Annotated in this window: 107 protein-coding genes (1 of these 107 running past the window's edge); 56 read left to right on the top strand and 51 right to left on the bottom strand. The window is 40.9% G+C overall.

Going from position 1 to position 115,343, the window contains the following annotated elements:
• Nucleotides 1–124 precede the first annotated feature (124 nt).
• Complete coding sequence (locus V7K53_RS01995; protein ID WP_335196140.1) at nucleotides 125–1,003, bottom strand: M48 family metallopeptidase; 879 nt, start codon at nucleotides 1,001–1,003, stop codon at nucleotides 125–127.
• 234 nt (nucleotides 1,004–1,237) lie between these two features.
• On the opposite strand from V7K53_RS01995, the gene V7K53_RS02000 reads away from it, so the two are divergent.
• Nucleotides 1,238–1,732 (top strand): hypothetical protein, encoded by a 495-nt coding sequence (locus tag V7K53_RS02000; protein ID WP_335195999.1) that lies wholly within the window; start codon nucleotides 1,238–1,240, stop codon nucleotides 1,730–1,732.
• 140 nt (nucleotides 1,733–1,872) lie between these two features.
• Entirely contained in the window at nucleotides 1,873–3,093 is a 1,221-nt protein-coding gene (locus tag V7K53_RS02005) for an acetate kinase (protein ID WP_335196000.1), read from the top strand.
• A gap of 112 nt (nucleotides 3,094–3,205) precedes the next feature.
• Here the strand turns inward: V7K53_RS02005 and V7K53_RS02010 are convergent, their stop codons facing one another.
• From V7K53_RS02010 to V7K53_RS02020, 3 genes are all read right to left on the bottom strand, one after another.
• Nucleotides 3,206–4,153 (bottom strand): hypothetical protein, encoded by a 948-nt coding sequence (locus V7K53_RS02010; protein ID WP_335196001.1) that lies wholly within the window; start codon nucleotides 4,151–4,153, stop codon nucleotides 3,206–3,208.
• Nucleotides 4,150–4,980, bottom strand: coding sequence for a hypothetical protein (locus tag V7K53_RS02015; RefSeq protein ID WP_335196002.1), 831 nt, complete (start codon nucleotides 4,978–4,980; stop codon nucleotides 4,150–4,152). The genes V7K53_RS02010 and V7K53_RS02015 overlap by 4 nt, the downstream gene beginning before the upstream one ends.
• Before the next feature lie 103 nt (nucleotides 4,981–5,083).
• Nucleotides 5,084–5,593: a hypothetical protein gene (locus tag V7K53_RS02020; RefSeq protein WP_335196003.1), complete on the bottom strand. Its 510-nt coding sequence runs from the start codon at nucleotides 5,591–5,593 to the stop codon at nucleotides 5,084–5,086.
• Between the two features lie 512 nt (nucleotides 5,594–6,105).
• Between V7K53_RS02020 and V7K53_RS02025 the strand changes: the two genes are divergently transcribed.
• The 4 genes from V7K53_RS02025 to ftsH3 all read left to right on the top strand — a co-directional run bounded on the left by V7K53_RS02025 (nucleotide 6,106) and on the right by ftsH3 (nucleotide 10,158).
• Complete coding sequence (locus V7K53_RS02025) at nucleotides 6,106–6,891, top strand: hypothetical protein (RefSeq protein ID WP_335196004.1); 786 nt, start codon at nucleotides 6,106–6,108, stop codon at nucleotides 6,889–6,891.
• Nucleotides 6,892–6,971: 80 nt separating this feature from the next.
• Complete coding sequence (locus V7K53_RS02030) at nucleotides 6,972–7,391, top strand: GNAT family N-acetyltransferase (protein WP_335196005.1); 420 nt, start codon at nucleotides 6,972–6,974, stop codon at nucleotides 7,389–7,391.
• A 17-nt stretch (nucleotides 7,392–7,408) separates the two neighbouring features.
• Nucleotides 7,409–8,203 carry an aminotransferase class IV gene (locus V7K53_RS02035; protein WP_335196006.1) on the top strand — a complete coding sequence of 265 codons (795 nt, stop codon included), beginning with the start codon at nucleotides 7,409–7,411 and terminating at the stop codon, nucleotides 8,201–8,203.
• A 113-nt stretch (nucleotides 8,204–8,316) separates the two neighbouring features.
• The gene (gene ftsH3 / locus V7K53_RS02040) at nucleotides 8,317–10,158 is read left to right on the top strand and encodes an ATP-dependent zinc metalloprotease FtsH3 (protein ID WP_335196007.1); all 1,842 of its coding nucleotides are present in this window, start codon (nucleotides 8,317–8,319) and stop codon (nucleotides 10,156–10,158) included.
• A 525-nt stretch (nucleotides 10,159–10,683) separates the two neighbouring features.
• Here the strand turns inward: ftsH3 and V7K53_RS02045 are convergent.
• Together V7K53_RS02045 and V7K53_RS02050 are read right to left on the bottom strand one after the other, a co-directional pair.
• A complete protein-coding gene (locus V7K53_RS02045) occupies nucleotides 10,684–10,902 on the bottom strand; it encodes a hypothetical protein (protein WP_099099105.1) in 219 nt (72 codons plus the stop codon).
• A 453-nt stretch (nucleotides 10,903–11,355) separates the two neighbouring features.
• On the bottom strand, nucleotides 11,356–12,132 hold the full coding sequence (locus tag V7K53_RS02050) for an ABC transporter permease (protein WP_335196008.1): 777 nt from the start codon (nucleotides 12,130–12,132) through the stop codon (nucleotides 11,356–11,358).
• 327 nt (nucleotides 12,133–12,459) lie between these two features.
• Here V7K53_RS02050 and V7K53_RS02055 point away from each other — a divergent pair, with 327 nt between their 5' ends.
• Complete coding sequence (locus tag V7K53_RS02055) at nucleotides 12,460–13,608, top strand: DegT/DnrJ/EryC1/StrS family aminotransferase (RefSeq protein ID WP_335186193.1); 1,149 nt, start codon at nucleotides 12,460–12,462, stop codon at nucleotides 13,606–13,608.
• 93 nt (nucleotides 13,609–13,701) lie between these two features.
• Here V7K53_RS02055 and V7K53_RS02060 read toward each other — a convergent pair whose 3' ends face one another.
• From V7K53_RS02060 to V7K53_RS02070, 3 genes are read right to left on the bottom strand one after another with little or no spacing between them, the layout of a single operon-like run.
• A complete protein-coding gene (locus V7K53_RS02060) occupies nucleotides 13,702–14,445 on the bottom strand; it encodes a DUF561 domain-containing protein (protein ID WP_335196009.1) in 744 nt (247 codons plus the stop codon).
• Nucleotides 14,442–14,621 carry a hypothetical protein gene (locus V7K53_RS02065; RefSeq protein ID WP_335196010.1) on the bottom strand — a complete coding sequence of 60 codons (180 nt, stop codon included), beginning with the start codon at nucleotides 14,619–14,621 and terminating at the stop codon, nucleotides 14,442–14,444. Before V7K53_RS02065 ends, V7K53_RS02060 begins: the two co-directional genes overlap by 4 nt.
• 33 nt (nucleotides 14,622–14,654) lie before the next feature.
• Nucleotides 14,655–15,197 carry a Uma2 family endonuclease gene (locus V7K53_RS02070; RefSeq protein WP_335196011.1) on the bottom strand — a complete coding sequence of 181 codons (543 nt, stop codon included), beginning with the start codon at nucleotides 15,195–15,197 and terminating at the stop codon, nucleotides 14,655–14,657.
• 32 nt (nucleotides 15,198–15,229) lie between these two features.
• Here V7K53_RS02070 and V7K53_RS02075 point away from each other — a divergent pair, with 32 nt between their 5' ends.
• Nucleotides 15,230–15,850 (top strand): GAF domain-containing protein, encoded by a 621-nt coding sequence (locus tag V7K53_RS02075; RefSeq protein WP_335196012.1) that lies wholly within the window; start codon nucleotides 15,230–15,232, stop codon nucleotides 15,848–15,850.
• A 25-nt stretch (nucleotides 15,851–15,875) separates the two neighbouring features.
• Here V7K53_RS02075 and V7K53_RS02080 read toward each other — a convergent pair whose 3' ends face one another.
• On the bottom strand, nucleotides 15,876–18,233 hold the full coding sequence (locus V7K53_RS02080) for a tetratricopeptide repeat protein (protein WP_335196013.1): 2,358 nt from the start codon (nucleotides 18,231–18,233) through the stop codon (nucleotides 15,876–15,878).
• 372 nt (nucleotides 18,234–18,605) lie between these two features.
• Between V7K53_RS02080 and V7K53_RS02085 the strand changes: the two genes are divergently transcribed.
• Nucleotides 18,606–18,878 carry a hypothetical protein gene (locus V7K53_RS02085; RefSeq protein ID WP_335196014.1) on the top strand — a complete coding sequence of 91 codons (273 nt, stop codon included), beginning with the start codon at nucleotides 18,606–18,608 and terminating at the stop codon, nucleotides 18,876–18,878.
• Nucleotides 18,879–18,981: 103 nt separating this feature from the next.
• Nucleotides 18,982–19,209, top strand: a complete 228-nt coding sequence (locus V7K53_RS02090) for a hypothetical protein (RefSeq protein WP_335196015.1) — start codon at nucleotides 18,982–18,984, stop codon at nucleotides 19,207–19,209.
• An 83-nt stretch (nucleotides 19,210–19,292) separates the two neighbouring features.
• Here V7K53_RS02090 and V7K53_RS02095 read toward each other — a convergent pair whose 3' ends face one another.
• Nucleotides 19,293–20,228, bottom strand: a complete 936-nt coding sequence (locus V7K53_RS02095; RefSeq protein WP_335196016.1) for a putative 2-dehydropantoate 2-reductase — start codon at nucleotides 20,226–20,228, stop codon at nucleotides 19,293–19,295.
• Between the two features lie 169 nt (nucleotides 20,229–20,397).
• On the opposite strand from V7K53_RS02095, the gene V7K53_RS02100 reads away from it, so the two are divergent.
• On the top strand, nucleotides 20,398–20,799 hold the full coding sequence (locus tag V7K53_RS02100) for a fasciclin domain-containing protein (protein ID WP_335196017.1): 402 nt from the start codon (nucleotides 20,398–20,400) through the stop codon (nucleotides 20,797–20,799).
• A 201-nt stretch (nucleotides 20,800–21,000) separates the two neighbouring features.
• On the top strand, nucleotides 21,001–21,330 hold the full coding sequence (locus V7K53_RS02105; RefSeq protein WP_292746362.1) for a hypothetical protein: 330 nt from the start codon (nucleotides 21,001–21,003) through the stop codon (nucleotides 21,328–21,330).
• 3 nt (nucleotides 21,331–21,333) lie between these two features.
• On the opposite strand, the gene V7K53_RS02110 is transcribed toward V7K53_RS02105, so the two are convergent.
• The 7 genes from V7K53_RS02110 to V7K53_RS02140 all read right to left on the bottom strand — a co-directional run bounded on the left by V7K53_RS02110 (nucleotide 21,334) and on the right by V7K53_RS02140 (nucleotide 28,464).
• Nucleotides 21,334–21,888: a GNAT family N-acetyltransferase gene (locus V7K53_RS02110; RefSeq protein WP_335196018.1), complete on the bottom strand. Its 555-nt coding sequence runs from the start codon at nucleotides 21,886–21,888 to the stop codon at nucleotides 21,334–21,336.
• Nucleotides 21,885–23,240, bottom strand: coding sequence for a UDP-N-acetylmuramoyl-tripeptide--D-alanyl-D-alanine ligase (locus V7K53_RS02115; RefSeq protein ID WP_335196019.1), 1,356 nt, complete (start codon nucleotides 23,238–23,240; stop codon nucleotides 21,885–21,887). Before V7K53_RS02115 ends, V7K53_RS02110 begins: the two co-directional genes overlap by 4 nt.
• 147 nt (nucleotides 23,241–23,387) lie before the next feature.
• Nucleotides 23,388–23,834, bottom strand: a complete 447-nt coding sequence (locus tag V7K53_RS02120) for a tellurite resistance TerB family protein (protein ID WP_335196020.1) — start codon at nucleotides 23,832–23,834, stop codon at nucleotides 23,388–23,390.
• A gap of 177 nt (nucleotides 23,835–24,011) precedes the next feature.
• A complete protein-coding gene (locus V7K53_RS02125; RefSeq protein WP_190240853.1) occupies nucleotides 24,012–24,149 on the bottom strand; it encodes a hypothetical protein in 138 nt (45 codons plus the stop codon).
• A 309-nt stretch (nucleotides 24,150–24,458) separates the two neighbouring features.
• Nucleotides 24,459–24,698 (bottom strand): ATP-binding protein, encoded by a 240-nt coding sequence (locus tag V7K53_RS02130; RefSeq protein ID WP_335196021.1) that lies wholly within the window; start codon nucleotides 24,696–24,698, stop codon nucleotides 24,459–24,461.
• A gap of 135 nt (nucleotides 24,699–24,833) precedes the next feature.
• Nucleotides 24,834–25,754, bottom strand: coding sequence for a histone deacetylase family protein (locus V7K53_RS02135; RefSeq protein WP_335196022.1), 921 nt, complete (start codon nucleotides 25,752–25,754; stop codon nucleotides 24,834–24,836).
• 73 nt (nucleotides 25,755–25,827) lie between these two features.
• Entirely contained in the window at nucleotides 25,828–28,464 is a 2,637-nt protein-coding gene (locus tag V7K53_RS02140; protein ID WP_335196023.1) for an EAL domain-containing protein, read from the bottom strand.
• 866 nt (nucleotides 28,465–29,330) lie between these two features.
• On the opposite strand from V7K53_RS02140, the gene V7K53_RS02145 reads away from it, so the two are divergent.
• Together V7K53_RS02145 and V7K53_RS02150 are read left to right on the top strand one after the other, a co-directional pair.
• Complete coding sequence (locus tag V7K53_RS02145; protein ID WP_335196024.1) at nucleotides 29,331–30,686, top strand: GTP-binding protein; 1,356 nt, start codon at nucleotides 29,331–29,333, stop codon at nucleotides 30,684–30,686.
• Nucleotides 30,687–31,018: 332 nt separating this feature from the next.
• Nucleotides 31,019–31,276, top strand: a complete 258-nt coding sequence (locus V7K53_RS02150; RefSeq protein WP_335196025.1) for a Calvin cycle protein CP12 — start codon at nucleotides 31,019–31,021, stop codon at nucleotides 31,274–31,276.
• Here the strand turns inward: V7K53_RS02150 and V7K53_RS02155 are convergent.
• Nucleotides 31,273–32,091: a TlyA family RNA methyltransferase gene (locus V7K53_RS02155; RefSeq protein WP_335196026.1), complete on the bottom strand. Its 819-nt coding sequence runs from the start codon at nucleotides 32,089–32,091 to the stop codon at nucleotides 31,273–31,275. The genes V7K53_RS02150 and V7K53_RS02155 overlap by 4 nt on opposite strands.
• Complete coding sequence (locus tag V7K53_RS02160; protein ID WP_335196027.1) at nucleotides 32,092–32,526, bottom strand: DUF29 family protein; 435 nt, start codon at nucleotides 32,524–32,526, stop codon at nucleotides 32,092–32,094. It abuts the gene before it with no gap.
• A gap of 205 nt (nucleotides 32,527–32,731) precedes the next feature.
• On the opposite strand from V7K53_RS02160, the gene V7K53_RS02165 reads away from it, so the two are divergent.
• Together V7K53_RS02165 and V7K53_RS02170 are read left to right on the top strand one after the other, a co-directional pair.
• A complete protein-coding gene (locus V7K53_RS02165) occupies nucleotides 32,732–33,007 on the top strand; it encodes a hypothetical protein (RefSeq protein ID WP_335196028.1) in 276 nt (91 codons plus the stop codon).
• The gene (locus V7K53_RS02170) at nucleotides 33,004–33,372 is read left to right on the top strand and encodes a clan AA aspartic protease (RefSeq protein WP_335196029.1); all 369 of its coding nucleotides are present in this window, start codon (nucleotides 33,004–33,006) and stop codon (nucleotides 33,370–33,372) included. Before V7K53_RS02165 ends, V7K53_RS02170 begins: the two co-directional genes overlap by 4 nt.
• 273 nt (nucleotides 33,373–33,645) lie before the next feature.
• On the opposite strand, the gene apcB is transcribed toward V7K53_RS02170, so the two are convergent.
• Nucleotides 33,646–34,155, bottom strand: a complete 510-nt coding sequence (gene apcB / locus V7K53_RS02175; protein WP_322659524.1) for an allophycocyanin subunit beta — start codon at nucleotides 34,153–34,155, stop codon at nucleotides 33,646–33,648.
• Nucleotides 34,156–34,512: 357 nt separating this feature from the next.
• Here apcB and glnA point away from each other — a divergent pair, with 357 nt between their 5' ends.
• Nucleotides 34,513–35,937: a type I glutamate--ammonia ligase gene (gene glnA / locus V7K53_RS02180; RefSeq protein ID WP_335196030.1), complete on the top strand. Its 1,425-nt coding sequence runs from the start codon at nucleotides 34,513–34,515 to the stop codon at nucleotides 35,935–35,937.
• Between the two features lie 124 nt (nucleotides 35,938–36,061).
• On the opposite strand, the gene V7K53_RS02185 is transcribed toward glnA, so the two are convergent.
• A complete protein-coding gene (locus V7K53_RS02185) occupies nucleotides 36,062–36,262 on the bottom strand; it encodes a hypothetical protein (protein ID WP_012411649.1) in 201 nt (66 codons plus the stop codon).
• 404 nt (nucleotides 36,263–36,666) lie between these two features.
• Between V7K53_RS02185 and V7K53_RS02190 the strand changes: the two genes are divergently transcribed.
• Nucleotides 36,667–37,566 (top strand): ferritin-like domain-containing protein, encoded by a 900-nt coding sequence (locus V7K53_RS02190; protein WP_335196031.1) that lies wholly within the window; start codon nucleotides 36,667–36,669, stop codon nucleotides 37,564–37,566.
• Nucleotides 37,567–38,428: 862 nt separating this feature from the next.
• Here the strand turns inward: V7K53_RS02190 and patX are convergent.
• Together patX and V7K53_RS02200 are read right to left on the bottom strand one after the other, a co-directional pair.
• The gene (gene patX / locus V7K53_RS02195; protein WP_292733527.1) at nucleotides 38,429–38,656 is read right to left on the bottom strand and encodes a heterocyst-inhibiting protein PatX; all 228 of its coding nucleotides are present in this window, start codon (nucleotides 38,654–38,656) and stop codon (nucleotides 38,429–38,431) included.
• Nucleotides 38,657–38,763: 107 nt separating this feature from the next.
• Nucleotides 38,764–40,557 carry an FAD-dependent oxidoreductase gene (locus tag V7K53_RS02200; RefSeq protein ID WP_335196032.1) on the bottom strand — a complete coding sequence of 598 codons (1,794 nt, stop codon included), beginning with the start codon at nucleotides 40,555–40,557 and terminating at the stop codon, nucleotides 38,764–38,766.
• 471 nt (nucleotides 40,558–41,028) lie between these two features.
• Here V7K53_RS02200 and V7K53_RS02205 point away from each other — a divergent pair, with 471 nt between their 5' ends.
• From V7K53_RS02205 to V7K53_RS02215, 3 genes are all read left to right on the top strand, one after another.
• On the top strand, nucleotides 41,029–44,265 hold the full coding sequence (locus V7K53_RS02205) for an efflux RND transporter permease subunit (protein ID WP_335196033.1): 3,237 nt from the start codon (nucleotides 41,029–41,031) through the stop codon (nucleotides 44,263–44,265).
• A 93-nt stretch (nucleotides 44,266–44,358) separates the two neighbouring features.
• Nucleotides 44,359–45,792, top strand: coding sequence for an efflux RND transporter periplasmic adaptor subunit (locus V7K53_RS02210; protein ID WP_335196034.1), 1,434 nt, complete (start codon nucleotides 44,359–44,361; stop codon nucleotides 45,790–45,792).
• Nucleotides 45,793–45,953: 161 nt separating this feature from the next.
• Nucleotides 45,954–47,000, top strand: a complete 1,047-nt coding sequence (locus tag V7K53_RS02215) for a zinc-dependent dehydrogenase (RefSeq protein WP_335196141.1) — start codon at nucleotides 45,954–45,956, stop codon at nucleotides 46,998–47,000.
• Between the two features lie 41 nt (nucleotides 47,001–47,041).
• Here the strand turns inward: V7K53_RS02215 and V7K53_RS02220 are convergent, their stop codons facing one another.
• A complete protein-coding gene (locus V7K53_RS02220) occupies nucleotides 47,042–47,344 on the bottom strand; it encodes a hypothetical protein (RefSeq protein WP_335196035.1) in 303 nt (100 codons plus the stop codon).
• A gap of 36 nt (nucleotides 47,345–47,380) precedes the next feature.
• On the opposite strand from V7K53_RS02220, the gene V7K53_RS02225 reads away from it, so the two are divergent.
• The 3 genes from V7K53_RS02225 (at nucleotide 47,381) to V7K53_RS02235 (ending at nucleotide 51,954) form a co-directional block, all read left to right on the top strand.
• The gene (locus V7K53_RS02225) at nucleotides 47,381–48,640 is read left to right on the top strand and encodes an inorganic phosphate transporter (protein WP_335196036.1); all 1,260 of its coding nucleotides are present in this window, start codon (nucleotides 47,381–47,383) and stop codon (nucleotides 48,638–48,640) included.
• Between the two features lie 776 nt (nucleotides 48,641–49,416).
• Nucleotides 49,417–51,831 carry an EamA family transporter gene (locus tag V7K53_RS02230; RefSeq protein WP_335196037.1) on the top strand — a complete coding sequence of 805 codons (2,415 nt, stop codon included), beginning with the start codon at nucleotides 49,417–49,419 and terminating at the stop codon, nucleotides 51,829–51,831.
• Nucleotides 51,832–51,954 carry a hypothetical protein gene (locus V7K53_RS02235; protein WP_335196038.1) on the top strand — a complete coding sequence of 41 codons (123 nt, stop codon included), beginning with the start codon at nucleotides 51,832–51,834 and terminating at the stop codon, nucleotides 51,952–51,954.
• A 1,399-nt stretch (nucleotides 51,955–53,353) separates the two neighbouring features.
• On the opposite strand, the gene V7K53_RS02240 is transcribed toward V7K53_RS02235, so the two are convergent.
• Entirely contained in the window at nucleotides 53,354–53,572 is a 219-nt protein-coding gene (locus V7K53_RS02240; RefSeq protein WP_335196039.1) for a hypothetical protein, read from the bottom strand.
• Nucleotides 53,573–53,752: 180 nt separating this feature from the next.
• On the opposite strand from V7K53_RS02240, the gene hetR reads away from it, so the two are divergent.
• Nucleotides 53,753–54,652, top strand: a complete 900-nt coding sequence (gene hetR, locus V7K53_RS02245; RefSeq protein WP_094349731.1) for a heterocyst differentiation master regulator HetR — start codon at nucleotides 53,753–53,755, stop codon at nucleotides 54,650–54,652.
• Between the two features lie 599 nt (nucleotides 54,653–55,251).
• On the opposite strand, the gene V7K53_RS02250 is transcribed toward hetR, so the two are convergent.
• Nucleotides 55,252–55,905: a hypothetical protein gene (locus V7K53_RS02250; RefSeq protein WP_335196040.1), complete on the bottom strand. Its 654-nt coding sequence runs from the start codon at nucleotides 55,903–55,905 to the stop codon at nucleotides 55,252–55,254.
• 207 nt (nucleotides 55,906–56,112) lie between these two features.
• On the opposite strand from V7K53_RS02250, the gene V7K53_RS02255 reads away from it, so the two are divergent.
• Together V7K53_RS02255 and rpsD are read left to right on the top strand one after the other, a co-directional pair.
• Complete coding sequence (locus V7K53_RS02255; RefSeq protein WP_335196041.1) at nucleotides 56,113–56,247, top strand: hypothetical protein; 135 nt, start codon at nucleotides 56,113–56,115, stop codon at nucleotides 56,245–56,247.
• Between the two features lie 119 nt (nucleotides 56,248–56,366).
• Complete coding sequence (gene rpsD / locus V7K53_RS02260) at nucleotides 56,367–56,975, top strand: 30S ribosomal protein S4 (RefSeq protein WP_012408407.1); 609 nt, start codon at nucleotides 56,367–56,369, stop codon at nucleotides 56,973–56,975.
• A gap of 59 nt (nucleotides 56,976–57,034) precedes the next feature.
• On the opposite strand, the gene moaA is transcribed toward rpsD, so the two are convergent.
• Nucleotides 57,035–58,021, bottom strand: coding sequence for a GTP 3',8-cyclase MoaA (gene moaA / locus V7K53_RS02265; RefSeq protein ID WP_335196042.1), 987 nt, complete (start codon nucleotides 58,019–58,021; stop codon nucleotides 57,035–57,037).
• 162 nt (nucleotides 58,022–58,183) lie between these two features.
• On the opposite strand from moaA, the gene V7K53_RS02270 reads away from it, so the two are divergent.
• Nucleotides 58,184–59,215: a hypothetical protein gene (locus tag V7K53_RS02270; protein ID WP_335196043.1), complete on the top strand. Its 1,032-nt coding sequence runs from the start codon at nucleotides 58,184–58,186 to the stop codon at nucleotides 59,213–59,215.
• A 398-nt stretch (nucleotides 59,216–59,613) separates the two neighbouring features.
• Here V7K53_RS02270 and V7K53_RS02275 read toward each other — a convergent pair whose 3' ends face one another.
• The 3 genes from V7K53_RS02275 to V7K53_RS02285 all read right to left on the bottom strand — a co-directional run bounded on the left by V7K53_RS02275 (nucleotide 59,614) and on the right by V7K53_RS02285 (nucleotide 63,302).
• Complete coding sequence (locus tag V7K53_RS02275; protein WP_322709666.1) at nucleotides 59,614–59,844, bottom strand: hypothetical protein; 231 nt, start codon at nucleotides 59,842–59,844, stop codon at nucleotides 59,614–59,616.
• Nucleotides 59,845–60,352: 508 nt separating this feature from the next.
• On the bottom strand, nucleotides 60,353–62,752 hold the full coding sequence (locus V7K53_RS02280) for a two-partner secretion domain-containing protein (RefSeq protein WP_335196044.1): 2,400 nt from the start codon (nucleotides 62,750–62,752) through the stop codon (nucleotides 60,353–60,355).
• Nucleotides 62,753–62,966: 214 nt separating this feature from the next.
• Nucleotides 62,967–63,302, bottom strand: a complete 336-nt coding sequence (locus V7K53_RS02285; RefSeq protein ID WP_322702994.1) for a hypothetical protein — start codon at nucleotides 63,300–63,302, stop codon at nucleotides 62,967–62,969.
• Between the two features lie 442 nt (nucleotides 63,303–63,744).
• On the opposite strand from V7K53_RS02285, the gene V7K53_RS02290 reads away from it, so the two are divergent.
• A complete protein-coding gene (locus V7K53_RS02290; RefSeq protein WP_335196045.1) occupies nucleotides 63,745–63,897 on the top strand; it encodes a hypothetical protein in 153 nt (50 codons plus the stop codon).
• 81 nt (nucleotides 63,898–63,978) lie between these two features.
• On the opposite strand, the gene V7K53_RS02295 is transcribed toward V7K53_RS02290, so the two are convergent.
• The 5 genes from V7K53_RS02295 to V7K53_RS02315 form a co-directional block, all read right to left on the bottom strand.
• On the bottom strand, nucleotides 63,979–64,425 hold the full coding sequence (locus V7K53_RS02295; protein ID WP_322702992.1) for a hypothetical protein: 447 nt from the start codon (nucleotides 64,423–64,425) through the stop codon (nucleotides 63,979–63,981).
• 476 nt (nucleotides 64,426–64,901) lie between these two features.
• Entirely contained in the window at nucleotides 64,902–67,364 is a 2,463-nt protein-coding gene (locus V7K53_RS02300; RefSeq protein WP_335196046.1) for a two-partner secretion domain-containing protein, read from the bottom strand.
• A 169-nt stretch (nucleotides 67,365–67,533) separates the two neighbouring features.
• Complete coding sequence (locus V7K53_RS02305) at nucleotides 67,534–67,782, bottom strand: hypothetical protein (protein ID WP_334716502.1); 249 nt, start codon at nucleotides 67,780–67,782, stop codon at nucleotides 67,534–67,536.
• A gap of 414 nt (nucleotides 67,783–68,196) precedes the next feature.
• Nucleotides 68,197–68,523: a hypothetical protein gene (locus V7K53_RS02310; protein WP_335196047.1), complete on the bottom strand. Its 327-nt coding sequence runs from the start codon at nucleotides 68,521–68,523 to the stop codon at nucleotides 68,197–68,199.
• 204 nt (nucleotides 68,524–68,727) lie between these two features.
• Nucleotides 68,728–69,555 (bottom strand): carbohydrate ABC transporter permease, encoded by an 828-nt coding sequence (locus V7K53_RS02315; protein WP_335196048.1) that lies wholly within the window; start codon nucleotides 69,553–69,555, stop codon nucleotides 68,728–68,730.
• Nucleotides 69,556–69,738: 183 nt separating this feature from the next.
• Here V7K53_RS02315 and V7K53_RS02320 point away from each other — a divergent pair, with 183 nt between their 5' ends.
• The 5 genes from V7K53_RS02320 to folE all read left to right on the top strand — a co-directional run bounded on the left by V7K53_RS02320 (nucleotide 69,739) and on the right by folE (nucleotide 74,606).
• Nucleotides 69,739–70,437 carry an aldehyde oxygenase (deformylating) gene (locus V7K53_RS02320; protein WP_335196049.1) on the top strand — a complete coding sequence of 233 codons (699 nt, stop codon included), beginning with the start codon at nucleotides 69,739–69,741 and terminating at the stop codon, nucleotides 70,435–70,437.
• A gap of 162 nt (nucleotides 70,438–70,599) precedes the next feature.
• Nucleotides 70,600–71,619 carry a long-chain acyl-[acyl-carrier-protein] reductase gene (locus V7K53_RS02325; protein ID WP_335196050.1) on the top strand — a complete coding sequence of 340 codons (1,020 nt, stop codon included), beginning with the start codon at nucleotides 70,600–70,602 and terminating at the stop codon, nucleotides 71,617–71,619.
• Nucleotides 71,620–71,738: 119 nt separating this feature from the next.
• A complete protein-coding gene (locus tag V7K53_RS02330) occupies nucleotides 71,739–72,719 on the top strand; it encodes an acetyl-CoA carboxylase carboxyltransferase subunit alpha (protein ID WP_094349744.1) in 981 nt (326 codons plus the stop codon).
• Between the two features lie 355 nt (nucleotides 72,720–73,074).
• Complete coding sequence (locus V7K53_RS02335; RefSeq protein ID WP_335196051.1) at nucleotides 73,075–73,800, top strand: SDR family oxidoreductase; 726 nt, start codon at nucleotides 73,075–73,077, stop codon at nucleotides 73,798–73,800.
• 98 nt (nucleotides 73,801–73,898) lie between these two features.
• A complete protein-coding gene (gene folE, locus V7K53_RS02340) occupies nucleotides 73,899–74,606 on the top strand; it encodes a GTP cyclohydrolase I FolE (RefSeq protein ID WP_335196052.1) in 708 nt (235 codons plus the stop codon).
• 50 nt (nucleotides 74,607–74,656) lie between these two features.
• On the opposite strand, the gene V7K53_RS02345 is transcribed toward folE, so the two are convergent.
• On the bottom strand, nucleotides 74,657–75,301 hold the full coding sequence (locus tag V7K53_RS02345) for a phosphoribosylanthranilate isomerase (protein WP_335196053.1): 645 nt from the start codon (nucleotides 75,299–75,301) through the stop codon (nucleotides 74,657–74,659).
• A gap of 110 nt (nucleotides 75,302–75,411) precedes the next feature.
• Here V7K53_RS02345 and psaK point away from each other — a divergent pair, with 110 nt between their 5' ends.
• The 9 genes from psaK (at nucleotide 75,412) to V7K53_RS02390 (ending at nucleotide 86,371) form a co-directional block, all read left to right on the top strand.
• Nucleotides 75,412–75,666: a photosystem I reaction center subunit PsaK gene (gene psaK, locus V7K53_RS02350; protein WP_322693754.1), complete on the top strand. Its 255-nt coding sequence runs from the start codon at nucleotides 75,412–75,414 to the stop codon at nucleotides 75,664–75,666.
• A gap of 276 nt (nucleotides 75,667–75,942) precedes the next feature.
• Nucleotides 75,943–77,139, top strand: a complete 1,197-nt coding sequence (locus tag V7K53_RS02355) for a site-2 protease family protein (protein WP_335196054.1) — start codon at nucleotides 75,943–75,945, stop codon at nucleotides 77,137–77,139.
• Between the two features lie 280 nt (nucleotides 77,140–77,419).
• The gene (gene der / locus V7K53_RS02360) at nucleotides 77,420–78,790 is read left to right on the top strand and encodes a ribosome biogenesis GTPase Der (protein ID WP_335156039.1); all 1,371 of its coding nucleotides are present in this window, start codon (nucleotides 77,420–77,422) and stop codon (nucleotides 78,788–78,790) included.
• Nucleotides 78,791–78,976: 186 nt separating this feature from the next.
• A complete protein-coding gene (locus V7K53_RS02365; RefSeq protein WP_334872514.1) occupies nucleotides 78,977–79,894 on the top strand; it encodes an energy-coupling factor transporter transmembrane component T family protein in 918 nt (305 codons plus the stop codon).
• A gap of 825 nt (nucleotides 79,895–80,719) precedes the next feature.
• Entirely contained in the window at nucleotides 80,720–80,998 is a 279-nt protein-coding gene (gene pipX, locus V7K53_RS02370; protein WP_069068710.1) for a transcriptional coactivator PipX, read from the top strand.
• Nucleotides 80,995–81,663, top strand: coding sequence for a YggS family pyridoxal phosphate-dependent enzyme (locus tag V7K53_RS02375; RefSeq protein ID WP_335196055.1), 669 nt, complete (start codon nucleotides 80,995–80,997; stop codon nucleotides 81,661–81,663). The genes pipX and V7K53_RS02375 overlap by 4 nt, the downstream gene beginning before the upstream one ends.
• 367 nt (nucleotides 81,664–82,030) lie before the next feature.
• Nucleotides 82,031–82,636: a cell division protein SepF gene (locus V7K53_RS02380; RefSeq protein ID WP_335196056.1), complete on the top strand. Its 606-nt coding sequence runs from the start codon at nucleotides 82,031–82,033 to the stop codon at nucleotides 82,634–82,636.
• 106 nt (nucleotides 82,637–82,742) lie between these two features.
• Nucleotides 82,743–83,561 (top strand): pyrroline-5-carboxylate reductase, encoded by an 819-nt coding sequence (gene proC, locus V7K53_RS02385; protein ID WP_335196057.1) that lies wholly within the window; start codon nucleotides 82,743–82,745, stop codon nucleotides 83,559–83,561.
• Between the two features lie 134 nt (nucleotides 83,562–83,695).
• The gene (locus V7K53_RS02390; protein WP_335196058.1) at nucleotides 83,696–86,371 is read left to right on the top strand and encodes a DEAD/DEAH box helicase; all 2,676 of its coding nucleotides are present in this window, start codon (nucleotides 83,696–83,698) and stop codon (nucleotides 86,369–86,371) included.
• A gap of 238 nt (nucleotides 86,372–86,609) precedes the next feature.
• On the opposite strand, the gene V7K53_RS02395 is transcribed toward V7K53_RS02390, so the two are convergent.
• Nucleotides 86,610–86,990, bottom strand: coding sequence for a hypothetical protein (locus tag V7K53_RS02395; protein ID WP_335196059.1), 381 nt, complete (start codon nucleotides 86,988–86,990; stop codon nucleotides 86,610–86,612).
• 728 nt (nucleotides 86,991–87,718) lie between these two features.
• Between V7K53_RS02395 and V7K53_RS02400 the strand changes: the two genes are divergently transcribed.
• From V7K53_RS02400 to V7K53_RS02410, 3 genes are all read left to right on the top strand, one after another.
• Complete coding sequence (locus tag V7K53_RS02400; protein ID WP_335196060.1) at nucleotides 87,719–89,713, top strand: heavy metal translocating P-type ATPase; 1,995 nt, start codon at nucleotides 87,719–87,721, stop codon at nucleotides 89,711–89,713.
• A gap of 95 nt (nucleotides 89,714–89,808) precedes the next feature.
• A complete protein-coding gene (locus V7K53_RS02405; RefSeq protein WP_335196061.1) occupies nucleotides 89,809–90,486 on the top strand; it encodes a hypothetical protein in 678 nt (225 codons plus the stop codon).
• 45 nt (nucleotides 90,487–90,531) lie between these two features.
• Complete coding sequence (locus V7K53_RS02410) at nucleotides 90,532–91,131, top strand: SMI1/KNR4 family protein (RefSeq protein ID WP_335196062.1); 600 nt, start codon at nucleotides 90,532–90,534, stop codon at nucleotides 91,129–91,131.
• A gap of 110 nt (nucleotides 91,132–91,241) precedes the next feature.
• Here V7K53_RS02410 and V7K53_RS02415 read toward each other — a convergent pair whose 3' ends face one another.
• On the bottom strand, nucleotides 91,242–92,693 hold the full coding sequence (locus V7K53_RS02415; protein ID WP_335196063.1) for a HEAT repeat domain-containing protein: 1,452 nt from the start codon (nucleotides 92,691–92,693) through the stop codon (nucleotides 91,242–91,244).
• A gap of 65 nt (nucleotides 92,694–92,758) precedes the next feature.
• Here V7K53_RS02415 and V7K53_RS02420 point away from each other — a divergent pair, with 65 nt between their 5' ends.
• On the top strand, nucleotides 92,759–92,938 hold the full coding sequence (locus V7K53_RS02420) for a hypothetical protein (RefSeq protein WP_335196064.1): 180 nt from the start codon (nucleotides 92,759–92,761) through the stop codon (nucleotides 92,936–92,938).
• 450 nt (nucleotides 92,939–93,388) lie between these two features.
• On the opposite strand, the gene V7K53_RS02425 is transcribed toward V7K53_RS02420, so the two are convergent.
• Nucleotides 93,389–94,477 (bottom strand): aromatic ring-hydroxylating dioxygenase subunit alpha, encoded by a 1,089-nt coding sequence (locus V7K53_RS02425; RefSeq protein WP_335196065.1) that lies wholly within the window; start codon nucleotides 94,475–94,477, stop codon nucleotides 93,389–93,391.
• Nucleotides 94,478–94,821: 344 nt separating this feature from the next.
• On the opposite strand from V7K53_RS02425, the gene V7K53_RS02430 reads away from it, so the two are divergent.
• The gene (locus V7K53_RS02430) at nucleotides 94,822–95,247 is read left to right on the top strand and encodes a heavy metal-responsive transcriptional regulator (RefSeq protein ID WP_335196066.1); all 426 of its coding nucleotides are present in this window, start codon (nucleotides 94,822–94,824) and stop codon (nucleotides 95,245–95,247) included.
• Nucleotides 95,248–95,253: 6 nt separating this feature from the next.
• On the opposite strand, the gene V7K53_RS02435 is transcribed toward V7K53_RS02430, so the two are convergent.
• The 4 genes from V7K53_RS02435 to V7K53_RS02450 all read right to left on the bottom strand — a co-directional run bounded on the left by V7K53_RS02435 (nucleotide 95,254) and on the right by V7K53_RS02450 (nucleotide 100,243).
• Nucleotides 95,254–95,481, bottom strand: a complete 228-nt coding sequence (locus V7K53_RS02435) for a hypothetical protein (RefSeq protein WP_335196067.1) — start codon at nucleotides 95,479–95,481, stop codon at nucleotides 95,254–95,256.
• 19 nt (nucleotides 95,482–95,500) lie between these two features.
• The gene (locus V7K53_RS02440; protein WP_335196068.1) at nucleotides 95,501–97,840 is read right to left on the bottom strand and encodes a heavy metal translocating P-type ATPase; all 2,340 of its coding nucleotides are present in this window, start codon (nucleotides 97,838–97,840) and stop codon (nucleotides 95,501–95,503) included.
• Nucleotides 97,841–98,082: 242 nt separating this feature from the next.
• Nucleotides 98,083–98,277, bottom strand: coding sequence for a heavy-metal-associated domain-containing protein (locus tag V7K53_RS02445; RefSeq protein WP_335196069.1), 195 nt, complete (start codon nucleotides 98,275–98,277; stop codon nucleotides 98,083–98,085).
• A 649-nt stretch (nucleotides 98,278–98,926) separates the two neighbouring features.
• A complete protein-coding gene (locus V7K53_RS02450) occupies nucleotides 98,927–100,243 on the bottom strand; it encodes a hypothetical protein (protein WP_335196070.1) in 1,317 nt (438 codons plus the stop codon).
• 457 nt (nucleotides 100,244–100,700) lie between these two features.
• Here V7K53_RS02450 and V7K53_RS02455 point away from each other — a divergent pair, with 457 nt between their 5' ends.
• Both V7K53_RS02455 and V7K53_RS02460 read left to right on the top strand, forming a co-directional pair.
• Nucleotides 100,701–100,925: a hypothetical protein gene (locus V7K53_RS02455; protein ID WP_334842210.1), complete on the top strand. Its 225-nt coding sequence runs from the start codon at nucleotides 100,701–100,703 to the stop codon at nucleotides 100,923–100,925.
• Nucleotides 100,926–101,418: 493 nt separating this feature from the next.
• Nucleotides 101,419–101,649, top strand: coding sequence for a DUF1016 N-terminal domain-containing protein (locus V7K53_RS02460; protein WP_335196142.1), 231 nt, complete (start codon nucleotides 101,419–101,421; stop codon nucleotides 101,647–101,649).
• Nucleotides 101,650–101,762: 113 nt separating this feature from the next.
• On the opposite strand, the gene V7K53_RS02465 is transcribed toward V7K53_RS02460, so the two are convergent.
• Complete coding sequence (locus V7K53_RS02465; RefSeq protein ID WP_094349767.1) at nucleotides 101,763–102,095, bottom strand: hypothetical protein; 333 nt, start codon at nucleotides 102,093–102,095, stop codon at nucleotides 101,763–101,765.
• Between the two features lie 328 nt (nucleotides 102,096–102,423).
• On the opposite strand from V7K53_RS02465, the gene V7K53_RS02470 reads away from it, so the two are divergent.
• The 6 genes from V7K53_RS02470 to V7K53_RS02495 all read left to right on the top strand — a co-directional run bounded on the left by V7K53_RS02470 (nucleotide 102,424) and on the right by V7K53_RS02495 (nucleotide 109,624).
• Nucleotides 102,424–102,990: a Rieske 2Fe-2S domain-containing protein gene (locus V7K53_RS02470; RefSeq protein WP_335196071.1), complete on the top strand. Its 567-nt coding sequence runs from the start codon at nucleotides 102,424–102,426 to the stop codon at nucleotides 102,988–102,990.
• Nucleotides 102,991–103,133: 143 nt separating this feature from the next.
• Complete coding sequence (locus tag V7K53_RS02475) at nucleotides 103,134–103,919, top strand: HAD family hydrolase (RefSeq protein ID WP_335196072.1); 786 nt, start codon at nucleotides 103,134–103,136, stop codon at nucleotides 103,917–103,919.
• Nucleotides 103,920–104,091: 172 nt separating this feature from the next.
• A complete protein-coding gene (locus V7K53_RS02480) occupies nucleotides 104,092–105,270 on the top strand; it encodes a DNA double-strand break repair nuclease NurA (RefSeq protein ID WP_335196073.1) in 1,179 nt (392 codons plus the stop codon).
• A gap of 352 nt (nucleotides 105,271–105,622) precedes the next feature.
• Complete coding sequence (locus V7K53_RS02485; protein WP_335196074.1) at nucleotides 105,623–108,316, top strand: PAS domain S-box protein; 2,694 nt, start codon at nucleotides 105,623–105,625, stop codon at nucleotides 108,314–108,316.
• A 97-nt stretch (nucleotides 108,317–108,413) separates the two neighbouring features.
• Nucleotides 108,414–108,764, top strand: a complete 351-nt coding sequence (locus V7K53_RS02490; RefSeq protein ID WP_335196075.1) for a sensor histidine kinase — start codon at nucleotides 108,414–108,416, stop codon at nucleotides 108,762–108,764.
• Nucleotides 108,765–108,835: 71 nt separating this feature from the next.
• Complete coding sequence (locus V7K53_RS02495) at nucleotides 108,836–109,624, top strand: FHA domain-containing protein (RefSeq protein ID WP_335196076.1); 789 nt, start codon at nucleotides 108,836–108,838, stop codon at nucleotides 109,622–109,624.
• Here the strand turns inward: V7K53_RS02495 and V7K53_RS02500 are convergent, their stop codons facing one another.
• From V7K53_RS02500 to V7K53_RS02525, 6 genes are all read right to left on the bottom strand, one after another.
• Nucleotides 109,625–110,317: a zinc-dependent metalloprotease family protein gene (locus tag V7K53_RS02500; protein ID WP_335196077.1), complete on the bottom strand. Its 693-nt coding sequence runs from the start codon at nucleotides 110,315–110,317 to the stop codon at nucleotides 109,625–109,627.
• A gap of 6 nt (nucleotides 110,318–110,323) precedes the next feature.
• Nucleotides 110,324–111,721 (bottom strand): TerD family protein, encoded by a 1,398-nt coding sequence (locus V7K53_RS02505; RefSeq protein ID WP_335196078.1) that lies wholly within the window; start codon nucleotides 111,719–111,721, stop codon nucleotides 110,324–110,326.
• Between the two features lie 100 nt (nucleotides 111,722–111,821).
• Nucleotides 111,822–112,394 carry a TerD family protein gene (locus V7K53_RS02510; protein WP_335196079.1) on the bottom strand — a complete coding sequence of 191 codons (573 nt, stop codon included), beginning with the start codon at nucleotides 112,392–112,394 and terminating at the stop codon, nucleotides 111,822–111,824.
• 69 nt (nucleotides 112,395–112,463) lie between these two features.
• Entirely contained in the window at nucleotides 112,464–113,066 is a 603-nt protein-coding gene (locus V7K53_RS02515; protein WP_335196080.1) for a TerD family protein, read from the bottom strand.
• 160 nt (nucleotides 113,067–113,226) lie between these two features.
• On the bottom strand, nucleotides 113,227–113,802 hold the full coding sequence (locus V7K53_RS02520; protein WP_335196081.1) for a TerD family protein: 576 nt from the start codon (nucleotides 113,800–113,802) through the stop codon (nucleotides 113,227–113,229).
• Nucleotides 113,803–114,422: 620 nt separating this feature from the next.
• A protein-coding gene (locus tag V7K53_RS02525) for a DEAD/DEAH box helicase (protein ID WP_335196082.1) crosses the window boundary here: on the bottom strand, nucleotides 114,423–115,343 show its final stretch. Its footprint extends 1,254 nt past the window's final position; only the last 921 of its 2,175 coding nucleotides appear in the window; the start codon falls outside the window, past its right edge; it ends in the stop codon at nucleotides 114,423–114,425.

Here is a 115,343-nt window from a genome sequence, read left to right on the forward strand (position 1 = left end):
GTCTGTGAGGCTGCTAGAGTATGGCATTACTACTTTATACAACTTTTGCGCTCACTTTACTTCAACACAGTAAAAGATGTCAAATGGGTTCTATATAGCGAAAAAACAGTTGTAAATAGTAGCTCTACCAATTGCGCCATCCACCTTTGGGTGCAACTTCATTATTAGTAGACTTCAGTCCGTGACTGTGCAACAGAGTTTGATATTCGGTGCTGCTTGCCCAACGGTCAATTTCTCGCGCCCGCAGTACTGGCACTGGATGGGTTAATTGGGCTGTACGAGCAGCTTTGACCATTTCACCCAGTTCTGTCTTGCTAATATCATCGTAAGCGCGAGCTTGGGCAACAAAGGCATCGAGATTCAGTTGAGGCGCTAAGGTGGGAGAACCACCAGCCAACTTCATCAACACGGACATGACCACTTTCGGGTCTTGGGTTGCTAGTAATGCGGCGCGATCGCAGGTAAACTCAGCACAACGTACCCATTCCAAAAGTTGCGCCTGTATGGCTTGGGCAACTATAGTACCGACATTGGGCACAATTGCCGCAGCTAATATTAATAAATTTACAGGTGTCAAGTAAACGCTATGGTCACACTTGAGATGCCCCAACTCGTGGGCGATTACTGCCTGTATTTCCTCTGGTGTGAGAATATCAATCAGCGAAGTGTGTAGCACAACAAAAGGCTGCTTACCCCGCACAGCAAAAGTATAGGCGTTGGGAGCCGGATGTTGCCGGACGTACAACTGGGGAGGATCAATATCCAGGATTTTACAGGCATCTAACAACAGCTTGTATAAATCGGGTAGTTGCTTTTCACCCACCAGAATGCTAGAGGCAATATTTTCTACATAGAAAACCTGCTCTGCCATTGGCCCGAGCCAATTTCGCACCAACATATCTATGCCTGGTATCTGCTTGAGCGCTCTGGTAGCTTCCAGGTCTAATGGATGACGAAATGAGTCAGCTTTTAAACCAATCAGCGGGGTTTTGAAGAAGGACATAGTGCAACAAGCTATAAAAAACACAACTATGGAATCTGGCTGGATAGATAAACAGCCTCCCACAGTTAGTATAACGATTTCAGTTGGGGGTTTTCTTTCTTGCATACTCGTAACTTTCGGTATCACTGCTCATTTCACCCCTTTGCTGCATACGCCTACCGAGCAAACCCTGTGCTTTAGTGTTTGTTGCAGTTAATCTTGATTGGACACACTAATTCACGCTTGGAAAATTAAATGCGCTTTGGTTTTTTTACTTTATGTATTCTCGCACTAGCGACAACTTCTGGGCACGCTGCTCAGTCTCCCAAGATCCCAGCACTAGTGATGACCAGTCCGAATTCAGCTGAGGCCAACTACGAAGATAAATGCAGCAACGGCAGCAACCTTGACCAGTTTAATCGCGATAAGTTTCTTAAACTTATGCTTGCTGATAAAAAATCAAAGCTATTTCAACTGAAAGTAGCTCTCCTGAATGAAATTAAACAAAGTGGTGATGAGCCACGAGGCGAGGGTGTCCATATTGGTGAATGGAATCAAACCTTCCATGACCGAAGTGGTTGTGGCACAAACACTAACAGTTACTCAGCATTTGTTGTCACCGTGACTGGTGGAAATGCAAACCATACGGTCGTGAAATACCTGATAACAATTGATGACGACGATAACGCAGGCAAAAGAACCCTCAAGATCCGCGACATCCGCCCAATCAACCTACGAAATGATAACTGAGCAAACCACTTCTCCTTGTTTTGTTAATGCGTTCCCCTGCATTAAAAACGCTACGCTTTTACGCAAAACTGTACTAAGCATGAAGCTAGAATTAGTGGCACGATCAAAGGAAATCGTGTTTTTATGTTGTCGTTGTCACTATGAAAATATTGGTGCTAAATGCCGGATCGAGCAGCCAAAAGAGTTGCCTGTATGAAATTGCAGATGAAACTCTTCCCAGTCAAGCACCCCAACCTCTTTGGGAAGGGAAAATCAATTGGACTCAAGATCGGAGTGTGGCAGAAATTGAGGTGAAAACTGCTACGGGTGGAACGCTGCAAAAATCAATCTCTGGTGATTCTCCACAGGCGCACCTTACCTATATGCTCAATACACTTAGTCATGGTGCAACCAAAGTAATCGATCGCTTGTCAGAAATCGATGTGGTGGGGCATCGGATAGTACATGGTGGAGAAGATTATCGAGATAGCGTGGTAACTACCGAGGATGTCAAAAAGGCGATCGCAAATCTGTCTAACCTTGCTCCAGCACATAATCCAGTAGGTTTGGAAGGCATAGAAGCAATTGAACAAATCTTAGGAGATGTCACCCAAGTAGCAGCCTTTGATACCGGATTTCATAGTACTTTACCTGATGCAGCAGCAATCTATCCCGGCCCATATCAGTGGGTAGAGCAAGGTATTCGTCGCTACGGGTTTCATGGTATTAGTCACCAATACTGTTCTCAACGTGCTGTCCAAATTCTCGGTCGAGATGTCGCATCTGAGCGGTTAATTATCTGCCATTTGGGCAATGGTTGCTCTTTAGCGGCGATTAAAAACGGCCGCAGTATTGATACTACTATGGGATTCACGCCCCTAGACGGATTAATGATGGGTAGTCGTTCTGGTTCAGTCGATCCGGGGATTCTGATTTACCTGTTGCGGCACTGCAATTACTCTGTAGAAAAGTTGGATGAGTTATTAAATAAAGCTTCTGGGTTAAAGGGAATTTCGGGTGTATCTAGCGATATGCGTGAAGTGAGAGAAGCGATGTCTCAAGATAATTCCCGCGCTCAACTGGCATGGGATATCTACGTGCATCGCTTGCGTTCTGCGATCGGCGCAATGCTTACTAGTTTGGGCGGATTAGATGCTCTAGTATTCACAGCAGGTGTGGGCGAACACTCTCCACAAATTCGCCAAGCCGCCTGTGAAGCCTTGGGATTTATCGGACTGAAAATAGACCTTGAGAAAAATCAACAGCAGCCTGTGGATGAAGATATTGCTACACCCGATTCAGCAGTGCGGGTATTAGTTATTCATACTCAAGAAGATTGGGCGATCGCCGAGCAGTGTTGGCAGTTGCTAAAACACAATTAGAAAGTCTGATTTAATTTGGGTAACATTGTTTGAATACTTAAGCTAAACTAATCTTTTTCTGAAAATAGTCTTTCACTAAAAAACATTTTTTCCAATGCCTCATACCCGATTTTCAAGCTAATAACCAACGCATAAAGCCTTTCCCAATTTGCCCTACTATAAAACTAAAAAACCATTGTAATAATGGTCCAATTATTGACAATAATAGCAAAAATAATAAATCTGTGGGAGTAAAAATAAAAATACTAGAAGTGACACAAGTTAGTCCCCATGCAAGCCAATTTCGATATTGAGAACTAATATAAGTCCATCTTGGAAGCTGATTAACCAGCCAATAGCGAATAGTAGCAAATACAAAAGGTGTTATTAACCCAGCAAGTATTGATAATGAAAATGCTAAGTTTAATCTCCATACAAAAAAAGTAGCAGGGAATAACGAAGCTAGTTCCCAAGAGAATAAATTTAATTTAGTCCGAAGACAGCTTAGTATTTGTTCAATAAGCCAATAATGCAAATAAACAATATTTAAGCACTCAGGATTTTTGATAAAATCACTCTTGATTTTGTGAATTATGTCACCATAAAATAAAACATTACTTTGTAAAACAATATCTTGTTCTTTCCATAGATATAAATCTGATGTATCTTCTCTATAATAAGAATTAAAAGTAATTCCATACTGTAACGTTGACTTTTTTTGTAATGATTTACTCCAGAATAATTTGATAAAACTTACTATAAAAGTATTGTCAAATATTGGAAAGTTTTTTTTAGTAATTACTAATTTATTGTATGGCGTAGTGTTCTTATTAAAGCAAATCCGATCGCTAAAACAGTTGTAGTACCATATATAAGCTAGTAATTTTGGCGGAATGTATAAAGAGCAGCCTATTTCTCGCGCTTCCTCAATTTGTTTTAAAACGGTTTTATTTAGATAAAAAGTATACTGTCCTGACTCAACCTTAATTTGAAGCTCAATAGGAGTGCCTTGAGGTATTTGCACAAAGAAAGATAGTTGAACATCAGCTTCACGATCTGTATGTGTTTTATCAGCTTTCATTGTCGGGATAATTTTGCGATATTTTGTATAATACCAATCAGAAAATTTAGTGTTCCACGCCACTGTTTCTCTCCAGCAACTACCCCTTCATTATGTATTTTGAGGATTAAATCTCTATCCCCTTCAGGTAATTGAAATAGCTTTTTATGATAACGACTAATAATATCTCCATCTAACTGCATAACAGTTTGAGCATAAATAAGATCGATATCTACGCTGGTAATATTACCACTATTAAGTGCAGCTTTAAGCTCAGACATTTTCCGCAGTGTACGAATAAATTTGTCATTATTCAAAAGTTCTTCAATCTCTTTCCACCTGTGCTGCAAACTTTTTAGATTATTTTCTTCTCGATCTGCAACAGGAGTTGGAGCCGGTAATATTGGTTGAGCTAACTTTATGTATATCTCGTCGGTTGGAAGAATATTCGCTTTATGTTCCACCTGATATTTAAGACGCTCCTGATATTGGATTATTCTGGAGTCTGGCTCGCTAGTCTCATTACTTTGTTCAAGAAGAATGTAAAAATATTCTCTTTCAAGTTGTGAAAATAGACTTGTATAACGCTTACGCAGCTCTTGAGCTTGAGTTTTTTCTGGTTCTGGTAAATCGTCTGGATTTGGAATTCCTTTGACATCAAAGTAGTCTTTGTCATTTATTGAATAAATCTCTTCATACGCTTGCCAAGCATTAAACTTTGCGCCAGTAATTTGATCCACAACCATTGTATTGACTTCTAAAGCTGTAATATCATCAACTAACCCATGTACAGATGAGACTACTTTTTCTAGCAAATCTTTGGCTTGTTCTTGAATTTTATTAGGCATAGTCATAATTTCCTTGATTTCTCTAAAGCAAATTAACCTACAGGTTTGAAGAAGCTCATATCCTGTAGGTATTTTTGGGTTAATATCAATTAATAAATATTAACTATTGGGGACGGGATAGCGATTGTTGCGAAGTTTTACGAGATTTCATAATTTCTATAAAAAATCCATACAACTTCTGCAAACTTTCTATATTTTTTTGCATAATCTCCCGACTTTCTTTGATTTGAGTTAGATGAAATTCGCGAAGTTCTATATATGGCCCACTACCAATAAATTGACTACCAACTTCATTAGTTATATCACCATCAATTAGATTTATTATGGTGTGCATTCGATTACCTGTTTGAGCAATTTGCTGCCCTTGTGGTTGTTCTAACTGAGTAGATGAGTCTGGAACCCAAGTAGTAATTTCTAGCTCTACAACTTCCACTATTGCTGTTTGAATAGCATCAATAATCTCATCAATATTGAATCCTTCTCCCTGACTATTCAGCTTCTTAACTTTTCTTTTAAATTCACTACTTGGTTTGCTAAATTGACTATTGTTTTCCATGTTTTCGATGGCTTGACCATGAATGTTTGTGTTTTCGTTAAGAGTATTATTCACCATAAAATTTTATAGGTTACAGACAGATTTAAATATAAACCAAATTCAATTTTATGTTATGTCAAATTTTGGAAGGCTTTTACTACAAAAAAGTAACTAAAGTCAAAACAACTTAATATTTTAAGAAATTTTTACTAAAAAAAAGTTATGATTTCCAAGAGCCAAATTTATCTTAGAAAAAGAATAATACCATTTTAGATTTTTGAGGTACTGCATTCCAGTGAATCCAGCACTGTGATAGCTTTTTCCCCGTTGTCCTAAGTGGCGTGATTCTGAAAGAATTATTTAATTAGCTTTTGGGTGTTTCGTTCCAGTCGCTATAAATTAGACATTAATAAAAAATACTAAGTATGCTTTAGTATAACAAGTATAAACAAGCACTAAATAATTAAGTCGTTTATTAGAGTCAACTTTTTTATCTTACCTAGTAAAGCATAGACTCACAAATAGGGCTGACTTTTCTTATACCACTATGTATACAATGATATGACTATGCTAATAAAGCCAAGGAAAATATGTTGTTATCTCGTCAAGCTTTTGCTACACCTTTTGTAATTATTATGTGTATTTTAGGAGTTGGCTTGATTCAACTCCCCCAATTGCAAAAACTAATAAATAGAAAACAATCTACCTCTTTAGAAACTTTAAAAAAAGAACTAAAAGCTGAAAATATTCGTCTGAATTTTCTCGAAAAAACGCCTAGTTTTGGTTATGATAACTTTATTGCAGATTTAGTATATCTTAATTTTCTCCAATACTTTGGAGATGATGAAATTCGGGATAAAATAGGCTACAGTTTAAGTCCAGAATATTTTGAAGTTATTCTAGAACGCGATCCGCGATTTTTAGCAGCATATCGCAGTCTTTCGATCAGTACTTCATTATATGCTGGTATGCCAGAACGTGCGATCGCAATATCAGAGAAAGGCTTAAAATCACTATCTCCCTCAGTTCCCGAAAAGTCCTATTATATATGGCGTTTTAAGGGAGTTGATGAGTTATTATTTTTAGGCAACGCTCAAGCTGCCCAACAATCTTTTGCAATGGCGGCAAACTGGGCTAGTAAATTTTCAGATCCAGAGAGTCAGCTTATAGCTAATACTTCCCAAAGAACTGCGGAATTTCTGAGTCGAAATCCTAATAGTAAATATGCTCAAATTTCTACATGGTCAATGGTTTTAAATAATCATGCTGATGAGAGAACTCAGAAACGCGCAATTAGAGAAATCGAAGCTTTGGGAGGAAAAATAGTTACAACTACTGAAGGGACTAATAAAATTATATTTCCCCCTAAAGATTAAATTATTGCAAGTGTAATCGAGGATTATATTCACTCAATTAGTTTCAAGTTTCTCATACATGATTGAGTAAGGTAATACTGATGTCAATACAATTGGCAGAATCTGACTTTCAAATATTAGGGTGTTTTCCTGTTATTTCTCATTTGCGCCCGCACCTTGAGCAGGATAATTTTGTCGAACAAGTTCGATATCAAATGAAAGAAGGGTATCAACTTGCATTCTTGGAGGTAGAAAAGCAAGCTGTAGCAGTGGCTGGATTTCGTATTTCTAATTGTTTAGCATTGGGAAAGTTTTTATACATTGATGATTTAGTTGTTGATGAGTTAAAACGGTCACACAGCTATGGTCAACAATTATTTCAGTGGCTAATTGAATATGCCAGAAATCATGAGTGTAAGCACCTGAGTCTAGATTCTGGGGTTCAGCGATTTGCAGCTCACAGGTTTTATCTCATGCAGCGTATGAATATTACAAGTCATCACTTTTCAATGGAGTTGTAGCTACAAGCAATTTGGTTGTGACAAATAGTATTTTTTGGTATAACGGCAAATTAATTCACTCTCAAACCCTAGAATTAAACATTAACGATCCGGGTTTACTTTATGGGGCAACTGTTTTTACAACATTGCGGGTTTATGAGAATTCCCTAGACAGTAATTTAACTAATTGGCAAGCACACTGCGATCGCTTACTCTTCTCACTACAAACTTTTGGCTGGCAGCAACCCGATTGGAAGCGTCTGCGTCAAGGCGCTCAAATTCTTCTCCCACACTTCCCCGTTCTCAGAATTACCCTCTTTCCCGATGGACGAGAATGGATAACTGGTAGATTATTACCACAAAATTTGACAGAAAAACAAAAAATTGGTATTTCGTGTGCAGTTGCGAGTCCTGAATTTTCTCGCTCTCTCCCCTCTCATAAAACTGGAAACTATTTGAGTGCTTGGTTGGCAAAAACTAGCTCAGATGCTCAAGAAGCAATATTAGTCGATGCTCAGGGAAATTGGCTAGAAACCAGTACAGGCAATCTTTGGGGATGGTGCGATCGCAGTTGGTACACGCCACCAATAAAGGCCGGAATTTTACCGGGAATTGTGCGATCGCAACTAGTAAACTGGTTGCAAAACCACCAGCAGTCAGTGCGAGAAGAAACTTGGAGTGCCGAGTTAGTCCAGAGATTTGAAGCGATCGCCTACACTAATAGTATGGTAGAAATTATTCCCATTCATACAGTTCATCTGCCTTCAGGGTCGCTACAATGTAATCCCTACCATCAAAGTTTTCAGCTAATAAGGGAGCTTTTTTTAGCATGACAGCCACGCCAAATTTGTTATATCTTAAGATAAGTTAACATAATTCTTAATAATCACCTTTCCGAGCAGAGAAGCTAGGCGATTGCGCGAAAAATACCGGAGGATAGACCTTAGTGAATAAAAGATGGAGAAATGCAGGGCTGTACGCGCTGCTGTTTATTGTCGTAATTGCGCTGGGAACAGCATTTTTTGACAAACAACCCCAAAGCAGAGAGACATGGCGATACAGTCGCTTTATTCAAGAAGTTCAGCAAGGCAGAGTAGAAAAAGTCAGTTTGAGTGCAGACCGCTCCACAGCACTGGTTACACCCAAATATGACCCAGCTAAACGGGTTGTTACCTTAGTCAACGATCCAGACTTGATTAATACTCTGACTTCTAAAGGCGTTGATATTTCTGTTTTGCCCCAAACCGACGAAGGATTTTGGTTTAAGGCATTGAGCAGCTTATTTTTCCCTGTATTGCTTTTGGTTGGCTTATTCTTCTTACTACGTCGCGCTCAAAGTGGCCCAGGTAGCCAAGCGATGAACTTTGGCAAATCTAAAGCCAGAGTGCAAATGGAACCACAAACTCAGGTGACATTTGGCGATGTCGCTGGTATTGACCAAGCCAAGTTGGAATTAAACGAAGTCGTAGACTTTCTGAAAAACGCCGATCGCTTTACCGCTGTTGGTGCAAAAATTCCTAAAGGTGTGTTGTTAGTTGGGCCTCCTGGTACAGGTAAAACCCTCCTAGCTCGTGCTGTAGCTGGTGAAGCAGGTGTACCCTTCTTCTCAATCTCTGGTTCGGAATTTGTGGAAATGTTCGTCGGTGTGGGTGCATCCCGCGTCCGCGATTTGTTTGAACAAGCTAAAACCAATGCTCCTTGTATCGTCTTCATCGATGAAATTGACGCTGTAGGTCGTCAACGGGGTGCAGGTTTAGGTGGTGGTAACGATGAGCGGGAACAAACCCTCAACCAGTTGCTCACAGAAATGGATGGCTTTGAAGGCAACACTGGCATCATCATTATTGCTGCTACCAACCGTCCCGATGTCCTAGATGCAGCCTTGTTGCGTCCTGGTCGCTTTGACCGTCAAGTTGTGGTAGACCGTCCCGACTACGCCGGACGCAGCGAAATCCTCAAGGTACACGCCCGTGGTAAGACCTTGGCGAAAGATGTGGACTTGGATAAAATTGCCCGTCGTACCCCTGGATTTACTGGCGCAGATTTATCCAACCTGTTGAATGAAGCCGCAATTCTGGCAGCACGCCGGAATTTGACTGAAATTTCGATGGATGAAATCAACGACGCGATCGATCGCGTATTAGCTGGGCCAGAGAAGAAAGACCGAGTAATGAGCGAAAAGCGCAAAACCTTGGTTGCTTATCACGAAGCTGGTCACGCTTTAGTTGGTGCTTTAATGCCAGACTATGACCCAGTACAAAAGATTAGCATCATTCCTCGCGGTCGCGCAGGTGGTTTAACTTGGTTTACCCCCAGCGAAGATCGGATGGACACAGGTTTGTACAGCCGCGCTTATCTAGAAAATCAGATGGCCGTAGCTTTAGGTGGTCGGATTGCTGAAGAATTAATCTTTGGTGAAGAAGAAGTTACCACTGGTGCTTCTAATGACTTACAACAAGTAGCCCGTGTTGCGCGTCAGATGATTACCCGATTTGGGATGAGCGATCGCTTAGGCCCTGTTGCCCTTGGTCGTCAACAAGGTAACATGTTCCTGGGACGCGATATCATGTCAGAGCGTGATTTTTCTGAAGAAACCGCCGCCGCCATTGATGAAGAAGTCCGCAAACTTGTAGATGTAGCCTACACACGCGCTAAAGAAGTGTTGGTGCGTAACCGCCACATTCTAGATGAGATAGCGCAAATGCTGGTTGATAAAGAAACAGTAGATGCTGAAGAGTTGCAAGAAATTCTATCGAATAACGATGTGACAACCGCAGCGTTTGCCTAATTGAATCAGAAGTGATGAGTGAAAAACAATTTTTAGCTCGTAACTTTTGAAATTGGGGTAACTCTGGAAAATCCCAGAATTACCCCAATTTTTTTAATTTATTGGCAAAAGCCCGGCCATGAAGACCGGGCTTTTAATCCGTAATGGGGTTATATTCCCCGAAGGTTCGTTATAGAGTTTCAGTATAAATCGCTAATCTGATGATAAAGACTACCACGTGAGCATAATCAATTCCGGAAAATTAGAAAATTTTTTTTAGATACACCAAAATCAAATTACTAACGCCGACAGAACTTGCCCAAATTCTGACCCAGTGGTTGCGCGAACTTGGTATATATACTGATTCTCTCCCGTAAGAACTCGAAATCAGGGTAACTCGGAGATTTTACGAATTACCTTGATTGCGATCGCTGCAAAATAATTTATGCATTCTATCGCACACCCCTTATGGCATCAAATAGATAACTTTCTAAATCTCGATCGGAGTAACGTCAAGAGTGACTGGATACTAATCAGTTGATTAACTTACACTCTGGATGTCGGTTTCAAAAATAGCCACGCCACAAAGAATGTAGCTGCTGTGAATAGTTGCGTCAAATCCAAAGCAGATAGATAGCCATCTGCAAATGAAGCAATACTGCGATCGGTAATGCCAAATACCCAGGATGACAGCCCAAACAGCCAAATCCCATTCTTGAGATTTCCGACGAATTGCTTAGAGTCTGATGGTTTTTGGTCTTTCATAATCTTCTGTTCCGTTGGTGAACAATCTGGTGATTGATGCTCAATACCTGCCATTAGGAATTTTTTCGGATTCCTGACGTTGAATTTACATTTACTATCTATTAATAATATTAATAAATATTTCACCTACTTGACATCCCTACTCAAAGGTACATCTCATAATGATGACATTCCCCTTTTGGTTGTGTTACCTCCGATAGACGGCAATAGGTTGAGTTCTCAGCTTTACAGCGTCAGGTTTGAATACTCAAATCACATGATTCTTAAATAACCATATAAAGATTTATTTATGGTTTGTATAAAATACTCCATAGGATAGATGCGTTTCCAAAATATCTTTATACTTCAATGTGTAGAGACTTTGTAGGGTAGCACAGCTAGCTATGCGCCCCTACAAGGAAATGAAATACTTATTTTGGAGTAGATTAATCCCTTCACCCTAGTCAGTACTCTTCATCTCACCAACTGCGCGGCGGAATTAAAAAATTGACGACACAACCCCTTCGTAACTAAAACTGTTGTCAACAAGTTAGCAAAAGCAACCATAAACATAATCAAAATTTCGTAGGAGACAGCATCTAGAGGTTTGACACCAGCTAATAACTGTCCGGTGGTAATTCCTGGTATTGCGACCATACCTATGAGTATCATTTGATTGAGAGTAGGAATCAATCCGGCTTTGATGGCGTCTTTGCGATACTGGCTAACTGCTTGCTCTGGAGTTGCACCTAAGCTTAAATGGGTTTCTATTTCGAGATGGCTGGAATTAATGGTGCTGACAAGGCGATCGCCTGCGATCGCAGCTGCATTAGTAGCATTACCTAAGACTATCCCTGCTAGGGGAATTATATACTGTGGTTCGTACCATCTCTCTGGTTGAACGATCAATAAGTTGATGTAAAACACTGTCACGGCGGTACTAATTAAAATTGCACCCCACACCAAAGGCAACAGATGAGGAATTTTTTGGCTGATGCGATTTCGTGCGACAATCGCCGTAATTGTCAGCATTATTGCTAATAGCGCCAAAACTGCCCAAGCATTGTCTAAAGCCAAGATGAAATCTAAAATGTATCCCAATACAAGAAGTTGTAAGATGGTTCTCCCAGTAGCAAGGGCTAGGTTCAACTCTAATCCTAATTTTTCCCAGGCAGATAAACCAATGGCGATCGCCATCAATCCCACAGCTATAGCTAAATCCACGAAATCCAGCTTGATTAGATCCTGCATGGGTTCTCTATTTCCTAATGTTTTCTTCTCCAAGCAGTCTACACAAAAGGAACTTTGATCCGATGTGTTGGATCTTGGTTGATATATATCACTTTCATCAATTCAAAATTCCAAATGGTACGACCTTAACATGGCAAACACCTAGTATGCCTACTATCTGTAAATTAAATGTGCGGTGATTTGCCGCACCACAATTTAAGTAAAAACCCTAATAGATGCGTATCTTGGGCGATAGTCTTTTAGTAGCTCCTCTTTGATTAATAATTCAATCAGCAAAAATTGACTGTCGAAGTGCATCCTTTGTATCTCCCGATAAAATGAGAACTCATGATCCAAAGTGTAAATCCCATCCCTGTCTTTGATATCAAGCAGCAATACACCACCATCGAAGCAGAAGTAAGTGCAGCCGTCTTAGAGGTTTTAGCTTCTGGCCGCTATATTGGCGGCCCTTTAGTCGAAGGCTTTGAACAACAATTTGCCGCTTATAATACCGTTACTGAATGTGTGGCTTGTAATTCTGGTACTGATGCGCTCTACTTAGCGTTACGAGTTTTGGACATTGGTGCAGGCGATGAAGTGATTACAACGCCTTTTACCTTTATTGCGACATCTGAAGTAATTAGCGCCGTCGGTGCAAAGCCTGTTTTCGTTGATATTGACGCGACTACGTTTAATCTCGATGTAGAGCAAGTCGTAGCGGCGATTACACCCAGAACTAAAGCGATTATCCCGGTTCACCTCTTTGGACAACCCGTGGATATGACATCATTGATGGCGATCGCTCAGTCTCACAATTTGTCAATAATTGAAGATTGCGCTCAGTCTACAGGCGCGATTTGGGCGGGTGAAAAAGTCGGAAGTATTGGACATATTGGTTGCTTTAGTTTCTACCCTACCAAAAATCTTGGTGGTTGCGGCGATGGCGGAGCAATAACCACTAATGACCCTGCGATCGCTACTAAACTGCGAATATTAAGAGATCATGGTAGTAAAATTCGATATTTACACGAGGAAATCGGTGTAAATAGCCGCTTGGATGCTCTCCAAGCAGCCATTTTGCAGATTAAGCTACGTTATTTAGATATTTGGAACGATCGCCGCCGAGATATTGCCAACTATTACTATCAGTCCCTTAGTCAAGTTCCGGGGATTGTTCCGCCCCAAGAATTACCTGGGGGTATTGGGGTATGGAATCAATACACTATTCGCATATCCGGTGAAGGGCGCAATGGTTCTAGCGCCAAATACCGAGATTGGGTGCGTAGTCAATTGCAAGAACAGGGTGTGAGTTCAATGATTTACTACCCCCACCCTTTACATTTGCAGCCAGTTTATCAAAGTCTGGGCTATGAAATTGGGGACTTACCAATAGCAGAGCAAGCTTGCCATGAGGTTATATCCTTGCCTATGTTCCCAGAACTGACACAACAACAGCAAGATCAGGTGATTTATGCGTTGAAAGAAGTTATGAGTTAGGAATTAGAAGTTAGGAGTTAGAAGTTAAAAGTTTTGAATAAATAAGTTTCTTCAACTTATAACTCATCACTCATCACTCCTAACTCATCACTCTTAACTCATTACTACATTTGCAGTTGCTAAGGCTTCAACTAAACCACGCACAGCGGCAATCATTGCCACTTCGCTATTGAGTTGGTTGATGGCGGAACCAACACCAACACCAGCAGCACCAGCCGCGATCGCTAATGGTGCGGTAACGTTAGAAATGCCGGAAGCACACAATACTGGCACTGAAACTACACGGGAAATCTCAAAAGCTGCTGCCAAGGTGGGAGCAGCTTTTTCAATTAATCCTAAAGTTCCGGGGTGAACTGGGTTACTGCTAGTACCGCCTTCGGTTTGGATAATGTCCGCTCCAGCTTTCACTAGTTCTTCTGCTAGCTGTACCTGTCGATCTAGTTCCAGGATGTGGGGAACGGTGACAGATAGAGTAATTTCTGGAAGGAGAGCGCGGGTTTGCTTAGTCAGCGCTAGCACTTCTAGAGCTTCAAAACGGCGTCCTTGAGCATAGAAGGAATCGAAATTACCGATTTCAATTAAATCAGCACCAGCTGTGACAGCTTGCACAAATTTCTCTGGCTCTACTGCTGATACGCAAATAGGTAAATTTGTCAAACTTTTAGCTAGCTGGACTAAAGCTGGATCGGCAGCAATATCAACAAAAGTAGCACCACCTAATTCAGCAGCTTTGACTGTAGCAGCGACGCTAGCTGCATCGAAGTTATTCAAGCCGCTAATCACTTTGAGAACGCGGCGGTTAGTAAATGCACGTTGGAGTGTGGAATGCATCGTCATAGTTTGGCTTTTGCAGCTACGAAAATTAGGTATATTCTACCGTCCCTCAGTTGATCGGGGACTAAATCACTATGGTAGTTGCCAAATATTGATAATTTTTTGATAATTTTATCCTTACCACTAATCAAAGTTTTGCCATCTGCACTGAAAGCGATCGCATCAACTTCTGATTTCATCCATCTACGTCTGTAGGATCTTTTACCACTATCCTAGTCAAACTCTAGAGGCCACAAATCTGCAATTGGTACTTCCCATCCTGGGAGCAGTTCGGGAACTGTTAAAATATCGCCATCACGAAGTATTATTGCCTCTTGTCCAAAGTTGTAAACTTCAACAATCCGCTCATCTGGATTGAGCAAAATTCCTACCTTAGTTCCTAAACTCAGAAATTCTTGAATTTTGGCTCTCAGATCCTCTAAATTATCGCTAGGGGACTTCACCTCTACAGTCAAATCGGGAGCCAATTGAGCAAAAGATTTCGGACTACGACGCAAACGTTCGGCTAAAACAAATGAGGCATCTGGTGCGCGCAAATCGGAATTGGGCAACCTGAAACCGGCACTAGAAGCTGCTGTTCGTCCAAGTTTGCGCGGTCTAACCCAGTTACGTAACTGGGCTACCATTTCAGCTGCGACTTCATCTGATTCGTATCCTGATGGACTCATAACAATAATATTACCCTTGACTAGTTCCATACGAAAGTCAGGATGCTGTTGCTGCATTTGTTCCAAGTCTTCAAGTGTTAGGGACATAAAACCTCTAGTTACACGTCTCTATATTAATTATGGAGACAACAGACCTCTCTAGGTGCGATCGCCCCATAAATTCCCCTGATTTTTCACGGAATGTGAAAAGGGAAATTGGTTTTGCTAAATTAATTTTCCTAATTATTTTCCGCGTTTACGATCAAACTTTATTTCCTACGACTATGACTTCAGATACCAAACCCATTTTTGATACCCTGGCTGAAGAAGGGTCTGCTATCGACTGGAACCGACTGCTGATCGAAATCCTGAACGCTTTCGACTGCTCTACAGGTAGCATCCATACCTTAGACCTAGATCGAGACAGCCAGTTATTGCACGTAAAGGCTTACCAGGGCATTCCAGAATTGCTTTTGCCTAAAATAACGATAATTTCCATTGGTAAAGGAATGGCTGGTGTCGCCGCCGAACGCAAGCGACCCGTACAGATTTGCAACCTGCAAACCGACGAATCGGGGGTGGCTAGACCCTCAGCAAAAGAAACTAAGGTAGAAGGTTCCATCGCAGTGCCGCTGATGCTGAATGGCCAATTGCATGGTACTTTGGGCATTGCCAAGCCAATTCCTTACGAATTTACTGCCGAAGAGGAAGAGACATTGATGGAGATTGGAGAGGCCATTAGCCGGAAAATCGTCAGTTAAAATCAAATAGTATTGCTTGTATTGCTTATTTTTCAAAATACTCCATTGCTGTTTGTACTTTTTCAACTTGCCTGGGTGCTTGCATTTCGTTAAAAAGTGCGATCGCTTGGACAAAACTTTCCCTACTTTTAGCAATTTCACCCATTTTTTTATGAGTCAATGCCAACTGATAATAAGCCTCCGCTAAATCCGATTTTGCACCGATTTTATCAAGAATTTCTATTGCTTCTGAATGATGAAAAATTGCTCTAGTAAATTCTCCTTGTTCTCGAAAAAGTTCAGCTAGAGAACTTATAGCTTTAGCTTTGATTTGGGTAAAATTGTTTTCTTCAGCATGAAATATAGCTCGTTGGCACAACTCACAGGATTTTTTTAGATTACCTAAATTCTTATAAGTTAAGCAGAGACTTACTAAACTATGCCCGATTCCCCATAAAGTTACTCTAGTTGATGATGACATAGCCGAAAATGCTTGTTCAGCAAGATGAAAAGCATCTTCTTTACTACCAGAGGATGATTTTATCAAAGCCAAACAGCATTGAGAGTATGCCATGTAATCATCAAGATTGCTATTTTGTTCAGCAAGGCTACAAACAGCATTAAAACAATCTTCGGCAGCCTCTATTTCCCATAATTCCAGCTTGCAAAGTCCTGTATTGAACAAAATAGAGATTTTCGTTAGCTTTTCATCTAACTCTTCTAATATTTCGCCTGATTTCTCATAGCACTCTATAGCTTCTCGAACGCAACCGATAATTCGATATGTATAGCCAAGGATAATATAAAGTTTAATTAGTCTTTTTTGGCATTTTACATCATCTATTATCCTTTTAATTACAGAAAAATTTTTCTGGAGCAGCCCCAGTTGGTAAAAGCAAGAACCCAAAGGTAGTCCTGTACCCCACTTGTTACCTCTTCCTTGTAAAATTACATCACCGGCTTGCTCAAAATCACTAATTTCTACATAGTGATAGTAAGCTTCTAAAGCGGTCAAAGCATCTGTAATATTTTTAACTACTTCAACCTTTTGCGTCCAAAATTCTGCGGCTTTTCGGTTGACTAATTCCCATTCTTCACTGACTAACCTTAATCTACTAATCGCTTCGTCACGAATTACCGGGTGCAGCCAATATTGTCCTTTTTTTGCTTCTATTAGAGACAAATCTTGCAGAGCTTTAATTACACTTCTACGTTTTGGTTCTGGTACATCCCAAAGTAAACATAAAACTCCTTCAATAGGTACTGAAGTAATATCTTGATAACGATAGCATCCTAAGCGACACAAGAGGCGATAGGCTTCTAAGTCATTTTCTTGGAGACGGGTAAATTGACTAGCGACTAAATCTTTTAACTCTCTTTCTATTAATAAATATGTACAGTTTTCTTGCCAATAGGCGTGTATGTCACCAGAAAAATCTGTCAATATTGCTCCTCGGAGAATTTGCATGGCTTTGGCATTACCTCCATAAGCACTGCACATTTCACTGAGAATAGTAGAATCACAATTGATGTGGCGACGGCTAAAAAACTGTCGCCATGCTTCATTATCTAAACCTTCGAGTGGATAGAGATGAACCTCTACACTAGACTCTCGTAAACGCTCACGACTTGTTACTAAAGTAACTGTATGTACATCTATATCTGCTAATACTCTCAATAGCTCAACATAAGAGCGACGATCTTTTAGGAACTTGCCATTTTTATCGAGAGCAGTTTCTAGATTATCAATAAACACCCCAATTTTAGAAGTTTGCTCTCGCAGTTTGCGCCGTAGTCGTTCTAAGCTGATACCAAAGTCACATCCTGGTTCTTCGTTAAAGTATCGCCGTAGCCATTCCTCAACCACACTTTCCACTGGCGTGAGGTTTTGGATTTCTGTGGCCATCCACAGTTCCAGGACAAAATTAAACTTTTGAGTTTTAAAATATTTGCGTGCTAAGGTTGTTTTACCAACACCACCTTCACCCTGGATGAGGATAACTTTTGCTCCCCGACTAACGAGGGTGTGGAGTTCGGCTATTTGGCGATCGCGCCCTACAAAGTTAGAATCTAAATCTTGGGGTTTAGTGCCATTGCCCTCTAAATTGGGAATATGGCTGATTTTTAGCGATTGTTGAGTTGTTCTAAATCCCTGAACCACCCCTTGGAAGGTAGATTTGGAGACTTTCACTCCCAGCACTTTTGATAGTAAATGCCAAAGTTCTGCGCCAACTGATTTTAAATGCGCTTCTGTATAACGAAGGCTGTTGGCAATATCCTGGTAAGTCCGCCTTTCATCCTCCCACAAATGACGCAAGATAATCCTTTGAGTTTTATCTAAGTGTTCTCCCGTCTTGAGAAAAACCAAGTTATCTACAAACTCTAAGGCCTCTTCTACACCCATTTGCTAACTTGATGTATCATTTGTAATTTATTATAACGATATTTTTACTACTTCTTCCTACTCGGCATACTACAAAATACTTTTTCCTACTCGGTAGGGAATTTACTTTATCCGACTGCAAAGCGTTTGGGGTTGTCTTACTCTTGTAAGTAATACAGGCAAAGTTAAGTTAAGCGCCAATAATAAAAGGTGGTTGAGGAGAGATTTAGAGAGCGCTACTACTGCAAGCTTAGTAAATCACAGCTGTTACAGTGCCATATTAATTACTCATGAAAGTGGTGTCTACTAAACAGGCAGTGGGTATTAACTAACTAGATTCTGTAGAGCGTATTTACAACCAAGTATGTAAGTCTTTACTTTACAGGAGGTTCAATGATGTTAGACAAAAATTGTCATCATGATTGCAATCAAAATCAGTGCCCTTTTGCCCAAGATACGCGTAATCCCAATAGATATGTCTGCCTCAAATGTGGTGTTGAGCGAGAAATAAATAAGTATTCCTCTGGTTTCGGCTCCTTTTTGCTCCTGTTGTTGGGCTTGTTTATTTCATTGCAACTATTAGTTAATTATGAAAAGCAAAACAATCCACAAAAGCAGCAACAGTCTTTGAACAATTCAACTAACAAGGCAATTATCCAATCATAAAACTAATACTGTTGATTCCCCACAGCCGATTTTTTAAGGAGGAGTAGGGGAATCGAAAAGAATATTCATTGCTCAAAAATCAGCTACTTTCGTGACTAAAACTATGGACGCAAATCAGGATACGCTTTTATTTCGCTTTGCCTCGAAATCCTTAAAATATTTTTTGTTGGTGCTATTCGGCATTGCGATCGCTTATGTTTTATCAACTGGTTTGGGTATCTTACAAATCATACCCATACTGCTGTACCTTTTACAACAGTTTTTGCTTCCACTGGGAATTATCCTGTTGTGTTTAATGACAATAGCAGTCATTTTTGAATCCCTGCGTTAAAAATTGGGGGAGTCACAAGTTAGGAGTTAGGAGTTAGAAGTTAAAAATTGCCTCTCTTGTCTCCCTCATCTCCCTAATCTCCATCACTTTTCCCTGGCATCTAAAAACTTCAACTGGTGGTATAAACAGCTAATCTGCACTAAATCCACACCTACTGCTTGGGCTTTTCGTAATGGGTTGCCGAAAATTGCTTCTACCTCTAAGGGACGATGTTCGTCGTAGTCAATTTTCATGCTGGGGCGGTAAGGTGTCATTTTGACAGTGTAATCGAGCATTGTTTGAATGAAGCGATCGCTAATAATCCGCCCATAGCTTTTTGCCCCCGCCGCTACTTCATACATCAACTGTTCAACTAACTTGCGGGTGTACTCATAGGCCATTAATTCATCAGTTCTAGCGTTAAGAATCACAGAAAGTCCATTGTACGGGATATTCCACACCAACTTTTTCCAACGTGCTAGTAATAAATCTTCAGCTAATTCAATTGAGATACCAGCGCTTTCAAAGTCATCAGCAATTTGCTGCATCCTCTCAGTTATCCCACTAGGCTGATAGTTATGGGTATATTCACTGAAGTTAATTTGCCCATAGTCTAGATGGTGTATGTGCCCTGGCCCCACTTTGTTAGAACACAAAAAGCACAATCCACCGAGAACCGTTACATTACCAACAATTTCAGCAACTTCCTCTTCTACACCAAGTCCATTCTGTAATACCAACACCACCCCATTATCTTTAACTACAGGTGGCAACATCTTTGGTAGTAAATGGTTTTGCGTTGTCTTTAGTGCCACCACTACCACGTCGCATTGTGGCATCTTTTCTACGTCGTTGTAGGCGTGGACTTCAGGAAGGGTAAAGTCACCGTTTTTGGACTCTACCACTAAACCATATTTCTTTACCTGTTCGTAATCACTCTTGAGCAAAAAGTGGACATCCAACCCAGCTTTTTGCAGTCTGGCGCCATAGAATCCACCTAATGCTCCAGTTCCCAGAATGGCATACGTGCAATCGGACATTTCTTTATATAACGGAATTTTCCTAGAAATATCATAAGGCGATGTATGACGGGAGTACGCGTCTAGGTGTAGTTTATTCAACAACTGATTTTAAATTTATTTTGTTTAATAAAACTTAAAATAGGTTTATTATCCTTTAAAATCTTTTGCAGAGATTTAGGTAAGATATATGGCTAATATTGTTGAGATTGCAGTTACGTCTGAGTCGTTTAAAACACTGGTGGCGGCTGTACAAGCTGCTGGTTTAGTAGAAACATTAAAAAGTCCTGGGCCGTTCACTGTCTTTGCACCAAATGACGATGCTTTTGCCAAGTTACCAGCGGGAACTATCCAAACTCTGTTACAAAACATTCCCCAGCTAACGCGTATTTTAAAGTATCATGTCGTTCCAGGAAAGCTGCTACAGGCTGATTTAGCACAACTCGGTACGGTTAATTCTGTGGAAGGTTCACCCATTAAAATTCATTCTTCCGATGGTTTTGAAGTTAAAAATGCCACAGTCTTAGCAGCAGATATCGAAGCTGATAATGGTGTGGTACACGTTATCGATACGGTGATTTTACCAGGTTAATTCGGCTAGGGTGGGTATTTTCCACCCTACTTATCCAAAATCTTTATAATTAACTAACTATTGGTAGTATCAAAACGCAACTCAAAAGTTTAGTTTATGTTATGTTTGCAATGTGAGTACTCACTGTTATGTTAATGTAAGTTTCGTTGTTTTAAAATAAATTAAATTCTTAAAAAGCCAACATCTATCCCAACAAAATTAATGCTCGACTTTAACACCTTAGCTGAGTTCTCTCGTGGCAACTGCATAAGTATTTGTGCATTTCTCGTACCAGCGAACTTGCTTGTCACAATTTTAACGATGAGCCTGGTGGCGTTACGCCGCCCATCGCATCAAGTGTGGCAATCTGCTGGAATTGCCAGTTTTTTCGCTTCTGTAATGATACTGCATGTATATACTTGGTTCCAGATTGGCGTGGTAATGGCTCCTACTTATATCTTGCTGTGGCTAGCAATCACCTGTTTAGTGACTAATTTGGCAGCAATTCTTTTTCAAAGACGCTACAGTAACAGTCCTAGTCTTTCCAACTGAAGTCTATAGATGATATTTTAGACCTCTCCATTCATGCTCAAGGATGGCATATAGCCAAGAGTCTCGCCATTCTCCCTTAATGCAATGGTGTTCTCGCAAATACCCTTCCTGCTGCATTCCGATTTTTTGCATAACTCTTGCTGAGGTAATGTTTTCTGGGTGACAAGTGGCAAAGATGCGATGTAAGCCTAACTCCTGAAAACCAAAGGATACAAGTGCTTTTACAGCTTCAGTTGCATATCCTTGTCCCCAAAATTCCTTAGTAAAACAGTATCCAATAGAGCCTGTTTTGTTGTCAGCATCCTGAACAGATATGCGACAGATACCAATTAATTGCTTTTGGGGTTTCAAAGTCACCGCTAAGGCAAAATGCTGACGGGGTTCTTCGCCTTGCAATGAAATCTCTCTTTGCAAAAAGTTTTTGGTATCTTTTTCGCTATTCGGGCCAAAAGTCAAGTGACGCACAACTTCAGCATCAGCAGCGTATTGATGAACCCCTGGCCAATCTGATTCTACAAAGTCTCGTAGTACGAGACGTTGAGTTTCTAGTGGTATCATTTGGGAAATTCTGCACGTAATTGATTGACTACCCGATCTAGTCCCACAGAATGGGCAGCTTTGAACAATAAACGATCGCCTGCTTGCACAAATGTCTTCAACCTAGCCACCAACTCGGCATGAGTTGCAAAGCACTCCGATGCAATACCCTCAGCACTAAGAGCGATCGCTTCGGCATCTTCTCCATCTACCAAAACCAACAAGCCGTCTAAATTCAACTTTCGTACTGTTTCTCCTACCCGTTGGTGCAACTGCTGCGATCGCTCTCCCAATTCTTTCATTGCACCCAATACGGCAATCTTCCGCTTTCCGGGTGTATCTGCCAATAATTGCAACGCTGCAATCATTGCTTCTGGTGCAGCATTATAAGTTTCATCTAAGATTACCACATCGTTGGGTAAGGTAAATCGCTGCGATCGCCCTGTGGGCATATCCACCATTACACCTGATTTGAGGGTTGCCCAATCGATCCCTAAAACCTTTGCCACCGCTAAAGCCGCCAAGAAATTAGTCGCATTATGACGACCAGGTAAAGGTAGAGGTAGTTGGATTCCTGCGACTTCCACCTGGTCGTTATCAATTAACTGCCCTTGAATATCTCCACCAGAAAAGCCGTAAGTCAAAACTTCTCCCTGCCAAACTTTCGCTGCTGTGGCCATTAAGAGGGGATTGTCGTGGTTGAGAATTGCCACACTATCAGCAGGCATTTCGGCTAACAACTCACATTTTGCCTCAGCGATCGCTTCTTCGGAACCCAGTAACTCAATATGTGCCGTTCCCACATTGGTAATCACTCCAATTGTTGGCCGCGCTATTTGCGTCAGTTCGGCAATTTGTCCCCTACCGCGCATCGCCATTTCAATCACGGCGTAGTCATGTTCTGCACCAAGTTCTAGCAGAGTTTTCGGAACACCGATTTCGTTGTTGTAATTTCCATAAGTTTTGTGAACTCGTCCCTTTGTTCCTACAACTGCGGCGATCAATTCTTTGGTTGTAGTTTTACCCACCGAACCTGTGACACCAATTACAGGAATATTAAAGCGATCGCGCCACCATCTGCCAATTTGTTGATATGCCTTGAGAGTGTCTTTTACCTGCAATACAGGAAATCCCGGATTTTCGTATTCAAAATCTACGATTGCAGCTATTGCCCCCTTTGCGATCGCAGTTGGCACAAATTCATGTCCATCAAATTTATCGCCTCGGAAAGCGACAAATACTTCACCCGGCTGCAAGGTACGGCTATCTGTTTGGATACCGCTAGTTACTTGTGTTAAAGCAGTTTCAGATAAGTTTACAGAATGGGCCAAAATAACTTCAACCAGTTGGGTTAGGGTGGCAGAACAACGCATAAGCAATTGATAATTTAAAGTTCAAAATCATAAAAGCAAAAAATAGTGGCAAAGAAGCTTAACCTCCGTGCCACGCTTTATTTATAAGCTACTTATACAGTTTAATCAAGTAAGGACAATGGGCATAACAAGTTATGTTCGATCGCCCTATGCACGATTTTTAATCAAGATTACTTCCACAATTTGTATTGCTATCTCACTCGAAACCCCTAAAGCTTGATATAAATCATTTAAGAAGTTTTTTTCTTCTTCAGGTATAATACCTTCAGCTAGGACTAAATCGGTAGCTACTGCAAAGGCTGTTTCCCGCAACTCTTGAGATAGAGAATCTTTGGCTGCATTAAACAAAGCATTAAAGCCATCACCTTGGAGAATGCCCAAAATTCTGTCAAACAGTCTTTTCATCATTTCATTGGGATAACTTTTAAAAAGTTTCATCCGAGACAGCACAGAAATGATAGAATTTGCTTGCTCAACAGAAAGATAACCGTCTGAAGCAGTTGCCGTCAATATAATGACAGCAAAAGCTTCCGCTGGATTGAGTGCTGCTTGGGTTTGGCTATCTGTACCCAACACAGCGTCGAATAGACCCATTGTAGTAGCTCCTTGGTTAGAGTCCCAATAGCGTTAACGTTACCTGTATGTTTGGTAGATTTACAGGTAGGACTATAACGCTATAAGACTTTCATCTTTTAGTGTTCCCAGGATTTATTCACGGCGAACACTTGTATCCAAAGGTTTTTGGCAGGAACTACATTGCCATTCGTAAACTTAGCGTTCTCCTGTCTTTTCTATTGTCTCAATTACCGCCAGACCTATACCAGAAGCTGCCATTAACAGTACTACTGAGATCAAATAGGCGTTGGTCAGCATTCGTAGGGCTTCATCGAAAAAAATATAGGTGGTCATTGCTTCACCTTTTGGAATTTGTGCTGCTTGTGCTTTTTATTTCTCCACACCCCGATAGGTGAATTTCGCTGAGAAACTGCTAGCAATTGCATCTTAACAAAACTTTAGCTCTTTCAGAACCCCGCTGAAAATTTTTCTTTCTGAAGATTCTATGAAGTTTATAAAAAAGGGAATGGGGAATGGGGCATCCCTTCTTCTTCTGTACGAGATGCACTCGCGTTCGCTCAGGGTAAGTGGGATTGGGCAAACAACTTTCTCGCTGCAATTTCCCTTGCTCCCACCGCGATCTGCTTCAACTAATGACACGCACTAGGTGGAATCACACCATATCTTGCCACGATTTTTTTCTATGACTATTTTGTAGCTGATGGATAAGCCCATACCAGTACCTTTGCCGATAGGTGTCGTGGTGAAAAAAGGATCAAAAATGCGCGATCGCACTGTTTCAGGTATCGCACAACCATCGTTGGCGATCGCAACCGCACCAACTACAATCCTTAATAAGGAAACACCAACAAAGCTTGCAACCAGTTTGTGAGAAATTTTCATAACTGTATGTCAGCTATAACCGCGTCAGTATTCAGTGTTCCCAAATTTTTGCAAAGAATTTAGGTTATTATCCTCGGTAACTGCGATCGTCGGTATATATCAGTATTTCGTGAAATTGGGATAAACAAGACAGGCTTAAAGTAAACAGCATTCAATCGTTGCTACAACTGATTGAGAAAGAGTATCAAAGTCGTAACCACCTTCTAAGCCAAACAGAATTTTACGAGTTAGCCCCAAACAATAATCAGTAAATAAAGCATAGTCTTCTGGCTGTAAATTAATACTTGCCAAAGGATCTTCTGCATTGGCATCGTAACCAGCACTCACAATTAGTAAATCTGGCTGGAAGTTGGCTAAAAACGGTACTACCTGTTTTTCAAATAGTGGCTGATATATTGCAATATCACTACCAGGGGGTACTGGTAAATTTAATACGTTATTGTGAAAACCTCGTTCTGTCGATCTTCCCGTACCGGGATAGCATGGGTACTGATGTAGAGAACAATAGGCGATGCGTGCTTCAGTTTCAACGATCGCCTGAGTACCATTACCATGATGTACATCCCAATCAAGGATGGCGACGCGGTTAATTCCAGGTTGTTCTAAAGCAAATAAAGCGGCGATCGCGGCATTAGAAAATAGGCAAAAGCCCATCCCTGCATCACTTTCAGCATGGTGTCCTGGGGGACGCGCTAGTACAAAAGCAGGATTAGCCGACCCTAACACAACCTCAACTCCATCCAACCATGCACTGACTGCCAACAATGCCACATCATAACTGCGTGGGGAAACTGGCGTATCTCCATCCAAAGGGCCGCCGCCACTAGAAGCGATTTGCCACAGTTTTTTGATGTAGGCTGGACTATGCGCTCTAACCAACGAGGACATCAGCGATGGCTGTTCTGATGCTGGTGTAGGCAAGTGCCAGGTGATTTGATCTGCAAATGTAGCTGCTTTTAGGGCATTTGCGATCGCACTTAAACGTTCTGGTTTTTCGGGATGGTATTTTCCAGTCTTGTGATCTAAAAATTCGTCGGAATAAATGACTGGTAGCATAAGACGAAAAAGGTCGGCAGCAAGACAATGAATTTTATTGTATCCTCACTGGTACAAAGAGTTTTCCCTTGTACTAGATCGTTGGTCGTTTACTTTCGAGGACTTCTGTTGCTTTCTGTCCAGTAAGTGGGCGGTAGAATAAAAAGCCCTGTACCTCCTCGCAGTTGATAGATTTCAAGAACTCCAATTCCTCTTCCTTCTCTACCCCTTCGGCTGTTAACTTCAATCCCAAACTGTGTCCCAAGGTAACTATGGCCTGGATAATATGAGCTACTTTGGCATCCTGCGTCAAATATTGAATGAAAGATTTATCTATTTTCAGATTGTGGAGTGGCAAAAGTTGTAGGCGCGAGAGCGAGGAATGACCTGTACCAAAGTCATCGATGGAGATGTAAATACCCATCTGCTGTAGCTCCTCTAAGACCCTTCTGGTAAAACCCAAGTCCTCAATCGCTGTGGTTTCCATAATTTCTAATTCTAAAAAGCGCGGCTCCAGACCCGTTTGTTCTAAAACCTTAGCTATAGTTTCTACCAATTTGGGTTGGCGGAACTGCTTCAGAGAAAGATTGACAGCGATTTTAATCGGTGGCAATCCAGCATCTTGCCATGCTTTATTTTGACTACAAGCCGTCTGTAGAGTCCATTCGCCGATGGGGACAATTAATCCACTTTCTTCGACCAAGGGAATGAATACACTGGGGGCAACTAATCCCATCTCTGGGTGCTGCCAACGCAACAGAGCCTCCATACTAGTAATTTCTCCTGTGGCAATGTTCACACGAGGCTGATAGTAAAGCTTAAATTCATTGCGTTCTAGGGCATAGCGCAAGCTCTTTTCTAAAGTCAAGAGTTCAGGATTTTTAGCACTCAGAGAAACACTGTAAAATTGGTAGTTATTCCGCCCTTTGTCTTTGGCGTAGTACAAAGCGGCATCTGCGTGCTGGATTAATGTCTCGGTGTCAGGGCTGTTGCTATCAAGTAAGGCAATACCGAGGCTAGCAGTTACATAAAGTTCATGCTCTTGGAGATGAAAAGCATCCTCTAAGGCTTGTAAGATTCTCTGCGCCACCAAAGTTACCTCTTCAATATCATTGACTCGTGGGAGTAAAATAGTAAATTCATCGCCTCCCCAACGGGCTACAGTGTCTCCGCCTCTGAGTGAGTCTTTTAATCTTTGAGAGACGCTTTGTAACAATTGGTCTCCCAGAGTATGCCCCAGAGTATCATTAATGACCTTGAAGCGATCCAAATCGAGGAAGATCACAGCTAAACTTTCGCCATTGCGAGTAGCGTTGGGCAGAGTTTTACTAAGCAGTTCATTAAATAGTAGACGATTGGGCAACCCTGTCAGCAAGTCATGGAGGGCTTGATAGCGAATCTTTTCTTCTACTTGCTGACGCTGCCGCGCACCAATGATACTGGCGGCCATGGTTAAAAGAGTAGATTCTTCATGCTTTGACCAATGACGCTCAAAGGTGCAGTCTGCCAAGCCAAGATACCCCCAGAAATCATTATCCAAGCGAAGAGGTACCAAGAGAAGGGATTTAATGCCATCTCGAATCAAGAATTCTTGTTCGACGACAGGAAATTTTTGAGTGATACCGCTAATCGACTGGCCGCTAGAGAGAACTGTGTACCAACGAGCTAATTCAGGCGCTTGATAAAGCTGATTCTGCCAATGATGATGGGTAGATTTAATACAAGATTGTGTCCATTCAAACCGTAGGCTGACTGCCATTTCCTCTGTAACAGGATGGAGATGGTTCTGAAAGAGATAGGCACGATCTGCCTTGGCAGCTTCACCCAGTACAGCTAGAGCTAGATCGATACCAGTTTCGTAATTCATTTCTCCTAGCAAATAATTGGCAGCTTCTGCAACTGCTTGTAGCAAGCGATCGCGCTGGCGCAATTCAGCTGTAGCTTGCTTTTGCTCTGTAATATCTCTAATAATAAAAGTTCTAATTAAATCACTTTCAGGAAGATAGAGTACGGATTGTTCAAAAACTTCTGTACCTACTTCCACCTCCCGCACAAAAGAATTGTTTTCTAGATTGTTAACTCCAATCAAGAGTCCTGTTAAGATCGGGTGTTCTGTCCCAACTTCCCTAAGATTAGGAAACTTGATAGCTGCGGCTGGATTGAGATACGTAATTCTTCCCTCGAAATCCATCTCAATAATTGAATTGGGGATGAGTTCAGGAAAGGATGCTAGGCGAGCTAGAGCAGACTCACTAGCTGCTTCAAAGCTGGGATCGATGGCTAAGGTTTGAAAAGGGTTGGCAGGACTGGCTTGCTCTGATAAAAAACCAGATAAGTCTTCAACATCAAAAGATTCAGAAAATGCTTGTTCGGAAATGTTGGAAATAGCATAATATTTAGCCTGAGCTTTATTACTGCCAAAAGCAATGATATCTCCATGCCTAAGATTATGAGAAAAGCATTTAGTGCCATTTACAAATAAGCCATTAGTGCTTCCTTTCCCCTTATAGTTACCATCAATAATCTGGAAGCCGTATTGGTCAGTTTCTGGAACAGTGACTCGCAATAAAATTGCATGTTGCATTGATACCGAGCGGGAAGCCAAGACAATAGTGTTTGCAGGATGCCGCCCCAGAGAATAAGTAGTCTCTCGTAAAGGGACAGTTCGCCGCCCTTCTAGGTCTTGGATGACCAACAGATGGCGTATTTTTTCCCGCTCATTTCCTCGCATGGCTGTTCCTCAATTTCTCATATAATTAATATTTATGTCTTAGTCTAAAAAAGACTGCTCCCATAAGTCCAGAATTTCAGGCTGCACTTATGGGAAAACTTGCTCAATCAAAGTTCTCACCATCTGCGTAGGCGAGCATTTACCGCAGGCATCGCAAAATTAGTATGAGGGTGTAGACCAGCCTTTACCTTCATAATTGACCGCACTCAGCCCTAACGGAACTTAGCACTCTTCTTTTGATAGAATGAGTTGGCTAATTGTTCAATCAGTTTTTGTAGTAGAAATTATAGTTGTTTTCTCTACTCATACATAAGTTATAAACTTTGTTCCTTCGTCTATATCATCTAACCTTGTCTTTCTTAGGATACCCAGATTAACAATTCAAAATTAAAATTTCAAAATTGTACCCTTACAGGGAAGCAAGCTACGCGTAACGTCATGTTGGGGCAGCCTCTTGTCGAAAAGAGAGTTACATAAGAGGATTTCAAACCAGACTAAAACTGAACAAAGCCGGAGCCAATCCGCCTCCGATCTAAGTGTAGATTTTGGCGTTAGTCTCTCTTTGGAGCTATCCATTAGTCACATATTTCTTAAGATTTATAAAACACCTAATCTCTGACCTCATAAAGTTAGAGACTTTTTATGTCCTATATATAGATTATTAGTCCAAGAACTTAGGGATATAAGATAGAGAGGTATGTTTAACTTTTCCTTCCCCTGATAATGGGGTTGAAAAAGTGAGCATTAGTTAAGCATGGTTAATGAGTACGAATTCATACCTATTATTCACAATCGAATGCTCAAAGTAAGTGTTTTGAGCATTCGATAAGCATTTTAGAGAGAGTGAAGGCTGAAGCGTTGATATTATGTCGGTTTATCGTAATCTGCAAGAAACTCACTTAAATCGTGCCCGCGCTAGTCTCAGACAAGCGCTTTCTTGGTATGGATATCTTCGCAAGTCAGGACAGCTTTCATCTAACCCAGAATTAGTAGGTTTGATGAAACCAGAATTGGAAGCTTTGAATGCCACACTCAACAAGCTAGATTCAAATGTCATTAGAATTGCCGTCTTTGGTTTAGTGAGTCGGGGAAAGTCAGCAGTTTTAAATGCCTTGTTGGGAGACAAGATTTTGCAAACTGGGCCCCTAAATGGTGTCACCCAATGGCCCCGTTCCGTGCGCTGGCAGCCCAGTGAAAAGGTGCTAGTAGAGTTAATTGATACCCCTGGATTAGATGAAATTGAGGGGGAGTCACGGGCGGATATGGCACGAGAAGTAGTACATCAGGCGGATTTGATTTTGTTTGTCGTGTCTGGTGATATCACCCGCACTGAGTATCAAGCGCTGCTGCAATTAAGGCGATCGCAAAAACCCCTGATTTTAGTGTTTAACAAAATAGACCTTTACCCAGATACAGACCAAGGAGCAATTTACCAAAATTTACAACAACTGGGTGCAGGGCATCCAGAAGCGAAACCTCTACTACCTGATGAAATTGTGATGGTGGCAGCGGAACCAGCAGCAATGGAAGTGCGAGTTGAATGGCCTGATGGGCGTGTCACTTATGAATGGGAAACACCACCACCGCAAGTAGACGAACTCAAAGAGATAATTCTGAATATTCTGAATCGGGAAGGGCGATCGCTTCTGGCTTTAAATGCACTCATCCAAGCACGGGATGCAGAAGCCGCGATCGCTCAAAAAACTATCGATTTACGCGAAAAGGAAGCTGAAGAAATTATTTGGCAATTTACCAAATACAAAGCTTTGGCAGTAATGCTCAATCCCATCGCCTTCTTAGATATCCTTGGGGGAACCGTTGCTGATTTAGCTTTAATTCGCGCTCTCGCTAGATTGTATGGTTTGCCGATGACTAGCTATGAAGCCGGGAAAATTTTAAAAACGATTTTATTTAGTTCTGGTGGCTTGCTACTTGGAGAACTAGGTAGTAGTTTTCTTTTGGGTTTAGGTAAAACTACGGCTGCAATCACTAGTGCTGACAATCCCAGCAATATTACTGCTTTTGCTGGCAGTGCGATCGCTCAAGCTGGTATCGCAGGTTATGGTGCGTACTCTGTTGGCAAAGCCGCTCAAGTGTATCTCGAACAAGGCTGCACTTGGGGACAATTAGGCGCGAGCAGTGTTATTCAAGAAATTCTCTCTCAAGTTGACCAAAACACAATTCTGTATCGTTTGCGACAAGAGTTAAACATAAAGTATTGAGAATAATTAAAAACTGCTATCTTTTTGTTACCGTTTATAAGTGTTTATCAACTTCTATCAAAGTCTTCTGACAATTAACTGACATTCTCAATTTGGGATGCAAGATTGAGAACATGACCACCTCTACTGGCGATCGCAACTAGTAGAATTCCCGTACCTTTTTGAATTAAAAGATGACAAGAGGGTAATCCCACTCAATTGTGCGAAAAAGATGGCGGTGTTTACCACTACCTCTTGTGGGAAGCCTATCTAAACTAGAAATGCGAGCTGACTTAGCTCATTAAGAGCTTGCAGCTAATAACTCTGTCTGTAAATTATAAGGTGAAAGTATCATGACAACTACCCTAAAAGTTGAAATTGCTGGGGCAGCAAATCTCGAAGAAGCCATTACTAATGCCATTAATGAAGCCCGAACAACTTGCGATCTAGATGGCAGTAATTCTGCTGGCTGTGCCGTAGCCTGGGATATTGTAGAAGAATTACAAGCCGAGAAATCTCATCAACACCAAGCAAAATCAAAGAAAAACTCTTTGGAAAATTACTGCGATCGCCATCCAGATTCCGTAGAATGTCTAATTTACGACCTTTAATTCTTTCGTAAATCAGTTGTTGCTGATTGCGTTATTTGCTTAATTGCCTCTAAATCAAGTGGTGGTATTTCACTTTCCATTGCCAACCACAAAAGATATTCGATATTCCCAGCAGGGCCAACGATCGGCGACCAAGTTAAGCCTTTGTATTTCCATCCTAATTCGTGAGATGCTTGCAACACCTGGAAAATGGCATCAGCTTGGTCGTTTGGATCGCGTACAACACCTTTTTTACCCACACGGGATCTGCCGACTTCAAATTGTGGCTTGACTAACAATACAGCTTCTCGGTTAGCTTGAGTTAGTTGCCACAAAGCAGGCAGAATCTTAGTTAAAGAAATAAACGATACATCAACCACCGCCAAATCAGGAATCGGGTCATTTTCACCATATAAGTCATCTGGTCGTAGTTGCCGTAAATTGGTGCGTTCCCGCAAAATCACCCGCGGATCGTTTCGCAACCGCCAGTCAACTTGTCCGTAACCGACATCAATACCGTAAACTTGTTTTGCTCCAGCTTGCAAGAGACAATCAGTAAAACCACCAGTAGAAATCCCACCATCTAAACAAATGCGCTCTGCTACGGGAATGGCAAATACTGACAAAGCTTTGGAGAGTTTTTCACCGCCTCTAGAAACAAAAGGCGATCGCTCTTTAATATTTATTTGAGCTGCAATATCAACTTCTGTTCCAGGTTTATCAACTAACTGCTGATTAACAGTAACTTCCCCCGCCTGAATTAACCGTTGTGCTAAGGCGCGAGAAGAACATAAATTTAACTCTACTAATAATGTATCGAGTCGCTGTTTAGCCAATTAACTAGACTCTCCTGGTAAGATTAAAGCCAAAGCACGATTAATAATTTCTTCTTGGTTAACCAGCTTTTCTAACTCTTCTGAATCATAACGACCTTCCTCTACTTCTAGCGTTGCTTCATCAATGGCATTTAAATAGGCTTCTGCTAAGGTTTCTAACAATTCTTCTGGCGTGAGATAATAGCCCCCAGCTTTGCGCCGCTTATTTTCTCGTTGAATTTCCCGAACCGAATTGCGAATTGAGACTTCCCAAGAGCGAGTCGTGCGATTTTCCGCTTGTTGTTTAATCAAATGCAACAATAAAATCACTGCATAGCTACGAATCGTCTTGATGATATCATTTCGGCTCATTTCCTCTAATTCTTTAACTATAATCAATGCTCCTTGAACATCGCCTTTGACAAGCAAGTCTTTCAGAGTTAATAATTCTTCCATAATCAGCGCCTCAAACATCGGCAACTTCTATTGTGGCTTATGGAGGTTCTAGTCTAGATAAGATAGGCTAATGCGTTTCATATTGGAGCGATCGCACTATTAGCCAATCTAATTCAACTCTCCAGTTCACAATAAACGCTAAAGAGGTTTTCCTTCTTAACCAGTGGTCTAAGCCAGTGGTCTAAGACTACGGAGGAGATATTACATGGCATTACGGCAACCTCGTTACAGTAAAGAAGAATTTGCTCGTCGCGGTGATGAAATCTACCACTCTCAAGTGCGCCCACAAGTTGAAGCAGGTAATCATGGAAAGATTGTTGCAATCGACATCGAGACAGGTGGCTGGGAAATAGATACTGATGAAATGAATGCCTCGAAGCGTCTTGAAACTCGCTACCCAAATGCACAAATCTGGTTTGTGCGTGTTGGCTCTCGCTATGTCCGTCGGTTTGGGGCTGGGCGCATCCACAAAATAAAATGATTATTGGAAGTGTGAATGCTGACTACGAGCCAATTATCGTTCTACGTATTTATGATGCTGATGCTAAAGTACATGAGCAAACCGCCATTGTTGATACAGGTTTTAACGGTTGGTTATCCTTACCACCAGATTTCATTGCTACATTAGAACTACCCTGGAAAAGGCGAGGACGAGCAATTCTAGGAGATGGTAGTGAATGTGTGTTTGATGTGTATGAAGCTATTGTTGTCTGGGATGAGCAATTACTAACCATTCCGATTGATGAAGTTGAGTCAGATACACTTGTCGGGATGTCATTGATGGAAGGTTACAGATTAACGGTAGATGCAATCGAAGGCGGTGTTGTAAAACTTGAGAAATTATGAGCAGTCCAATGAGTAAATAAGCGATTTGGAGCGATCGCAATAGCAGGCTTGTGACTAGCATAGTCAAATATCAACTGACGAATAATTTCAGGATACCGAGCTAGCTTATCCATCTGATAATCCTTTCTAGTTGCTCGTCAAAGACAATTAGGTTTGGTGATTTTGCCCTTCTCAACGCCTAGTAGGGTTCATAAAAAAGCGATCGCTCCATAAAACCAAAGTGCGATCGCTATTTAAGTTGATGTCGGGGCAGACACCTTGCCCGCTTAAAATCTAAATATCTATCTCGCTCAACTCACGTGTGATGTGATCGAATGGTTCATCCACAAAAGCAGTATTAACCACACCTGCTGCTGCCACTTGCTCCTTAATCAGATCCTTGAGAATTTGGATACCGCGAACCGTAGGTCCAATAGGCACTCCTAGAGAATTGTAAGTTTCCCGTAGCCCTTGCAGCACTCGTTCATCCAATACATTGGTGTTCCCAGCAACCAGCGCATAAGTGGCGTAGCGCAGATAGTAGTCCATATCGCGCAGACAAGCTGCATAACGACGAGTTGTATAAGCATTTCCACCAGGGCGAATCAATTCTGGCAGTTCTTCAAATAACTTCAAACCAGCTTGCTTGACAAGTGCAGCCGCATTAGAATTTATCGCCGCCGCTGCTTGTACTCTTGCTGTACCACTATCAAAGTAAGACTTTAGGCTATCGATCGCATTCCGGTCAAAATACCGACCAGCTAAGTCATAATTCTTAATTAAACTTGTTACCGCATCGCGCATTCCTTCTTCTCCCAATCATTGCTATTTATGGTTTGATATTTATTTGGCTGCACTTATGCACCAGTAAATTTTTGTGCTATTAAAAATAGATTCGGCACAAAAACAATCTATCCACTACATAAGGATTTTATGTCAAAGTTGACCCCTATATGATGAACTTTCCAGTTTTGTACAGATGATCGCCGAAAGGTTAATATAACCTGATAATCCAGATATCTGTAGTACAAGCTACAAAATCAGCTAATGTCTAGTATTTAAGATATTTCTGGTGTGTCACGGCCTGATTGAGATCGGCAGGGTTAGGATGCTTTGGAAGATTCTGGTTTACTTTAGGAAATTGGTAGAGAAGGAGTAACAATGACAACACCACAAGAAGTCTTGAAATTGATCCAAGACCAAAAAATTCAGCTGATCGATCTCAAATTCATCGATACAGTAGGGACTTGGCAGCACCTCACACTGTACCAAAACCAAATCGATGAGACTGCATTCACTGATGGCGTACCGTTTGACGGTTCCAGCATCCGGGGTTGGAAAGCGATCAACGAATCGGACATGACGATGGTACTCGACCCCAACACTGCTTGGATCGACCCCTTCATGGAAGTGCCAACACTAAGTATAATTTGTAGTATCAAAGAACCCCGTACGGGTGAATGGTACAACCGTTGCCCACGCGTTATTGCCCAAAAAGCTATAGATTACCTGGTTTCCACTGGTCTTGGTGATACAGCCTTCTTTGGCCCTGAAGCTGAGTTCTTCATCTTTGACAGTGCTAGATTTGCCCAAACCGCCAATGAAGGCTACTACTTCTTAGACTCCGAAGAAGGTGCTTGGAATTCCGGTAAAGCTGGTACAGATCACAAACCCAACTTGGGTTACAAACCACGCTTCAAAGAAGGTTACTTCCCAGTTTCACCGACGGATTCTTTCCAAGATATCCGTACAGAGATGCTGTTGACGATGGCACAATTAGGTGTACCCATTGAAAAACATCACCACGAAGTTGCTACTGGTGGTCAGTGCGAACTAGGTTTCCGTTTTGGGAAGTTGATTGAAGCGGCTGACTGGTTGATGATTTACAAATATGTCATCAAGAACGTTGCCAAGAAATACGGCAAAACCGTCACCTTCATGCCAAAACCAATTTTTGGCGATAACGGTTCGGGAATGCACTGTCACCAGTCTATTTGGAAAGACGGCCAACCTCTATTTGCAGGTGATAAGTATGCTGGTTTGAGCGATATGGGATTGTATTACATTGGTGGTCTTCTCAAACACGCACCAGCGCTGTTGGCAATTACCAACCCTAGCACCAACTCATACAAACGCCTAGTACCTGGTTATGAAGCTCCTGTTAACTTGGCTTACTCCCAAGGGAACCGTTCTGCTTCTATCCGTATTCCTCTATCTGGTACTAACCCCAAAGCCAAACGTTTAGAATTCCGTTGTCCAGATGCTACTTCTAATCCCTATTTGGCATTTGCTGCAATGCTTTGTGCTGGTCTCGATGGCATCAAGAACAAAATCCATCCTGGTGAACCCTTAGATAAGAATATCTATGAACTCTCTCCAGAAGAACTGGCAAAGGTTCCTTCAACTCCAGGTTCTTTAGAGTTGGCGTTGCAAGCACTGGAAAAAGATCACGCCTTTTTGACCGAATCAGGCGTCTTCACGGAAGACTTTATCGAAAATTGGATTGACTACAAATTAGGTAACGAAGTCAAACAGTTGCAGCTACGTCCTCATCCCTACGAGTTTTACCTCTACTACGATGCTTAATGAAGAGTCGTATTTAACTAAAAAGTAATAAGTCTTGCCACCCTAAAGTAAAGGGTGGCTTTTTTTTTCCAGACTTGTCAGTTGAGACATTCAATCAAAAAATCCAACTTATGACTCCTGAAACTTAGCTCATAGAAGCGTGGCTGGGTCCGTAAATCATCCGACTGCTAGCATCTACTTTTCCTTGAATCGGGTTCCAGTAGTGAGATACTTCTTCAGGAAGACCAAGTTCTTGTGCCGCACGCATCAGCATTGATTGTTGGCGATTCTTGACTTGTTGGTGTTCACGCACCATTAATGCACGAGATTTATCTGCGATAGACATAACCATAGTCCTCTCTATTTTGTGAATATATAATTTTTGGCTTTTCTATAAACCACTATAGCGAAAATTCTGTAACATAAGCTACTTTTTACATAAATTTATGTTTGCCTTTGCTGACAATATTAGATTTTTTTTCCTAAAGCTGGAAAAATCTCCCTAACCCACCTTTGATGACTAAAATCATCTGCCTCCAGGTTTGTCTCACCTGAAGAAACACACCTCTCTCAAGACAGAACATTTATTCGTTACTTTTATTTACATTTAAAGGGTCTGACACTTAAGTTGAACTCAAATGACTATTTTTTATGACTTTTACCGTTTTTTTAGGTGAAGCGGTACAAATACAGCAGTTGCAAAAAACTAAGTTAGCATTAAATAAAGATTTACAAAAATTTACATAAATTATGACAGTTACCTACCCACGTAAATTTCAAAATGTTTTGAGTGCGAGAGATGTATTGAAACGGGTGGTATGCGATCGCGAAATCCATCTGATTACCCTCAACCGCTATCGTTACAGCGAACAACGCAGTTGCAAAGACCTCACAGAGCTAATTGAACAACTCAATGGACAGCCACGGCAACTAGTGCGGGATTTGTCTCATCACATCTCAGATGAAGCTCGTCATGCCATGTGGCTAACTGACTTGTTAACAGACTTAGGAGCAGATATTGGTAAGCCGCCCGGTTCTTCATATATCAATGAATTTGAACGTCTACTCGATAGCGAACAACAAGATCCAGTCCAAAACCTCGAAGATTTTGTGATTTCTTCCCTTGCCGCAATTAACGTCACCGAAAAACGGGGCTGTGAGTATTTCTCCGCTCACATTTATGCACTCAAGCAAGCAGCGCAAACGGCAGAAAACATTAAAATTCGGGAAACTATTGAAAAAATTCTCCCAGAAGAAGCAGGACACGTCCGTTGGGGTAATCGTTGGCTAGGAGAAATTGCGCGTAAGAGTCCAGAACATCAGCAAAAGGTAGAGCAAGCCAAGCGAAAATATACCGCAATTGAACAAGCGGCATTTGAATCAGGAATGGACATCACCTTGGGTGCAGAACTACGGCGAGTTGCCAACCTGGTGGAAGTCGCAAATACCATGCCGCTTTGGCAACGTCCTCAATACTTGATGGAACGCTTACCCCAGACTTTGCTAGCGCCTGAGTTGCAATTTACTAGGATTCAGGCTGCACAAAAAGCTTGGCAGCGCGATCCACAGACGTTTATTGAGAAGTTTGTGCCAATGTTCCTTAACGGCATCCAGGGAAGAGAAAGTAGCCGCAAGAAGACAACGGTGTAAAAGGGCATTTGGGTACAAGAGGCAGAGGTGCGGAGGGACAGAGGGGCAGAGGAGAAAAACTTACTGAACTTCTTCCTCTGCTCCCCACTTTCCACTCCCTTTTCTTTAAGGAAAATTCATATAAAAAGACCAAATACAAAACTTTGCATCTGGCCTTGGGTGTAAAATAATTAAAAAGACTAAGATGATCTGGCAGATTCTTCTTAACACTTATTTCGTCGGGAGCCATCTACGAGGAGAACGAACCAAGGGGTAAAAGTAGGTCAAGAATAGTAAATTTGTTAGTAAGTGCAATAAACCTATACTACTTATGCGAATCCCTACCTAGATAAGCAAGAGATGAAACGAAAGGGATTTTATGCTTCGGCAAAAGACGCTAAACAGATGTCAGAGCGAAGAGCGGTTACTTTCTTATGTAGATAATCGGCTACTAGATGTATGAGAAGAAAATTTATTGGGGAATAAAGTGAAGTTGCCCTAAGGCTGTTTCTTCAACAAGCAAAATGTCTGAATCAGATGTGCTTTAGGTTAACTCATAGCCTAAGTAACATCTATTTCTAGAGCCGTTGAGGATTGAGATGCAAAGCTTTCCACCGAGTATGAGCAACAGTTGTAGAGCTTTTGAGGAGTTGGTAATGCTATCAATCAAAGCACTTAATTTGATTTGCTTTTTGATCGGCAGGATTGAGACCAACTATTATATATACAAAGTTTACAGTTGAAATACTAAGCGATCGCTGAAGACTTTCGTGTGTCAACTGTATATATCTCCGCCAGAAAAGCTGTGTAAAAGACGTTAGCACAACATCCTGTTTTCTGGTAATTCTGTTCCTTTGGGAAAAGAGGTATTACCCTACAGTAGTTAAACCACAGCATAGATATTTCGGACTTTTTGTGTCACTTCTCTGCGCCCACTACCGCGATGACGTGGCGCATCATCTGAAGCTTGTTCAGATGCCGCCGAGAGCCACTGTTCCGAAGTAGGCGTGGAAGGCAGCCCTGTTGATAAGTGATTGACCATTGCTTGGCAGTTAAAAGCTAAGGGGCCGAACACCAGACTCGAGACTAAAAGTGAAATGGCAGCACGCATAGCAGATGTCTATTTGGGAACTCTCCACTTCACTGATACTTAGCTTTTTGATTAATATCCGGACAATTCATCAAAAAGTATTCTGTTTTACTGAAAATAAACTCTTCTTATCCTCCGTTTAAATGTTCGACTAATAACCAATTACCAGAGTGATTGTGACGACCCCACAACGTAACTAATTGTTCGTGGGGATAAGCGCGTAATTGCTCGTCAATATGCGATCGCAAAGTCACAAGCTGCCAACTTTGCCCTTGATATGCGGCTGGGGCTGTGACAGTGAATTTATATTCCTGCTGTTCCAAGCGGTAAAAAATCCCTTTGAAACAGTTAGTTTCCTGAATTAACGCTTTGTCAAAAGCAGAGTCAGGGCAATCGCCACTAACTGGATAGGCTTGTGGGTTATCTAAGTAATACAGTTGCCAGTGCCGCCAATCCGAATGATTGGGGGGAAGATTAAAAAAAGGAATAATTAGCGCTTTTGAGCGATTATCTTCCAATAAAGCCGTTTGTAGCGTCCTAACAGGTAAATCCCTCGGCTGGCAGTTTAACTCAACACATATCGCCGCTGCCATCCCCGCTGCTTGACCAATTCCCATCACCACAGGTTGTAATCTGGTAGCGCCATTGGCAATGTGGGAGACGGAAATATTCTTTTCACAGGCCAAGAAACCATCTGTTGTGGCTGGAATTAAACAACTGTAGGGAATTGTAAAAGGAGTTCCAGTCCAACGTCCTCCCCAGCAGATGGATTTAGGTTGCAATGGGAATTGAACGCCAGGATAATGATGGTCATTGGCGTAGTTACCAACTGCGATTGCTTCACAAACGCCTGCCGTAGGATGCCCGAAGGGCTGTAGGGCGAACGCATCATTAAATATAGATGCAACTCTACCTTTGGCGATCGGCAAAATATCCTGTTCTCGGACAGTAGTTAGCCCCACCAAGCGGCGGCTTTCCCGATAATAAGGGTGCAGTGCGAAAGCTGTAGAGGTGTGAGGAAATACTTTTTCTGCTAAACCATAGCGACGACCAAGCTGTTTTTGGATGAAATGGGCAAAATTTTGGCTGTGCCAGCGAGATTCTTGGATGAATTCACCCCTGGTTACATCTGACTCTATCAACCGCCCTACCCCTTCGCCGTAGTCATTGCCACAGATTGGCCAATTCATCATAAACAGGCCACCGGGCAAACGTCCATAATTTAAAAATGTCTCTGCTCCATAGCCATCCCAAGCACCTGTAAACTGCGATGGATTATAGTTAGGCGCAGCCGCAATTTCTGGTGCAACGGCTTCACCAAAGTCCTGCATAATCACTACATAAGTAGGCGCTTGTACAGGATATTTCTGAGTTAAAGAGTTAAAAGTCACTGGGGCGCTGGGTTCACCCCACTCCGATTGCAATTCCCAACCCCAACGGTAAGGGATGTCAGCTAAAGCTAATAAATCTCCTAACTCTGTACCGTCAAGAATAATCTTGGCTGTTACAACAAAATCAGCAAAGCGGACACCTGTTATCGAATCACCCTGCCGAAAGACTTCTAAAGGTACTTGTCCAGAAATCCAGTGTAAATTGGGCAATTCCTGCACCCAATCTGCAAAAATGTCTGCTCCAATTCGGGGATCGTAACTAAAAAAGCTTACCCAACTGTTATCTAATCCTCCAGGCTGTCGTTGTCGTAATTCCTGCAAAAACGCACCCCATAACCCCGTTTGAAAAGCTTCTAATTCATTGCCATCGGGTGCAGACACTCCAGCCGAAGTTAGCATTCCTCCCAACCAAGGAAATTCACTCACCAAAATGGTTTTAGCTCCCCGTCGTGCCGCTTGAATAGCAGCCGCAGTTCCTCCGGTTGCTCCACCAACAACTAAGACATCAGCTGTATATGTCTGATGAACCATGACCAAATCCTCCACCAGGGTTAGCTATCTAGCTGATTTCGGTTGATCCTTGGCTCTACTTTTATCAGCTGAGTTTATAATTCACCTCTAGAAATCAGCTTTTGTCAAGTTTAAATTGATGGGTAAGCAAGTTCGTAGTAAGCACTTAAGTGCTTACTACGAACCATCAAAACTAGCTTGACAAGGTACTCGCAAAAGATGTATAAAATATTACATTTCTATTTTTGATGAAGTATAGGGTCTTGCATTTTACACATCTGTATGCAAAGATAATTTCACGCAAAATACTGTAAGTCTATCAAGTTACCGGATTAACTGAATCTTTTAAATTTAGCTGATTGCAAATGAAAGCATTCAGTGAATATTCATTTGGCAATTAGCAATGAATAACTAAAATTTGAATAATAATTTCCTTTAGTGTAAATCGCACTGACAGACTAAAGAAAAAAGAAGATTTTAAACTAAAAAATAATGTGGATTGTTAAACTTGCTCTTCGTCGTCCCTACACCTTTGTAATTACTTCCATACTTATTTTTGTCTTAGGAGTAGTTACTATTACACGCATGGCAATGGACATTTTTCCAGAAATTAATATTCCCGTTGTCAGTGTAATTTGGTCTTATGGTGGTGTCTCACCAGAAGAAATGGAACAGCGTATCGTTACAGCTAGTGAACGCTCTTTTACAACCACTGTTAATGATATTGAACACATCGAATCACAATCACTTAATGGTGTTAGCGTCATTAAAGTTTTCTTCCAGCCAGGAGCAAAAATTGAAGCAGCAGTAGCTCAACTTACCTCTAATACTCAAACAATTCTCCGAGGTTTACCTCCAGGAATTACACCTCCTTTAATTATTCGCTATAATGCTTCAAATGTGCCAATTATCCAGCTAAGTGTTAGCAGCACATCACTATCAGAGCAAGAACTTTACGATAACGGCAATAATTTTCTACGGACTCAGCTAGCGACTGTTCAAGGCGCGTCTGTACCGTTACCTTATGGAGGTAAACCTCGGCAGATTATGGTAGATATTGACCCGCAGGCGCTATTTGCCAAAGGTCTTTCAGCTACAGATGTCACAACCGCAATCAGCGCCCAAAATCTTATCTTACCTGGAGGAAATGCCAAATTAGGCGATCGCGAGTACAGTGTTCGACTCAATAGTAGTCCCCAAGTCTTAGACGCGTTAAACAATTTACCCATTAAGCAGATTAACGGCACTGTAATTTATATACGTGATGTTGCCCAAGTCCATGATGGCTTTGCAGTACAGAACAATATCGTTCGTCGAGATGGACGGCGGTCTAGTTTATTAACTATTCTCAAAAATGGTAGTGCTTCAACTTTAGATGTTGTAGCTAGAGTCAAAGAAAGACTACCAAAAATTCAAGCTACATTACCTAAAGAATTAGATTTAGAGGTCTTATTTGACCAATCGATATTTGTTAAAGCTTCCATCCACGGAGTATTAACGGAAGGATTGATTGCTGCTTGTTTAACTGCCGCGATGATTTTATTATTCTTAGGCAGTTGGCGTAGCACTTTAATTGTGGCAATCTCCATCCCTTTATCAATTCTTTGTTCTATTATTGCTTTGCGATTGATAGGACAGACTCTAAATATTATGACCTTGGGAGGTTTGTCTCTAGCAGTTGGGATTTTAGTTGATGATGCCACAGTAGAAATTGAAAATATCCACCGCAATTTGGGACAAGGAAAACCTCTGCAACAAGCTATTTTAGATGGCGCACAACAAATAGCTGTTCCGGCTTTCGTTTCTACCTTGGCAATCTGTATTGTTTTTATCCCAATTATCTTTTTAACAGGAGTAGCACAATCGCTATTTATGCCTTTAGGAATGGCGGTTGTTTTTGCGATGCTTGCCTCCTATCTACTCTCGCGTACAGTAGTACCAATGTTGGCAAAGTTTTTGCTTGCGAAGGAACTACATCTTTATACTGAACATGAAAATTTAGGGAATAACGATAATGGTCATGTAATTCCTAAAAAAGATATTTTCTGGCGGATTTATGAGCAGTTTAACCGCCAATTTGAGAAATTTCGCCAAAACTATCGAAATACTTTAGCCAAAGCTCTAAATCATCGCGGTGTAGTTTTTGCAATGTTTGGTGCTTTTTGGGTAAGCGCTTTAGTTTTACTACCTTTTGTCGGCCAAGATTTTTTTCCTCAAGTAGATGCAGGTCAGTTTCGGTTGCATGTCCGCGCTCCTGCGGGAACACGACTTGAAAAGACAGAACAGATTTTTACTCAAGTTGAAAATGAGATTCGCCAGGTTATTCCTGAGGAAGAATTAGAAATTATTCTTGACAATATTGGTCTACCTGTAGGTGGAGTAAACCTTGCTTTTAGTGACACAGCAACTATAGGGCCTGGTGATGGAGAAATTCTTGTAGGTCTTAAAGAAGGTAAACATCATTCAACTTGGCAATATGTTAGACAACTACGCCAAAAATTAACTGCCCAATTTCCTGAATTAACCTTCTTTTTCCAACCTGCGGATATAGTAACTCAAATTCTCAATTTTGGTTTACCAGCCCCTATTGATATTCAGGTCATAGGCCCAGCTAAAAATCGTCGGGATAATTATAAAATTGCCAAACAAATCAAAACCCAAATAGCTCAAATTACGGGAGCAGTTGATGTTCATTTACATCAAGTCGTTGATGCTCCAGACCTACGTATTAATGTAGATCGTTCTCAAGCACAACGTAGCGGGTTAACTCAACGAGATGTTGCCAACAACCTACTTACATCATTAAGTTCTAGTGGTCAAACATCACCTAATTTTTGGCTCGATCCTATCAAAGGAGTCAGTTATTTAATAGCAGTACAAGTTCCTCAGTACAAACTTAACTCACTAGAAAAAATTCAGAACACTCCTGTAGCTAACGGTTCTAGTTCGTCACAACTTTTAAGCAATCTTGCTGTTGTTAAGCGTGGGAAAGCTGCTGCTGTTATTAATCATTACAACGTACAGCCTGTATTTAATATTTACGCCAATGTTCAAGGTCGTGATTTAGGTGGTGTAGCCAGCGATATTTATAAAATAGTTGGACAATTTCAGCAGCAGTTACCACGTGGATCATCAATTATGGTGAAAGGCCAAGTAGAAACGATGAATTCATCTTTTCTAGGATTAGAAGTAGGATTGATATTTGCAATTGGATTAGTTTATTGCCTAATAGTAGTCAATTTTCAATCTTGGATTGATCCATTCATTATTATGATGGCACTGCCAAATGCTTTAGCAGGAATTGTCTGGATACTATTTGTGACTAATACGACTTTTAGCGTACCTTCTTTGATGGGTGCAATTATGAGTATTGGAGTTGCTACTGCTAATAGCATTTTGCTCGTCACCTTTGCTAATGAGCAACGTCTAATAGGGGAAAAAGCTGTTTCTGCCGCTTTAGCTGCTGGTTATACCCGTTTGCGTCCAGTATTAATGACTGCTGGAGCCATGATTATGGGGATGTTACCAATGTCTCTTGGTTTAGGAGAAGGTGGTGAACAAAATGCTCCTTTAGGACGTGCTGTAATTGGTGGATTATTAGCAGCAACAGTGGCAACTTTAATTTTTGTACCCGTAATTTACAGTATTTTACGCCGAAAACAACCCCAAAATTTAGACTTAGAGGAAGAACTATCTTCTACTATCAAATTAACTGTAGCCAATCGGTAAATTATTCGTGAATAATCAGATTCTCACTTGTCTAAGAAGTCGGGGATATTAAAGAATTTCGATAAATCAACAAATCAAATAGAATTCTATAGTATGGATACTCAAGAAAATACCCAAGTTGATAATTCTGATCTCACATCCATTGCGGCAACGACTAAAAAAAGTCGCTTCACTTCTATTACTCTTATTGCTACGACTACTTTAGTTGTCACTGGGCTTTTAGCACTTGGGATTATACCTCGGATACAACAGCAATCAGAATTAAATGCTTTCGCTAAATCTACAACCAAAAAAGTTTCTTCGGTTAATGTAGTTAAACCAAAAGTTGCTGCTAATTTCACCGAATTAGTCCTACCTAGCAGTATTCAAGCAAGCCAAGAAACCACAATTTATGCCCGTACAAGTGGCTATTTACAAAAGAAATTAGTGGATATTGGCGAACGTGTAAATAAGGGGCAACTGCTAGCTATAATTGATGCGCCGGAAACTGACCAAGATGTACAGCAAGCTCGTGCAGAATTGGCAAAGTCTGAGGCTAATCTCGCTCAAGTTCAGGCAGATTTAGTACAAAAACAAAGTAATCTTTCTCAAACAAAAGCCAACTTAAAAGCTAGACAGGCAGAATTAGCTGAAGCACGTACTAATCTAGAATTAGCACGTCAAACTTGGCAACGTTGGCAATTACTTCAAAAGCAAGGAGCCGTGACTACACAAGCTGCTGATGAACGTGAAAGTGCTTTTAATGCAAGTCAAGCTAATGTAGATACTTTAATTGCTCGCGTTAATTCAGACCAAGAAAGTGTAAATACTGCTCTTGCAGCTATTAATTCCCAGAAAGCTAACATTAATGCGTTTATCGCAAGTAGAAGTGTTAGTAAATCAGATTTACAACGGATAACTGCTTTACAAACATTCAAACAAATTGTTGCCCCTTTTGCGGGTGTAATTACTGCTCGCAACATAGATACAGGAGCTTTAATTTCTGCGGGTAGCAATAATAATAGTGGAAATTCCTGGTTATTTAAGATTGCTCAGACAAAGAATTTACGTATCCGAATTAATGTTCCCCAGGCTTTTGTGCAATCAATTCACACTGGACAAACTGCGCTTGTTCGTGTTCGTGAGCTACCGAAAAAATCTTTTTCTGGTAAAGTTATTCGGACTGCTGATGTCTTGGATGCTACTTCTAATACCCTTTTAACTGAAATTGAAGTACAGAATTCAGAGAATGTATTACGTCCTGGAATGTATGCTGAAGTGACTTTTAAGACTGAACGTGTCAATCCACCTTTATTAGTACCAGCTAATACCTTAGTGATTAATGCAGATGGTATACAAGTAGCCACTGTGACAAAGGAAAAGAAAGTTAAGTATCAGAAAGTAGAGCTTGGACGAGATTATGGTACTGAAGTTGAAGTTGTTTCTGGTTTAAGCCCTAATGTTAGGTTAATTACTAATCCTACGGATGCTCTCCAAGATGGGAAATCGGTTCAGGTACTTGCATCCAAGCCTAAGACTAAGAATTGAATTTTGAATTTGGAGCGTACCCCATCTCTACGGGACGCTCCATGAATGGGGAAGCAAGCGACGTGACTTGGGTTACAACAAAGTAAAGTTAACCGATAATAAATAGCTTAACGTTGACCACTAATGCTACATCTAGTATCGTTGAGCGGGGAAAAACCAACGTGAAAGCACAGGTATTTAGAGGCGTTAATCAACTTTCTTACGAAGATATCCCAGTTCCAACCCTAGAACCAGATGAAGTGCTGGTACAGGTGCGGGTTGTGGGGTTGTGTCAGTCAGATATTAAGAAAATTCGTTATCCACTGTATGAACCGCCGCGCATTTTTGGACATGAAACTGCCGGCACGATCGCAGCATTAGGCAATAATGTCAAAGGTTGGCAAGTTGGACAACGGGTAGCAGTGATGCACCACATCCCTTGTATGCGTTGCGCCTACTGCCTAAATGATAATTTCTCCATGTGTGATGTTTACAAGAACATCTCCACTACCGCAGGCTTTAAGGCCAGTGGTGGCGGTTTTGCTGATTATGTCAAAGTTCCCGGACATATTGTGGAAAATGGTGGGTTAATTTCCATCCCGGATAACATCAGTTTTGAAGAAGCCAGTTTTGTAGAACCGACTAACTGCTGCTTGAAGGCAGTGAAAAAAGCCCAAATCGCTCCAGGACAAACTGTGTTAGTTACTGGCGCTGGGCCAATTGGGTTAATGTTCATTATGTTGGTGAAGTATTTCGGAGCAAAAGCGATCGCTACCGATTTACTACCCTCTAGAATTGATAAAGCTTTGAGTGTCGGTGCAGAGGCGGCTTTTGATGCTCGCGATCCCGATTTACCTGCCAAAATCTTTGCTTTAACTGGTGGACTAGGTGTTGATGTTACCTTGCTGGCTGTTCCGAGTGAGAAAGCTTTCTTTCAAGCACTTGATAGTACCCGCAAAGGCGGTAAAATCTTGTTTTTCGCCGAATTCCCTGATGAAGTGGAAATTCCCATTAACCCAAATATCCTCTACCGTCGAGAAATTGACTTGATAGGAAGTTATAGCTCATCTTATCGGCTTCAGAGTTTATCAGCTGATATTGTATTTAATCAGCAAATAGATGTAAAAGCGTTGATTAGCGATCGCTATCCATTAAAAGATTTATCAGCAGCTGTGGAAGTTGCGATCGCACCCACACCAGATACTTATAAAATCTTAATTTATCCGTAAAAGGAAGATTAGGGAGATGGGAGAGTGTTAAAACTAGAAGTTTAAAGTTCTGTCTGAGATTCAGCTACGAAGCTAAAAGGTTCAACGATGAAGCTAAAAGGTTCAACGATGGAGCTAAAAGGTTCGACGATGAAGCTAAAAGGTTCAACGACGAAGCTCAAAGGTTCGACGATGGAGCTAAAAGGTTCAACGATGAAGCTCAAAGGTTCAACGATGGAGCTAAAAGGTTCAACGGTGAAGCTAAAAGGTTCAACGGTGAAGCTAAAAGGTTCGACGATGGAGCTAAAAGGTTCGACGATGAAGCTCAAAGATTCACAGTTCACCCTTACAAGCTCAAGTTTCATCCTCATCTCTCTCACTTTCCTCTTGTCCCTAACAAAATGCTTATTACCCTACTTTTCGTCGCTCTACTAGCTTTCTACGTCGCCTGGAATCTCGGAGCAAACGATGTCGCTAATGCGATGGGAACCTCTGTAGGTTCCAAAGCTGTCACTCTCAAACAAGCACTAATAATTGCTGGGGTATTAGAGTTTACGGGTGCTGTATTGTTTGGACATGAGGTAACAGAAACTCTAGCCACAAAAATTGCTAATCCCGCTTTATTCGCAGCTACACCCCAACTATTCGTAACTGGAATGGTAACGGTACTAATATCCTGTGGTGTGTGGTTGCAAATTGCCACATCACGCGGTTTACCAGTGTCATCTTCTCATGCTGTTGTTGGTGCGATCGCTGGATTTAGTTGGGTAGCTTTGGGAGTAGGTGCAATTGATTGGTCATCAATTGGCTTAATTACCATTGGCTGGATTTTAACGCCGTTAATTAGTGGTGCGATCGCTGCTTTATTTTACAGTCAAATCAAGCACTGGATTTTAGATCAACCCAATCAAGTAGTGCAGTTACAAGAATGGATTCCCTGGTTGAGTACTGCACTGCTAGGTGTATTCGGCGTGATTGTCTTACCATCGCTCACAGAACCGCTAACCAATTTTGTAATTGAGCAAGTTGGTTTTACAATCCCTGCTTACGACATCCCGCTGTTAACAGGTGCAATCGCAGCAGTTGGACTCACAATCATTAGTTGGCGACAATTGGGAGATAAGGGAGACAAGGGAGAAATACTCCCAAATCCCGTAGAAAGATTATTCGGTCGATTCCAGCTACTAAGTGCTTGCTTTGTAGCCTTTGCTCACGGTTCTAATGATGTGGGAAATGCGATCGCTCCTTTAGCTGCGATCGTTTACATCAATCGTACTGGTAACGTACCTATTGATGGTATAACTATCCCGCTTTGGATTTTAATTCTTGGTGGTGCTGGTATTGTTGGTGGTTTAGCTGTCTGGGGAAAAAAAGTCATCGCCACCATTGGCGAAAACATCATTGCCTTGCAACCTAGTAGCGGTTTTTGTGCCGAACTTGCTACTGCTACCACCATCCTCATCGCTTCCCGGCTAGGTTTACCAGTCTCCACTTCCCACGCTCTCGTCGGCGGTGTAGTTGGTATTGGACTAGTACAAAATATTAAGTCGATTAAGTTTCAAACACTAAAAGGCATTGCCGCCGCATGGCTAATTACAATCCCTGTGAGTGCTGCCCTTAGCGCTGCCATCTTCAGCATCGCCCAGATTTTATTCTTCTAAGAATTATTAATATTTTCCAAACTTTTCCTCTATTGGAATTTACTCAAAGCAAACCCAGACTGCAACAACGCCAAAAAAAAGCGTGCTTTTGCAGAATTGCTGCTCATTCATTAGAATGTTGTGCAGGGGATAACGTAACTTAGAATTTCCACAGAAGGATACTTTAATCTCCCTTTAGAGATATAAACTGTCACACCAGTTACATTCCACACAAATTTACAGTTAGTTAGTTTCGCAAGTCAGACAATTTGGTGGGGATATCTAGCGACGAGTCGCCTACGCACAAGCATCTCTGAATCTTTGACAATTATTATTGGCAGCAAAACAATAAATATTTATTTGGAGTGAGATTTATTTAAAAGTAAAAATTTCATTGGCAAATAATTTATGAAAATTAAACTGACCAAAAATAAAAAAGTCTCTATTTAATGGACTTCCAGGCGTGGCGATAAATCCAAAATCCCTTCGGGTTGAGCAATCCCCCAGACGCTCTGGTGTCGCTAATGATGGGAATCGCCAATACGGATGATACCTCACCAAAATTCAAAATCTAATGGTTAAATACTTATCAATCCTGAAGAGAACACGCTGTAGTAAGCTGTGTGGCAAACTTAGATGCTTTGCTAACTTGTGTCTAGTATGACAGAATTACGTTGAAATGCGGAAGTGCTGTTAAAATTTTTAATTTATCTGACAAAATACAGGAAATTAGGATGACCGCCAATCAAGTGTACGGGAAGCAGCTTTATCGTCAAAGTGTTAGAGGTTAGAAGCTAATGGGGCGATTCGAGAAGCAACCAGAAAACCCAAGAGTCAGAGGGGAGCTATCTAGAGCAGCAGAAAATGCTCTTTGGGCTGTAGTTGAAGACTTAGAAAATCTTCAGCAGAATGTCCTTAGAGGCTTGCAGGAAGACGTAAAGCGGCTTCAGTCAGAAAAAAGTCGGTTATCTGATGAGATTCAAAGCTTGGTAGAGGAAAAAGAGCATTTACAACAAGTGCGCCAAATCACTGAGCAGCAAGTGTTAATTCGGCAACTGGCAGAAGTTCTGGCAAAGCATATATCTTCACAACTGCAATCCTCTCTGACAACTTTAGCTAATCAAAGCATAGAGGGCAAATCTTACGAACAAGCTGCGCTGAAATCTGCTGAAGTTAGCAGCAATGTAGTCGGTGAAATTAATGAAAAAGTCGAACACATGTTTGACAGTCTAGATGACACCGTTACTATTACTTTTAATTCCTTACAACAGGAGCTGAAAAACTATCAAAGTAATCTTTCCCAACAGTTGTCACGGATGTATAGCCAGCAGCAGCAAGGGGAAACGATTTTGGCGGAGTTTGTTAACCGCCTGCATGGAGAACTAGAAAAAACTATAGAAGAAACTTCACGCAAATCAGCAACAGCAGGTATACCTACTGTTTTGCAGTTTACGGAGCCACAAAAAAACAGTTCTGTTGATACATCCCTGCCAGAGTTTGAGGAAGTAGTAAGAAATTCCCTTGAGCCAATTTCCCCGATATCCAATAAATTTTCACCAAGAGAAACGACATCAGAGCCGCCGATTGTTAAAGAAAACACCGCGAATCCGATTTCTTCTCCCAGCAAGGATTTGTCGCCAAGAGAAACAATATTACAGCCGCCTATTGTTAAAGAAAATACCGCAAATCCAATTTCTTCTCCCAGCAAGGATTTGTCGCCAAGAGAAACAACATTACAGCCGCCTATTGTTAAAGAAAATACCGCAAATCCAATTGTTGTCCCCAGCACAGATTTGTCGCCAAGAGAAACAACATTACAGCCGCCGATTGTTAGAGAAAATACCGCAAATCCAATTTCTTCTCCCAGCAAGGATTTGTCGGTAAGGGAAACGCCATCAGAACCTACTGCGGCTGTAGTTCCGCCACCAAAAGACAATGCCACCGAGCCAATTTCTGTCCTAAATCAGGAATCGCCGGAAAACGAAACGAAATCAGAGCCTCCGATCGCATCTGTGCTACAGCCGAGAATAATCCGACCTTCTCTCAAGATTCCTACTGAACCACTTTCTGTCCGCCGTAAGAACGTATCGCAAAGCAAAGCTGAATCCTCATCGACTACTGCGCCAGAACCGCAGGTGGAAGCAAAACCCCCACAATCGCGATCGCCTAATTCTTCTGGCTTATCGACACTCCAAACCGGTTTATTCTTGATCGTCTTATCGGCAGTGGTATCGTCACTTTACAACGTAGCCATCAAGGTAATTTTCCACGAAGGTTCCCAGATTTTTGGAGTATTAGAGGTAGAGCAGTTGCTACCGCCGACTTTGGGCAATACTCTGTTAATTCTTACGCTACGGTTTATGGTAGTTGTACCGCTAATGGTACTTTTGTCTCCGATATTGCATCCAAGACTGTGGCAAGACTTGGAAAACTTGTCCGCTTCAGTCCGAGGAAATTCCACACCTGCCAATGCAGCTACCAAGCAGATTTTGGTGTTGTCAATTGTGAGTGGGTGCTTTTTGTTTTTATCTCAGGTGCTAATCTACATTGCGATCGCTCAAGTCCCAACCGGAATGGCGATCGCACTGTTCTTTATCTATCCAATGGTTAGCGGTCTATTTTCGTGGTTTCTGTTTCGCGATCGCCCCACTCTATTCCGCATCGCGGCGATCGCCGCAATTTGCTGCGGTGAATTATTGGTTTTAGGGGGTTCTCCCAGCATCGGTATCGGTAATACTTCAATGGGAAGCAGCACCGCCATTCTTTCGGGTGTGGCTTTTGCTGCCTATATAATTCTGACGCGAGTCTGTGCTAGCAAACTGCATCCGGTGACTTTTACTTTAATTAACTTCACTACCATGCTGTTGTTGAGCTTTATCTGTTTGATGCTACCTTTGCCAAGTAGTTGGAACTTGGTAGTAGTTGACCCCTCTAAAATGCTGGAATTGGTTTTAAGCGCGTTTATTTTGGGTGTGCTGACCCTTGCAGGTTATTTGCTCAATAATGTTGGTATTAGTAAACTAGGCGCCTCGCGATCGGCGCTCATTGGTGGTAGCATCCCAGTTTTAACCGTGATTTTCGCTGGGTTAATCATTCAAGAAAATTTGGATATTGTGCAAATTCTGGGAGTGTTATTTGTAACCTTTGGCGCTGCTGCTTTCAGCTTTGAAACAATGCGAAATCAGGTTAAACCCTCTAGTCCCACGAATTAAATGGCGAGTTCAATCAGCTTAAGGGTGATGGGAGCTACTTTACTCCCCATCACTCTCTACATCAATCCTGATGCTAATGTGACAAACAAGATCCCCGACTTCTTTGAGAAGTCGGGGATTTAAATTTTTACGAATAATTTCAGAATGCTCTATAGGTGCAGATAACACTTAATAGATCGGCAAGCAGTATTCAGAATAAATCGACTTGTAATATATTTTTAGGGATTTAGCCTGATACAGGTAGGGAAAACACGTATATGTAAGCAATATGAGTAGTACTGACTCCAGCAATTGAGTACGAGTACTTGCTCAGAGAGAAGATTCGCAAGGAGTTAAGACCATTGCAGCACATTTTGGAACTCAGAGATGGAGAAGTAGCAGAAATGTTTAGAGTACCCCGTTTTTTCAAGCCAAACGCACTTTGTTGATATTAGGCGGTTGACTACCTGTTTTTCAGCGTGGGAGGCAAAGTAAGTGGGCAAGAATAGACTAGCTTATGTTAAGCAATGTAAATTTAATCAAATTGCCTTGTAGTCAGGGCTAAAGCCCTTATCTTTCGGTTTTATTTGTCGCTAATGGGGAAGTCTCCCAGACCGCCCTAAGTCACTATAAATCTTTAATTATTCACACCCACTTACTAATTGTGTTTCGTAAGATGGTATCTTTATTTCTGTCGTTTTATACTAGTCAACTTAATTTGCGTAGGCGTAGCCCACCGTAGGTATCGCTCAGACACCTAGAAAAATAAGCTTATATCGTAGCTTGCTGCGAATTATCACCCTTTTGTAGCAACAAACTATCTACGTAATTTAAGTCTCTCAAATATATAAAATAGCGAGGTAAAAACATACTTTAAAGTAGCCAATAAATTAGTTAAATCATAAAAATTTAAAATTTTTTCATTAAATAAATATAAATTTATGCCAAAAAAACCTCTAAATAATTATTGGATTTAACCCAAGATGTTTTATTATATATATGGCTATTAACTAGTCTTTCGGTTATTAGCACGAGCGACAAAGCCTTATAGATACGCGATTTAGTCTAAAGTAATCGTGGTTTTTTGTGTCTAATAGTCAACATAAAAGAATAAATAAAATTTGATTTAAAAGTAGATATAAAAATATCATCAAACCTTGATTTAAGCACAGTATAAAATATTTAAATAGTCATAATTTATAAACTTTAAAATGCATAATTTTATTTCAAAACTAAAAAATAGTGATATGATAAGGAACAATATTTGAAAAACAATAGGCATTTTGAAATTGAAATTATTTGCTCTACTTGATGTCTACTATTTTCCCTCAAACCGACGGCTGATAATGCCGAGACATCACTGGAGGTTGTGAACGGGATGATAGTTCACAAAGAGCTGTATAGCTCAACCTCTAAATGTGGCTACACCTGGTAAGCGATTTGTTTTGAGACTATTCCCAATTATTTCTAGTCACTTGTGTACTACAAATAATTCGCCAAAGCTGCAAAAAAAGCATCTTTTTCTAGTAACAAATATCCCAGATTAACCGGGCAAACTAGTTTTTACTCTGAGTTGGCATAGTGCCATACTTAGATGTAAGCAGCTTGACGTTGTTGTTCTTGAAAGATGAAAAAACCAGAAACCTGAAAGGCTTTGGAGATTAATTGCAGCATATTTGACTGTTGGTAAATAAACCGCCGTTAAGCTAGATTTGGTGGTGTCTCTAATTTTCCGGTTAGATGCAGAGACAGTTATAGTCACAACTATCGACTCTGCTTTTCTACCAGTAAATATGCGAAAATGGTAGTTTGCGCTACCACCGATATCATCGTTATCGCATACTAATATAGTTTGAAGTAAAGACAGCCTTCAGCCAGGTGTATACTACCTATTTTCATTCGATTAAAAATTGTGTAAACGTGCTATTCAATTGTCTGTAATATGAGTAACGACATAGATCTGATCAAACGTCTTGACCCCAGTGCGATGGATCAGATCATGCTTTATCTGGCTTTTAGTGCCATGCGGACGAGTGGGCACAGGCATGGGGCATTTTTAGACGCAGCCGCAACAGCAGCAAAGTGTGCAATTTACATGACCTATCTAGAGCAGGGACAAAACCTGCGAATGACAGGGCATTTGCATCACTTGGAGCCGAAACGAGTAAAAATTATTGTAGAAGAAGTCAGACAGGCACTAACAGAAGGCAAACTGTTAAAAATGCTGGGTTCTCAGGAACCTCGCTATTTAATTCAATTGCCTTATGTCTGGCTAGAAAAATATCCTTGGCAACCAGGGCGATCGCGCGTTCCTGGTACTAATCTGACAAGTGAAGAAAAAAGACAAATTGAGCAGAAACTGCCCAGTAATTTACCTGATGCTCAGTTAGTTAGTTCCTTTGAGTTTCTGGATTTGATCGAGTTTTTACACAAGCGATCGCAAGAAGACTTGCCACCCGAACACCAAATGCCTTTGAGTGAAGCTTTGGGTGAGCATATTAAGCGCCGTCTGCTTTACTCAGGAACGGTAACACGGATTGATTCTCCTTGGGGAATGCCCTTTTACGCGCTTACCCGTCTTTCTTATACCCCAACAGACGATGAAGAACGTACACACATCACAGTGGAAGATACCGCTCGGTATTTCCGCATGATGAAAAATTGGGCAGAACGGAGACGAAACGCCATGCGCTTGCTGGAAGAACTTGATATTCTCCCAGAAAAAATGGATCAGGCTATGGAAGAATTAGATGAAGTTATCCGTGCCTGGGCTGACAAATATCACCAAGATGGTGGTATTGCAGTGGTTTTACAGACGGCTTTTGGTGAAAGAGAAGACTAGTAACGCAAGGCAAAAGTCAAAAGTCACAAGTCAAAAAGCTTAGAAAACAGGCTTTTGAACGATTTGAAATAGTTTCTTTATTTACGCCATGCTTTACTAGTACAACTAACTGTGCAAAATTCTAAATTACCAAAGCTGAAAAACTGACGTGAGTTCAACTAACCTCTCTCCAACTCCTCTTTGCGTTGGAGAGGATAATTATAATGTAAACCCAACATTTTCATAGCTTTGTTGGATTGCGCTTTGCTTCACCCAACCTACAATTTTTCACAAAGCCAAGCGTATTGACCGATAATCTTTTCTTTGACGCAGATGGGATTGGTAAAGCTGCACAAGTTCAAATCGCCTAGTTCTCGAATCAGGCAATAGTAACTAATGTAAATATTACTGTCATTGCCTAACGAAAGCTATATAGTCAGCAAAGGTAAATTATCCAGTCAGGTTGAAGCATTGTAAATATATAAGGCTGGGTTTCGCTGTTGCTCAACCCAACCTACAAATTAAAATCAGATGATTTATTTTTTGGTAGTCCCTGAATCAGATTGGCAAATAGCCACTCTAAATTCAACCTGTATATCAATTACACAAAACACTGTAATCTAATTAGTGCCCGGTTGAGTTGGAACAACTGGTTGAGTTGGAACAACTGGTTGGTTTGGAAATGGGGTAGTTTCTAAACTTGGACTTGAACCCGCAGGAATTATCGTTGGCGGTGTAGATGATGATGAAGCACCGATAACACTATCATCAGCACTGATACAAGTATCTAGCGCTTGAGTAGCCGGAAAGTCGATTTGACTACGCAAGCCAACCACACACTGGCCAAAGCGCACGGGTAACAAACTGCGTCCACAATAATCTAAAACTGTTGGATTAGCTTCTTCCTTAGTACTTAAGCTGACGCCAACTACACAGGTTGCTAACTCTTCAGGACGCCGGGCCTTTCCACAAGAATAAAGCGCATCCGTTGCAGCAATTTGGGTTTCCTTATCAATTTTCACCACGCAAGCAGCCAAATCTTTTGGACGCAATGCTGCTGCACAACCTTCTGATGCCGCTTCTGCCTTTACACCCACACTCAGGAGGCGACCCGCACAGACACTATAATCATTCCTGTAGGAAGCAGCAACAGCCACATTAGGCAAGATTGTTAAACATCCAGCTATAGCCAAAACTGGTAATGTTAAAATCCTGGAGGTGGAACTGCCTTGTTTGTTCTTAACTCTGCTAACCACTTTTTTGCTCATTGACATTGCCATTCTCCAAACACCCAAAGTTATGCTAACTCAAATATCTTAAAAATCCTCTGTAATTCAAGAATTTCAGAGGTAGTAAAGTATAGACATAATTAATTATGTCGAAAATTGTGTTAATATAGCTGTTTGAAAGATAAGTAGGCAACGTAAAAAGTATTTCAGAGTAAGAATACTGCGTAAACCAATCTGATGATTGAGTAGCCTATGAAACTAAATAAACACAAAAAACTTATTGGCAGTAGTACGGCGGGGCACGTCGGAATTCAGGCTTGGAAGCCAGTTTGTCGGCTCAACCGACTTAAAGTAACTGGTGTAAAAGAGATGCCTCTACATTGGTAAGATACGTCATACCAAAGTAAGCAACTTCAAAAAACCAAGAATCCGCTGATTTATGATCGGTGGAATGTCAAAATGGAATGTTTGGGTAAAGTTTAAACAGGATTAGATTAAGGAAACTCATGTCCCGATATAGAGGGCCCCGCCTCAGAATTGTCCGCCGCTTAGGCGACCTACCAGGATTGACTCGTAAAAGCGCTAGACGCGCTTATCCACCTGGGCAGCATGGTCAGAACCGTAAGAAACGCTCTGAGTATGCCATCCGTCTAGAGGAAAAGCAAAAGCTCCGCTTCAACTACGGTTTGACTGAAAAGCAATTACTTCGCTATGTGCGAAAAGCCAGACGTGTTACTGGTTCTACCGGACAAGTGTTGCTGCAATTGCTAGAAATGCGCTTGGATAATACAGTTTTCCGCTTGGGTATAGCCCCGACTATCCCAGCAGCTCGTCAACTGGTAAATCACGGTCACGTAACTGTTAACGGTCGTGTGGTGAATATTGCCAGCTACCAATGCCGTCCTGGCGAAGTAATTGCCGTCAGAGACCGGGCACAATCCCGGAAGTTGGTGGAAGCTAACTTGCAATATCCCGGTTTGGCCAACCTCCCCAGTCATTTGGAATTTGACAAAAATAAGTTGGTTGGTAAAGTCAACAGCGTTATTGAGCGCGAATGGGTGGCACTACAAGTTAATGAACTACTTGTGGTGGAATACTACTCACGACAAGCGTAATAGTCATTTGTCCTTAGTCATTTGTCCTTAGTTATTTGCAAGGGACAAATGACCAATTACTATCCGCCAATTTGCGACATGGTGCGGGTATATGCACCTAAAATGCCAGAATCGCGCCCTTTAAAATTAATTTCTGGTTTATTTGCGAGTAAATGTCTTACCTGTTCTTGTAATTGAGCGGTGCTAGTGCCAGAACGCAGGGCAGTTTTTAAATCTATTTGACCAGTTTCATTTAATAAACAGGGACGCAGCCAGCCATCGGCACTCAGGCGCATCCGATTACAACGATCGCAAAAACATTCTGACATCTGACTAATAAATCCTAGTGTCCCCTTCGCATTGGGAATTTGAAAGACATCAGCAGGGCCAGCACCACGAACTTGTGATTCTGTCAAGCCCCAGCGATCGCGAATACGTTCTCGTAAATCGGCTGAAGATACCCAACCGCGATCGCCAAATAAATGCACATTACCAATGGGCATAAATTCAATAAATCGAACGTGCCACTGTTTATCAATTGTCAGGGCAGCTAAATCGAGAACTTCGTGGTCATTAACCCCAGGAATCACCACCACATTCAGCTTCAGAGGGTCGAATCCGACTTGATGGGCAGCTTGAATCCCCTGCCAAACTTGTTGCCAACGAGAACGCCCCTGATTACCAATAATTTGGTCAAAAATTTCGGGATCGAGAGAGTCAAGACTAATATTAATTCGTCGCAGACCAGCATTGTAAAGGTTTTGTGCCATCGGAGCCAGCAAAAAACCGTTGGTCGTCATTGAAAGGTCTTGAGTTTGGGGTAAAGTTGCGATCGCACCGACTAAATCCACCACCCGCGGACGCAATAAGGGTTCTCCCCCAGTCAAACGAAATCGGGTAAAGCCTACTGGAATAAATACCTCTTGAATTAAGGTGAGTAGTTCTTCATCAGTCAATAACTGTTGCTTGAGAATATAATCCAGTTCTACTCCCTCTGGCATACAGTACTGACAACGAAAATTGCAGCGATCGATTAAGCTAATGCGGAGGTAGTCTACCTGGTTCATCGTTTTATTTTTATTCTCTCTGATTAATTAAAGACTTTACAAAAGTGGTTTACCTCTTCCTACTATCTTTGTTGTAACTCAAAATACCGTACTCCCCCTTAAGTGAGAGTCCACAGATTGTGGCATAATAAGCCGATCGCATCCACTAGTTAGTCATCAATCGTGCAAGATACCGACTCCATCAACGACCTTGCTGCTGCTTTACTACAGCCAGCCGATATCAGCTTTGAACTGCCCGATCCAGAAGATGAACAGATTCTAGAGTCAGATTTTCAACAGCAGCTAGAAGTAGCTTGGCAGGTATGCGATCGCTTTGATTTGCAAACTGAAATCTGGCGGGGGCGAATTTTACGGGCGATCCGCGACAGAGAAAAAGTCGGTGGTGACGGCCGCGGTACTGGCTTTCTCCGATGGCTAAAAGAGCGAGAAATCAGTAAAAGTCAAGCATACTCGTGGATTCAACTGGCAAATAGTGCCGATACTCTGATTGAAGACGGTAAACTTGACCCCGGATCTGTGAACAACTTCAGCAAACGGGCATTTGTCGAAACCTCCAAAGCAGTCCCAGAAGTGCAACAGATGGTGAGTGAAGCTGCCCAAAAAGGCGATCGCATCACTAGGCGAGAAGTGCGTCAACTCAGCGATGAATGGACAGCCATGTCCTCAGATTTATTACCCGAAGCAGTCAAAGAAAAAGCCGCAGATAACACCCTTCCCCCGCGCTACATTGCCCCTCTGGTGAAGGAAATGGAAAAACTGCCAGAATCGCATCAAAAGTTTATCCAAAAGGAAATAGCTGCCAATCCTGATGTGGATACCCTGAAACAGGTAACTACTGAAGCGCGTAACTTGGCCAAATATCTCAAAGGTGCGGCTCAAGTTCAGGCGCTAACGCAGGAAAATATTGACATTGAAACAGCTTTAGAAGAAGCGCAAAGAGTTGGCTGTTTGAGCATTGCTGCTGATTTGGTCAATCAAGCATCGCAAATTGAACAAACGATCGCTAAATTGTATATGACTTGGAAACGGATCGGTAATTTAGCAGATCGATTATACGTAGATACTGGCGCAAGTACACCCAACTTGCGATCGCTCCTCACTTGCTTGGAACCTCTGGGTGGTGAAATCATGGAATTGCAACTTAGTGGTGCAACTGAACACACTGTTCGTTTGCAAATTCAGGAGACGAGTTAGGGAGTGGGCAATATCGCAATTGTTATTTCGGCGAACTCATTTGTTATTTTGGCGAACTCATTTGTTATTTCGGCTAACGCAATTGTTATTTCGGCGAACGCATTTGCTATTTCGGCGAACTCATTTGTTATTTTGGCGAACTCATTTGTTATTTTGGCGAACTCATTTGTTATTTCGGCGAACGCATTTGTTATTTCGGCGAACTCATTTGTTATTTTGGCGAACTCATTTGTTATTTTGGCGTACTCATTTGTTATTTCGGCTAACGCAATTGTTATTTCGGCGATCGCATTTGTTATTTCGGCGTACCCATTTGTTATTTTGGCGTACCCATTTGCTATATCGGCGTACTCATTTGTTATTTCGGGCTACCCATTTGCTATGTCAGCGATCGCAGTTTATCTTTCAGTCTTTGGAATTGCTGAGAGTAAGGCACGGAGAGCATTGTTAACGGCTTCTGATGTTTTGAATATCTCAGTGACATCAGCATCAAGAGTAACTGTCAAAGGAGCTTTTTCTTGCTGACTAGCAAAACGGTTGGGCAAGGCTTTGCGATAGTCAAAGTTATACTCAAGAAGCAAGTCATCGTCTGCGTTGTTGTAGAATTCAGAAGCCTGTGAATTCTTCATAATCTCTTCGTTCTTTCTTGGTTGCTAGACGTGCGCTAACAAAACAACAATCAAGGTGGTTAGGACATCAACAGACGATAAAACTTAGACACAAAAAGGCTTTTCACCCAGTCCCCAGTCCCCAGTCCCTTGCTGTAATACGGATAACGTTTGCTCTTTCTGTAAAACAGACCAATAACAGGCGATTGTCTTGGTCATGTCCGATGATGATTTCTCGACGTTCACCAACAGAGTGCCATTCATCATTGAATATGTAAGCTAGAGGTCGTTAAAGACAGTCTTAGCTGCGTCAAAGCTGATACTGTGCTTGTTGAGATTCAAACTAGCTTTTTGGTTATCCCACTCAAATTTTAAATTCATCCCCTGATATCAGGCTACTCTACTTGCAATGAAATCCTAATTTGTGAAGGTAGAGCGATCGCAACAAGAGCAGCAATTGCATAGGTGTAGCCAGCCGTAGGCATCGCGCTTGACTGCAAAGTTACGAAATATCGCCATATCTCAATTTTTAATGAGCAGCGCAAGATTTAGCGTTGAGCGAGGAGTTATGGGGCGTTGTCGTGGGTACTTGAGCAACCAGAACTACGTTCCCATTGGCATCTATAATCCAGCCTTGGGCTTCTACAATTTGAGTAGGTTCATTGACAGAATTTAATTTCTGTGATTTTTCTTCTGTGTTTCGCTGCGCCTGAACAACGGCTCTTTTCTGAATACCGCTAGCACGATTCTGATTCTCTGGAGGAAGGGCGATCCAATCTGCTAACACTGCATCATCAGCTATCAATGGCTCCGTGGGATCGGCTACTAGTCCTCCACGTCCAGTGGTAATAAATGAATTTCTTGCTATTTTTCCACCAGAACTACAACTAGCAGCAATTTGCTGCGAAGCATCAACCAGATTTACGGGCAATTCTACTAATCCTTTACTGGGGTCAGCATCTGGTGAGTTAATTTGTACAGTGCCATTTAATGAAGGGTTTTGCTGAGAAAATGCCGTGATGTCATTCGTTTGCAGATTATTTGGGTCGATATCCTTCGGATCAAGCCTTTCTACGTCTGCACGGGTACGTGGCACAAACCCAAAGATGCTCTTAGAGGTGATTTCGATTTTACCACCAGAGCCAAAGTTGGCATTGGCGGTGATATCGCTATTTCCAAAGCGAGCAGCGACGAGGAAGCCATTAGGTGCTTTTATGGTGATATTACCACCAGTTTTATCACCCCCAGCATTAGTAGATATTTGGCTGTTGCGACGCATCAGTAATAAGTCTCGCACCTGTAGCGTAATGTTACCGCCCCGTCCTGACAGACTACTTGATGTGAACTTTCCTTGGTTGTCTAGAAGTATGGAGCTAGCAGTTACGTTTAGTGCGCCTGGTGTACCTGGGTTACTTGTATCTCCTAAGTAAATTGCATTATCTGCAACTTTAACGTTCACGTTTATTTCACCTTTATCTCGGACAATCAATTGTCCTGTGGTGATATTGATTGTCCCCGCATTTCCGTAATTTAGAGTCGAAGCACTCAAGAGACTGGGAAAACCTGTTGTCGAGGTTCCAGTTATCTCTAGCGACTCCAAGGCGTTTACAGTTATATTCCCTCCTTTTCCTTCAGGTGGTATCACCTGTGAACCTTTTACTATTCCGCTAGAGTCTGCCCTTACTATTGAACTAGACTCCGCCGTTACCCTTGCTCCTCCTTGAATACTAAACCTTTTAGTGTTGAGCGTAATGTCACCCGCTTTTCCTTCACCAGCGCTTGCACTAATAAATCCAGTAATAGTATTTGGCAAGGTAATGCTGCTACCAATAAGCTCCACGGATTCAGAGGCGTTCACAATCAAATCTCCTCCATTACCCTTGTCTACCGTAGAAGTTAATACTTGAGCACCATCTTGAACACTTAATTTATTAGTGTTAATAATTAATTTACCGCTATCTCCAGCACCTATTGTCTGAGTTGTTAAGTACACATCGTTACCAATTAATTTCACGGTATTGCCTTGTACCTGGATATTACCACCGTTGCTATCTTGGTTTCCGGCATCTACTTGAGATGGAATTTCTTTACCATCAATAGTTCGCTGGATTAACTGAATTTCCTGTAAGTTCTGAGCATCTTCATACCCCAAGACCCAACCTTGGTTCGTTGGGTTCAAGCTGACCAGACTATTACCAGCAACACTTCCTAGCTCAATTCGTCCCGATTCTGCTGTTAAATTTCCGCCCTCTAGGCTTATATCACCACCTACAAGTGCCAAAGTTTTGTCTGGTTTTACCTGTAGACCAACGGGTTGCCCGAAGGTATTAGTTGTTCTATCTGGATTATTTGCTTGGGATTGATTACGGATGGTTCCTGGTATAGCTCCAAATTGTAAGCCAACTGGAACAGTTACTGTCAGTAGGGACGTGGTTTGAGGATTTGTGGCACTAAATTTAGTACCATTGACAAAGTTTAGACTACTCGCCGTACTTGCAACAAATGAACCGCTAATGTCTAGAGACGCATTGGGACCAAAAATAATCCCATTGGGATTAATCAAAAACAGGTTGGCTGTGCCATTAGCTTTAAGAATGCCATCAATATTAGAAATAGACTTGCCTGTCACCCGACTTATAATATTTTGAATATTTAGCGGATTGTTAAAGTGGGCTGTGCTGCCAGTTGGCACAGAAAACTGCTCAAAGCTGTGAAACAGGTTCGTACCGCGAATTACCCCGCCATTGATCTGGTCAGTAGGGCGGCCATTGATTAGCTGGGGTGTAACAACTGAACTTTCAGATCCTAGAGTGTCATCCTTTATAATCTCGGACAAAACATAACTCCCTGAGAAGGCGAGTATTGCAGCAATTTCTAAAGCACTAACTACCCCGAACTTCCAGTAACGACTACCTCGGCTTTTATACATTACAGAATTTGCCCCAAAAAAAATAATTTAGTAGTGAAATACTGCCAATTACTAAATAGGATGATGATATTTTCTAGCAATTTAGCAAGTCAGCGTGGAAATCAGCACTTTCATCTCCACTGCAATAGTTTTTGGCAGCATAATGACTACAATAGATTATATGAAAACAGGTAATTGGCGTTACGTTATTTCTCATAATTTATATTGTTCAAGCTTAATTGCATGGGCAGGGAATCCATTTTTTAAGATTACTCGCCCAGCAAGTACAAGTGCAGTTGGGACAATCTTGCATCGAGATATTCATATCTAAAGTTGCTAGTGAAGAATTTCGACCTTCGTTGTCTTCTTCAGGATCGCTTGATTGGAGTTTATTTAGGTCGATTCTGTACTCAAATTGAAGCACTTCTTGTCTTAAGATCCCATACTTTGATAGGATTTGGCTAAAGTTAGCGTTATTAACTATCTCACACATTTCCTGCTTAAGTTCGTCTTTTAACTGCTGTAATGTGTGATCATCTATGACTATTGACTGTAATGTTTTAGATTCCATAAATTTTGCTTTCCTTGCAGACTGGTAAATGTGTAAACTTATCTTGTGATGTACTAAATTAACGCGAGTTTGATTAGTACAGTTTGGCAACTAACGAATCAAGAATACGGAGTCTAGAGTAAATAAAAGCATTAAATTTCTAAAGCTCTTGTGAACTCCGATAATTATGAATTCAGCTTGACTAGTTATAATTACGCATGGTGTTACAAAACTTCATATATTTCTGCCGGATTTGCTTAAAGCATTCATAAATCTGGCTACTGACCGTTAACCGCTCAAGAGAATTGAGTAATTCATATCTCCTCAAGTCTCACACTCTGCTTGTGGTTTGGATAAGCCTACAGGCTTTATTAAGGCGATCGCTTGCATAAAGTCCATAGCCAATCAGCGATCGCACTCACACCTATTTGAGTAAAAAAAGCGATCGCTTGTATGAAGGTCATTGCAAAGGAGCGATGTCTACGAAGGGTTACACCAACGCACCACAGATGAGTTTAATAGAAGTGCGATCGCTTGTATGAAGGTCACTGCGAAGAAAGCGATCGCACCTGATTTGAGTAGAAGGGGCGATCGCTTATATGAAGGTAGAAGGTAATTGCAAAGAAGTGATCGCACTACACCTAAGTTTAGTAGAAGGTGCGATCACTTGTGTGAACGAAAGTGGGATGCTCCCAAATTATTTAGGGCACGGACAGTTAACAAAGTCATGTACATCATTTGACCAACAAGTGCAACCCGATAGCTGGATAGGTTTAACTGGGATTATTAGTGGTAAATAATCAGTAACTTGCTTTTTTTCATCAGTATTTATATCTGGAATTTTAGATGGGTCAATAGATGGAATTTGAGTTGGTTTGATACTGTGCTGAAAGTCAATTTTTATGATTCTATTTCTTAATAGACTATACTTTTTATCTGTTACTTTGTTAATAATGTTCTGAATATCTGCGGTGTTTTTGCAGTTACCACCTTGAATAATTTTGGTTTTTTCCTGTGCTGTAATGCCAAAATTATTAGGTAGAGTAGCATCCAGGTTAACTTTGGCAATAGCAGAGTTTCCAGATAGAATTATTGTACCACCAATTGCAATTCCGCCTTTAACCAAGCCCCAAATATTTGTCATATTTTATCTTGCACCTTTCTAAATAAATAATAGTTGCCGTATAGCAGGGAAGCTTTAGCCGTTTTAAGGAATGTACATCGAAATCGGTAATCAGTTTTTTATTTTTGTCAGAGTTTATAGAGTTTAACTTTTATACATAATTAATAAAGATTTGGCACACGAGAATGTTCTGCCTGAACGCGGAATATATATTTCATTACAATCTTTTAAATTCCTCGCTTTCCATCCCACCAGGGAATCAAATTCTGTTATTTTTTATGTGGATGTTATGATGCCAAAAGCGATACCTTCTCTACAAGATGCTACGTATAGCTTACTTAAAAGTCGAGGTACGGTGGGCTATGTCAACGCGCCGACAGCTTAGTTTAGTACAAGAGGCGATCGCTCAATCGCTCATATAAAGTTCATTGCAAAGATAGCGATGTCTACAACGGCCTACGCCAACGCACCAACAAAAGTTACGAAAATCTGAATTTTTAATTAGCACCGCAAGATGTAGCGACAAGCGAGGAGTTATGGGGCGATGCAGTGGGTACTTGAGCAACCAAAACCACGTTCCCCTTGGCGTCTATAATCCAGCCTTGAGCTTCTACAATTTGAGTAGGTTCATTAACAGAATTAACTTTCTGTGATTTTTCTTCTGTGTTTCCCTGCGCCTGAGCAACGGCTCTTTTCTGAATACCCTCAGCCCGATTCTGACTCTCTGGAGGCAGTGCGATCCAATCTGCTAGCACCGCATCATCAGCTATCAATGGCTCTGTAGGATCGGCTTGTATTCCTCCACGCCCTGTAGTGACAAATGAACTTCTTCCTATTTCTCCACCAGAACTACAACCAGCAGCAATTTGCTGCGAAGCATCAACCAGATTGACAGGTAGTTCCACTAATCCTTTACTGGGGTCAGCATCTGGCGAGTTGATTTGTACAGTGCCACTTAATGAAGGGTTTTGTTGAGAAAATGCAGTGATGTCACTTGTTGGTACGTTATTCGGGTTTATGTCTTTTGGATCAAATATCTCCACCTCTGCACGGGTGCGTGGCACAAATCCAAAGATATTCTTAGCGGCGATCGCAATTTTACCACCAGAACCAAAGTTGGCGTTAGCGGTAATATCGCTATTTCCGAAGGGAGTAGCGACAAGAAAGCCATTAGGTGCATTGATGGTGATATTACCGCCAGTTTTATCACCTCCGGCATTAGTAGAGATTTGACTGTTGCGACGCATCAGTAATAAGTCCCGCACCTGTACCCCAATGTCACCACCCTTACCTGACTCACTATTAGATGTGAGTTTTCCTTTATCGAGCAGGATGGAACGAGCGCTTATATTGAGTTCGCCTGCTAGACCTAAATTGGGTACACCCCCTTGATAGTTAACATTTTTTCGAGCTTCACTGCTCACAGTTATTGCCGCCCCATCTTTGATAACCAATTGCCCTGTAGTTAAGGTCAAGTTGCCGCCATTTCCACGCCCTTGAGTCCCAGCAAACAAGCTACTGAGCCTAGAACCATTTGCTGAGGTTCCCATTAATTCTACGGACTCAGAGGCGTTCACTGTCAAATCTCCTCCATTTCCTGTAGCTGGTAGAAATTGGTTAGAGAAACGCCTAAGTATACCCTCAGAACTTGTTGATATTGCTGCCCCTCCCTCGATACGTAACTTTCCAGTATTAATTATTATGTTGCCAGCATTTTGAGCGCCAAAAGTTGCACTAAATAATCCACTCGATATTAAATCACTACCATCTGGCAAAGGAGAAATGGGGATACCTGCAATTAGTTCTACGGAATCTGAGGCGTTGATGGTCAATTGTCCGGCCAATCCCGAACCAACATTGAACATTAAGACTTGCGCTCCATCTTTGACAATCAACTTTCTGGTAGTGATATTTATATTTGCAGAGTTTCCAGTGTCGAAAGTTCCAGTAGACAAGAACGCATTTAGTCCAAGTTCTACAGACTCGGAAGCGTTCAGTGTTAAATTTCCTCCTGGTTGCGCTCCCAGAGTCAGAGCCAAAATTTGTGAACCGTCAGTTACCAGTACGCGCTGTCCTTGCACGTGGATATTACCGCCACCTTTGCCACTGGTATCTAAAGTAGATGGAATCTGACTTTGCTGGGTTAGTTGAATGTTCTGAAAATTTTGAACACCTTCATATCCTAATGCCCAACTTTGATTCGTTGAATTCAGACTGACCAAACTATTGCCAGCAACGCTTCCTAACTCAATTCTTCCCCCACTTGCCGTTAAATTTCCGCCCTCTAGGGTTATATCACCACCTATCAGTGCTAGGGTTTTGCCTTGCTGCACCTGTAGACCAACACCTTGTCCGAAGGTATTAATTGCATTATTGGGACTTGCTTGGGATTGATTGCGGATGGGCGCCGCATTTGTTCCAAATTGTAAACCTATAGGAACACTTACTGTGAGTAGAGGTGTAGTTTGAGGTGATGTAGCACTAAACTTTGTACCATCAGCAAAGTTCAAACTACTCGCCGTACTCGCCACAAATGAACCGCCAATATTTAAAGAAGCATTGAGTCCAAAAACAATGCCGTTAGGATTAATCAGAAATACGTTGGCTGTACCGTTAGCTTTGAGAATGCCATCTATATTAGAAACAGAATTGCCTGTCACCCGACTGATGATGTTCTGAATATTGATTGCATTGTTGAAATGGGCTGTCCTTCCGGCAGAGATAGAAAATTTTTCAAAGCTGTGGAGCAAGGTTGTACCACGAACTGCTCCACCATCAATCTGGTCTATAGGCTGACCATCGATGAGCTTTGGTGTAATGATTGAACTTTCAGATCCAAGTGTGGCATCTTTTTGAATTTGAGCTAGAGCAAAACTATCAGCAAAAATGAGCACTCTAGCAATTACTAAAGTACTCACTATTCCTAACTTCCAGTGGCAACTGCTTTTAGTTTGAGACATGAAATAACTGGCGCTCAAAAAATCAGAGTTTACTAAAATACTGCTTTTTGCTAATTAGTTATGTTAGAACGTTGATGTGATCTCTGTATATTAACTACTACAAAAAAGCAAAGTTTAGTATTTTTACATTCATTAGAATAAACTCTTTGCAGTCCAAAGATAAAATTATTTAGCAGTTACACCATCCTATGCCAGTTGATGGGCAAGGTATACACAATGCATTCAAACTTCGAGATAGTTTAGTTTCATATTGGGCGCTAGCGGGAATTATTTTGATATTGTCTTGTACTGTAACGCCATAATTATTAGGTAAATTGCCGTTCTGCTCAATTTGAGCAATAGCAGAGTTCGTGGACAAAACTACCGCACCACCTATTGCAATTCCTAGAACTTTAACGCAGAACGAAAGATTATTCATACTTAATATTGCACCTCTTTCAAGAAAAAAATAACAATTGCTACACAGTAGACAAGCTTTAGTAAACTTCAGTATTATACATTTGAATCAGTAATCTAGGTTTATTTAGTTATCAAAAATTTAAGAGGCTGTTTGTAAAGGATTATAAAGGTCTGGGTTGAGGGATTCTGAGGTGTTTTAACATCACATGAAACATTCTTCCTAACGATCCAATTACCGCATTCATACCCTTTACATTTCTTTAGAAAAAGAGACACGATAAATTGCCGTCTCTACAATAATCAATCTTTCGTAGAGACGGCGATTTATCGCGTCTTTAGGATACCCAACATTTCTGCTGGATTTGTTGGGTTGAGCGAAGCAAAACCCAACCTACAAAAAATAGCGAAGGTATTGATATAGAAACTAAATTATTTAGCAGTAGCAGCCCAAGGGGCTGCCAGTTGATGGGCAAGGGATACACAATGCTTTTTTCACTAATACAATTTCTGGTATTGAAGGTCTTGAAGTTTCTGCCAATAATGCATTGGGTTGCTGTTCATCAACTGCATTATCAGATTTGAGTTGATTGGGGTCGAGATTGCACTGCCAATGAATTCTCAAGACTCTATATTCTAATAAGCCGTACTTTTCAAGCACTGAGTGCAAGTCAGCGTTTTCTAGGCTTTCATTCATTTTCTGCTGAATCTCTTCTTGTAACTGCTGTAATACTTGAGGATCTATGACTTGTTGAGAACTCATGAGTGTTTTCGTTCCTGACGGGAGGTGTATAATTATTGCTTCAGTTTAGTTAGCAATGATTACGGTCAGTGTTACAAAAGTTCATAATTTTCCTGCGGGATTTTCTTTACAGCTATTTTTAACTAATACCAATTCAAATTATTTCTTCTTGAGTGGGCATCTCGTCTAGTAACTAAATCGGGCTTTTACTTACCGCCTTCCCCACTAATTCTTAATCCCTGTCGCAGCAATACCCTGAAGAAATTGACGCTGACCGATGAGAAATAATACCATCACTGGAATTGTGGCTATTGTTACTGCTGCCATCATCAAAGGCCAATTATTCGTAAATTGCTCCTGAAACTCAGCCAACGCTAGTTGCACTGTCCTTAATTCTGGTCTTGTCGTAAATACTAGAGGCTTAAATAAATCATTCCACTCACCGATGAAGGTGAACAAAAACAGCGTTAGCAAGGCCGGACGAGCTAAAGGTAACATCACCCGCCACAAAATTTGCAGTCGGTTCGCCCCATCTATCGCTGCTGCTTCCTCTAACTCTACAGGAATTGTCTGGAAATACTGACGTAATAAGAAAATCCCAAATCCGCTAACCGCAGTGGGTAAAATCAGCGCCCAGTATGTATTTATCAGGTGTCCCCACTTCAACACCAAAAAGATGGGAATCACCAATAACTGAAAGGGAATCACTAAAGTTGCTAAAACGACTAATAGCAGTGCTTGGCGTCCCCGAAACTTCAAACGTGCAAGGGCGTAACCAGCCAAAGCAGAAGTGACAATCTGAAACGCCGTCACAGCGATCGCTACCAAGGTAGAATTAGCAAACGCCAGCAAAAATTTTCCTTGTTGCCACGCAACGCGGTAATTTGCTAAAGACCAGTTATTTTTGAACAAATTTTCTGGGCTGACGGACGTTGGTGCAAAGGAGGTGAGAAAGACCACAAACAGCGGTAGTAAAACGATAAATGCCCCTAGCAGTAAGATTACTAGGCTCAAAAAATCACCAGATTTCAGATTCGGATTTGGTTTAGACATAACTTGAGCCGCAAAGCATTTATTTCGCTAGTACTAGAGCATTGCCCCCAGCAACCATTAATCTATAAACATAGTCTACTTGTTAAGTTAAATTAAACCACAGAGATTGTTACCCTCAGTTCATAGGGTAAATTCCAATCCTGGTGTCAAAATAATTCCAGTTTACAGGAGTAAACAATAACCATGCAGCAGCTTGCAGACCAATTTAAAGAATTAGATTTCAAGAGCGAAACATACAAAGATGCTTATAGCCGGATTAATGCAATCGTGATTGAAGGGGAACAAGAAGCCCATGAAAATTACATCACATTAGCCGAACTGCTGCCAGAATCTCATGATGAATTAATTCGCCTCTCCAAGATGGAAAGTCGCCACAAGAAAGGATTTGAAGCTTGTGGACGCAATTTGGAAGTCACCCCAGATTTGCAATTTGCCAAGGAATTTTTCTCTGGACTACACCAGAATTTCCAAATAGCAGCGGCGGAAGGAAAGGTCGTCACTTGTCTGTTGATTCAGTCTTTGATTATCGAATGTTTTGCGATCGCAGCATATAACATTTACATCCCCGTTGCCGACGCTTTTGCCCGCAAAATCACGGAGGGAGTAGTAAAAGATGAGTATAGCCACCTCAACTTTGGAGAAGTTTGGTTGAAAGAACATTTTACAGAATCCAAAGCTGAACTTGAACTTGCAAATCGCCAGAACCTACCCATCGTGTGGAAAATGCTTAACAAAGTAGAAGGTGATGCCCACACAATGGCAATGGAAAAAGATGCTTTGGTAGAAGACTTTATGATTCAATACGGAGAAGCATTAAGTAACATAGGTTTTACGACTCGCGATATCATGCGCTTGTCAGCCTACGGACTTATAGCCGCTTAAAAGAGTGCTGAGTAGAGACGCGATTAATCGCGTCTGTACAAGAGTGCTGAGTAGTTCAAATTTATCAGAACTTCAGAACTCAGGACTTAGGACTCAGAACTGCTGAAACACTTAACATAATATTCCACGCCCTCAAGACAGCATAAGCCTAATAATCACTACATGTTTGGTCTAATTGGACATCTGACTAGTTTAGAACACGCTCAATCGGTTGCTAAAGAATTGGGATACCCAGAATATGCCGATCAAGGGCTAGACTTTTGGTGCAGCGCCCCACCGCAAATTGTCGATACCATTATTGTCACTAGTATAACTGGGCAACAAATTGAAGGACGGTATGTAGAATCTTGCTTTTTACCGGAGATGCTAGCTAGCCGTCGCATCAAAGCTGCAACGCGCAAAATCCTTAACGCCATGGCCCATGCACAAAAGCATGGCATTAATATCACAGCTTTAGGCGGATTTTCCTCGATTATTTTTGAAAACTTTAAGTTAGACCAGTTTAGCCAAGTCCGCAACATTAAACTAGAGTTTGAACGCTTCACCACAGGAAACACACATACTGCCTACATTATTTGTAAGCAGGTGGAAGAAGCCTCAAAACAATTGGGAATCGATCTCTCAAAAGCTACTGTTGCTGTATGTGGGGCAACTGGAGATATTGGTAGTGCAGTTACCCGCTGGCTAGATGCAAAAACAGATGTCAAAGAACTTTTGTTGATTGCCCGCGACCAAGAACGCCTCAAAGAACTGCAAGGCGAACTGGGGCGAGGAAAAATCATGGGTTTGACAGAAGCACTGCCTGAAGCTGACGTTGTAGTTTGGGTTGCTAGTATGCCCAGAGGCGTGGAAATTGACCCGACCACTTTGAAACAACCCTGTTTATTGATTGATGGCGGCTATCCTAAAAACTTAGCAACAAAAGTTCAGCATCCTGGTGTATATGTGTTAAGTGGTGGGATTGTCGAGCATTCCCTGGATATTGACTGGAAAATTATGAAAATCGTCAATATGGACGTGCCAGCCCGCCAGCTGTTTGCTTGTTTTGCCGAATCAATGCTGTTGGAATTTGAGAAGTTATACACGAACTTTTCGTGGGGACGGAATCAGATTACCGTAGACAAAATGGAGCAGATTGGTAAGGTATCAGTGAAACATGGATTTAGACCGCTGCTGGTTTAGTCATTGGTCATTGGTTATTAGTCATTAGTCATTTGTTATTTGCAAAGGACAAAGGACAACTGACAAAGGACAAAAGACAAAGGATAGATAACTTATAACTCGTACTTATAACCCCTACGATGGCAACTACCGAGCGTAAACCGCTACTGTTAGATTTTGAAAAGCCCCTAGCAGAACTTGCAACCCGAATCGATCAAATTCGCCAACTTGCAGAAGAAAATGGCGTCGATGTTTCTGGTCAAATTCGTCAACTAGAAGCACGCGCCATGCAACTACGTGAGGAAATTTTCACTAGTCTATCCCCGTCCCAGCGATTACAAGTCGCTCGTCATCCGCGTCGCCCTAGTACTCTCGATTACATTCAGGCAATTAGTGATGAATGGATGGAATTGCATGGCGATCGCTGTGGTGGTGACGATCCGGCTTTAGTTGGTGGTGTTGGTCGTCTGAGTGGGCAACCTGTGGTGATGTTGGGTCATCAAAAAGGACGCGATACTAAAGACAATATTGCCCGTAACTTTGGAATGCCTTACCCTGGCGGCTATCGCAAAGCTATGCGGTTGATGGAACACGCCAACAAGTTTAGTATGCCGATACTAACTTTTATCGACACACCAGGAGCTTGGTCTGGGGTAGAAGCAGAACACCAAGGTCAAGGAGAAGCGATCGCTTACAACTTACGGGAAATGTTTTGCTTAGATGTGCCAATTATCTGCACAGTCATTGGTGAAGGTGGTTCCGGTGGCGCACTTGGCATTGGTGTAGGCGATCGCCTACTCATGTTTGAACACTCAGTTTATACTGTCGCCACTCCCGAAGCCTGCGCTGCAATTTTGTGGAAAGATGCTGGTAAAGCTCCTCAAGCCGCTGTGGCGCTAAAAATTATTTCCCATGACCTGAAAAAGTTGGGAATTATCGACCAAATACTACCTGAACCCACTGGTGGCGCTCATTCTGACCCCTTAAAAGCCGCTACCACTCTCAAGCAAGTACTGATGGAAAATTTAGACGAACTCAATCGTTTAACAGCTCCAGAACGCCGCCAACTGCGCTATGAAAAATTCCGCAAAATTGGTGTTTTTACAGAAGTTGCCCACTAACGGCACTGCATAATGATTTATTAGTAAAGCAGCAATGCTATAATTGCCTATGTGCTTAAAGATTTTTAACAATCTAGCCATAGGCATTTGCATGTTTGGCAAATCTACTCAATTTGATTGAGTGGGTTTTGTCTTATGTAAATAATCTAATTTGAATGTACGGCGTGGTTTTCCAGGCAACAATTTGTTGTCTTCACTGCTAAAACCCACAATATGGGGACTGTTGTGCCGAATCATAGCATCTGCTTAATGAAAATAATCAGATTTTTAGATTCCTTTAATCTATCCAAACCGAGAAGTGTGAATAATGGGGTGGTAATAGGCTTTGGGAACTGCCAAAAAATTGGGAGACACCATGAGTGTTGAGCAAAAACGACGCGCCCTGATTACTGGGGCAAGTAGTGGAATTGGGAAAGTAACGGCTTTAGCCTTTGCGAAAGCGGGAATAGATGTTGCCTTAGTCAGCCGTTCTTTGGATAAATTGGAGGCGGTAAGAGAAGCCGTAGAGCATACTGGGGTCGAAGCGAAAGCTTACGCTGTAGATTTAGCGCAGATTTCCGAAGTCAAAGACAAGATCCAAGCGATCGCCCTTGACTTTGGTGATATAGATATTCTGGTAAACAGTGCTGGCATCGCCTATACAGGCACTTTGAGCGAAACTTCCCTAGAAGACTGGCAGCAGGTAATTAACTTGAATCTTACCAGCGTGTTTCAGTGCATTGTGGGAATTTTACCTTCAATGCGCGATCGCGGCACAGGCACAATTATCAATGTCGCCTCAATTGCCGCCAAGCAACCCTTTCCCGGTTGGGGGGCATACAGCGTCAGCAAGGCTGGTTTGATAGCCCTCTCTCAAACCCTGGCACAAGAAGAACGCACCTACGGCATTCGTGTCACAGCTATCTGTCCCGGCGCAGTTAATACTGAACTTTGGGATACAGAAACAGTCCACGTCAACCTAGACCGTTCCAAAATGTTAACCCCAGAAATTGTGGCTCAATCAATTCTTTACACTGTTCTATTACCACAACAGGCAGTTATTGATGAATTGATCTTGATGCCCAGTGCTGGCGCACTCTAATTAGTCCTCGATCGTTTGTCCTTTGTTTTTTGCAAATGACTAATGACCAATGACTAATGATCAATGACTAATGACAAAACCATAACCTAGACTGAATCATGACTATTGCTAGTTCCAACGGTTCCAATTGCTCTCAATCGCCTCTGATTCCCGATTTGGCAGAAGCCATAACTCCTAGACCCGATCGCAATACTCATAACGGGCGACAACCGGATGTGTTCCTGCCAAAAGAGGAACAGATGGAAGAAATGAAGGATGCCGTGCGGACACTAATATTGGGAGTTGGTGAAGATCCCGAACGCGAAGGACTCCTGAAAACACCCAAACGAGTAGCCGAGGCAATGCGGTTTCTTACCAGTGGCTACAACCAATCTCTTGAAGAACTCGTTAACGATGCCATCTTTGATGAAGGGCATAGCGAGATGGTACTTGTCAGAGATATTAACTTCTTTAGCCTCTGCGAACACCACATGCTGCCATTTATGGGTAGAGCACACGTTGCTTATATTCCCAACCAAAAAGTTGTTGGACTGAGTAAGCTGGCCCGGATTGTTGAGATGTATTCCCGTCGCTTACAAGTACAAGAGAGACTAACTCGTCAAATTGCCGAAGCAATCCAGACCGTTCTAGAACCTCAAGGGGTAGCCGTTGTGATGGAAGCTAGTCACATGTGCATGGTAATGCGTGGCGTTCAGAAACCAGGTTCTTGGACTGTTACTAGCGCAATGATTGGTGTGTTTCAAGAGGAGCACAAAACCCGCGAAGAATTTTTTAACTTGATTCGCCACCAACCAGCATTCTTTTAAGTGCTGAGTTAGGAGTTAGGAGTTAGGAGTTAATTTACAACTGATGACTCCTAACTTCTAAGTAACTCAATGTTCTTCAGACTGTGAAATAGCAGTGCTACTTTATCTAAATCCTTATCTCCTGGTGTCCGTTCCACACCACTAGATAAATCAACGCCGCTAGGATTAACCTGATTTAGGGCTTCCACAATATTATCGGCTGTTAATCCTCCTGCTAAAAACCAAGGACAACTAGGGCTAAATTGCTCTAGCATCGTCCAATCTAAAGTTTTGCCTGTACCACCCAGTTGTTGCGGATGGTAGGCGTCAAGTAGCAAAGTATCTACGTATTTTGTGTAATAATCTGCTGTGTCAAGATGCTCAAGACTACGAATTCTCAGTGCTTTAATAATTTCAACATTGGGTAAAGCTTGACGCAATTGGTGGCAAAAATTTAGTGATTCATCCCCGTGTAACTGCACACCAGTCAATCCAGAATCAGCAACTATCTGACTGATTTCAGCGATACTAAGATTGGCAAAAACCCCAATTGTGTCAATATTTGCCGGAAGTTCTGCCACTGCTGCCCGAATTTGGGATGTAGTCACGTAACGAGGTGAGTTTGGCACACAAATAAATCCTAGTGCCGTTGCGCCTAGAGAGGCGATCGCTATAGACTGCTGTGGTTGAGTAATGCCGCAAATCTTAACGCGCATAAAAATTTAACAAATTTAAAATAATATCAAGAAAGTCTAAACTATCCGAAAAACTTTTGTGCCTTGGTAATTTTATAATCTTGTAGGTCTATATTTTAGGAGACAAAAGCTTGATTTCATCTATTTTACTAGCAGCAGCTGAAACTGTTCCCGCAACACCTGCGTGGAATCCGACGGTGGGCATCATCATCAGCATCAGTAGCTTAGTAGTTCTTTTGTTAAGTACTAGGATTGAAAAACCCTTAGTTGGCCCCAAGTTCCCCATCCTGCCCGTTAGTATTCCAACATTCGTTGCAGCAATGGCTTTTGGTCATATTATTGGGGTTGGCATCGTTTTAGGATTGACTAACATCGGTCGTCTATAGTTTTGTGATGACAGAGGTGTTACTTGTAACCCCGCTATCAATGCAAAACTCCTAAAAATGATTTTGGGCAGGGGGAGTAGGAAAGAAATAACTTATGACCCATGCCCAATTCCCAATTCCAGAATTTTGCTTACAAGCATTAATTGTCTATTCTAGAAATAAGAGCATTTCGTAAATCGGCACTACCGAATTGATGCTCAGAAGTATATGTATAAGTATATACGCAAATATTGCAGTATAGGAATTACTGGCGATATCTAGTTTTAGGGTAGTGTAATGCAAACAAATTGGAAAATTGGGTCATTATTTGGAATTCCCCTGTTTTTAGACCCGTTATGGTTTGTGATTTTAGGGTTGGCAACCCTGAATTTTGGGGTAGCTTATCAGGAATGGGGGTCTGTTATAGCTTGGAGTGCTGGAATAGTTATGGCACTGCTGCTATTCGGTTCGGTGCTATTGCATGAGTTAGGTCATAGCTTGGTAGCCCGATCGCAAGGCATTAGAGTTAATTCAATTACCCTATTTATGTTTGGCGGGATTGCTGCCATTGAAGAAGAATCTAAAACTCCTTTCAAAGCCTTTCAAGTTGCGATCGCTGGGCCTTTGGTGAGTATCATCCTATTTGTCCTGCTCCGTCTAGCAGCTTTTGCGATACCTGATACGAATCCCCTCAGTGTCATGGTTGGAGATTTGGCAAGAATTAACTTAGTGGTAGCTCTATTTAATCTGATTCCCGGCTTACCTCTAGATGGGGGGCAAGTGTTAAAAGCAGCACTATGGCAAATCACAGGTAATCGTTTTCAAGCCGTACACTGGGCTGCAAGGGCTGGGCAAATATTGGGTTATGCTGCGATCGCTTTCGGATTTGTTGTAGATTTCGTCACCAGAGAGTTAGTACTTGGTTTGTGGATTGCGCTGTTAGGTTGGTTTGCTGTCCGCAACGCTAACACCTATGACAACATGACTACATTACAAGAAAGCTTGCTCAAAGTGGTGGCAGCCGATGCAATGACTCGTGACTTTCGCGTAATTGATGCTGACCAGACATTGCGTTCCTTTGCCGATTTATACCTCTTAGAAACCAATCCCTCACAGGTTTATTTTGCCGCTTCTGATGGACGTTATCGGGGTCTAGTTTCTATTGACGATTTCCGTTTAACCCAAAAGAGTGAATGGGAAACCGAAACCTTACACAGCATAGTACGTCCACTGACAGAAATACCTAACGTTGCAGAATCAACAGCGATCGCTGAGGTAATTAACAAGCTAGAAAATGAGCAGTTAGCGAGAATTACCGTCCTTTCTCCTGCTGGTGCTGTAGCTGGTGTAATTGACCGGGGAGATATTGTGCGATCGCTGGTACAAAAGTTAAATTTGCAGATAACCGATGCTGAAATTAAGCGCATCAAGGAAGAAGGTAGCTATCCGCCTGGGTTGCAACTGGGAGTAATCGCGAAATCAGCTACAAATTAAACGTCACACCGTCGTCATAGGTTTGCAATAGATACGTCAAAAGCGTGTGTGATATTGAATTTGGTATTTGGTTACAAAATGCTTTTTTTGGGTAAAAGGTAGGAAATCCTACCTTTTTTATTTTTAAAAGTATGGCATTACCCAGCAGCCCACACTTCGGCTGCGCTCAGTGACCATCGTAGACATCGCCTCAGATGATGGGAAATTATTAAAACTTCAAGTTTAAAGCGAGTAAAATGGAGGAACGTGATATACTACGTCTCTCACTTACCCTGGTTTTATGGCACTGCCAATTGTTGCAATTATCGGACGCCCAAATGTGGGCAAATCCACCCTGGTTAATCGACTCGCCGGGGAACAAACGGCGATTGTCCATGATGAACCGGGAGTGACACGCGATCGCACTTATCTACCAGCTTTCTGGAATGGTCGTGAATTTTTAGTGGTAGACACTGGTGGTTTAGTTTTTAATGATGATACCGAATTTTTACCACTGATTCGCCAACAGGCAATGACAGCCCTTGCAGAAGCGTGTGGCGCTATTTTTGTAGTAGATGGTCAAACAGGCCCCACATCGGCAGATTTAGAAATCGCTGAATGGATGCGCCAACAACCCGTACCTGTGCTACTAGCTGTAAATAAATGTGAATCCCCAGAACAAGGCTTAATGCAAGCTGCCGACTTTTGGGAATTGGGATTGGGCGAACCTTACCCCATCTCCGCGATTCATGGCAGTGGCACAGGAGAGTTACTCGACGAGTTAGTTAATCACATCCCTGCGATTGAAGACATTCCAGACACGAATGAAATCAAAGTAGCAATTGTGGGACGCCCGAATGTCGGCAAATCGAGCTTACTCAATTCTTTTGTTGGCGAAGAAAGGGCAATTGTCAGCCCCATTTCCGGTACTACCCGCGATGCTATTGATACCGTCATTGAACGAGCCGGACAAACCTATCGCTTGATTGACACTGCCGGTATTCGCAAAAAGAAACACATCGAATACGGCACAGAATTCTTTAGTATTAACCGTGCTTTCAAAGCGATTCGTCGCGCTGATGTAGTTTTATTAGTAATAGATGCCGTAGATGGAGTCACCGAGCAAGACCAAAAATTAGCTGGGCGGATTATCGAAGAAGGCCGAGCCTGCATCATTGTTGTAAATAAGTGGGATGCTGTCGAAAAAGACTCTTACACAATCTACGATTACGAAAAAACTCTGCAATCACGGTTACATTTTACCGAATGGGCAGAAACAATTTTTGTAAGTGCTTTGTCAGGACAACGGGTAGAAAAGATTTTAGAATTGGTGAAAACTGCGGCTGAATCACACAAACGCCGTGTCAGCACATCAGTTATTAATGAAGTCTTAACAGATGCCGTTAGCTGGCATTCACCGCCAGCATCCCGTGGTGGGCGTCAAGGGAAGATTTATTATGGTACACAAGTAAGTAGCCAACCACCAACGATCGCACTATTTGTCAATGACTCGAAACGCTTCAACGACAACTATCGGCGCTATATTGAACGGCAGTTCCGGCAACAGCTAGGATTTAAAGGTACGCCAATTATTTTACTGTGGCGGAGCAAGAAAGTCCGTGATGCCGAAAGTGGTAATGTTAATAGAGCAACTCGCGTCAAAATAAGTTAGGAGACGCGATGAATCGCGTCTGTACAAGAGAGACGTGATTAATTACGTCTGTACAAGAGTTATGAGTTAAAGCCAAAATTACTAACTACAGAACCCTATCGACTTGAGTTTGATAGCGGCACAAGGTAAAAGTTATGAGTTAAAGTCAAAACTCCTAACTCTTCATTTCTCACTCGTAACTCTAAAATGGATTTATTGCGATCGCTGCCACTTGGACTTTATTTAGAACAACCCCAAACTTGGCTGCATAAAATCGATCCGCGAGTCAAGTTCGCCTGGTTGATGAGCTTTTTAACAAGCTATGTTTTGGCCAACAACTTTTGGCGGGTGCTGCTGGTGGTAATTTTGATTATTGCCACCTTGATTGCCAGAATTCCTCGACGCGTATGGCAGCAGCAAATGGGTTGGCTATTAATGCTATCGTTTTTTGTGCTAGCGATCGCAGCCATCAGTCCTGATGGATTGGGTGTAGATTATCAGTCACGTTTGCCAGCTAATGAACAAATCTTAACGCAGCCGGCAAACTCTAATAATATTAAAGAGCCAGCAGCCGAGAAAAAAGCCTACAGCTACGTACTATTTCACAAAGGCCCGGTTAAAGTAACTCGCTACTCCTTAAGTTTGGCAGTACGCCTGAGTACACTTATATTTACCGTCATTTACAGCACCAACCTCTATCTGCTGACAACCGCACCAGAAGAAATCACATCTGGCATAGAAAGCCTAATGCAACCCTTGCGACGCTTCAAGTTGCCTGTCACAGAAATTGCTTTAACTTTAACCTTGTCCTTGCGCTTTATCCCCTTGGTTTTAGAAGAAGTGCAAAATTTATTTCGCTCCGTGATGACAAGGGCAATTAATTGGAAAAAGCTGGGATTGAAAGGAGCATTCAAGGTTTGGATGACAGTCGCAGAGAGACTTTTGGAAAATCTGCTCTTACGAGCCGATCAAATGGCGAATGCCATGATGGTGCGGGGTTTTACCAGTCCCAATGAGCATCGAGTCCAGTGGCACGACTTACGATTAAAAGGGCGTGACTGGCTGGCGATCGCAACTTTAATCTTATTCTGGGGAATACGACTAGCTATAGGAACTCAGGCTTAATTTTACATCGAGAAAATGGTAAAAGGTAATACAGCAGAATTCAAAAGTCAGAAGTAAAACATTAAATCGCCGTCAATACCAAAGACCGATTATTGTAGAGACGGCGATTAATCGCGTCTCCTGCCTTAACCGAACCGGATTGAGCTATAGGTAACGATATGGTAGGGTAAATTGAACAGCTATTCACCCATAAAATTGATCCCCTAGCATTTCCTGTAGATTTTAGCTATTAACCAGCCTTACGCGAACACTACAAACTAATCTCAATATTTTTGACAAAGTACCCTTATGAATCTCTGCACAATGCTCAGGCACAAATTGCACCACTGAAAATACTGGATAATCAATAGACCTTTGCATAAATGATAATTTTCTTTCCAGTACCCAGTACCCAATCCCCACTCCCCAATTTTGTGCCATTCAGCGACAGTTGTGGCAGTATGGAAAGAAGTTGAAAAATTCGCCGTTACCGTTGGGAATTTCAAAGGGTGTTTTTCCTTCCCACGTCGAACTTTCAACCAGAGGATCGGCAATACTTTGTGCCTTGTCCCTACAAATTGCTCAATTGAAGTCACCAAAGCAGACGGTGATATTTGTCGAACAGCCTCTACTCTTTGAATCTACGCTTCGCGGCTTCTGTTGTACCATTGCGCTTCACTACCACTAGCTTCATCTGCCCATTAGGAACTAGATCGAGGTCTTCGTAACCGCAGCTTCGCATTTTAACCAAATATTCTGACGAATGTTGGTATTATCGTCTGAATGTTTGGAATTCACTGCGAAAAGATATATATACTTCCACCTTGACTACACCTTGACTCTTAAATGAATCCAGAAAACGCAGAAACTTACATAAACCATCCAACTTGGGGTTTACTCTACAAAATCTGTATGGTTGATGAGAACCAGGATTTGTTCACCACACTTTATGCCCAGCGCTTATTTTTTTTGGTGGCAAATGACGTTAAAGGTGTTAAATTCCAGTCTCTAGGACGTACTGAGGCAAGGATGATGTTGGAAAATCGCTTACGTACCCTGCGGCGCAGTGGGCATTCTCAGGAGTACGATCAGCTTCAGAGTGTTTTCCAGCGCACCTTCCAATGAACAGTTCGATTTCCGAACGTATTCTTTCCATTCGTTCCTCACTGCCAACTTCAGTCAAATTGATTGCTGTTAGCAAGCAAGTTTCTGCCCAGGCCATTCGGTCTGCATACAACGCAGGAATTCGTGATTTCGGAGAAAGTCGTATCCAAGAAGCTGCCAGCAAACAAGCCGAGTTGCAAGACTTACCGGATATTACCTGGCACTTTATTGGACATTTGCAAAGCAATAAAGCCAAAAAAGCCATCGAGCATTTCCCTTGGATTCACTCTGTGGATAATTTGAAGCTGGCACAGCGCTTAGACCAATTGGCGCAACAGCTAGGAGTGAGTCCCCAGGTTTGCCTGCAAGTGAAAATTCTCCCCGATCCCAACAAGTCTGGTTGGAGTGTGCCAGAACTTTTGGCTGATTTACCTACACTCAATCAATACAAAAGTTTACAAATTCAAGGTTTGATGACAATTCCACCTTCAGGATTAAATGATTCTGAAATTCTCAGCGTGTTTAATCGCAATCGTGAGCTAGCCAAAGAAATCCAGGAGCAAAACTGGTCGCACATAAAAATGCAGCACCTATCTATGGGTATGTCAGGCGACTACGAACTGGCAGTGCAAGCAGGCGCAACGATGGTACGATTAGGAACAATCTTGTTTGGCGATCGCTCTTAGTCGATTAATCATCAGCCTTGCAGGGCAGTATTAATAGAAGCTAAGGATTTGATGACAAGAATTTTGTAACAGACTGGTGCAATCGGAAACAAAGGATATAGTATTGACAAGAGCAATCGCCAAGAGAAAATGGGGTATAAAGAAGTTTCCTTCGGATAAACCGTAGGATATAATCTTTACTCATTATTATGTTTAGGCGATGCACAGACCTTTCCAATAAGTGTCAGTTCATCGCCAAAACCCGTAGTATGGGCTACAACTAGCAATACAGTTGCTGAAGTATCCACCGATGTAGCGACCGCTCTTAACTCAATCAATCCTCAGCCAAGTCAATACAGGCTATTCGCACCAGGAGAGTACACACACAATGAACAACATTTTTTCCAAACTCAGAGACTTTGTGGGTCTAAATGAGCAAGTGGAATACGAGTATTACGAAGAAGAGCCAGAAACAGATAATAATAATTACCAAAATCTGTATCAGCAAGAAAATCCCCAGCCAGCACCACAAGAGAATCCAGCCGCTCAAAATCGACGCTGGCGGGAACCAGTGCCTACAATGGGAGATGATATGACAGCAGGTTCAAAGCCAATGGGGAATGTGATTGGTATGCCAGGAGCAATTAACGGAATTTCGGAAGTTTTAGTACTCGAACCACGCACTTTTGAAGAAATGCCCCAGGCAATTCAAGCGTTGCGCGAACGCAAGTCAGTGGTATTAAATCTGACAATCATGGACCCAGATCAAGCTCAACGAGCAGTAGATTTTGTTGCAGGTGGTACTTACGCATTAGATGGACATCAAGAGCGCATCGGAGAGAGCATCTTTTTGTTTACACCAAGTTGTGTCCAAGTTAGTACCCAAGGTGGCGTTCTTCATGAAGTACCACAACCACCAGTACGTCCTTCCCGTCCGACAACAGGTACTCCAAATCAAACCTGGGGCAACGAAACTAACCGGATGGCACAATAAAGTTAAATTAGTATTTAGTCCTTTGTCCTTTGTCATTTGTCCTGGGTTTTGCTCATGGTGACAAATGACAAACTACTAATGACTAATGACCAGTGACTAATGATTAATGACTATAAAATTTGGCTTAATTGGTGGTGGGGTAATGGGAGAAGCACTCTTATCCCGCCTTATCGCGCGTAGAATTTATCAATCATCAGAAGTCATAGTTAGCGAACCGCTATCTTCACGCCTAGATTTTTTAAAGCAGCAATACGGTGTTGCTGTAACGACAGATAATAGCCAGGTTTTCACCGAAGCAAAAGAAGTTCTATTTTTGGCAGTGAAACCGCAGGTATTTAGTGCGATCGCTCAAGAATTAGCAGATATTGATATTCTTAATAGAGAACATACACCTCTAATCATTTCTATTTTGGCGGGTGTGCCCTTAAGTCAGTTAGAAGCTGCATTTGTGCAATTGCCAGTGGTTAGAGCAATGCCCAACACCCCGGCAACGGTGGGAGCAGGAGTTACGGCGATTTGTTTAGGTGCATATACTAATGCCAAGCATCACCAAATAGCACAGCAAGTTTTTTCTGCTGTGGGTGAAGTTGTGGAAGTTTCAGAAGGGCTGATGGATGCAGTTACAGGGCTATCTGGTAGCGGCCCCGCTTACGTGGCGCTCATGGTAGAAGCACTTGCAGATGGCGGAGTAGCCGCAGGTTTACCTAGAGCAATTGCCAATCAACTAGCCTTGCAAACCGTACTGGGAACAGCAAAACTGTTGCAGGAAACCAAAATACACCCAGCAGAACTCAAAGATCGCGTTACCAGTCCCGGTGGTACAACCATTGCCGGGATTGCCAAGCTAGAACAGGCAGGATTTCGTTCCGCTTTAATTGAAGCAGTCAAAGCTGCCACAGAGCGATCGCAAGAGCTGGGAAAATAATAAAGAGTCCTTTGTCATTTGTCCTTTATCTTTCGTGAAAAACTAATGACTAATGACCAATGACAAATGACTAATAACGAAGTTGACAAAAGACTCGTTAGTATAGTAAACAATCTGGTTGCAAATGTGATTGAGTGAATTATCCTGCACCGTCTCCAGAACTTGACTTAGGGACTATATTCCCCTTTGATCTGGATCAGTTTCAAAAAGAAGCGATCGCGTCCCTGAACGCTGGGCGCTCCGTAGTCGTATGTGCCCCCACAGGTTCAGGCAAAACATTAGTCGGGGAATACGCCATTTATCGCGCCCTAGCGCGAGGAAAGCGTGTATTTTATACTACTCCCCTGAAGGCGCTGTCAAATCAAAAATTACGTGACTTTCGAGAAAAATTCGGGTTCGATCGAGTCGGGCTGTTAACTGGAGATGCTTCCATTAACAGAGATGCACCGATTTTGGTGATGACCACAGAAATTTTCCGAAATATGCTCTATGGCACACCCATTGGGCAAATCGGCATCTCATTAGTAGACGTGGAAGCGGTGATACTTGATGAGTGCCACTATATGAACGATCGCCAGCGCGGTACTGTTTGGGAAGAATCAATTATCTATTGTCCCCGTGAAGTGCAACTGGCAGCCCTCTCAGCAACGGTTGCCAATAGCGATCAACTCACCGATTGGCTAAATCGCGTTCACGGCCCAACAGACCTGATTTACTCCGATTTTCGCCCAGTTCCCTTAGAATTTCACTTTTGCAATCCTAAAGGGTTATTTCCCCTGCTGAATGATAGCAAAACCAAAATTAACCCGCGACTTCAGAAGAAGAAGGGGAAAGGGGGAGAAAGAGATAGGGGAAGAAATGGTAGACCGGAAGCTCCGGGTATAATTTTTACCTTGAGCCAGTTAGAGCAACGGGATATGCTACCAGCGATTTATTTTATCTTCAGCCGCCGGGGATGTGATAAAGCGGTGGCAGAAGTGGGTGATTTATGGCTGGTAAATAATGAAGAGTCTCAGATTTTGCGGCAACAAATTGATGACTTTTTAGCCCGCAATCCCGAAGCCGGACGTTCTGGACAAATTGCACCCTTGTATCGGGGAATTGCTGCTCACCACGCTGGGATTTTACCTGCTTGGAAAGCACTGGTAGAAGAACTATTTCAGCAAGGGCTGATTAAAGTCGTATTCGCCACTGAGACACTAGCTGCGGGAATTAATATGCCCGCCCGGACAACGGTAATTTCTACCCTTTCCAAGCGGACTGACACCGGACATCGCCTATTAAACGCTTCCGAATTTTTGCAAATGGCGGGACGAGCAGGCCGCCGGGGGATGGATAAGCAAGGTCATGTGGTGACAGTCCAAACTCCCTTTGAAGGAGCCAAAGAAGCGGCGTATTTGGGAACATCCAAGCCAGACCCTCTAGTAAGCCAGTTTACGCCCAGTTATGGCATGGTACTCAACTTGCTGCAAACCCACACCCTAGAGCAAACCAGGGAACTGATAGAGCGCAGTTTTGGGCAGTACATGGCGACCTTGCATTTACGGCCAGAATACGATGAGATTGCCGAGTTGCAAACGCAATTAGCTCAATTACATGAGCAAATAGCCGCAGTTGATGAAAATGAACTGGCTATTTATGAAAAATTGCGGCAACGCCTGAAGGTAGAACGCCAGATATTGAAAACCTTGCAAGAGCAAGCACAAGAAGATCGCCAAGAAGAATTGGTGATGATGTTGGGTTTTGCAGTGTCAGGAACTCTGTTGAGTCTCAAGGGCAAAAATATCACAGTATCTTCACCCGTAACCGCAGTTTTGGTGGGTAAATCGCCTGGTTCTGGTCAAGCTCCTTACTTGGTATGCTTGGGGCACGATAACCGCTGGTATGTGGCAACCACAGGGGATGTAGTCGATTTGTATGCCGAACTACCGCGAATTGAAGTGCCGCCTGATGTACTACCACCGCCAGAAATGCCTTTAAAGCCGGGACAATCGCGCCGTGGTAACGAAGAAAGCTTTGCGATCGCTGTGCGTATTCCTAATCCGATAGAATCTTTGCATCTAGCACCAGAAGTAGCAGAACAACTCAGTAAAGTTACCGCTGTTCAAGAGCAATTAGAAGCTCATCCCCTACATCAATCAGGCAATGCTGCAACGCTTTTCAAACGTCGGGCCCGCTATGTAGAACTAGAAGCGGAACTCGAACAGTTGCAAGGGCAAGTAGAGCAACAGTCACAACGTCATTGGGAAGAATTTCTCAATTTAATCGCTATTCTGCAACACTTTGAGGCTTTGGATAACTTAGTCCCCACACAATTAGGGCAAATCGCTGCCGCCATTCGAGGGGAAAACGAATTGTGGCTGGGTTTAGTATTCGCTAGTGGTGAATTGGACAACTTAGACCCACATCATTTAGCAGCAGCAGCAGCGGCTTTAGTGATGGAAACGCCCCGTCCAGATAGCAAGGTTAACTTTGACCTTAGTAATGAAGTAGCAGAAGCCTTGAAAAAATTGCGGGGAATTCGCCACCAAATGTTCCAACGACAACGGCGGTATAACGTAGCGCTGCCGATATGGTTGGAATTTGAGTTAATTGCCATAGTCGAACAATGGGCGCTGGGAATGGAGTGGACAGAACTCTGCGAGAACACTACCTTGGATGAAGGCGATGTGGTGAGAATTTTACGCCGGACATTGGATTTATTGTCGCAGATACCCCACATTCCCCATTTACAAGACTCTTTCTTGCGTAATGCCTATCGGGCGATGCAGCTGATTGATAGATTTCCTGTGAATGAGGTGGTTGAATAAATAACTCTGACACACATAGAGTATCTAATAATTTCTGTGCGTCTTTTTCTCTCAGTACTTCTGCAAAAATAGCTGCTGTTGGGGCAATTCATGAATTGCCCCAGCAATGAACTTACATATTACCAAATAATAGTAGTGGTACTTAGTTAAAAATGCTTTTTTGGTTTCGGATATCTTTTATACGTGTTGATGGCGTGTATCTAACAAAAGTTATAGTCGCTATCAGCGCTATTCAATCTTAGTACACCAAGTTTCCAGTACCCTGCAACTGACGCAAAGAATTTATACATAATGGACAGTCGCAGCCAAATACTCTAATTGCAGCATCGCTTTCCTCTTCAGTAAAGTTCAACATCGCAATATTCTTATCTGATACTGATGTGACAATTGTTGAGGAACTTTTAGAGGTATACGGACGTTTTCTCTCTGAATCTCGAATGCACACAAAATCTTGTCCACCATGTGGGTTAGTGATACAGGTACGACCGTCTTGTGTGTGCAGTAATCGCTGTGTAATGCTACCACTAGCATGGGCAGGGTGAAATGCCACCAGCGTAGACATCATCGACACAAAAATTGAGGAACTGGAAAGCAAATTCAGAAGAATTTTTTTGTTCATAGATTTCCTTGAGAAAATTGTCTACTAGATTAGGGTATTCGATTAACTTTCAAACTTCAAGTGAATTTTCCCTGAGAATAGCTAGATAGACACTTGTTACTCAAGAAAGTTCCATCTCTTCACCAGTTGGATCGTAAATTATCTACTATATGGTAATTCAACAATCAAACAGGCTTGATATCTAGCTTTTAGACGTAACGTTATGTAATTCAGCAAATTTAAATCCGTTGTATATTCCTACGATGGTGATTATTTGCTTGATGCAAGTATAAAAGCTTAATTAAATTAGAGTTAGTAATCTGCGCCTTTAGCCCTTGAAATTTTTAAATTTTTATACAGGGCGATAAATAGCTCACTACGAACAAAAGTTATATTTTACAAAATTCTAGACAATTCAAAGCCACTATAGCTATTTTTTGATTAAAAATCTTAATCTTAATCAAAAGATAGTTGATGTATTTAGCAATAAATTCGAGATAGATTCTAATACTTACTGTTCGGTTAAGACAAGAGACGCGATAAATCGCCGTCTCTACAATAATCAGTCTCTCATCTTGACGGCGATAAATCGCCTCTTTAGGGATCTAGAATTTTCATCAAAAACCTTAACCGAAACAGATTGAGATAGATTCTCGTTCTTAAAATATCAACTTGTAAAAACTTCTTTTTTTCATTACATTTAAAAAAAGGCTCATATCTCAAATAATTTACTAGCCTACATAGAAAAAATGAAGCAGAAAGTACATTCGGAATCTTCAGATTGTTGCAGCTGTGAACATGACCATCACGAGAATCATAACCATGTTCATAATCACAATCATGATGAGAATCATAACCATGACCACAATCACGAACACGGTGGAGAATTCAATCTCAAAAATGAGATATTGCCTTTGGTAGCAATTTTAAGTTTATATGCACCTGGTGTAATTTTTGAAAATCAATTACACAATACATTCTACTCAATTGGAGAATACCTGCTTTTCATTCCTGCTTATTTATTAAGTGGATGGAGTGTTTTAAAAACTGCTGGACGCAATATAGTCAGAGGTAGAGTATTTGATGAAACATTTTTAATGACGGTAGCAACATTAGGAGCGATCGCAATTCATAAATTACCCGAAGCTGTCGGAGTCATGTTATTTTATAAAATTGGAGAATTGTTCCAAGATATTGCCGTCAGTCGTTCTCGCAATTCGATCAAATCATTATTGGAAATCCGCCCAGATTATGCAAATATTCAAGTAGAGGGAGAACTCAAGAAAGTATCACCAGAAACAGTAAATATTGACGACATTATCGTTGTCAAGCCTGGAGAAAAGATTCCCTTAGATGGCGAAATTATAGATGGTAATTCGCAAGTTGATACATCTGCATTAACTGGAGAATCTGTACCACGAACGGTAAGAATTGGAGAAACAGTTTTTGCTGGAACGATCAATAAAATAGGTGCGCTCGTCATTAGAGTCACAAAACTATTTGATGAATCTTCCATTGCCAAGATTTTAGACTTGGTGCAAAATGCCAAAAGCAAAAAAGCAGCAACAGAAAAGTTTATTACTAAATTTGCCCGATATTATACACCAATCGTAGTTTTTACATCTCTAGCAGTTGCAATATTACCTCCTTTATTCATTTCGGGTGCAACTTCTTCCGAATGGGTTTATCGTGCGCTGATTTTACTAGTTATTTCCTGTCCGTGTGGACTCGTTATCAGTATTCCATTAGGTTACTTTGGAGGTGTGGGAGGTGCAGCTAAACGTGGCATTTTGGTTAAAGGCTCTACTTTTTTAGATACTTTAAATGCAGTTAATACAGTTGTTTTTGATAAAACTGGAACGTTAACTAAAGGAGTATTCAAAGTAGTAAAAATAGTCCCATTAAATGCCTGGAATGAACAAGAACTGCTGCTATTAGCCGCCAAAGTAGAATCGCACTCAAATCATCCCATCGCTCAATCGATCTGCAAGGCTTATGGTGGAAAAATTGATGAATTTGAGATTGGAGATTATAAAGAAATAGCAGGCTATGGAATTAGAGCCAAGATTGAAAATAGGGTAGTGATAGCAGGAAGCGATCGCCTATTACATAGAGAGAAAATTGCTCATGATAATTGCCAGTTAGAGGGAACAGTTATTCACCTAGCAGTGGATAATATTTACGCTGGATATATTGTGATTGCTGATGAACTCAAAGAAGATGCAAGACTTGCTATTCAAGCACTCAAGCGAATGGGTGTAGAGAGAACAGTAATGTTGACAGGAGATAACCAAGCGATCGCTTCCCGGATTGCTGAACAGCTTGGCATAGATACCTATGAAGCAGAGTTGTTACCTGAAGAAAAAGTTAATGCCATTGAGAAGTTACTCAGCACTGCTGGTAAGCATGGTAAAGTTGCCTTTGTTGGAGATGGCATTAATGATGCCCCAGTGATTGCTAGAGCAGATGTTGGTATGGCAATGGGTGGATTAGGCTCAGATGCAGCGATCGAAACTGCTGATATTGTAATCGTGACAGATGCACCATCTAAAGTGGCAGAAGCAATCCAAATCGCTAGAAAAACTCGCACAATTGTTTGGCAAAATATTGGGTTTGCGTTAGCAATTAAAGGTGTATTTATTGGATTGGGTATTTTCGGGATAGCGACAATGTGGGAAGCTGTATTTGCTGATGTCGGAGTAGCAATGTTGGCAATTTTAAACGCAACTAGAGCCATGAAATAAAATTTTGGGAAAATTGGGAATCTGTAATTGGGAAATTGTAGTAGTTAAACTATGAGTACTTCTCACCCATATTCTGCTACCCAATAGTAAAACCTATGAATTCATCAATCAAAGGGATTGCTACAGCTACTTTAGCTTTACTGCTAAACTATTCAGCAAACCCAGCCTTTGCACTACCCCAGAAAATCAATCATCCAGTTACTGTTGCTAAATCGCAACCATTAACAGACACCTTAATTGTTCCTGGGGAAAGAGTAGGGCCGATAACACGCAAAACCACCAAGCGAGATTTAGTCAAGCTGTTTGGTGCATCCCACCTCGTTGATAAAACTATCTCTGGTGCTGAAGGAATCGGTAGTTTTGCAGCTACTCAGGTAAATCTAAATCAGGGGCGATCGCTCTTGGTAGTTTGGAGTGATAATACTCGTACCAAACCCCTAGATGTGCGTAACCTGGGTTCAGCTTGGAAAACCCGCGAAGGTATTGGAGTGGGAACCCCTTTGAGCGAATTACGTAAAAAATTAGGTAATTTTAAACTTTATGGATTGGGTTGGGATTACGGTGGCACGATTTTGTTAGATAGTAGTAAATTATCCCGTTATCAAGGTAAAATCATTTTCCGAGTAGACGCTGCTCCCAATGCTTCTGAAAAGTTTCCCAATGACTACCAAGCAGTGTCAGGGGATGGTACTTTTTCCTCCAGCAATCCCCACTGGAAACCTTTAGGAATTAGGCTTACAGAAATTATCGTTGTATTGAATTCAAGTGAATAATAGTATGTTAAACATCAGTTTAGCTTTCTGAAAGTATTACAAAGAATGAAAAAAACTCACTGGGAAAACCGTATTAGAGAATGGAGTCAAAAACGAATAGAAATATTTCTTGAATATTATTATGAAGAAGATTTATCCCCAGAAATTCGCAAATCTGGCTACTTAGGTTATCCTGGTGCAACTGAGGAGGAAATAGTTGCTACTGAAGCTCGTTTAAATGTAACTTTTCCACCTTCTTACCGGGAGTTTCTGAAAGCTTCTAATGGGTTGCGTTCTATATCAGAATATGGTCTAGAGTTTTGTGGAACTGAAGATATTGTATGGTATGCTCCTGATCACCAAGATTGGGTAGATGAATTAATGGAAACTTGGTCTGAATCACCATTAACAGATGAAGAGTATTTTGTTTATGGCGATGAGCAATATGATGTCATATCCCGACCAGAGTATCTACAAACAGCATTGGAAATAAGCAGTGAAGATATGGGTATGATATTTTTACTGAATCCTCAGATTGTTGCAATAGATGGTGAATGGGAAGCTTGGTTTTGTAGTTTTTCAACTGCTTCATTTGGCGCACAGCGTTATCGCTCATTTGGTGAAATGATGGAGAAAATATTAAACGACCCAGAAATTCTTGGATAGATTGGAATATTCAAATTTATAGAATATCTCAATAATCGTAAAATGGTAAATAATTAAAATTACAGATATCTGATATTCAAGAACTAAAAACATCTGGGAACGATTAGTTATTAAGATTGATTTTCTCTCATATTTTCTAATAAACCAGTCAAAAAACGCCGATGATTATCATCTTGGCAGGTAGAAAGGGTTTCTGTAAGAGCAGCAATTGCAGCCGAATTTCCCACTCCAATTTCTGCTAACGTCTTAACAACGGCATCCCAATAATCAACACTTTTAAGTGTTGGTAGTAGTTCAATTAATGTGGTAATAGCATTATTATTACTAATACCTATTTTTTGGAGAGTTTCAGTTGCAAGGCGCCAAAAATAACGATCGTCACAAATACGCATTAAATAAATTAAAGCATCAACAGCCTCTGAACTAGTAATTGTCATTTTCCCGAAGGCTTTAGCTATAGCGCGGCGTTCTTCTAAATCCTGAACATTATAAGCTAAATTAATTAAAGTACGAAGAACAATCTGGTTATTGACACCAATCGTACTTAAACCTCTAATAACCGCAGGACGTATTAAAGTATGTGTTCTTGGAAGTACTTCAATTAAAACTGTAATTACATCTGGATTACCAATAGCAATCTTTTCTAAGCTGTAAACAATTGCTGATATAGCTATTTCATACTGAGGCAGATGTAATAGTTTAATTAATGCATTAATTGCGTCTAAATTTCCAACCTTAACATAACCTAAACTCTCCGCTAATATGAAAATCAACTCTTGGCTACGGTTGTTCTCTGCCAACCTAATTATAGTTTTATAATCAATTTTTGCGATAGTTTGAGCAATTAATCGCTGACCATGATGTTTTTGATAGTTTGTAATAGGCTCATAATTACCAGATAATAACATTTCTGTTAATTTATTAATTGCATCAGTATTTCCCACTGCAATTTGTTCTAAAATTGATAATGCTGTACAGCGAGTACGATATTCTTGTGCAGTCCTCGCAGTTTCAACTATGGCATTGATAGTATCTTGACTAGTATCCTCAATGCGTTTTAAGCTCTTAGCAGAAGTTTGGCGAACATAATCATAAGAACTATTGTGTATTAAATAAATCAAAGTTTGAATTGCATCCTGGCTACTTTTACCGATGTACCCCAAGGTATAAGCAATGGCTTCGCGAGTTACTTCATCAGAGCTGCTACGTGCTAGGTTAGCCAGAGTCGTAATTGCCTGTTCGTTACAAACAGCAATTTTCGCTAGGTTCTGTGCTATTACCCTACAGGTAGGTGGCTGAACAGTACTGAGTTGCTTAATTAGTGTTTGAATAACATCATTGTTATCAGTACCAATTTTGCCTAAGCTTTGAATTCCTACCCAGCGCGTAGGTTCATCTTGCGTGGTGTATACTAGGTTAATTAAGGCATTAATTACATCTGCATTACTAGCCCCCAAAAACCCCAAACGTTCAGCAACTTGTTTGAGAACTGAGTTATCCTGACTTGTGTCTAATTGTTTGATTAAAAAATTAATATTGTCTTGCTCTTGCTGGTTGCTCATTGGTTTTCATAAATATTACCTTGTAACCAATATTCTAAATCTGTGTAAATAATGGCATTTTTACAGTGCGATCGCAACAAAAACTAGACGCACTTCAGGCAGAATTTGATATCCGCAGCGAGAAGTTTAAGCAGATCAAGAAAGCTTTGGCTATTGAGGCTGGTACGGCAGTCAAGTTTCAATTAGAACAGCAACTTCTTGATGAAGAGACAAAACTGACACATCTTAACGATGAACTCGACTAACTTGAGTCTGCATTAAAATCATGAGACTTATGTAAATATACAGTTATTTAGTGCATATAAATCAGAATTTACTCACCTAGAAACAAGGAAAATAGATATATTCAGTTAATTAGTGTTTGTTTATACTATTTCAATTTTTTGTAGTGGTTATACTCATAACTTAGGTTCTACCTGGGAATTAGGAAGTGGCTTTGCCACTTCTTTTTATTTATCTACTAGTCCAGTAAAAAATTGATTAAAAGTTAAAAGTAATTTTGTTGAACTTTTAACCTTTATTAATTGTTATACTATTTCACAAAATATCTGCTAGACATACATTAGTAGAGACGTACATCTATACGCCCCTACAAACACTTCATTTCTTGCAAAGATTGTTGACAATAGTTATGATACCGTGTGCATTTAATTGGCCAAGCAGTCTGACGGAATTTTGGTCATATAGATATGATGTTAGTCATTGCTCATTGTATCTTGCCATCTCTCACGCCTGGGCTTGCTCTCCACATCGCGCGATCGCATTTCTTTCCAAGTCCCCCAAATTAGGGATTGCTGTTTTTCAACATGGTTAATAAACTGCATGATTGAGTGGTCTGCTTTGATGGGAGTTTTCAAATCAAACTGAATTGTTTGAAGAATCTTGATGTCACCCATGAGAAAGTACTTAGCTGTAATCTTAGTCAGCCATAGCACAACTCGATTGCATAACCAACCAAAAATTCCTTTACGTTTTTTAGTCATCAACAGAACTTGGCCTTCAGTTTTTCCCCCTTCGTGGAGGCGAACTGTAACCATCATGTGGACATGGAAGAAATCAGGGCCAAGTGTCACAATGCCAATGCTACCGTACCAATAGCAAATACTGTAAGTTATGACATTTTTGTAGAAAAGACGAATGAGCTTAATCAAAAAGAAATTGTCTTTGATGGGTGTAGTATTACTGAAGATAATCGCATTCTCGTTCAGTTCGTGTCTTTCAAAAATAATTTCTAGTGGCAATTTGTGAACTGTATTGAGGTGTTGAGCATCAATCGCATTAATCATCACCACATTGGGATGACAGTTCAGCAAAAAGTGGGAATGGATTGCTACATCACACTCTTTTTGTTCTAACTCTGGAACAAAAGGTAGAGGTTGTTGTGGTATTTCTCCAGTCCAAACCCAAATCATCCCATATTTTTCAGCAGTAGGCCAAGTTTGTAACTTTAGGGCAGGTGGTACATCTAAACATGGGATATCAATACACATACCCTCAGCATCAAACTTCCAGTGGTGGAAAAAACAACGTAGTGCATTACCCTCAACTTTGCCTTCAGCAAGGTGAGCGCCCATGTGTGGACAGTAGGCATCTAAGATAACTACTCTTTTATCTTTCCCACGGTAAATTACTAATTCTCTACCCAAAATCGTGACAGGTTTTACTTCACCCACCCGCAGATTTTGAGAGGGTATTACCCAATACCATCCCTCAATAAAACGCTCTGGATTATTGAAAATTTTAGGTTTACGGATTGAGCTAGAAGTCTGCGAGTTGAGATTCATTTTATGGTTTCACTTGAAGTGAAGCAGTTGATCTAGAAGTAACATGGAAACTTCAAAAAAACAGTTACTTTCAGTACCATGAGAAACAGCTACCCCATAAATGAATAAAAATCATCAGGTAAAATTTTGAATAAATATTATTAAAAATGTAAAAGTTATGCCAATTTTATATCAGCGAAATTCCAAAAACTAATTTATAATGTATATTTGAAAATTTACAACTTAGTAAAATCTCTAAGTAGATAAAAAGTTCCAATACTGATGCTCAGATTTGACTGAACTCTCAAACCACTTGAATTTAGTAAAATATGTAATAATAATTACGATACTTGGGAAAATCTACCATGTTAACTCAAGATAAAAAACTACTTTTAATTGGTCAGGTAACAGATTTAACTGGAATACCCATCAGGACAATTCGTTATTACGAGAGTTTAGGTTTAATCAATTCATTGAGACGAACCGAGGGAGGCTTTCGCCAGTTTTCATTGGATGTGCTAACTCGTTTAGCATTCATTAAAAGGGCACAAAATCTTGGTCTTAGCCTAGAAGAGATTGGTAATATTCTTCAGGTTTATGACCAAGGGCAAACTCCTTGTGGTGAAATCAAAGAAAAGCTTGAAGATAAAGTCTTGCAGATCGATCGTCAAATCGATCAGCTGTTAACTTTGCGCTCTGAAATCAAGGGATTACTTTCAGGCTGGAAGAATATCAGCGACCATCATGAGGAGACAATTTGTCCGATTATTCAAAACACCTCTCAGGGCTGACACTAATCAGGAATCACGACTTTTATAGAGAAGAAACCACCACAACTCTAGTCCAATTAAGGCTAAACCTGCGATCGCAACACCAACTTTCAAGCCCAAAGGTTGCTCAATGCGTTGAAATTGGCTAGTTTGATCTGGTGAGTGGGCTGGCATTTCTGCTAATGTTACACCTGATGCTCCAGCGAGCAGCACTAAGGCTGTAAGGCTTCCCCAAAGCGTTTTTTGACTGAACATTTCCTAAATTATCCTGCAATTATGAGCTAATTTTTGGTTGAAAGTTACGCAATCTGAGGGCATTGCTAACAACAGACAGCGAAGAAAGAGCCATCGCCGCCCCGGCGATAATTGGATTGAGTAACCAACCAAAGATGGGAAACAAAATTCCCGCCGCAATAGGAACACCAATGACGTTGTAAATAAAGGCAAAAAAGAGATTTTGCCTGATATTGTTAATGGTGGCGCGGCTGAGTTGAATTGCTGTGACAATTCCTTGCAAATCTCCAGAAATTAGCGTAATATCGCTAGCTGCGATTGCTACATCTGTTCCCGTCCCAATAGCAATTCCTACATCAGCTTGTGCTAAGGCTGGCGCATCATTAATGCCATCACCTACCATTGCGACAATTGAGTGCTGAGTTTTGAGTGAGAATTTATCAGAATTCTCTCCCCTTACTCCTCTGCTCCTCTGCTTCCCTGCACCTCTGCCCCTCTGCTCCCCTTGCAAAGATTGGATAATCGCCGCTTTTTGATCTGGACGCACTTCAGCAAAGATTCGCCCAATGCCAACTTGTAGAGCGATCGCATCAGCAGTTTTACGATTATCTCCGGTAAGCATTACTACTTCTAAACCTAACTTCTGCAAGGCTTTCACCACTGCTGCTGACGAAGGTTTTAGGGCATCAGCAATACCCATTATTCCTTGTAGTTCGCCATCTACAGCAATAAAAATAACTGTTTTACCAGCCGCTTCCCATGTATCTTTGCACTGCTGGAGACTCATGGTGTTAATTCCAAGTTCTGTTAACCAGCGTTGTGTACCAATTTGCACAAGCTGATTTAAAACAACTGCTTGGACACCACTACCTGCATTAGCTACGAAGTTCTTTGCATCTATTAAACTCACTTCTTGAGACTGGGCGTATTTCACCACCGCTTCAGCTAAAGGATGTTCAGAATTTCGTTCCACCGTTGCTGCTAACTGTAAAAGCTGGAGTTCATTACCGTTAGCTGTGCCGTTGACAGTTACAAAGTCTGTAACTGTAGGTTTCCCTTGAGTCAAAGTGCCGGTTTTATCTAAAACGATAGTTTGAATTTTGTGCGCTAGTTCTAAGCTATCCGCACCCTTAATTAAGATGCCATTTTCCGCACCTTTGCCTGTCCCTACCATTACAGAAGTGGGCGTAGCTAAACCCAAAGCACAGGGACAAGCGATAATCAGTACACCCACCGTTGTCATTGTTGCTAGGGTGAGGTTGCCCGTGAAATTAAACCAAATGATGAAAGTGGCGATCGCAATGGCAATCACAGCTGGTACAAACCATCCTGTGACTCGATCTGCCAAGCGCTGAATGGGTGCTTTAGAACCTTGTGCTTGTTGCACTAATTTGACGATTTGAGCCAAAAATGTATCATTTCCGATTCGTGTCACCCGAAACTGAAATGCACCCGCACCGTTAATCGTCGCCCCAATCACCTCATCTCCTGGCTGCTTTTTGACTGGCAAACTTTCACCCGTCACCATCGCTTCATCTACTGTCGAAGCGCCTGTAATCACTTCGCCATCTACCGGAATCTTTTCACCAGGACGCACTAAAATCACATCGTTGATTCTGACTTCAGCGATGGGAACATCAATTTCTTTACCATCACGGATAACTCTGGCGTCTCTAGCTTGCAGTCCGATGAGTTTGCGGATAGCTTCAGAAGTTTCTCCCCTAGCGCGATTTTCTAACAACCGCCCCAGCAAAATTAAGGTAATGACAATGGCGGCAACTTCGTAATAAATATGAGGAATCAAGCCCTGAGCAATAAAAAATTTTGGGAAAACGGTGACAAATAAAGAATATAGATACGCTGCACTTGTGCCCAAAGCAATCAGCGTGTCCATCGTCGCCGTATGGCGCTTGAGGGATTTCCAGCCATTACGGTAAAAAGATCCACCACACCAGAACACGACAGGGGTTGTCAGTACTAACTGCACCCAAGAATTTTGCAGGAAGCTTGGAATTAAGGGTAAGTTCAGCCCAGTCATCATGGGGAACGACCCCAAAAATAGGAAAATGCTGATTACACCTCCTACCGCTACCTTGAGAGAGAGTTGGCGTTGTAAGGCTTGCCTACTCGCTTTCTCTGCATCATCTTCTTCAGAGAGCAATTCTTCCTGGAGTGAGTCAGAAGAGTATCCGGCAGCTGCGATCGCAGTTTGAATTTTCTCTAAACTTGCTAGAGAGCGATCGTATTTGATCGTAGCTTGCTCTGCTCCAAAATTAACGTTGCAGTCAATTACCCCAGGAACAGAGCGAATTGCCTTTTCGATATTGTTGGCGCAAGCGGCACAACTCATGCCTCGAAGTTTGAGTGTGAGAGTATCCATAACTAGATGAACCCCTGTGATTGGTGTGAGAGAAGCGAAAAAGAGGCAGGAGGTAGGTGTAGGTTATTATCTGTTGTTCTCAACTCCATCTAATTCCAAGCCACCAAATCATACATTTTGGTAGGGGATTGAAACCACAAGCTCGCTCCGATCGCGGCAGGAGGCTCCAGAGCATTATTCCTTCTGCCTCCTGGTTGTTGAGCGTAGTCGAAACGACTGCCTCTTGCCTTTCTTGCTAAAAATTAAGCAACTGGATAACCAGCAGCAGCTAATGCTTCCTTAATTGCTGTTTCTGATGCTTGAGTTTCTACATTGACAAGCTTGGTTGTTGGATCGGCCTGAATGCTAGCATTAGCATCGACTGCCTGAAGTGCTTGGGTGATTTTGCTTGCACAAACAGAACAAGACATGCTGGGAACTGTGAGTTGGAGAGTCATAGATTTACGGGATAAAATAAACAACTGAGCCAGACCAAGCTGGATGATTGAGACGTATCCCTCACACATCAGAAATTTCTGGTTGAGAGTCGCCTTGAATTCATCCTAGACTCTCTAGCCGGCTGGAGAGTCTAGAGATTTTTAAAAGTTTTTCGCTAAACTTCAAATTTCTTTACAACTTTGGTTTGACTGAGTAACTGTTGCCCATCAAAAATACAACGTACTACAAAACACTTGTCATCCAAAGTTTCTTAGTTATATGAGCTAAAAGTAGCAATATGGCAATGGCTGATAGCAAATTTGTCAGTTTTATCGCTGGTTGCTTCCCTTCTATACCCCTGGTTGATAAATTTTTGTTATCAGTGAGTGATATCAGCAGCTAGTACCGCAAGGCGGAATTAAAAATTAAAAATGAATAGGCCTAAGCGTCTCATTGATTTGGAATGTGTGCTTTATTTACGCTGTGTTGTAATACTTACTTAAACACGAATAAATACCTGTGGAAGATGTCAGAATTATTGACAGGAATGTTGAAGAATGCGGATAAATAAAATTGCTAATTTTTGAATTGAATCAATCGTTTACTGATGGTTTTTGTGCTTTTACTGTTGCTGAAAGGATAAAGTTAGTTGTTGACAGTTGAGAAATCTTACTGGAGTTGCTTGAATTTATTATTTGCCGATAGCAATAACTCTTGAGCTTTTAAATAAACAGTTGTACCTTTTTCTACCTTTTCTAATTGGTTAATAATGCTGTGTAACTGACTAATTACACGATTGCGATTCAAATTTTTGGGGTCAGTGGGAATTGAAGCCATTAAGCTTTCTATTTCTCGTTGTGCCATGAAGAAAGCCTGTACAGAAACAGACTCAGCTTGTCGTCTTACTTTGACTTGACCCAAATTAGTCTCATAAGTTGCTAATAACTTTTGTGCTTCCACATAACCTACCACATCTGACGAAGAAATCTGTTTTAACCGATTAATGGCTTCTGACCATAAATTTTCTATTTGTTCCCATTCGGTGACTGTGTGCGGTGGATTTTGACCAGCTTTTGCAGCTTGCCAAGAAAATTGTTGCGCTGCGGTAATTAAAGCACTGACGCGTTCATTTCCTGCTGCTAATCCCACAACTTCTTTAAAATCACGCTTGTAGGCATCTAGTTGATTTTGAGCAGTTTTTCCGGCTAAGGTTTGTCCGGGAATCTCTTCTAACTTATCCAGTGCTGAACGCCAAGCTGCGATCGCCGACTTTTTATCGGTTACTGTTGTAGCTTGTTGATATTGCTGTTTTGCGTTCAATAATGCTTGACTATTATCAGTGAGTAAGGTTTGAGCGTTTTTTTCCTGAAAAACCTTGGCTTCTAGTTGCCCTACTTGACGACGCGCTGCATTCAGACCGTAAACGCTGAACCGCCAATCGTACCACCAATATTTGTATTCCGGCCAATCGTTAACTAACCCAACTGGCAAGTTATCCAAATGTGTTTTTGTCTGTTGTAGTTGCTGTTCACCCAACGCTAAATCTGCTGCACTAGTGGGTTTTTTAATCAAGTATTCAGCTTGCTCAATTGATGCCAACGCCTGCCGATAGTGCTGTTCCATGTTCATGTAACTGGGTAGCAGTAAAAAAGGCGCATTTTGCACCACAGTCCGGCGAATTATTGGGTAAGGCAGATTCGCCAGCCAAACCATACCTGCGGGAATACCGATAAGTATTGCTATCCATATCAACTTAGTACCTATACCTTTGTTGGCTTTTCTAGGTCTTTTTTGATGGGATATACTGCTAACCTGCCCCTGTAATACTATTTCCTGCTCTAATTCAGCTAGAGTTTTTGGTTGCGATGGTTTTGCTGGTTGCTTCAGCCCTATAGGTTGTTGGCTGATTACAGATGGATTTATCCCAGAAACATTTTGAGAGTTATTACGAGAAAATTTTTTAGTAATTTTATGTAAAAAGGTCATATATAGATTCAGTGCTTAGTTTAGTATTCCCCAACTAAACTCGAAATAAAAACAATACGTGGCTTTTTACAAAAGCTCCAAGGGTGCGATCGCTTTTTATAGTACTTATATACTATAAAAAGGGGGTATCCACAGTTCATATTGATGTGCAGGTTGAGGCAGAAATGGTGGATGCTGTGGCGCGATTGAGTCCGGTGTTGACGTTTAGCTAAATAAAAAGCCCCTGGTCAACACCAGGGGTTATCCATCTTTATTCCCTCATCTAGAATGGCATCTGTGAAGGTATTGTAAATCCGTATTAATGCGATAAATGCATATTAGTGATGATTATTTTGCAATTAGCGAGTTAGATCGGAATTTACTCAGTGGGATGGATGAGAGCAATGTCTACGACGGTCACTGAGCGCAGCCGAAGTGCGGGCTGCGCCTAAGCTTTTTTGCAATTTCCATTCAAAACATGGGATTGTGTTCATTATCCCAACACTTGCGATCGCTCCAATTTCTGCCAGTATGTTCGCATTCAGATGCATTATCTATCCAAGGAATCGATGTAGAGTGGTACGAGTTTCCAATGGAAGCAAATAAGCTAGCACTGAATAAGGGTAATAATAAGGATAAAATTATTAATGTACAAATCGGTAGAGTGATTAAATATCCAGTAAGCAGTACAATGTTGCTATGAGTCAAAATAAGTGTACCTATTTTCTTGTTTTTTTGACGAGTTTTTAAGCTGGTTCTTGAATTCGAGAAATGCATAATGCAACCCTATTAATACCAGTTTATATAACAATCAAATTTGATTTTTCCAAGCCAAGCTAACTAAGATCAAGCCCGATCGGGTTTTGCTCTCAGTCTATTTAGCAAAAATTAAATATGAGTCTTATATAAGTATGGATTTTTACGTAAGAACATTATTCAGGCTATACACTCTGATGTCAAAGGTACAAGTAACGACTTCTTATAAATTTTAATTTTTGAGCGCGAAAAAATATTTTACGTGAAAATATCTTGAAGTTTTGCCACTCCCTTTTGTGTAAATACCGACAAATTTAAGTTACAGTCTTCTTTTGTCGATGCAGCAAAAATACTGATATAAAAATTTGGTTAGTAAAATTTTGCGTAATGCTGGCAGTATAGAAGTAGCGTTAATATTTTCTTATGCCTAGAGACAATAAATCCAAAGCTTTACAAAGGGCTACAAAGGCTTTTCGCTTCGCAACCTTAAGTATATGCGGGCATTTGCCGAAGCTTATCCAGATGAGCAATTAGTGCAACAAGTTGTTGCACTAATTGCCTGGGGTCATGACAAAAAAACTGAGTTCTCACCAGAAGAAATAGGAAACGAAGTTGCAAAAATTCGGAGCGAAATAAATGCTAATACAACTAAAGATTCTGATTTAATTTAGAGTGTATTCTAATGCAGAGAAAAATATCTTCAATCTGCTGTCAGCGCGAGACGCAAAGAAGCAGAGAGTATTTGATAACTTCTCTGTATCCCTGCGTCTTCCATAAACAACTACTACCAAATTCGATTTCCATTTTCATCAAGTCGTGCCTGCCGAATTACGTCAGAGATTTCTTCAGCATCTTTAACGTGATGGAGTGCCTTCTTTTCGCCGTTGGGTTCATCCACAACAAAGTAAGTCGGGACTGTGATTGTGTCGCCTGTAATATCTGGTACATGATCGACAGCTGCTTGTTTAGCCTTCTCTTCAACTGATTGAGGCTTATCAGAAATTCTATCTCCCGGATTCGCGGTTAGGTTTCTTTCGTTCACATCTGGCTTTTCACGAGAATCCCGATCTTCGCTTACTGGTTGATTAATTTGATTTTCTTGATTTTTATCACTCATGGCGCTTTCAGTTATTAAAATATGGAACTCGACTAACAACAGCTTAAAAAATCCAAGGCATAAAGAGTTCTTTCTCTGGGGAGAGTTTGAGAATATATTTTGAAGAGATTTTGTCAGGAACATATCTTAGGTTATAGCCTAGCTCTGAGGTTTATAAATAACCTCCTACTCCAGAAATAAATAATAATTAAAAATTACAGTTCAGGCGCAACTCTTAAAAAAAGCCAATTTTATGAAACTGAACCCACAGCAAACACAAATGTAGATTAATTTTAATGCGATCGCACCGTAGTATATTAGTAGACCTTTGTGGGTAAATTGAATCATTATGGAACATTCTTCTACTAATGGCAAAATTCCAACGAAGATAAAAACGCGCCGGGATTTTTTAACCTATATGCTAGGTACTACAGTTGCATCAGTAGCTATCGGATATCTTTTTCCCAAAGTCAGCCAAAGTCGTGAGATAGACCTAGAAACCCTTTGCTCGCTTTATCCAAAGAATTCACGCTGTCAAAATTATCTTCCAGGATCGGTGGCACTGGCTGAAGACGGCAAGCAAATTGAAGCTAATGCACTATTAGCAACCGCAAAGCCAGGAATTCCGATTCTCGTAAAAGGCTTGCCAGATCGTAGCGTTGATTATCTGATTATTCAAGACGGGCCACAGATTGCTGAGTACGCTATCAGTCCAATCTGCACCCATTTAGGATGTACAGTCGAGTGGGATCTTGAGAAAAATCACTTTATTTGTCCTTGTCATGGATCTCAATACGATTCTCAGGGTCGAGTTGTTCGTGGCCCAGCTAAACGTTCTTTACCACTAATCACCGTAGTAGTCAAGCAAAATCAAATTCGTTTAGTCGATCGCAAACCTGCTGTAGATCCTCGTTAACCTACCATTAACAAATCAAATTTAATTTTACAATACCACCACACTTTTTCAGCAAATTTATGAATTATAAAAGACTAACAAAAATTACCGCATGATTTAAATTTGTCGGGTAAGCTGACAACAGCAGTTTCATTCTCAAACCAATGACCACAAGTAGTCCCAAAATTTTAGCTCTGGACTTTGATGGAGTGATTTGCGACGGATTAATTGAATATTTTGAGGTAGCATGGCGTACCTACTGTGAAATTTGGTCTTCTGCTAACGACACACCGCCAGATGATTTAGCTTTGAGATTCTATCGACTAAGACCTGTTATTGAAACCGGTTGGGAAATGCCCATTTTAATTAAAGCCTTGATAGATGGAATTTCTGACGATAAAATTCTTCATGAATGGGTGAGTATTACCCCACAAATTTTGTTAAATGATAAGCTCCAAGCAAGAGAAATTGGTGCAAAACTAGATAATCAGCGAGATGAATGGATTACCACTGATTTAGGTGGTTGGCTGAGTCTGCATAGATTTTATCCGGCTGTAGTAGAAAAAATAAAATTAACTATTGACAGTGGAGTTAAGCTATACATTGTAACAACTAAAGAAGGGCGTTTTGTACAGCAGTTGTTGCAACAAGAAGGAGTAAATTTACCACCAGAATCAATCTTTGGAAAAGAAGTTAAGCGTCCCAAATATGAAATTTTGCGAGAATTAATTCAGTCATCAGAAGACAAATCTGTTAGTCTCTGGTTTGTAGAAGATAGACTCAAGACATTACAATTAGTCCAACAGCAAGCAGACCTTGAAGATGTAAAACTTTTTCTTGCGGACTGGGGCTATAATACTCAAGCAGAAAGGGAATCTGCTCAAAACGATCCGCGAATTCAGTTGTTATCACTTTCTCAGTTTGCCAAAGATTTCTCAGCTTGGCTTTAATATATTAAATATCTAGTGAAAAAGAGACGTAGCACTGCTACGTCTCTAGAAGGATTCTGAGTAACGGATATTTAATTTGTAGACGTATATATATAAATCAAACCATGTGTTTTATAAATTTAGGTGAAATAATAACTCACAAGTATTCACTCTTCACTTCGCACTTACTTTTATGCTTGACCTAACAAAACTGGCGCGACAAATGCAGGGTTTAAGCCAGCATCTTACCTTAGAAGCTGCTGCCAGTCGTCAGCGTTTAGAACTGGCACAACAACATTTAAAAAATGCTTACGAGTGTCAACAAGATTTAATCGATCGCCAAGAAAAATGGCGCGATCGCATTCTCTTTGCTAATGCTACCCCAATTGAACCGCTAGAAACCTGCATCGATATCCCAGTTCCCCCAAAAATTCATACTGTCATCGCTACCGATGGTTCCCAAATTGCCCCCAACCATCACGAAATTGCTTACTGTTATCTTTTAAATATTGGCAGAGTCGTCTTGCACTACGGACAAAATCGCCATCCATTACTCGATAGTTTGCCAGAAGTATTTTACCGCCCAGAAGATTTATATATGTCTCGGCAGTGGGGAATTAGAACCGAGGAATGGATGAGTTTTCGCCGCACTGCTTCCGAAACAACGGTGTTAGCAGAACTTGCGTGTAATGCAGCCCAAGCGGAAACGCCAGCGCTAGCGATGGTAGATGGTTCGCTAATTTACTGGTTTTTAGAACAATTGCCGATGGATGCACGCGATCGCATTTTACCCCCCATCCTAGAAGCTTGGCAGCAAATGCGTGATGCTCGAATTCCTTTAATGGGCTATCTTAGCGCCTCTCGCAGCATCGAAACAATGAACTTTTTACGGTTATTAGCTTGTCCTCATCCAGCCCCAGACTGTAAAAGTCATTGCCCAAATCAGCTAGAAAAAGTACCTTGTAAAATTTTTGAACAGTTGCGAGATACTTCTGTTTGGGCAAGCCGACTCAAACCAGGACAACGCAGTACCTTATGGCGCAGCAATTCTCCCATTCTCGAACTTTATGGCGATCAAACAATTTACTTTTGCTACGTCCACGTTGGCACCGAAATCGCCCGGATCGAAGTTCCGGCATGGGTAGCGGAGAATGCAACCATGTTAGACCAAGCATTGGGACTGATGTTAGCACAAGTGCAAAAAGGATATGGTTATCCTGTAGCGATCGCTGAAGCCCATAACCAAGCAGTAGTAAAAGGTGGCGATCGGGCGCGTTTCTTTGCTCTTCTCGAACAACAAATGATTAAAGCTGGTTTGAAAAATGTGGGAACTTCTTACAAAGAAGCCAGAAAGCGCGGGAGTATTGCTTAAAATAATTCGTAATTGAATTCTTAGCTACTTAAGGACAATTACAGATAAAAATTCTGATTAATTCAGTTTACGTAACACTTCTTATCTTAAATTTAAAATATAAATGTTTACTTTACAGCTTTTTAGGGAAACCTGTATTTAGTAGAGAACTAAGTCAACAGCTAGCTAGCTGACTCAGTAAAAACTAGTAGATACTTATTGGCTTTACTATCAAGCTCATTACGTTTTTCTTCGGAAGTAGCCTGATATTAGGCGAGTCTCTAGATTGGAACATCCTATTGCAATGGTTATTAAATTTTAACAATAAACGTATTAACTTTTCTCCAAAAATATTCATACCTAAAAAAAGCTGATGAAACTAGTTAAATCTGAGTACAAAAAATCCGAAGAAAAATACTCTCGATTTTTCTCACTTTCTATAGATTTATTGTGTATTGCTAACTTTGATGGTTATTTTAAGTATTTAAATCCAGTATGGACAAAAACACTAGGTTGGTCAATTCGTGAACTTGTTGCTAAACCTTTCATCGAATTTATTCACCCTGAAGATCGTGAATTAACTATTGCAGCAGCCCAAAAAATTACACAATCTGTAGATGCAGTCAGCTTTGAAAACCGCTATCTTTGTCGGGATGGTTCTTATAAATGGCTGTCATGGAATGCGACTAGTTTCAGTGAAGAAAAATTAATTTATGCAGTAGCTCGTGACATCACTGCTAATAAACAGAATGAGATAGCACTAAAAAATTCTATCCAAGAATTAGAGGCTTTTAGATTTGCTTTAAATGCCCATTCACTAGTAGCTATTACTGATAGAACTGGAAGAATAACTTATGTCAATGACCTATTTTGTGAAGTTTCTAAATATTCTTCAGAAGAACTTCTAGGACAAGATCATCGAATTATCAATTCTGGCCACCACACAAAAGAATTTTTTGCAAACTTATGGAAAACTATTGCCCAAGGGAAAATCTGGAAAGGAGAAATTCAAAATAAAGCTAAGGATGGCACTTTTTATTGGGTGGATACTTTGATCGCCCCAATGTTGGGACAAGATGGAAAACCTTATCAATATGTATCGATTCGTACAGATATTACACAGCGTAAGCTTTCAGAGTTAGCTTTATTGGAGCGATCGCGCTTGTCAGTTTTGAGTGCAGAAGTCAGTTTAGCCTTATCTCAAAGTGGCACACTTCCAGAAATTTTGCAAAATTGTACAAATACTATTTCCCAATACCTTGATATCGGCTTTGTTTGTATCTGGACATTTGAACGACAGACAAACCAGCTACAATTGCAAGCTGGCGTTCATTGCACAGATATTACTTGTAGTACTTTGAGCGATACTCAAGATTTTCCAGAACATATCGCTTTAGTCAATAATATTATTGGCTTAATGATTCAAAACCATCAAGCTATTTTTAACCAAGAACTGTCAATTAATCATTCAAGAAAACTTGTAAATTCTACATTTTCAATTTCTCGATTTTCTGCTTATCCCCTAATAGTAGAGCAGCAAATAATCGGTATAATGGCTTTATTTAGCAAGCAATTATTTACCGAACCAACTCATAACCTCTTAAATTGGATTGCTAATAATATTGCTGTGGCTATTGACCGAATCTGGGCGCGAGAAGAACTCCTCAGTCGTCGGGAAGCCTTGTTACTGCGTCTAGCTAGTCAAATCCGCAGTTCTCTTGACCTAGATATGATCCTAGAAACTGCTGTGAACGAAATTCGCAGCTTATTACAAATTGACCGTTGCTACTTTCTTTCTTATTTACCGCATCCATCCCAAGCAAGCCTAACTATTACCTATGAAGCACGAAACCCTAACTTGGCAAGTATGTTAGGCAGTATTCCACTGCAAAAAAGCACTTTTTTGACTCAAAATCTTCTCTCTCAAGAGCTAATTTGTATAGAAAATATTAATAATAAATCACAACTTGATTATGATATGCAAGAACTTTTAACTGAGTTTGGGATCACATCTCAACTAATGCTACCAGTTAAAAGCAATTCTGGAGAGATTGGAGCAATTGTGTGCAGTCATTGTAGTGGCGATCGCATTTGGAATAACAGTGAAATTAGCCTGTTAAAAGCTGTTTGCGATCAAATAGCGATCGCTATCGACCATGCACAACTTTATATCCAAAGTCGCACTGCTACTTTAGAAGCTCAAACTCAAGCTGAAAAACTCACCGAAACCTTGCATAAATTGCAACAAACTCAATCTCAACTGATCCAAAATGAAAAAATGTCTAGCTTAGGACAATTAGTCGCTGGAGTTGCTCATGAAATCAACAATCCAGTTAATTTTATTCATGGTAATTTAACCTACGCTAACGAATACTTTCAAGAGATGTTAACTCTCTTGCACCTTTATCAGCAACATTATCCCCAACCGGAAGTAGAAATTGAAGATTTCGCTAAAAAAATTGATTTAGAATTTCTTACTAGTGACCTTTCTCAACTCCTATCCTCGATGAATATGGGTACTAATCGTATCCGTGAAATTGTTTTAGGATTGAGAAATTTTTCTCGCCATGATGAAGCAGATAAAAAATTAGTTGACATTCATGAAGGAATTGAAAATACGTTATTAATTTTGCATCACCGCTGGAAAAATAATGGTATTGGCTTAGATATATCTATAGTTAAAGAATATGGTGATTTACCTCTAGTTGATTGTTATGCTGGGCAGCTGAATCAAGTATTTATGAATATTTTAACTAATGCGATCGATGCCTTAGAAGAGTCAATGGTTAAGATAAAAACAAATTATAAACCGCAAATTGTAATTCGTACTGAAATTTTAGAGAGTAAATTTGTTGTCATCCGAATTGCTGACAATGGATTAGGAATGGTAGAAGATATTAAAAAGCGGTTATTCGATCCATTTTTCACCACGAAACAGGTAGGTAAGGGAACAGGTTTAGGACTATCAATTAGCTACCAAATTATAGTAGAAAAACATGGTGGAATTTTGAATTGTCTATCAGAACCAGGAAAAGGCACAGAATTCTGGATTCAAATTCCAATTTAAAATGACTCTACCAGAACATCCCAAAATTGAAATAATCAATAAATATGGTGAGTTACCTCTGTTATAGTGTTATGCAGGGCAGTTAGATCAAGTGTTTATGAACGTGATTAACAATGCGATCGCTGCTCTTGATATGTGCAATCTTCAACGTTCTCTGCAAGAAATTCAGAGCAATCCTACTAAGATTATAATTAGTACTAAGCTGATTAGTGATAACCGAGTAGTAGTGAGAATTGTAGATAAAGGGTCAGGTATGATCCAAGAGTTGAAAAATAAACTGTTTGATCCATTCTTTACCGCTAAACCTGTGGGTCAGGGAATAGGGTTAGGCTTATCGATTAGCTATCAGATTGTGGTGGAGAAACACTCTGGAGTACTGCGGTATAAATCAGAACTAGGCAAAGGAATCGAGTTGAAATTCCTTTGCATCAGGTGGGGAAATCGGTAAGCCACAACGGATTAAAATTGCTTACTGATTTGCAAGAGTCAAAAGTATAGAGAAATTATTGACTAAAAACTATGCAAAATTTAAGTACATCCAACGCTACTATCGGACTGAGTTTAGAACTTTTTCATGTCCAAACCAACACTGCTTTTGAGTTACCACCAAATACTGCGGTGTTTCATATCGGTAAACCCAATGACCAAATTCCACCGGATATTGATGTTTCCAACTTGCCAGATGCAGATGTAGTGTCTCGCATCCATGCACAGATTAAAATCTACACAAATAATTACTTTATTGAAGATTTAGGAAGTTCTAATGGGACATTTGTTAACAACACTAAATTAGAACCTAGAACACCCTGCCAAATCAATTTAGGAGATAAAATAGACCTTGGTCAAGGAGAAAAAGCCACGTTTATATTTCAAGATAAAATACAACATCAACAAAATCTTCTTCCTCTTGCAAGTTCCACAAAAATGCAGGCTCAAATTGCTGTTAACAATACACAACCTTCAGTCAAAAAGACAAGCAAGTATATAGGCTTGGCTTTGATGATTGCAGGGATCATCATTTTAACTGCAAATATTCGTGTTGGTATATTTTTTGGTATTCCTGGTTTATTACTATGTATTTCCGGTATTTTCGTACTTTGTCAGCAGCGAATAAACCCTAACTTAGGATGGATTTTGATAGCGCTAGGCATTGTAGTCATAGCTTTTACTGGTAATGTATTTGCGTCAGTTAATCTTTTAGTTGTTGTGGGATCATCTGTGTCATTTTTCGTAGGATATCAACTTTTGAATACTGGAAAAATCTTAAATTATGATTTGCGATCGCTCCACAAATTAATTAAAAAATAACTATTCCACTTCTCTGCGAATGGCATGATTCATCGAGTTTATTTGTGATGCGTGAAACGATGGCGGCATTGAGCTATGAATTATATGGTCAAGTCCATCATGCATTACATCCGTTGGTAGTGCAGAATGATCGAGTCCTAATGTATGTCCAATTTCATGGGCTATGGTGTTGGCAATTAAGTTAGACAATTGATTAACATGAAGACTAGCATTGTAAGAAGCATAAAATACTTGGTCTATGCGGATAATAGCACGATTTGTAACCATTCCTAATTTAAAAGTAGCTACTCCTAGATAGTCAACTGGTTGGTTATCAGCAAATACATAGACATGAGTAAAATTGTCCCCCCATTCTTTCGGTTCAGGCGGCTCTGATGTCAAAAATACTTCAACACTTCTAAATGCACCGTAGAGTTTAGAAAAGGCATCACTGAGAATACTGTTGATTAATTCTCTATTTTCCTCTTCAATATCCATTCCCGAAACGTCTATCCAGATGCAACGGCGAAACTCGCTATTTCTCTCTATGAGAATTCTTCCACAGGAAGGGCAAAACTCCCACTGAGACTGAATGTGTGAACTACATCCCTGACAACGGAGTTTAGGGGGTCTAGTCAAGTCTATGCGTTCCCAAATTGGGACTTTGAGCTTGCGATTGGGTTTAGTTAAATTCAGGCGATCGTAGAGAGACATTAATTTTTATTGTAATAGATTCTTCGTTTTAGCCAATTTTACCCAATTGGGATATTCAATCATCAGTAAATCATAAAGTTCTTGATCTGCTATATTTTCTGGGTCTTCTAAACTGAAAAAATCTGAATTATCAAGATAGCGATCGCTTATTTCGTCAAGTTTTTCTAAAAATGTAAAATCACTTGCTTTTGCTTTAGCTAGCCAACCTAAAACACCTTTACCTTTTGCATCCTTACGTGACTTGCCTATCGCCATAAATTGCCAAAAAATAGGCTCATAAGAAGACTCTTTAAGATACTGTTCTGTTTGTGACTCGTCAGAGGTTGCTCCATCCGTAACAAACATGATATAAACTGGAGTAGTACTTTTTTGACTAGCTTTTTTAGATATTGGAAAATAGAATCTTCTAATCATATCTATAGCTTTACCATAGTAAGTACCACCTTCTAGTGGATACTCTTTCAATATATTTGGAATAAAAGTTTTAAAATTTTCAAGAGTCATTTCACCTGCATTATAGGCTTTAGCTCCAAATAAAAATATATCAATCGAAGCGTTGTCATCAAAACGACATCCTAAAGCCAGAATTTTTTCAGCAAATCGCTGAATTTTACCCAAGGTATAGAGCGCACTCATTGAGCCAGAGATATCAAGGCAAAGCACAACCTTAGCCTTATGATTCGTCAAATTTGCTTTTTGAAGTGATATATCTGCTTTTTTAACAAGATTGAAAATATGTGGTGCTTCTCGCTCAAGCTTTTTATCTAAAGATATATTTAGTTTAGTTTTAGAGTTTTCTTGCACACTTTCTACTTTTGTAGATTCTTCCTGTTTAGTTTTGGAAATATATTTATCTACAAAACTTTTTAGTCCAGAACTATAGCCTTCTCCTACCGCTTGAAATCTCCATTCATTCTCTTTTTTATACAAGCGTCCAAATTCCAAAGCTGTCTCTTGAGAAAAAGCCTCTCTTAAGTTGTACCGAGCCAGAGAATTTTTGCTTTCGTGATTGTAAATCTTGATAAAGGCATTTTTGATTTGGCTAAAGTTTTGATTTTTTTCTTGCCCCTCATGAATAGTGACAACAAAAACTATCTCCTGAATAGCTGGATTGACTTTTGCTAAATCAACATAAATTGTTTCATCATCTCCATTACCTTCCCCAGTTCTATTATCTCCTGAATGTTTTAAAGATCCATCAAATGAGTGAAGGTTATTGTAAAAGACAAAATATTTATCATTGGGTATTTTACCATCTGCACCTAACATAAACACAGAAGCATCAATATCATAGCTTTGCCCAGCTTGATTTACTTGCCAACCCAAGCCAATAGCTACTTTCGTTAAATTGGGAGATTCTTTAGAAAGATTAAACCTGCCACCTTTGCTTAACTCAATTTCCATTTTATACACATCCTATCAATTAAAATTCGTTCACTTTTTATACAAAAAAAGAGGGTAACAACAATGAATACCCTCCTTGGATTAACTTTTTAGATATATACTAAGCAGCGTATCGGTCTACAAAACTTTGCAGCCCTGATTTATAACCAGCACCGACAGCTTGGAATCTCCAGTCTCCATCTTTTCGATAAAGTTTACCAAACTCAATTGCAGTTTCTGCGGAAGCATCTTCATCTAATTCATACTTAGCAATTTGTTTTTCTGTAGCATTGTCATAAATTCTGATAAACGAGTTTCTGACTTGCCCAAAGTTTTGCTTTCTTTGCTCTGCTTCATGAATAGTAACGACAAAAACTATTTCTTGAACTGAAGCATCCACTTTAGTTAAATCAATTTGAATCGTTTCATCATCCCCTACACCCTCTCCAGTTCTGCTATCTCCCTCGTGTTTTACAGAACCATCAGGTGATTGTGAATTATTGTAAAATACAAAATATTTTTCATTAGGAATTTTTCCGTTACTACCTAACATAAATATAGAAGCATCTAAATCAAAAGCTGAACCTGTATCTGTAACATTGATATCCCATCCTAAACCAATTCCAGCATTTTTTAAGCTTGGTGCTTCTTTTGAAAGATTGATTCTTTCACCTTTACTGAGGTTGATTGACATAATTATTACCTATTTTTGAAAATGAATTTGATTCTGAATTGCTATGGATTTGAATAACTTAAGATGTACTTAAGCATAAACTTTCACAAGTCCTTCTAAACCATTAACGTTAATGCCGTTGCCAATAGCTGCCAATTTCCACTCATTATTATGATTGTAAATTTCAGCCATAACCATTCCGGTCATTCCTTTATATTCAGAACCAGATAGATGATACTTAGCGAGTTCTTGATTATTAGATGTATTAACTAGGCGTACAAAGGCATTTTTTACCTGTGCAAATTCTTGCTTCCGAGTAATACAATCATAAATATTAACTGTAAAAACCAATTTTACAATTTCTTTTGGTAGTCGAGCTAAATCTACAAGAACCTGCTCGTCATCACCTTCTCCCGCACCTGTGAGATTGTCACCCAGATGGGTAATAGCTCCTGATTTATGGGATAGATTACCAAAGTAAACAAGATTGCCTATATCTGTTATTTTGCCATTTTGATCTAAACAGATTACAGAGGCATCTAAATCAAAGTCTGGAGCATTATTAAAAGCGCCAAAAAAACCGCCACCGGAACGTTTTGCTAGATCCCAGCCCAGTCCGCACATCAGTTTTGTTAGCCCAGGAGCTTCTTTAGAAAGTGATATGCGTTGTCCTTTTTGTAAGTTAATTCCCATGTAAGTTATTTCAAAGTATATTGAATTGACAAGATGATATCTAAGATTTTCTCTATAGCTTTAGATTTGTTAACAAGTAGCAAATATAGAACAATAGAGTTTTCTGAAATCAGCTTTAGGTCGGCATTATAAAACATCTTAGAGACTTCTGGTAGATTTATTAGCTATAGCGTTCAAGTAGTGATTTTAAACCACCTTGATATCCTGAACCAACAGCATTAAGACGCCATTCACCATCTTTACGGTAAAGTTCTGCCATGATTAATGCTGTCTCTACAGAATAGTCTTCAACAAGGTCATAGCGTACTGCTTCTTGTTTTGTTTGAGCATTTACAATACGCACAAAAGCATTTTTAACTTGACCAAAGTTCTGATTACGTTGCTGTGCTTCATGAATAGTTACAGTAATAACTATTTTTTGAACATCTGCGGGTACTTTTTTAAGATCAACTTTGATAACTTCATCATCTCCCTCACCTGCACCGGTAAGATTATCTCCCATGTGCTGAAGCGATTTATTAGAGTCGGGACTTGTGAGGTTATTATAAAAAATAAAGTGGTTGTCAGAAATAAGTTTTTCGTTAATACCTAACATGAACACTGAAGAGTCTAGATCAAAGTCATAACCTGTATCTGTAGCTTTAACGTCCCATCCAAGTCCAATAAAGACATCTGTTAAGCCAGGAGCAACTTTTTCAAGTGAAACTCTTTGTCCTTTTGTTAGTGAAACTGCCATAATTTTTCCTTCCTATTTATAGCAAATGGATACACCAAGTAATCTTTTTATTGTTACTTTAAAATGATTGAATAATTGTGAATGTCAACAATAAATTAATCGCTTATGGCACTGGCTTTTAGAAAAAAATCACCAGTAATTATTTAATTTTTGAATTGGCTAGTTTTTAAGATTGATTTTGTCAACCTAGTTTTTTATTATAATTAGCCAAAGAATTTTATCTATTTGGCAGTGAGTGATAACAAACACACTATAGAATTTAATGTATGTCATATTTGTTATCCGCTCTATCGTAGTCACCTTCAATAAGCACTGAAATCAGGAAAAATACGTAAACTCAAAAACTCCATTTTTGAGGTTCTTAATAAATGAGGCATACGCTGTCTGAATAGCGTATCTAAAGACATATAGGAATCCGGTTTGATTTCTAAAATTATTTGTGTAGGGAGGGAACAGGCAGCAGTAAAGAAGGCTCTTGAAGTTGTACTGAGTTTTTTCAAAAATCAAATACTAGTCCTATAGGGAGTTTAAGTTCATAATCATTCTGCATCCTGATTTCTTCCATTCTGGAAGAGCGTATTTCAGAGGCTAAGGATTATGCAACTTAAAGATAGATTAGTTTATTCTCTCCACAATGCCACTTGCTGTTTCAGTTCGCTCATATCCAAATAATCGTTAGCAAAAGCTTTACGTAAAAGTGAATGAGGAATAAAACCATCATATTTTTGAATTTCCGGTGCTTCTAAGCTACTGACTAAATCTTCTGGAATAATTCTTTGTTCGCACAATGAAGCAATTTCACGATAAAGATATTTAAATTTATCCTTGCCTAATTTAATTGTCAAATAATAGGGATTTACGCCGCCAAGACTTGTAATTTCTAACGATTCCCGACAGTATGAGTTGAGTAATCTTTCTAACGTGCGATAAGCAACCGTACCTATCCAAGGAAAAATACAGCATTTACCTTTTTCTAATTGCAAAATATTCTGCTTATCTAATCCAGCGTACTGCGCTAATTGACGAACTTGATGTAAACTTTGCAAAGCATTTGGTTGCAAGTAACTGTACTCAATATTCTCAAATAAGACTTGCTGCATTCGTTGCAAAACTTTGGTATGAATAGTCCCACCACCACCACGCCAATAAATACTAGATTTACCCTCACCTTGTTTAACAAAAATAGCCTTTTTCTTAAAATCAACTTCTACAACTTCCCAACTTCTGCCAGCTAAAGCAAATTGATTGCCAACAGGAAGTGGCGTGACGATACTGCCAATTTCTGTTGAACCTTGCTTAACAATATATTCTTGCTGTTCCGCAAATACAGCATAAAATTGAAATTTCCTCACCACCTTTTCTCCTGCCAAACCCAGGATTAATTTACCTTTTTCAGTATGCTGAATATGATCAATATCAATTAAATAGCGGAGCAATAATTGTAAATCCTCTTTGGAAATGGCAGCAAAAGGTGGCAGACTAAAAATTTGTTTAGCTAGAGCATTAGTTGAAATTTCTCCTGCTGCTGTTAAAATACTCAT

The organism is Nostoc sp., from assembly GCF_036917355.1.
GTDB lineage: Bacteria > Cyanobacteriota > Cyanobacteriia > Cyanobacteriales > Nostocaceae > Nostoc.

What these genes read in the sequence shown, in the direction of transcription:
- V7K53_RS01995 (WP_335196140.1), bottom strand. Translation starts at nt 1,003, where the DNA reads ATGTCCTTCTTCAAAACCCCGCTGATTGGTTTAAAAGCTGACTCATTT.
- V7K53_RS02000 (WP_335195999.1), top strand. Translation starts at nt 1,238, where the DNA reads ATGCGCTTTGGTTTTTTTACTTTATGTATTCTCGCACTAGCGACAACT.
- V7K53_RS02005 (WP_335196000.1), top strand. Translation starts at nt 1,873, where the DNA reads ATGAAAATATTGGTGCTAAATGCCGGATCGAGCAGCCAAAAGAGTTGC.
- V7K53_RS02010 (WP_335196001.1), bottom strand. Translation starts at nt 4,153, where the DNA reads ATGAAAGCTGATAAAACACATACAGATCGTGAAGCTGATGTTCAACTA.
- V7K53_RS02015 (WP_335196002.1), bottom strand. Translation starts at nt 4,980, where the DNA reads ATGCCTAATAAAATTCAAGAACAAGCCAAAGATTTGCTAGAAAAAGTA.
- V7K53_RS02020 (WP_335196003.1), bottom strand. Translation starts at nt 5,593, where the DNA reads ATGGTGAATAATACTCTTAACGAAAACACAAACATTCATGGTCAAGCC.
- V7K53_RS02025 (WP_335196004.1), top strand. Translation starts at nt 6,106, where the DNA reads ATGTTGTTATCTCGTCAAGCTTTTGCTACACCTTTTGTAATTATTATG.
- V7K53_RS02030 (WP_335196005.1), top strand. Translation starts at nt 6,972, where the DNA reads ATGTCAATACAATTGGCAGAATCTGACTTTCAAATATTAGGGTGTTTT.
- V7K53_RS02045 (WP_099099105.1), bottom strand. Translation starts at nt 10,902, where the DNA reads ATGAAAGACCAAAAACCATCAGACTCTAAGCAATTCGTCGGAAATCTC.
- V7K53_RS02050 (WP_335196008.1), bottom strand. Translation starts at nt 12,132, where the DNA reads ATGCAGGATCTAATCAAGCTGGATTTCGTGGATTTAGCTATAGCTGTG.
- V7K53_RS02055 (WP_335186193.1), top strand. Translation starts at nt 12,460, where the DNA reads ATGATCCAAAGTGTAAATCCCATCCCTGTCTTTGATATCAAGCAGCAA.
- V7K53_RS02060 (WP_335196009.1), bottom strand. Translation starts at nt 14,445, where the DNA reads ATGACGATGCATTCCACACTCCAACGTGCATTTACTAACCGCCGCGTT.
- V7K53_RS02065 (WP_335196010.1), bottom strand. Translation starts at nt 14,621, where the DNA reads ATGAAATCAGAAGTTGATGCGATCGCTTTCAGTGCAGATGGCAAAACT.
- V7K53_RS02070 (WP_335196011.1), bottom strand. Translation starts at nt 15,197, where the DNA reads ATGTCCCTAACACTTGAAGACTTGGAACAAATGCAGCAACAGCATCCT.
- V7K53_RS02075 (WP_335196012.1), top strand. Translation starts at nt 15,230, where the DNA reads ATGGAGACAACAGACCTCTCTAGGTGCGATCGCCCCATAAATTCCCCT.
- V7K53_RS02080 (WP_335196013.1), bottom strand. Translation starts at nt 18,233, where the DNA reads ATGGGTGTAGAAGAGGCCTTAGAGTTTGTAGATAACTTGGTTTTTCTC.
- V7K53_RS02085 (WP_335196014.1), top strand. Translation starts at nt 18,606, where the DNA reads ATGATGTTAGACAAAAATTGTCATCATGATTGCAATCAAAATCAGTGC.
- V7K53_RS02090 (WP_335196015.1), top strand. Translation starts at nt 18,982, where the DNA reads ATGGACGCAAATCAGGATACGCTTTTATTTCGCTTTGCCTCGAAATCC.
- V7K53_RS02095 (WP_335196016.1), bottom strand. Translation starts at nt 20,228, where the DNA reads ATGTCCGATTGCACGTATGCCATTCTGGGAACTGGAGCATTAGGTGGA.
- V7K53_RS02100 (WP_335196017.1), top strand. Translation starts at nt 20,398, where the DNA reads ATGGCTAATATTGTTGAGATTGCAGTTACGTCTGAGTCGTTTAAAACA.
- V7K53_RS02105 (WP_292746362.1), top strand. Translation starts at nt 21,001, where the DNA reads ATGCTCGACTTTAACACCTTAGCTGAGTTCTCTCGTGGCAACTGCATA.
- V7K53_RS02110 (WP_335196018.1), bottom strand. Translation starts at nt 21,888, where the DNA reads ATGATACCACTAGAAACTCAACGTCTCGTACTACGAGACTTTGTAGAA.
- V7K53_RS02115 (WP_335196019.1), bottom strand. Translation starts at nt 23,240, where the DNA reads ATGCGTTGTTCTGCCACCCTAACCCAACTGGTTGAAGTTATTTTGGCC.
- V7K53_RS02120 (WP_335196020.1), bottom strand. Translation starts at nt 23,834, where the DNA reads ATGGGTCTATTCGACGCTGTGTTGGGTACAGATAGCCAAACCCAAGCA.
- V7K53_RS02125 (WP_190240853.1), bottom strand. Translation starts at nt 24,149, where the DNA reads ATGACCACCTATATTTTTTTCGATGAAGCCCTACGAATGCTGACCAAC.
- V7K53_RS02130 (WP_335196021.1), bottom strand. Translation starts at nt 24,698, where the DNA reads ATGAAAATTTCTCACAAACTGGTTGCAAGCTTTGTTGGTGTTTCCTTA.
- V7K53_RS02135 (WP_335196022.1), bottom strand. Translation starts at nt 25,754, where the DNA reads ATGCTACCAGTCATTTATTCCGACGAATTTTTAGATCACAAGACTGGA.
- V7K53_RS02140 (WP_335196023.1), bottom strand. Translation starts at nt 28,464, where the DNA reads ATGCGAGGAAATGAGCGGGAAAAAATACGCCATCTGTTGGTCATCCAA.
- V7K53_RS02145 (WP_335196024.1), top strand. Translation starts at nt 29,331, where the DNA reads ATGTCGGTTTATCGTAATCTGCAAGAAACTCACTTAAATCGTGCCCGC.
- V7K53_RS02150 (WP_335196025.1), top strand. Translation starts at nt 31,019, where the DNA reads ATGACAACTACCCTAAAAGTTGAAATTGCTGGGGCAGCAAATCTCGAA.
- V7K53_RS02160 (WP_335196027.1), bottom strand. Translation starts at nt 32,526, where the DNA reads ATGGAAGAATTATTAACTCTGAAAGACTTGCTTGTCAAAGGCGATGTT.
- V7K53_RS02165 (WP_335196028.1), top strand. Translation starts at nt 32,732, where the DNA reads ATGGCATTACGGCAACCTCGTTACAGTAAAGAAGAATTTGCTCGTCGC.
- V7K53_RS02170 (WP_335196029.1), top strand. Translation starts at nt 33,004, where the DNA reads ATGATTATTGGAAGTGTGAATGCTGACTACGAGCCAATTATCGTTCTA.
- apcB (WP_322659524.1), bottom strand. Translation starts at nt 34,155, where the DNA reads ATGCGCGATGCGGTAACAAGTTTAATTAAGAATTATGACTTAGCTGGT.
- glnA (WP_335196030.1), top strand. Translation starts at nt 34,513, where the DNA reads ATGACAACACCACAAGAAGTCTTGAAATTGATCCAAGACCAAAAAATT.
- V7K53_RS02185 (WP_012411649.1), bottom strand. Translation starts at nt 36,262, where the DNA reads ATGTCTATCGCAGATAAATCTCGTGCATTAATGGTGCGTGAACACCAA.
- V7K53_RS02190 (WP_335196031.1), top strand. Translation starts at nt 36,667, where the DNA reads ATGACAGTTACCTACCCACGTAAATTTCAAAATGTTTTGAGTGCGAGA.
- patX (WP_292733527.1), bottom strand. Translation starts at nt 38,656, where the DNA reads ATGCGTGCTGCCATTTCACTTTTAGTCTCGAGTCTGGTGTTCGGCCCC.
- V7K53_RS02200 (WP_335196032.1), bottom strand. Translation starts at nt 40,557, where the DNA reads ATGGTTCATCAGACATATACAGCTGATGTCTTAGTTGTTGGTGGAGCA.
- V7K53_RS02205 (WP_335196033.1), top strand. Translation starts at nt 41,029, where the DNA reads ATGTGGATTGTTAAACTTGCTCTTCGTCGTCCCTACACCTTTGTAATT.
- V7K53_RS02210 (WP_335196034.1), top strand. Translation starts at nt 44,359, where the DNA reads ATGGATACTCAAGAAAATACCCAAGTTGATAATTCTGATCTCACATCC.
- V7K53_RS02220 (WP_335196035.1), bottom strand. Translation starts at nt 47,344, where the DNA reads ATGAAACTTGAGCTTGTAAGGGTGAACTGTGAATCTTTGAGCTTCATC.
- V7K53_RS02225 (WP_335196036.1), top strand. Translation starts at nt 47,381, where the DNA reads ATGCTTATTACCCTACTTTTCGTCGCTCTACTAGCTTTCTACGTCGCC.
- V7K53_RS02230 (WP_335196037.1), top strand. Translation starts at nt 49,417, where the DNA reads ATGGGGCGATTCGAGAAGCAACCAGAAAACCCAAGAGTCAGAGGGGAG.
- V7K53_RS02235 (WP_335196038.1), top strand. Translation starts at nt 51,832, where the DNA reads ATGGCGAGTTCAATCAGCTTAAGGGTGATGGGAGCTACTTTACTCCCC.
- hetR (WP_094349731.1), top strand. Translation starts at nt 53,753, where the DNA reads ATGAGTAACGACATAGATCTGATCAAACGTCTTGACCCCAGTGCGATG.
- V7K53_RS02250 (WP_335196040.1), bottom strand. Translation starts at nt 55,905, where the DNA reads ATGTCAATGAGCAAAAAAGTGGTTAGCAGAGTTAAGAACAAACAAGGC.
- V7K53_RS02255 (WP_335196041.1), top strand. Translation starts at nt 56,113, where the DNA reads ATGAAACTAAATAAACACAAAAAACTTATTGGCAGTAGTACGGCGGGG.
- rpsD (WP_012408407.1), top strand. Translation starts at nt 56,367, where the DNA reads ATGTCCCGATATAGAGGGCCCCGCCTCAGAATTGTCCGCCGCTTAGGC.
- moaA (WP_335196042.1), bottom strand. Translation starts at nt 58,021, where the DNA reads ATGAACCAGGTAGACTACCTCCGCATTAGCTTAATCGATCGCTGCAAT.
- V7K53_RS02275 (WP_322709666.1), bottom strand. Translation starts at nt 59,844, where the DNA reads ATGAAGAATTCACAGGCTTCTGAATTCTACAACAACGCAGACGATGAC.
- V7K53_RS02280 (WP_335196044.1), bottom strand. Translation starts at nt 62,752, where the DNA reads ATGTATAAAAGCCGAGGTAGTCGTTACTGGAAGTTCGGGGTAGTTAGT.
- V7K53_RS02285 (WP_322702994.1), bottom strand. Translation starts at nt 63,302, where the DNA reads ATGGAATCTAAAACATTACAGTCAATAGTCATAGATGATCACACATTA.
- V7K53_RS02295 (WP_322702992.1), bottom strand. Translation starts at nt 64,425, where the DNA reads ATGACAAATATTTGGGGCTTGGTTAAAGGCGGAATTGCAATTGGTGGT.
- V7K53_RS02300 (WP_335196046.1), bottom strand. Translation starts at nt 67,364, where the DNA reads ATGTCTCAAACTAAAAGCAGTTGCCACTGGAAGTTAGGAATAGTGAGT.
- V7K53_RS02305 (WP_334716502.1), bottom strand. Translation starts at nt 67,782, where the DNA reads ATGAATAATCTTTCGTTCTGCGTTAAAGTTCTAGGAATTGCAATAGGT.
- V7K53_RS02310 (WP_335196047.1), bottom strand. Translation starts at nt 68,523, where the DNA reads ATGAGTTCTCAACAAGTCATAGATCCTCAAGTATTACAGCAGTTACAA.
- V7K53_RS02315 (WP_335196048.1), bottom strand. Translation starts at nt 69,555, where the DNA reads ATGTCTAAACCAAATCCGAATCTGAAATCTGGTGATTTTTTGAGCCTA.
- V7K53_RS02320 (WP_335196049.1), top strand. Translation starts at nt 69,739, where the DNA reads ATGCAGCAGCTTGCAGACCAATTTAAAGAATTAGATTTCAAGAGCGAA.
- V7K53_RS02325 (WP_335196050.1), top strand. Translation starts at nt 70,600, where the DNA reads ATGTTTGGTCTAATTGGACATCTGACTAGTTTAGAACACGCTCAATCG.
- V7K53_RS02330 (WP_094349744.1), top strand. Translation starts at nt 71,739, where the DNA reads ATGGCAACTACCGAGCGTAAACCGCTACTGTTAGATTTTGAAAAGCCC.
- V7K53_RS02335 (WP_335196051.1), top strand. Translation starts at nt 73,075, where the DNA reads ATGAGTGTTGAGCAAAAACGACGCGCCCTGATTACTGGGGCAAGTAGT.
- folE (WP_335196052.1), top strand. Translation starts at nt 73,899, where the DNA reads ATGACTATTGCTAGTTCCAACGGTTCCAATTGCTCTCAATCGCCTCTG.
- V7K53_RS02345 (WP_335196053.1), bottom strand. Translation starts at nt 75,301, where the DNA reads ATGCGCGTTAAGATTTGCGGCATTACTCAACCACAGCAGTCTATAGCG.
- V7K53_RS02355 (WP_335196054.1), top strand. Translation starts at nt 75,943, where the DNA reads ATGCAAACAAATTGGAAAATTGGGTCATTATTTGGAATTCCCCTGTTT.
- der (WP_335156039.1), top strand. Translation starts at nt 77,420, where the DNA reads ATGGCACTGCCAATTGTTGCAATTATCGGACGCCCAAATGTGGGCAAA.
- V7K53_RS02365 (WP_334872514.1), top strand. Translation starts at nt 78,977, where the DNA reads ATGGATTTATTGCGATCGCTGCCACTTGGACTTTATTTAGAACAACCC.
- pipX (WP_069068710.1), top strand. Translation starts at nt 80,720, where the DNA reads ATGAATCCAGAAAACGCAGAAACTTACATAAACCATCCAACTTGGGGT.
- V7K53_RS02375 (WP_335196055.1), top strand. Translation starts at nt 80,995, where the DNA reads ATGAACAGTTCGATTTCCGAACGTATTCTTTCCATTCGTTCCTCACTG.
- V7K53_RS02380 (WP_335196056.1), top strand. Translation starts at nt 82,031, where the DNA reads ATGAACAACATTTTTTCCAAACTCAGAGACTTTGTGGGTCTAAATGAG.
- proC (WP_335196057.1), top strand. Translation starts at nt 82,743, where the DNA reads ATGACTATAAAATTTGGCTTAATTGGTGGTGGGGTAATGGGAGAAGCA.
- V7K53_RS02395 (WP_335196059.1), bottom strand. Translation starts at nt 86,990, where the DNA reads ATGAACAAAAAAATTCTTCTGAATTTGCTTTCCAGTTCCTCAATTTTT.
- V7K53_RS02400 (WP_335196060.1), top strand. Translation starts at nt 87,719, where the DNA reads ATGAAGCAGAAAGTACATTCGGAATCTTCAGATTGTTGCAGCTGTGAA.
- V7K53_RS02405 (WP_335196061.1), top strand. Translation starts at nt 89,809, where the DNA reads ATGAATTCATCAATCAAAGGGATTGCTACAGCTACTTTAGCTTTACTG.
- V7K53_RS02410 (WP_335196062.1), top strand. Translation starts at nt 90,532, where the DNA reads ATGAAAAAAACTCACTGGGAAAACCGTATTAGAGAATGGAGTCAAAAA.
- V7K53_RS02415 (WP_335196063.1), bottom strand. Translation starts at nt 92,693, where the DNA reads ATGAGCAACCAGCAAGAGCAAGACAATATTAATTTTTTAATCAAACAA.
- V7K53_RS02425 (WP_335196065.1), bottom strand. Translation starts at nt 94,477, where the DNA reads ATGAATCTCAACTCGCAGACTTCTAGCTCAATCCGTAAACCTAAAATT.
- V7K53_RS02430 (WP_335196066.1), top strand. Translation starts at nt 94,822, where the DNA reads ATGTTAACTCAAGATAAAAAACTACTTTTAATTGGTCAGGTAACAGAT.
- V7K53_RS02435 (WP_335196067.1), bottom strand. Translation starts at nt 95,481, where the DNA reads ATGTTCAGTCAAAAAACGCTTTGGGGAAGCCTTACAGCCTTAGTGCTG.
- V7K53_RS02440 (WP_335196068.1), bottom strand. Translation starts at nt 97,840, where the DNA reads ATGGATACTCTCACACTCAAACTTCGAGGCATGAGTTGTGCCGCTTGC.
- V7K53_RS02445 (WP_335196069.1), bottom strand. Translation starts at nt 98,277, where the DNA reads ATGACTCTCCAACTCACAGTTCCCAGCATGTCTTGTTCTGTTTGTGCA.
- V7K53_RS02450 (WP_335196070.1), bottom strand. Translation starts at nt 100,243, where the DNA reads ATGACCTTTTTACATAAAATTACTAAAAAATTTTCTCGTAATAACTCT.
- V7K53_RS02455 (WP_334842210.1), top strand. Translation starts at nt 100,701, where the DNA reads ATGGGATTGTGTTCATTATCCCAACACTTGCGATCGCTCCAATTTCTG.
- V7K53_RS02465 (WP_094349767.1), bottom strand. Translation starts at nt 102,095, where the DNA reads ATGAGTGATAAAAATCAAGAAAATCAAATTAATCAACCAGTAAGCGAA.
- V7K53_RS02470 (WP_335196071.1), top strand. Translation starts at nt 102,424, where the DNA reads ATGGAACATTCTTCTACTAATGGCAAAATTCCAACGAAGATAAAAACG.
- V7K53_RS02475 (WP_335196072.1), top strand. Translation starts at nt 103,134, where the DNA reads ATGACCACAAGTAGTCCCAAAATTTTAGCTCTGGACTTTGATGGAGTG.
- V7K53_RS02480 (WP_335196073.1), top strand. Translation starts at nt 104,092, where the DNA reads ATGCTTGACCTAACAAAACTGGCGCGACAAATGCAGGGTTTAAGCCAG.
- V7K53_RS02485 (WP_335196074.1), top strand. Translation starts at nt 105,623, where the DNA reads ATGAAACTAGTTAAATCTGAGTACAAAAAATCCGAAGAAAAATACTCT.
- V7K53_RS02490 (WP_335196075.1), top strand. Translation starts at nt 108,414, where the DNA reads ATGAACGTGATTAACAATGCGATCGCTGCTCTTGATATGTGCAATCTT.
- V7K53_RS02495 (WP_335196076.1), top strand. Translation starts at nt 108,836, where the DNA reads ATGCAAAATTTAAGTACATCCAACGCTACTATCGGACTGAGTTTAGAA.
- V7K53_RS02500 (WP_335196077.1), bottom strand. Translation starts at nt 110,317, where the DNA reads ATGTCTCTCTACGATCGCCTGAATTTAACTAAACCCAATCGCAAGCTC.
- V7K53_RS02505 (WP_335196078.1), bottom strand. Translation starts at nt 111,721, where the DNA reads ATGGAAATTGAGTTAAGCAAAGGTGGCAGGTTTAATCTTTCTAAAGAA.
- V7K53_RS02510 (WP_335196079.1), bottom strand. Translation starts at nt 112,394, where the DNA reads ATGTCAATCAACCTCAGTAAAGGTGAAAGAATCAATCTTTCAAAAGAA.
- V7K53_RS02515 (WP_335196080.1), bottom strand. Translation starts at nt 113,066, where the DNA reads ATGGGAATTAACTTACAAAAAGGACAACGCATATCACTTTCTAAAGAA.
- V7K53_RS02520 (WP_335196081.1), bottom strand. Translation starts at nt 113,802, where the DNA reads ATGGCAGTTTCACTAACAAAAGGACAAAGAGTTTCACTTGAAAAAGTT.